At 74.7% G+C, this 85,740-nt stretch carries 72 protein-coding genes, 1 tRNA gene and 1 pseudogene; 37 read left to right on the top strand and 37 right to left on the bottom strand.

Features of this window, described 5'->3' with window-relative positions; all coding sequences use genetic code 11:
- Positions 1-1,712: S8 family peptidase (locus tag ACZ4WZ_RS17020; RefSeq protein ID WP_467890873.1), on the bottom strand; the 1,712-nt coding region annotated here is incomplete at its 3' end.
- 282 nt (positions 1,713-1,994) lie between these two features.
- Positions 1,995-3,362: a cation:dicarboxylate symporter family transporter gene (locus tag ACZ4WZ_RS17015; protein ID WP_467890870.1), complete on the bottom strand. Its 1,368-nt coding sequence runs from the start codon at positions 3,360-3,362 to the stop codon at positions 1,995-1,997.
- Positions 3,363-3,519: 157 nt separating this feature from the next.
- Here ACZ4WZ_RS17015 and ACZ4WZ_RS17010 point away from each other — a divergent pair, with 157 nt between their 5' ends.
- Both ACZ4WZ_RS17010 and ACZ4WZ_RS17005 read left to right on the top strand, forming a co-directional pair.
- Positions 3,520-5,175 carry a sensor histidine kinase gene (locus ACZ4WZ_RS17010; RefSeq protein ID WP_467890895.1) on the top strand — a complete coding sequence of 552 codons (1,656 nt, stop codon included), beginning with the start codon at positions 3,520-3,522 and terminating at the stop codon, positions 5,173-5,175.
- The gene (locus ACZ4WZ_RS17005; protein ID WP_467890867.1) at positions 5,172-5,870 is read left to right on the top strand and encodes a response regulator; all 699 of its coding nucleotides are present in this window, start codon (positions 5,172-5,174) and stop codon (positions 5,868-5,870) included. The genes ACZ4WZ_RS17010 and ACZ4WZ_RS17005 overlap by 4 nt, the downstream gene beginning before the upstream one ends.
- On the opposite strand, the gene melC2 is transcribed toward ACZ4WZ_RS17005, so the two are convergent.
- From melC2 to ACZ4WZ_RS16980, 5 genes are all read right to left on the bottom strand, one after another.
- Entirely contained in the window at positions 5,828-6,673 is an 846-nt protein-coding gene (gene melC2 / locus ACZ4WZ_RS17000; RefSeq protein ID WP_467890865.1) for a tyrosinase MelC2, read from the bottom strand. The two genes, ACZ4WZ_RS17005 and melC2, sit on opposite strands and share 43 nt — an antisense overlap.
- Positions 6,673-7,062 carry an apotyrosinase chaperone MelC1 gene (melC1, locus tag ACZ4WZ_RS16995; protein WP_467890864.1) on the bottom strand — a complete coding sequence of 130 codons (390 nt, stop codon included), beginning with the start codon at positions 7,060-7,062 and terminating at the stop codon, positions 6,673-6,675. The genes melC2 and melC1 overlap by 1 nt, the downstream gene beginning before the upstream one ends.
- Before the next feature lie 427 nt (positions 7,063-7,489).
- Positions 7,490-9,961 (bottom strand): helicase associated domain-containing protein, encoded by a 2,472-nt coding sequence (locus tag ACZ4WZ_RS16990; RefSeq protein WP_467890862.1) that lies wholly within the window; start codon positions 9,959-9,961, stop codon positions 7,490-7,492.
- A gap of 95 nt (positions 9,962-10,056) precedes the next feature.
- Positions 10,057-11,742: a sigma-70 family RNA polymerase sigma factor gene (locus tag ACZ4WZ_RS16985; protein WP_467890860.1), complete on the bottom strand. Its 1,686-nt coding sequence runs from the start codon at positions 11,740-11,742 to the stop codon at positions 10,057-10,059.
- Positions 11,743-11,899: 157 nt separating this feature from the next.
- Positions 11,900-13,153 carry a serpin family protein gene (locus ACZ4WZ_RS16980; RefSeq protein WP_467890858.1) on the bottom strand — a complete coding sequence of 418 codons (1,254 nt, stop codon included), beginning with the start codon at positions 13,151-13,153 and terminating at the stop codon, positions 11,900-11,902.
- Positions 13,154-13,259: 106 nt separating this feature from the next.
- On the opposite strand from ACZ4WZ_RS16980, the gene ACZ4WZ_RS16975 reads away from it, so the two are divergent.
- On the top strand, positions 13,260-14,342 hold the full coding sequence (locus tag ACZ4WZ_RS16975) for an NAD(P)H-dependent amine dehydrogenase family protein (protein WP_467890856.1): 1,083 nt from the start codon (positions 13,260-13,262) through the stop codon (positions 14,340-14,342).
- A complete protein-coding gene (locus tag ACZ4WZ_RS16970) occupies positions 14,339-14,818 on the top strand; it encodes a carboxymuconolactone decarboxylase family protein (protein ID WP_467890853.1) in 480 nt (159 codons plus the stop codon). Before ACZ4WZ_RS16975 ends, ACZ4WZ_RS16970 begins: the two co-directional genes overlap by 4 nt.
- Before the next feature lie 71 nt (positions 14,819-14,889).
- Here the strand turns inward: ACZ4WZ_RS16970 and ACZ4WZ_RS16965 are convergent, their stop codons facing one another.
- Both ACZ4WZ_RS16965 and ACZ4WZ_RS16960 read right to left on the bottom strand, forming a co-directional pair.
- Positions 14,890-16,545 carry a GMC oxidoreductase gene (locus tag ACZ4WZ_RS16965; protein WP_467890851.1) on the bottom strand — a complete coding sequence of 552 codons (1,656 nt, stop codon included), beginning with the start codon at positions 16,543-16,545 and terminating at the stop codon, positions 14,890-14,892.
- A gap of 115 nt (positions 16,546-16,660) precedes the next feature.
- Entirely contained in the window at positions 16,661-17,119 is a 459-nt protein-coding gene (locus ACZ4WZ_RS16960; protein WP_467890848.1) for a DUF4352 domain-containing protein, read from the bottom strand.
- A 132-nt stretch (positions 17,120-17,251) separates the two neighbouring features.
- Between ACZ4WZ_RS16960 and ACZ4WZ_RS16955 the strand changes: the two genes are divergently transcribed.
- Both ACZ4WZ_RS16955 and ACZ4WZ_RS16950 read left to right on the top strand, forming a co-directional pair.
- Positions 17,252-17,325, top strand: a tRNA-Trp gene (locus ACZ4WZ_RS16955).
- Between the two features lie 76 nt (positions 17,326-17,401).
- A pseudogene (locus ACZ4WZ_RS16950) lies at positions 17,402-17,991 on the top strand (ABC transporter ATP-binding protein); the annotation flags it as partial.
- 232 nt (positions 17,992-18,223) lie between these two features.
- Here ACZ4WZ_RS16950 and ACZ4WZ_RS16945 read toward each other — a convergent pair.
- Entirely contained in the window at positions 18,224-18,610 is a 387-nt protein-coding gene (locus tag ACZ4WZ_RS16945) for a hypothetical protein (RefSeq protein WP_467890846.1), read from the bottom strand.
- Positions 18,611-18,657: 47 nt separating this feature from the next.
- Positions 18,658-19,038, bottom strand: coding sequence for a VOC family protein (locus ACZ4WZ_RS16940; RefSeq protein ID WP_467890843.1), 381 nt, complete (start codon positions 19,036-19,038; stop codon positions 18,658-18,660).
- 354 nt (positions 19,039-19,392) lie between these two features.
- On the opposite strand from ACZ4WZ_RS16940, the gene ACZ4WZ_RS16935 reads away from it, so the two are divergent.
- Entirely contained in the window at positions 19,393-20,340 is a 948-nt protein-coding gene (locus ACZ4WZ_RS16935) for an aldo/keto reductase (RefSeq protein ID WP_467890841.1), read from the top strand.
- Entirely contained in the window at positions 20,337-21,311 is a 975-nt protein-coding gene (locus ACZ4WZ_RS16930; protein ID WP_467890838.1) for a D-2-hydroxyacid dehydrogenase family protein, read from the top strand. The genes ACZ4WZ_RS16935 and ACZ4WZ_RS16930 overlap by 4 nt, the downstream gene beginning before the upstream one ends.
- Before the next feature lie 36 nt (positions 21,312-21,347).
- Here ACZ4WZ_RS16930 and ACZ4WZ_RS16925 read toward each other — a convergent pair whose 3' ends face one another.
- Together ACZ4WZ_RS16925 and ACZ4WZ_RS16920 are read right to left on the bottom strand one after the other, a co-directional pair.
- Positions 21,348-22,244 (bottom strand): ABC transporter permease, encoded by an 897-nt coding sequence (locus ACZ4WZ_RS16925; RefSeq protein WP_467890836.1) that lies wholly within the window; start codon positions 22,242-22,244, stop codon positions 21,348-21,350.
- Positions 22,241-24,988: an alpha/beta fold hydrolase gene (locus ACZ4WZ_RS16920; protein WP_467890834.1), complete on the bottom strand. Its 2,748-nt coding sequence runs from the start codon at positions 24,986-24,988 to the stop codon at positions 22,241-22,243. Before ACZ4WZ_RS16920 ends, ACZ4WZ_RS16925 begins: the two co-directional genes overlap by 4 nt.
- Positions 24,989-25,142: 154 nt before the next feature.
- Between ACZ4WZ_RS16920 and ACZ4WZ_RS16915 the strand changes: the two genes are divergently transcribed.
- The 3 genes from ACZ4WZ_RS16915 (at position 25,143) to ACZ4WZ_RS16905 (ending at position 27,766) form a co-directional block, all read left to right on the top strand.
- A complete protein-coding gene (locus ACZ4WZ_RS16915; RefSeq protein WP_467890831.1) occupies positions 25,143-26,681 on the top strand; it encodes an ATP-dependent DNA ligase in 1,539 nt (512 codons plus the stop codon).
- A gap of 78 nt (positions 26,682-26,759) precedes the next feature.
- Positions 26,760-27,422, top strand: coding sequence for a helix-turn-helix domain-containing protein (locus tag ACZ4WZ_RS16910; RefSeq protein ID WP_467890828.1), 663 nt, complete (start codon positions 26,760-26,762; stop codon positions 27,420-27,422).
- 89 nt (positions 27,423-27,511) lie between these two features.
- Positions 27,512-27,766: a DUF6126 family protein gene (locus ACZ4WZ_RS16905; RefSeq protein WP_467890826.1), complete on the top strand. Its 255-nt coding sequence runs from the start codon at positions 27,512-27,514 to the stop codon at positions 27,764-27,766.
- Between the two features lie 63 nt (positions 27,767-27,829).
- Here the strand turns inward: ACZ4WZ_RS16905 and ACZ4WZ_RS16900 are convergent, their stop codons facing one another.
- On the bottom strand, positions 27,830-29,389 hold the full coding sequence (locus ACZ4WZ_RS16900; RefSeq protein WP_467890823.1) for an MFS transporter: 1,560 nt from the start codon (positions 29,387-29,389) through the stop codon (positions 27,830-27,832).
- A gap of 193 nt (positions 29,390-29,582) precedes the next feature.
- On the opposite strand from ACZ4WZ_RS16900, the gene ACZ4WZ_RS16895 reads away from it, so the two are divergent.
- From ACZ4WZ_RS16895 to ACZ4WZ_RS16880, 4 genes are all read left to right on the top strand, one after another.
- The gene (locus tag ACZ4WZ_RS16895; RefSeq protein ID WP_467890821.1) at positions 29,583-33,149 is read left to right on the top strand and encodes a S8 family serine peptidase; all 3,567 of its coding nucleotides are present in this window, start codon (positions 29,583-29,585) and stop codon (positions 33,147-33,149) included.
- Between the two features lie 109 nt (positions 33,150-33,258).
- Positions 33,259-34,056: a serine hydrolase domain-containing protein gene (locus tag ACZ4WZ_RS16890; RefSeq protein WP_467890818.1), complete on the top strand. Its 798-nt coding sequence runs from the start codon at positions 33,259-33,261 to the stop codon at positions 34,054-34,056.
- A 37-nt stretch (positions 34,057-34,093) separates the two neighbouring features.
- A complete protein-coding gene (locus ACZ4WZ_RS16885; RefSeq protein WP_467890816.1) occupies positions 34,094-34,786 on the top strand; it encodes a hypothetical protein in 693 nt (230 codons plus the stop codon).
- Positions 34,783-35,040, top strand: coding sequence for a hypothetical protein (locus tag ACZ4WZ_RS16880; protein ID WP_467890813.1), 258 nt, complete (start codon positions 34,783-34,785; stop codon positions 35,038-35,040). Before ACZ4WZ_RS16885 ends, ACZ4WZ_RS16880 begins: the two co-directional genes overlap by 4 nt.
- Positions 35,041-35,090: 50 nt before the next feature.
- Here the strand turns inward: ACZ4WZ_RS16880 and ACZ4WZ_RS16875 are convergent, their stop codons facing one another.
- Positions 35,091-36,488, bottom strand: a complete 1,398-nt coding sequence (locus tag ACZ4WZ_RS16875; RefSeq protein ID WP_467890811.1) for a GntT/GntP/DsdX family permease — start codon at positions 36,486-36,488, stop codon at positions 35,091-35,093.
- A gap of 33 nt (positions 36,489-36,521) precedes the next feature.
- Positions 36,522-37,013: a gluconokinase gene (locus tag ACZ4WZ_RS16870; RefSeq protein WP_467890892.1), complete on the bottom strand. Its 492-nt coding sequence runs from the start codon at positions 37,011-37,013 to the stop codon at positions 36,522-36,524.
- A 151-nt stretch (positions 37,014-37,164) separates the two neighbouring features.
- On the opposite strand from ACZ4WZ_RS16870, the gene ACZ4WZ_RS16865 reads away from it, so the two are divergent.
- Positions 37,165-37,875 (top strand): FadR/GntR family transcriptional regulator, encoded by a 711-nt coding sequence (locus tag ACZ4WZ_RS16865; protein ID WP_467890808.1) that lies wholly within the window; start codon positions 37,165-37,167, stop codon positions 37,873-37,875.
- 46 nt (positions 37,876-37,921) lie between these two features.
- Here the strand turns inward: ACZ4WZ_RS16865 and ACZ4WZ_RS16860 are convergent, their stop codons facing one another.
- Complete coding sequence (locus ACZ4WZ_RS16860) at positions 37,922-39,802, bottom strand: ABC transporter ATP-binding protein (RefSeq protein WP_467890807.1); 1,881 nt, start codon at positions 39,800-39,802, stop codon at positions 37,922-37,924.
- Between the two features lie 397 nt (positions 39,803-40,199).
- Between ACZ4WZ_RS16860 and ACZ4WZ_RS16855 the strand changes: the two genes are divergently transcribed.
- Positions 40,200-40,622: a DUF350 domain-containing protein gene (locus ACZ4WZ_RS16855; protein ID WP_467890804.1), complete on the top strand. Its 423-nt coding sequence runs from the start codon at positions 40,200-40,202 to the stop codon at positions 40,620-40,622.
- Between the two features lie 87 nt (positions 40,623-40,709).
- Here the strand turns inward: ACZ4WZ_RS16855 and ACZ4WZ_RS16850 are convergent, their stop codons facing one another.
- Positions 40,710-41,921, bottom strand: coding sequence for a pyridoxal phosphate-dependent aminotransferase (locus ACZ4WZ_RS16850; RefSeq protein WP_467890801.1), 1,212 nt, complete (start codon positions 41,919-41,921; stop codon positions 40,710-40,712).
- A 94-nt stretch (positions 41,922-42,015) separates the two neighbouring features.
- Here ACZ4WZ_RS16850 and ACZ4WZ_RS16845 point away from each other — a divergent pair, with 94 nt between their 5' ends.
- On the top strand, positions 42,016-42,672 hold the full coding sequence (locus tag ACZ4WZ_RS16845) for a winged helix-turn-helix transcriptional regulator (RefSeq protein ID WP_467890798.1): 657 nt from the start codon (positions 42,016-42,018) through the stop codon (positions 42,670-42,672).
- A 69-nt stretch (positions 42,673-42,741) separates the two neighbouring features.
- Here ACZ4WZ_RS16845 and ACZ4WZ_RS16840 read toward each other — a convergent pair whose 3' ends face one another.
- From ACZ4WZ_RS16840 to ACZ4WZ_RS16830, 3 genes are all read right to left on the bottom strand, one after another.
- Entirely contained in the window at positions 42,742-43,962 is a 1,221-nt protein-coding gene (locus ACZ4WZ_RS16840) for an acyltransferase family protein (RefSeq protein WP_467890796.1), read from the bottom strand.
- On the bottom strand, positions 43,959-45,002 hold the full coding sequence (locus ACZ4WZ_RS16835; RefSeq protein ID WP_467890793.1) for an alpha/beta hydrolase: 1,044 nt from the start codon (positions 45,000-45,002) through the stop codon (positions 43,959-43,961). The genes ACZ4WZ_RS16840 and ACZ4WZ_RS16835 overlap by 4 nt, the downstream gene beginning before the upstream one ends.
- A 186-nt stretch (positions 45,003-45,188) precedes the next feature.
- A complete protein-coding gene (locus ACZ4WZ_RS16830; RefSeq protein ID WP_467890791.1) occupies positions 45,189-46,364 on the bottom strand; it encodes a UDP-N-acetylglucosamine--N-acetylmuramyl-(pentapeptide) pyrophosphoryl-undecaprenol N-acetylglucosamine transferase in 1,176 nt (391 codons plus the stop codon).
- 218 nt (positions 46,365-46,582) lie between these two features.
- Here ACZ4WZ_RS16830 and ACZ4WZ_RS16825 point away from each other — a divergent pair, with 218 nt between their 5' ends.
- Complete coding sequence (locus ACZ4WZ_RS16825; RefSeq protein ID WP_467890789.1) at positions 46,583-47,119, top strand: hypothetical protein; 537 nt, start codon at positions 46,583-46,585, stop codon at positions 47,117-47,119.
- Positions 47,120-47,123: 4 nt separating this feature from the next.
- On the opposite strand, the gene ACZ4WZ_RS16820 is transcribed toward ACZ4WZ_RS16825, so the two are convergent.
- Positions 47,124-47,807, bottom strand: a complete 684-nt coding sequence (locus ACZ4WZ_RS16820) for a response regulator (RefSeq protein ID WP_467890787.1) — start codon at positions 47,805-47,807, stop codon at positions 47,124-47,126.
- On the bottom strand, positions 47,804-49,219 hold the full coding sequence (locus ACZ4WZ_RS16815) for a sensor histidine kinase (protein ID WP_467890784.1): 1,416 nt from the start codon (positions 49,217-49,219) through the stop codon (positions 47,804-47,806). Before ACZ4WZ_RS16815 ends, ACZ4WZ_RS16820 begins: the two co-directional genes overlap by 4 nt.
- A 108-nt stretch (positions 49,220-49,327) precedes the next feature.
- Between ACZ4WZ_RS16815 and ACZ4WZ_RS16810 the strand changes: the two genes are divergently transcribed.
- Entirely contained in the window at positions 49,328-49,723 is a 396-nt protein-coding gene (locus ACZ4WZ_RS16810; RefSeq protein ID WP_467890781.1) for a hypothetical protein, read from the top strand.
- Here ACZ4WZ_RS16810 and ACZ4WZ_RS16805 read toward each other — a convergent pair.
- The 3 genes from ACZ4WZ_RS16805 to ACZ4WZ_RS16795 all read right to left on the bottom strand — a co-directional run bounded on the left by ACZ4WZ_RS16805 (position 49,677) and on the right by ACZ4WZ_RS16795 (position 55,441).
- Positions 49,677-50,939 (bottom strand): hypothetical protein, encoded by a 1,263-nt coding sequence (locus tag ACZ4WZ_RS16805; RefSeq protein WP_467890779.1) that lies wholly within the window; start codon positions 50,937-50,939, stop codon positions 49,677-49,679. The genes ACZ4WZ_RS16810 and ACZ4WZ_RS16805 overlap by 47 nt on opposite strands.
- A 26-nt stretch (positions 50,940-50,965) precedes the next feature.
- Complete coding sequence (locus ACZ4WZ_RS16800; RefSeq protein WP_467890777.1) at positions 50,966-52,531, bottom strand: FAD-binding oxidoreductase; 1,566 nt, start codon at positions 52,529-52,531, stop codon at positions 50,966-50,968.
- Between the two features lie 120 nt (positions 52,532-52,651).
- Positions 52,652-55,441, bottom strand: a complete 2,790-nt coding sequence (locus ACZ4WZ_RS16795; protein ID WP_467890774.1) for an AfsR/SARP family transcriptional regulator — start codon at positions 55,439-55,441, stop codon at positions 52,652-52,654.
- A 337-nt stretch (positions 55,442-55,778) separates the two neighbouring features.
- Between ACZ4WZ_RS16795 and ACZ4WZ_RS16790 the strand changes: the two genes are divergently transcribed.
- Positions 55,779-56,207 (top strand): DUF8189 domain-containing protein, encoded by a 429-nt coding sequence (locus tag ACZ4WZ_RS16790; RefSeq protein ID WP_467890772.1) that lies wholly within the window; start codon positions 55,779-55,781, stop codon positions 56,205-56,207.
- A gap of 376 nt (positions 56,208-56,583) precedes the next feature.
- Here ACZ4WZ_RS16790 and ACZ4WZ_RS16785 read toward each other — a convergent pair whose 3' ends face one another.
- Both ACZ4WZ_RS16785 and ACZ4WZ_RS16780 read right to left on the bottom strand, forming a co-directional pair.
- A complete protein-coding gene (locus ACZ4WZ_RS16785; protein ID WP_467890770.1) occupies positions 56,584-57,228 on the bottom strand; it encodes a class I SAM-dependent DNA methyltransferase in 645 nt (214 codons plus the stop codon).
- An 89-nt stretch (positions 57,229-57,317) separates the two neighbouring features.
- On the bottom strand, positions 57,318-58,889 hold the full coding sequence (locus ACZ4WZ_RS16780; protein ID WP_467890767.1) for an IucA/IucC family protein: 1,572 nt from the start codon (positions 58,887-58,889) through the stop codon (positions 57,318-57,320).
- 85 nt (positions 58,890-58,974) lie between these two features.
- Between ACZ4WZ_RS16780 and ACZ4WZ_RS16775 the strand changes: the two genes are divergently transcribed.
- Together ACZ4WZ_RS16775 and ACZ4WZ_RS16770 are read left to right on the top strand one after the other, a co-directional pair.
- Positions 58,975-60,513, top strand: coding sequence for an IucA/IucC family protein (locus tag ACZ4WZ_RS16775; RefSeq protein ID WP_467890763.1), 1,539 nt, complete (start codon positions 58,975-58,977; stop codon positions 60,511-60,513).
- Positions 60,514-60,647: 134 nt separating this feature from the next.
- A complete protein-coding gene (locus tag ACZ4WZ_RS16770) occupies positions 60,648-61,439 on the top strand; it encodes a GntR family transcriptional regulator (RefSeq protein WP_467890760.1) in 792 nt (263 codons plus the stop codon).
- Positions 61,440-61,501: 62 nt separating this feature from the next.
- Here the strand turns inward: ACZ4WZ_RS16770 and ACZ4WZ_RS16765 are convergent, their stop codons facing one another.
- Positions 61,502-61,780, bottom strand: a complete 279-nt coding sequence (locus ACZ4WZ_RS16765) for a MarR family transcriptional regulator (protein WP_467890757.1) — start codon at positions 61,778-61,780, stop codon at positions 61,502-61,504.
- 245 nt (positions 61,781-62,025) lie between these two features.
- Between ACZ4WZ_RS16765 and ACZ4WZ_RS16760 the strand changes: the two genes are divergently transcribed.
- The 3 genes from ACZ4WZ_RS16760 to ACZ4WZ_RS16750 all read left to right on the top strand — a co-directional run bounded on the left by ACZ4WZ_RS16760 (position 62,026) and on the right by ACZ4WZ_RS16750 (position 66,051).
- Entirely contained in the window at positions 62,026-62,988 is a 963-nt protein-coding gene (locus ACZ4WZ_RS16760) for a SigB/SigF/SigG family RNA polymerase sigma factor (RefSeq protein ID WP_467890754.1), read from the top strand.
- Positions 62,989-63,196: 208 nt separating this feature from the next.
- On the top strand, positions 63,197-64,258 hold the full coding sequence (locus ACZ4WZ_RS16755; protein WP_467890751.1) for a quaternary amine ABC transporter ATP-binding protein: 1,062 nt from the start codon (positions 63,197-63,199) through the stop codon (positions 64,256-64,258).
- Complete coding sequence (locus ACZ4WZ_RS16750; RefSeq protein ID WP_467890749.1) at positions 64,258-66,051, top strand: ABC transporter permease/substrate binding protein; 1,794 nt, start codon at positions 64,258-64,260, stop codon at positions 66,049-66,051. The genes ACZ4WZ_RS16755 and ACZ4WZ_RS16750 overlap by 1 nt, the downstream gene beginning before the upstream one ends.
- A gap of 65 nt (positions 66,052-66,116) precedes the next feature.
- Here ACZ4WZ_RS16750 and ACZ4WZ_RS16745 read toward each other — a convergent pair whose 3' ends face one another.
- Complete coding sequence (locus ACZ4WZ_RS16745; RefSeq protein WP_467890747.1) at positions 66,117-68,318, bottom strand: MMPL family transporter; 2,202 nt, start codon at positions 68,316-68,318, stop codon at positions 66,117-66,119.
- A gap of 254 nt (positions 68,319-68,572) precedes the next feature.
- On the opposite strand from ACZ4WZ_RS16745, the gene ACZ4WZ_RS16740 reads away from it, so the two are divergent.
- The 4 genes from ACZ4WZ_RS16740 (at position 68,573) to ACZ4WZ_RS16725 (ending at position 71,347) form a co-directional block, all read left to right on the top strand.
- Complete coding sequence (locus ACZ4WZ_RS16740; RefSeq protein ID WP_467890744.1) at positions 68,573-69,742, top strand: sensor histidine kinase; 1,170 nt, start codon at positions 68,573-68,575, stop codon at positions 69,740-69,742.
- A gap of 34 nt (positions 69,743-69,776) precedes the next feature.
- A complete protein-coding gene (locus ACZ4WZ_RS16735) occupies positions 69,777-70,445 on the top strand; it encodes a response regulator (RefSeq protein WP_467890741.1) in 669 nt (222 codons plus the stop codon).
- A gap of 142 nt (positions 70,446-70,587) precedes the next feature.
- Positions 70,588-70,836, top strand: a complete 249-nt coding sequence (locus ACZ4WZ_RS16730) for a hypothetical protein (RefSeq protein WP_467890739.1) — start codon at positions 70,588-70,590, stop codon at positions 70,834-70,836.
- A 97-nt stretch (positions 70,837-70,933) separates the two neighbouring features.
- Positions 70,934-71,347 (top strand): hypothetical protein, encoded by a 414-nt coding sequence (locus tag ACZ4WZ_RS16725; RefSeq protein ID WP_467890737.1) that lies wholly within the window; start codon positions 70,934-70,936, stop codon positions 71,345-71,347.
- On the opposite strand, the gene ACZ4WZ_RS16720 is transcribed toward ACZ4WZ_RS16725, so the two are convergent.
- On the bottom strand, positions 71,295-72,131 hold the full coding sequence (locus ACZ4WZ_RS16720; protein ID WP_467890736.1) for a hypothetical protein: 837 nt from the start codon (positions 72,129-72,131) through the stop codon (positions 71,295-71,297). The genes ACZ4WZ_RS16725 and ACZ4WZ_RS16720 overlap by 53 nt on opposite strands.
- Positions 72,132-72,295: 164 nt before the next feature.
- Here ACZ4WZ_RS16720 and ACZ4WZ_RS16715 point away from each other — a divergent pair, with 164 nt between their 5' ends.
- Positions 72,296-72,544 carry a DUF6158 family protein gene (locus ACZ4WZ_RS16715; protein ID WP_467890734.1) on the top strand — a complete coding sequence of 83 codons (249 nt, stop codon included), beginning with the start codon at positions 72,296-72,298 and terminating at the stop codon, positions 72,542-72,544.
- A gap of 124 nt (positions 72,545-72,668) precedes the next feature.
- Here ACZ4WZ_RS16715 and rpmG read toward each other — a convergent pair whose 3' ends face one another.
- Complete coding sequence (rpmG, locus tag ACZ4WZ_RS16710) at positions 72,669-72,833, bottom strand: 50S ribosomal protein L33 (protein WP_467890731.1); 165 nt, start codon at positions 72,831-72,833, stop codon at positions 72,669-72,671.
- Positions 72,834-72,962: 129 nt separating this feature from the next.
- Between rpmG and ACZ4WZ_RS16705 the strand changes: the two genes are divergently transcribed.
- Both ACZ4WZ_RS16705 and ACZ4WZ_RS16700 read left to right on the top strand, forming a co-directional pair.
- A complete protein-coding gene (locus ACZ4WZ_RS16705; protein ID WP_467890728.1) occupies positions 72,963-73,541 on the top strand; it encodes a TetR/AcrR family transcriptional regulator in 579 nt (192 codons plus the stop codon).
- A gap of 53 nt (positions 73,542-73,594) precedes the next feature.
- A complete protein-coding gene (locus ACZ4WZ_RS16700; protein ID WP_467890726.1) occupies positions 73,595-75,118 on the top strand; it encodes an MFS transporter in 1,524 nt (507 codons plus the stop codon).
- A 97-nt stretch (positions 75,119-75,215) separates the two neighbouring features.
- Here the strand turns inward: ACZ4WZ_RS16700 and ACZ4WZ_RS16695 are convergent, their stop codons facing one another.
- A complete protein-coding gene (locus ACZ4WZ_RS16695; RefSeq protein WP_467890724.1) occupies positions 75,216-76,571 on the bottom strand; it encodes a helix-turn-helix domain-containing protein in 1,356 nt (451 codons plus the stop codon).
- Between the two features lie 162 nt (positions 76,572-76,733).
- Here ACZ4WZ_RS16695 and ACZ4WZ_RS16690 point away from each other — a divergent pair, with 162 nt between their 5' ends.
- Positions 76,734-78,080 carry a M64 family metallopeptidase gene (locus ACZ4WZ_RS16690; protein WP_467890721.1) on the top strand — a complete coding sequence of 449 codons (1,347 nt, stop codon included), beginning with the start codon at positions 76,734-76,736 and terminating at the stop codon, positions 78,078-78,080.
- 87 nt (positions 78,081-78,167) lie between these two features.
- Here the strand turns inward: ACZ4WZ_RS16690 and ACZ4WZ_RS16685 are convergent, their stop codons facing one another.
- The 4 genes from ACZ4WZ_RS16685 to ACZ4WZ_RS16670 all read right to left on the bottom strand — a co-directional run bounded on the left by ACZ4WZ_RS16685 (position 78,168) and on the right by ACZ4WZ_RS16670 (position 82,643).
- Positions 78,168-79,838 (bottom strand): carboxylesterase/lipase family protein, encoded by a 1,671-nt coding sequence (locus ACZ4WZ_RS16685; protein WP_467890718.1) that lies wholly within the window; start codon positions 79,836-79,838, stop codon positions 78,168-78,170.
- 306 nt (positions 79,839-80,144) lie between these two features.
- Entirely contained in the window at positions 80,145-81,170 is a 1,026-nt protein-coding gene (locus ACZ4WZ_RS16680; RefSeq protein ID WP_467890715.1) for a PHP domain-containing protein, read from the bottom strand.
- 60 nt (positions 81,171-81,230) lie between these two features.
- Positions 81,231-81,992 carry a VOC family protein gene (locus ACZ4WZ_RS16675; protein ID WP_467890890.1) on the bottom strand — a complete coding sequence of 254 codons (762 nt, stop codon included), beginning with the start codon at positions 81,990-81,992 and terminating at the stop codon, positions 81,231-81,233.
- 105 nt (positions 81,993-82,097) lie between these two features.
- On the bottom strand, positions 82,098-82,643 hold the full coding sequence (locus tag ACZ4WZ_RS16670; RefSeq protein ID WP_467890712.1) for an HPP family protein: 546 nt from the start codon (positions 82,641-82,643) through the stop codon (positions 82,098-82,100).
- A 272-nt stretch (positions 82,644-82,915) separates the two neighbouring features.
- On the opposite strand from ACZ4WZ_RS16670, the gene ACZ4WZ_RS16665 reads away from it, so the two are divergent.
- The 3 genes from ACZ4WZ_RS16665 to ACZ4WZ_RS16655 all read left to right on the top strand — a co-directional run bounded on the left by ACZ4WZ_RS16665 (position 82,916) and on the right by ACZ4WZ_RS16655 (position 85,579).
- Complete coding sequence (locus tag ACZ4WZ_RS16665; protein WP_467890709.1) at positions 82,916-83,416, top strand: hypothetical protein; 501 nt, start codon at positions 82,916-82,918, stop codon at positions 83,414-83,416.
- A 93-nt stretch (positions 83,417-83,509) separates the two neighbouring features.
- Complete coding sequence (locus ACZ4WZ_RS16660; RefSeq protein WP_467890706.1) at positions 83,510-84,043, top strand: GNAT family N-acetyltransferase; 534 nt, start codon at positions 83,510-83,512, stop codon at positions 84,041-84,043.
- A gap of 174 nt (positions 84,044-84,217) precedes the next feature.
- Positions 84,218-85,579, top strand: a complete 1,362-nt coding sequence (locus ACZ4WZ_RS16655; protein WP_467890703.1) for an FAD-dependent oxidoreductase — start codon at positions 84,218-84,220, stop codon at positions 85,577-85,579.
- Positions 85,580-85,740 lie beyond the last annotated feature (161 nt).

Genomic DNA, 85,740 nt, shown 5'->3' with positions numbered 1-85,740 from the left:
ACGCGCAGCTTCCAGGTGCCGTTCGCGACCTCGGAGGAGGCGTTGACGGTGTAGGTCTGGTTGATGTTGTCCGCGCTGCCGCCGGCCCGGTTGTGGACCGTGTAGACGGTGCCGTCCGGGGCGATGAGGTCGACCTTCAGGTCACCGGTGTAGGTGTGCGCGATGTTCACGCCGACCTTGAGGGTGGCCGGGGCGTTTCCGGTCACGCCGGAGACGGTGATCGGGCTCTCGACCGTGGTGTTGTCGCCGATGGCGAAGTCCGCGGTGTTCTCGAAGTACTTGCCGGCCGGAGGCGTGGAGCCGCCGACCGCCTTCAGCGCGTCGACCTGGCCCTCGCCGAAGAAGGCGTTGTTGGCCGTGGTCCCGGTGCAGCGGCCGTCCGACGGGCAGGCGATGTCGTTGGCCTGGGTGGCCAGCCGGTCGCGGATCTGCGCCGGGGTGAGGGCCGGGTTGGCGCTCACCATCAGCGCGGCGACGCCGGCCACGTGCGGGCTGGCCATCGACGTGCCGCTCTTGGAGCCGTACTTGCCGCCCGGGACGGTCGAGTAGACGTCCTGGCCCGGGGCCGCGACGTCGATGACGCCCTGGCCGAAGTTGGAGAACGAGGCCTTGGTGGTGCCGGTGCCGTTCGCCGCGACCGTGACCACGCCGGGCAGTTCGGTCGGGATGTCGACGCAGGCGTTGGTGATGGTGCGGGTGACCGGGGTCGAGTCGTTGGGGCTCGCCGTGTCGGTCGTCTTGTGGGCGAGGTCGTAGTTCTCGTTGCCCGCGGCGGCGATCTGGAGCGAGCCCTTGCCCTCGGCGTACGCCTGGGCGCGGTTGACGCCCTCGATGATGGCGGCCTGGTCGAGGTTGTCCGGGCAGTTGAACTGCCACGGGTCGGTGTAGTAGCTGTTGTTGGTGACCTTGAAGCCGTGGTCACCGGCCCACACGAACCCGCAGATGGTGTTCTCGGCGAAGAAGAGCGAGGTGTTCGGCTCGGCGATGCGGACCGAGGAGATCTTCACGTTCGGGGCCACGCCGATGACGCCCTTGCCGTTCTTGGCGGCGGCCACCGTGCCGGCGACGTGCGTGCCGTGGTCGCCGACGTCGCGCCAGGCGCCGGCGCGGGTGTCGGTCTTGCCGTAGGCGCAGGAGACCGAGTCGGCGGCGTTGAAGTTGGGCGCCAGGTCCTGGTGCTGGTCGTCGACACCGGTGTCGAGGATGCCGACCTTCACGGCGGCGGAACCGGCGTTGACGGCCCAGGCCTGGTCCGCCTTGATCTGGCTCATGTCGGCGCGGACCGGCTCGCCGGTCGGGGTCGTCGACTGGGCCGGGTTGGCGGGCAGCGCCGGGTTGTAGGCGTCGGCCGGGACGTCCGAGGTGCGGGTCGCCCCGACCTTCTGGACCCCGCTGACCCCGCGCATCGCCGTGGCGAAGCCGCTGGAGGCCGAGTGGGCGACGATCACGCCGATCGCGTCGTAGGACGCGAAGACCGTGCCGCCGTTGGCGGTCACGGCCGAGCGCACCGCCGAGCTGTCACCGGGGGCGGTGATCACGAGGTAGGCGCGGGTGCCGGCGGCCCAGGTCGCACTCTGGGAAGCCGGGGCCGCAGCCTGGGGGGCCGCCGCGGGGGCGGCGGCCGGGGAGCCGGAGGGACCGACGGGAGCGGTGCCGGCGAGCGCGGCGGGGGCTCCGAAGGTGAGGGCGGCGCCCATGGCTGCCGCCAGCACGAGCGCACGTCGAGGTCGGCTGGATATGTGGGGTATCAATGCGTCCTCCGATGACGGCCCGGTGGTGCTGGTGGCACCTGCCGGGCCGTACGAAACGAGTGGTGGACGCAAGATGTCAGACGCGCCGCCCCGTAGGGAAGTACCTTTCCCCGCAGCAGAGTTGAAGATCACATGGCCGAAAGTGACGGTTCGCGGCTGTTCGTTGGGGTTTGACGTGGGGGCCGGCCGGGCTGGGCACCGTGGGGGCGAGTCCTGCCCGGCCGGGTCGCGCGGGTGTACCGGTCAGACCGGCACACCGTCCTTGGCGCCGGCCGCGGGGCCGGGCACGGCCGACGGGGCGGTTTCGGCGGCCGGCGCATGGCCGTCGTCCACCAGCGTGGCCTCGTCGAAGGGCATCCGGCCCGCGAGGACCTCGGCGGCCCGCCCGCGGTCGAACTCCTTGGTCCACGTCCCGATCAGGACGGTCGCGACGGCGTTGCCCGCGAAGTTCGTCAGCGCCCGCGCCTCGCTCATGAAGCGGTCGATCCCGACGATCAGGCCCACGCCGTCGACCAGTTCGGGCCGGTGCGACTGGAGGCCGCCGGCCAGGGTGGCGAGACCGGCGCCGGTGACCCCGGCCGCGCCCTTCGAGGCCACGATCATGAAGAGCAGCAGCGAGATCTGCTCGCCCAGGGCAAGCGGCTTGCCCATGGCCTCCGCGACGAACAGGGAGGACATCGTCAGGTAGATGGCGGTGCCGTCCAGGTTGAAGGAGTAGCCCGTCGGCACCGTGATGCCGGTGACCGGCCGGGAGACGCCCAGGTGCTCCATCTTCGCGATCAGCCGCGGCAGCGCCGACTCCGAGGAGGAGGTCGACAGGATCAGCAGGAACTCCCGGCCCAGGTAGCGCAGCAGCGCGAACACGCTGATTCCCGTACAGACGCGCAGCAGGGTGCCCAGCACCACGAAGACGAAGAGCAGACAGGTCGTGTAGAAGCCGATCATGATGACCGCGAGGGACTTCAGCGCGTCGAGCCCGGTCGCTCCGACCACGGCCGCGATCGCCCCGAAGGCGCCGACGGGTGCCACCCACATGATCATCGCCAGCACCCGGAACACCAGCTTCTGCACGTGCCCGATCCCGCGCAGCACCGGCTCGCCGGCCGGGCCCATCGCCTGGAGGGCGAACCCGCACAGCAGCGCCACCAGCAACGTCTGCAGCACCTCGCCGCCGGTGAAGGCGGAGACCAGGGTGGTCGGGATGATCCCCAGCAGGAACTCCTGGGTGCTCTCCGCCCCGCCCGCCTTGGCCTGCGCCTCGCCGGCTCGCGCCGCGGCCTCGGTCAGGTGCAGTCCGCTGCCCGGCTCCAGCAGGTTCCCCACCAGCAGGCCGATGGCCAGCGCCACCGTGGACATCACCATGAAGTACCCGAGGGCCAGCCCGCCCACCGCGCCGACCTTGGCCGCCTTGCGGACCGAGCCGATCCCCAGCACGATCGTGCAGAAGATCACCGGCGAGATCATCATCTTGATGAGGTTGACGAAGCCCGTGCCCAGCGGCTTGAGCTCCACGGCCACGCCGGGCGCGGCGAAGCCGACGGCGATGCCGAGCAGCACCGCGGCGATCACCGCGATGTAGAGGTAATGGGTTCTGTCGCGTCTGGCGGCCATGTCGCGTCTCCTGGTGGTGAGGTCGTTCCGGGAGACCATCGCCCAGCCTGTGACCCCGGTCACCCTTGCGTTCATTGAGTTCACGGGCCGGTGCACACTGAGCGTCATGTTCCGCTTCCCCCGGCCGCCCCGCAGCCTCGCCGGCCAGCTCTTCGCCATGCAGGTCCTGCTGGTCGCGCTCGTCGTCGCCGGCTGCGCGGTCTTCGCGTACGCGAGCGCCCGCGAGCAGGCCGAGGACGCCGCCCGCCGGCAGGCCGGGGCGGTGGCCCGGGCCGTCGCCGACTCGCCCTCCGTACGCGAGGCCGTACGCCCCGGCACCGGAGGAGCGGACCCCTCCACCGTGCTCCAGCCCTATGCCGAGCGGGTGCGCACCGACTCCGGCGTGGACTTCGTGACGATCATGGCCCCGGACGGCAGGCGCTGGACCCACCCCGACCCGCGCCGCATCGGCGAGCGCTTCCTCGGCAACACCGCCCCGGCCCTGCGCGGCGCGACCTTCAGCGAGACGTACACCGGCACCCTCGGCCCCTCCATCCGCGTCGTCACCCCGCTCAGGGACACGGACGGCACCGTCATCGGCCTGGTCAGCGCGGGGATCACCGTCCGCGCCATCAGCGCCCGCCTCGCGGAGCAGCTCACCGCCCTCGCCTGGGTGGCGGCCGGGGCACTGGCCCTCGGCGCGGTGGGTACGTACGTGGTCAACGCCCGGCTGCGCCGCCACACCCACGGCATGAACGCCGCCGAGCTGAGCCGGATGTACGACTACCACCAGGCGGCCCTGCACGGGGTCCGGGAGGGGCTGCTGATGCTCGACGGCCACCGCAGGATCACCCTCATCAACGACGCGGGCCGCGAACTGCTCGGCCTGTCCGGGGAGGTCACCGGCACCGGCGTCGCCGACCTGGGCCTGCCCGCCCCGCTCACCGGGGCGCTGCTCGCCGACCGGCCCCGGGTCGACGAGGTGCACCTGACGGCCGAGCGGGTGCTCGTCGTCAACAGCTCGCCGGTGGCCGGCGGCGGCCGCCGGGGCACCGTCGTCACCCTGCGGGACCACACCGAACTCCTGGCCCTCACGGGAGAGCTGGACCACGAGCGCGGGTTCACCCAGGCGCTGCGCTCCCAGGCCCACGAGGCGGCCAACCGGCTCCACACCGTCGTCTCCCTGATCGAGCTGGGCCGCAGCGAGGAGGCGGTGGACTTCGCCACCGCGGAACTGGAGCTGGCCCAGGCCCTGACCGACGAGGTCGTCACCGCCGTCGGCGAGCCGGTGCTGGTCGCCCTGCTGCTCGGCAAGGCCGCGCAGGCGCACGAACGCGGCATCGAACTGGTCGTCACCCCCGAGTGCGGGGCGATCGAGGCGGGCCCGGGGGTGCCGCCCGCCCGCGACCTGGTGACGGTGCTCGGGAACCTCGTCGACAACGCCCTCGACGCCCTGACGGGAGTGCCCGGCGGACGGATCACCGTCACCGTGCGGCGGGACCCGGCCGGGCTGCTGCTGCGGGTCGCGGACAACGGGCCCGGCCTGCCCGAGGGGGTGGACGTATTCCGGCGCGGCTGGTCGGGCAAGGGGGAGGGACGGGGCCTGGGCCTGGCCCTGGTGCGCCAGGTCGCCCACCGGCACGGCGGCTCGGTGGAGGCCGGCGGCGTCCCGGGCGGCGGAGCGGCGTTCACGGCACGCCTGCCGGTGCCTCCGGCGGCCTCCTCCGGCACCGGGCGGGCACGGACGGGCGGCGCCCCGCCGGCCGGGCGGCACGACACGGACGCTCCGGCCGGGGGGCTTCCCGGCCGGGCCGCCGGGGGCGGTGTGCGATGAGCGGGCCCGTACGTGTCCTCGTCGTCGAGGACGACCCCGTCGCCGCCGACGCCCACGCGCTCTACGTCGGCCGGGTGCCCGGCTTCACCGCCGTGGCGGCCGTCCACTCCCTGGCCGAGGCCACCCGGGTGCTGGAGCGCACCCGGGTCGACCTGCTGCTGCTCGACCTCACCCTGCCCGACGGCCACGGGCTGCGCTTCGCGCGCGGACTGCGGGCGGCCGGACACCCCGCCGACGTGATCGCGGTGACCTCCGCGCGGGACCTGGCCATGGTCCGCGAAAGCGTCTCGCTCGGCGTCGTGCAGTACGTGCTCAAGCCCTTCGCCTTCCCCACCCTGAGGGAACGGCTGCTGCGTTACGCGGAGTTCCGCGCGGCCGCGGGCGAGGCGGCGGGCCAGGACGACGTCGACCGGGCCCTCGCCGCCCTGCGCGCGCCCGCTTCGGCCCAGCTGCCCAAGGGGCTCAGCGCCCCGACCCTGGACCGGGTCGCGGCGCTGCTGCGGGCGGCGCCCGAGGGGCTGACCGCCGCGGCGGCGGCCGAGGCGGCCGGGATCTCCAGGATCACCGCCCGCCGGTACCTGGAGCACCTGGTGGACACCGGCCGCGCGGACCGTACGCCCCGGTACGGCCAGGTCGGCCGCCCCGAACTGCACTACCGCTGGCTGGCGGCGGCCGGTTCGGTGTCGAACGTGTAGAACTTCCGGTGGTCGAGCATGTCCGCCGGGGTGACGTCGTTCCACGGCCGCATCGTGTCGCGCAGGTCGATCACGTTCGGGGTGCCGGCGGCCGGCAGGTAGGTCGAGTTCGGGTTCTTCGCCTGCCAGTCGGCCCACAGCTTGTCCACGAAGGCGTGGTGCATCCAGAAGACGGGGTCGTTGGGGGAGACGCCGGTGGCCATCTGGCCGCCGACCCACACGTGCACCCGGTTGTGGAGGTTGGCGCCGCGCCACCCCTCGAGGTGGTTGCGGAAGCCGTTCGAGGAGCTGTTCCAGGGGGCCATGTCGTAGACCGGCATGGCCAGTACGGCGTCCACCTCGGCCCGCGTCGGCAGCTGGGCGACTCCCTCGCCGAGCGCACGCCGCAGGTAGGAGCGGCCGTCCACGCGTACCGCTACCTCCCACTTGCCCGTCGCGTAGGCGAAGGGGCCGTCCATGACCTGCCCGTCGCGGGCGCGGCCGGTGCCGCCGAGGAAGTCGGCGGCCCAGAGGGAGGAACGGGCGGTGCGGTCGGCGGTCCAGTCCCAGTACGGGAGCGAAACGCTCTTGTCCACCGCCTGAAGAGCCGCCTCGAACTCGAGCAGAAAGCGGCGGTGCCAGGGGAGGAAGGAGGGGGAGCGGTGGCCCACCCGGTCGCCCGAGTCGGTGTCGCTCATGATGAAGCCGTTGTGGGTGGTGACGAAGCGGTCGTAGCGGCCGGTCCGCTTCAGTTCCAGCAGCGCGTTGGTGAAGGCGCGCTTCTCCTCGGCGGTCAGCGTGGCCTGGTTCTTGCGCACGGTCATCACATGCCGCCCATCTGCATCGGGGCGAGCTGCGAGCCCTGGAGCTCCCGGACGGCGGCGCGGGCCAGCGAGGTGGGGTCGGCGTACGTCTCGTAGTGGTTGACGACGCTGATCCAGGTGCCGTCGGCGTTGCGCATGACGTGGAGTTCGCGGCCGTCTATCCGGACGGTCGGCATGCCGGCGCCGTGGTGGCCTCCGTGGTGACCGCCGCCGGTGGCGGCCGATATCTGGATGCGGCGGCCCTGGTACACCTCGTCGACGGTGCCGGCCGGGGTGGCGGCGGCACGGGAGTCGGTGGCGGCGGCGTGCGCGGTGGCGCCCGCGATGCCGAGGACGGTGAGTGCGCCGGCGGTGGTGCCCAAGGCCTGCCGGCGGGTGATCTTGTTCATGGCGGAAGAACTACCAGGGCGTGTACGACAGTTGACCACTATCCGGACATCGGCGGATAAGTTCTGCGTAGAACCAGTTGGGTGATCTTCCCGTCCGGACCGGCTCCAGTGGCCCGGACGGGAGGATCTGCGGAAGAAATACTACTCGACGGTAATTTTTTCGGTCCGGCGAGGCCCCTATGTGGGGGGTCACATCGGAGACTCGGCCGGAAGCCATGCCGGAAAGCGCCCCGCACGACCGGTTTTCGAGGGTTTCTGGAGCCGCACCGCAGGGCGGTATGCCCCAATGATCCGGATATTTCCATTCGTGGACGAAGGACACCCGCGCCCGGGACGCGTAGACGGAAGTGTCCGCGCTCAGCCGTGTCCTGGCGGACCGGCCCTCCCGCCACCCGGACCCCGGCCCGGCGGCACTGCCCGGCGGCACTCAGGACGACGCCGACCAGCGCATCCCCAGCGCCGTCAGCGCGGCCACCCGCTCCGGGGCCAGCTTCGCCGCCCGGGAACGCTGGTTGGCGATCCACGCGCCCAGCCGCAGCTCCTGCCCCCCGACCGGCTCCACGTGCGTCCGCGGCACCCGCAGGTGCCCCTCGCGGGCGTGGAACCGCCGGGCCGCCTCCAAGTGCCCCGCCCAGGCGGCGGCATGACTGCGCCGCGGCGGCGGGCGCTCCGCCTCCGTTGCCGGCGTCAGCCCCAGCGCGTGCTCCAGCAGCCACCGCTGCGCCCAGGCCAGGCGTTCCCACCCCAGCCGCTGGCTCCGCACCCACAGCCCCAGGTCCTCACCCTGGACCACCACCGAGCCCGGACCGGACGGGACGGCGCCGCCCGCGTCCAGATGGGCGCGGGTCAGCCGGAACGCCCGCTGCCAGCCGATGTCCCAGGCCGGGCACCAGGACGGGTCGATCTCGTCCAGGGCCTCGCGGCGCTCCTGGGGCAGCGCACCCGGCCCCTCCCGCCGGGCGGCGGCCCGGTTGTTCTTCATCCACACCCCGACCGGCATCCCGTGCCAGGTGGCCTCCACCGGCGGCAGCAGGTGCCCGTGCTCGGCGGCCCAGGCGCGGGCCGCCGCGAGCCCCTCCTCGAAGGCCACGTCGAAATGGCTCCACACCATGCCGAGTTCCTCCAGCTCCCGGGTCCGTTCCCGGCCCAGGGCGCCCCTGCGGTACGTACGCCGCGCGTCCGCGATCCACTGGCCGAGCGGGAAACCGGCCAGCGCCGCCGGCCACGCGTCGCCGCCCGCCGGCACCCTGAAGGCGAACGGCACCTTCAGGTCCCCGGCCGACGCCGCGTAGATCCGTGCCGCCTCCACCCCGCGCCGCCACTGCGTGTGCTCCGGATTGAGCACGCGCAGCCGGATGAACGCCGCCAGCAGCGCCGGATCCCGGGGCACGGAGAAGCTCAGCAGCGCCCGGGCCGCCGCCCCGGGACCCGTGCCGGCCCCGCCCGCCGCCGGGGCCTTCGCCGCCGCGCTCGGTGCCTGCGGCTGGGCCAGGGCCTCCACCAGCCTCGAGTCGTGCGCCCTCAGCGCCTCCAGGAGCCGCGCGAGGTCCCCGTACGCCCGTGACGTCAGCATCGACTCCGGTGACTCCCCGGGCCCCAGCAGCACCGGCACCACCAGGGAGGCCACCTTGCCCTCGCCCGGCCGCATCCGCAGCGCCCGGCCCACCGCCTGCACCAGGTCCGGCATGGAACCGCGTACGTCCGCCCAGAAGACGGAGTCGCACTCCTTCGTGTCCACCCCCTCGCCCAGCACGCGCACGCTGCCCAGGAACGCCTTGTCCGCGACCCGGTCGGCGGCGAACGCCTCCAGTACCCGCCGCCGGTGCGCCGCCGTGTGCTGCCCGCACAGCCAGTCCGCCCAGACCGTACGCGGATACGCCGGAAGCGCCGACCGGCTCGCCGCCCGCAGCCGGTCCGCGACCGCCGGAAGCCCCGCCGCGAACGCCTCGGCCTCCTTGGTGAGGTGATGGAACACCAGCGTCCGCCGGAAGCCCTGGTCCGCGGCGGCCTTCACCAGCGCCGCCTGGAGCGCCGCGAGCCGCATCCCGCGCACCCGGTCGGAACGGCCGTCGGCGCCCAGCAGCACCGCCGCCTGGAAGCCGGGATCGCTGACGTCCACGCACACCACTCGGTACGGGGCGCAGATGCCCCGGTCGATGGCCTCCGACAGCGACAGGGTGTAGCAGCGGGCGCCGAACGGCCCCTGCGGATCGTCCTCCATGGACGCGACGAGCCCGCCCCGGCCCTGCGGCTCCGCGCCGCCGGCCGTCTCCGCCGCGTACGCGCCGGCCTCCTCGGGCTCCTCCGCCTCTTCGGGCTCCTCGCCGTCGCGCCACACCCGGGGCGTGGCCGTCATGTACAGCCGCCGGACCGAGGGGATCCGCGCGTTGTCGTGCACCACCGCCCAGGGCTTGCCGATCCGGCCGGACGTACGGTGCGCCTCGTCGACCACGACCAGGTCCCAGGGCGGCAGCCCCTCCAGGTGCGCCCGCTCGATGGTGCCCAGACCCAGCGACGCGTACGTGGCGAACACCGTCACCCGCTCCACCGGCCGGGAGCCCCACCGGGCCAGCTGCGCCGGAGCGGTCGTGGTGGGCACCCCCACGTCCTCTCCGCGCAGCGAGCACACCGCGAGCGCCCGGCCGGTGCGGCCCCCCTCCCGCCAGGCGGCGACGGTCTGCACGAGCAGGTCGAGCGAGGGGACCAGTACGAGGACCCGGCCGGCCCGCAGCTCCTCGGCCGAGCGCACGGCCACCAGGGACTTGCCGGACCCGGTGGCCATGATCACCTGCGTCCGCAGGCCCCGCTCGGGCACCCGGCCGGTGGCGGGCAGCTGCAGCGCGCGCACGACGGCGTCGACGGCCTCGCGCTGATGAGGGCGCAGCTCCTGCTTTGCCATGCACCTCACCCTGCCCGCTTTGATCTGCCCGTTCGGCTCCAGGCCCTATCTTGCCCCGATTCTGAGTCAAAGAGGAGGAAGCGACACCGGCAGGATCAGCGGGCGCCGAAGTTCTGCGTCCACCACGGCCCGCCGGAACCGGAGTGGATGCCCACGCCGATGTCCTTGAAGGAACAGTTGAGGATGTTGGCGCGGTGGCCCGGGCTCTTCATCCAGGAATCCATCACGGCCTGCGCGGTCTGCTGCCCCCTGGCGATGTTCTCGCCGTACGTCGACCACCGGTATCCGGAGGCCGTCGTCCGCGCCCCCGGGTCGGCGCCGTCGGGGTTGGTGTGCGAGAAGAAGTCCCGCCGCGCCATGTCGTCGGAGTGCCGCTGGGCGGCGTCGCGCAGTTGCGCGTCCTCCCTCAGCGGACCGCAGCCGGCCGCCGCGCGCTCGGAGTTGACCAGGGAGACGACCTGCCCCGCGACCCCCGCCGGAGCCGGCCCGGGGGCGGGAGGAGCCGGGGGCTTCGCCGTGCTCTTCGTCGGCGCGGGAGCCGCCGAGCTCTGCGCGGCGCTCGCGGAGGCCGAGGGGGAGGCCGAAGAAGAAGCCGAGGGGGACGGCGAGGCCGACGCGGAAACGGAAGGCGAGGGGGAGCCCGGGGCGGAGGCGGACGGCTGCGGCGCGGCGGAGTCCGGCGCGGAGAGGGCCGCCAGAGGGGAGGGGGACGCCCCGCCGGCACCGGCGTCCCGCGAACCGGGCAACTGGCCCAGGTACACCAGGCCGCCGCCCGCGACGCACGCGGCGACCACCGCCCCGCCGATGGCCCGGCGCCGGTTCTGGCGCCGCTTGCGCTGCGCCGCTCGGCCGGCCGGGCCGTCGGGGCCGTCCGGGCCGGCGGCGGAGTCCCCGCCCTTGCGGCGGGCGGCGCGGCCCGGGCCCGACACCACCGGCGAGAGCTGCGTCGCCGCGTCGGCGAAGGCCGCGCCGGCCGGGGAGTAGCCGGCGGCCACGGCGGACCGTACCCCCTCCAGGAGCGCCGCCGCGACCGGGACCAGCGCCAGCCCCGCCAGCAGCCCCTCCGCCGGCACCAGTCCGTTCCACAGGCCCGAGCAGCGCAGGCACTCCCGGGCGTGCCGGGCTATTCGCTTGCGCCACAGCGCGGAGGGCCGGCCGTCCCAGGTGCCCGTCATCGCCCGCAGCCCCTCGCAGGGCGGCTGCGCCTCCAGCGCCCGCTCCACCACCCGGGCCGACTCCAGCTGCGCCTTCATCCGCTGCACGCGCACCGCCGTGTGCTGCGGGGTCAGCTCCAGGGCGGCGGCCACGTCGGCCCGGGTCAGCTCACCGGCGCACTCCAGCCACCACAGCGACAGCAGCGCCCGGTCCTCGCGCTCCAGCCAGCGCGTGGCGCGGGCCGTCTCGCGGCGCTGCCCGGACAGGTGGAGCCGTACGACCGTCAGGTCGGCGAAGTCGGCGCCGGGATCGGCGACGTCCTGGGCGGCCTCCAGCCCGCTCTGCCCCGGACCGCCGCTGCGGGCCTGCCAGTGCGCCCGTACGCGGTTCATCGCGATGGCCACCAGCCAGGACCGGAAGCTCTCGTCCGCCCGCAGGCCGCCCAGCCCGTCGAGCGCCCGCAGCATGGTGTCCTGCACCACGTCGTCCACGTCGTGGGAGCCGTTCAGAGCGCGCCCGACGATGTTGTAGACGAGCGGCAGGTGGGCGCTGACGAGCTCGTCCTGCGCGCGGGGATCGCCCGCGCGGGCCGCTGCCACCAGCTCTGCCGTGTGCTGTGTACTCATGTGAAGTCCCTGTCCGTACCGGCGGTCGATGTTGCCCGATAACTGGGAGACCGTCGAGTGGGGCCCGGATAACGGTTATCCGGAAGAATCTTTTCTCCGCGCCCCGGCAAGCGGGCGTTTCCGCGGTCCGGGAGGCCCAGCGCACCCCGGCTCCGTCTCACCGCCGGGAGCGGTCCTCGAGTTCCGCCGCCCGCTCCTCCGCCGGCTTCTCCGCCTCCGACGGCTCCGGGTACGGCGCGGGGTCCGTGACCCAGCCGGCCGCGAGGACCAGGCGGGAGACGCGGTGCACGGCCAGGAACCCGAAGGGGCGGTCCACGGCCACCTGCGCGCGACGCACCCGGTACGGGAAGCGCGGCGCACCGCCGGGCGCCATGGCGACCGCCGTCACCGCGGCGGCTTCGAAACCCGTCGCGTGGAAGCGGGCGAGCACCGACTGCCGTGCCGAGCCGACGGCCAGGGGATCCGTGCTGATTCCGGGGAAATGGCCGGAGCGGCCGTCCGAGGCCGTGCTCAGGCCGAACAGCGCGGCCCGCTCGAGGAGATCGTGATGCGCCCGTACCTCGAAGGCGGGCGTCCGGACGGTGAGCCGGGGCTCCGGCGACATCGACGGCACCGTGGTGACGGACAGGCCCGGACCGGCGCTGCCCGGGGGCAGGAGGCTCCCGGCCGTCGACGGTATCGCCCGGGTCACGGCTCCGATCCCGGTGCGCAGCACCTCGCCCGCCGAGGTGTCCGGCTCGCCCAGGACGAGGTGGACGTCCACCCCCGTGGTGCCGACCACTTCCATGAGCGTGACCGGGCCGCAGGGGCCGTGGGCCACGCTGACCCGGTCCAGTAGAGAGGTGCTCCGGTGCAGCAGCACCAGGGGGCGGCCGGCCCAGGGGCCCTCGTGCGGCCGTCCGGGCAACTCCTGGAAGGGCTTGATCCACGTCAGCCGCAGCGCGAGAGCGGAGGCCAGTACGAGTCGTGCCGCGTCCGGGCCCTGCGGCAGCGCGACCGGCATGCGCTCGATGAGGCCGTCCGTGCGCGCGGCGGCCCACGCGTCCAGCGTCTTGCCGTCGACGTCCGGATCCCCCGTCAGAGTGCCCCTGGTGCCCTCGGGCAGGCCGGCCAGCCAGGAGGTGTCCAGCGGGAGCCCGGCTCCGGTCCACAGGCCGGTCGCCGCGCGCAGGCCCCGTACGCGGGCCAGGGCGGCCACGAGTTCGCGAGCGGCGCCCGCCGCGTCCCGGGCGGGCACACCGAGGGCTTCCGAGAGCTCCGTGCGGGCCGGGCCCGCCGCTCCGTCCGCGATCAGGGCGAGCAGCGGCCAGACCCCGGCGGCGGTGAGGACCGTACCGCCGTCCCCGCCGCAGGCCGCGGACGCCCAGCGCGCTGTGAGCCGGTTGACCGCCCGTACCGTCGAGTTCCCCATGGCAGGGAGCGTACGTGGTGTTGACGCCCGGCTCCCGCGGGTGCCCGTCCGAAAAACCTCCTTCACGACGCTGGGCACCTCCACGCCCCCTCGCTACCCTCCGCGCATGATTCCCACGGTGGTCTGGGGCACCGGCAACGTCGGGCGCGCGGCGATCCGCGCCGTCGACGCCCACCCGGCGCTCGAACTCATGGCGGTCATCGTCCACAACCCCGCGAAGGCCGGCCGTGACGCCGGCGAACTCGCCGGCCTCGGACACCGGCTGGGGGTGGCGGCCACCGACGACATCGAGGCGGTGCTCGCCGCCCGCCCGGCCGCCGTCGTCTACGCCGCGTCCGGCGACATCCGCCCCGACGGCGCCCTCGCCGACATCACCCGCGCCATCACGGCCGGCGCGGCCGTGGTCAGCCCGGCCCTCTACCCGCTCTACGACCACCGCGGCGCCCCGCCGGAGTTCCGGGACCCGGTGCTGGCCGCGATCGCCGCGGGAGGCGGCTCGCTCTTCGCCTCGGGCGTCGACCCCGGCTGGGGCAACGACGTACTCCCGCTGCTGATCAGCGGCCTGGGCACCACCGTCGACGCGATCCGCTGCCAGGAGATCTTCGACTACTCCACGTACGACCAGCCGGACTCCGTACGCCACCTCGTCGGTATGGGCCACCCGATGGACCACCAGCCGATGATGCTCATGCCCTCCGTCCCGACCATGGTCTGGGGCGGCCAGATCCGGATGATGGCCCGTGCCCTCGGCGTCGAACTCGACGCGATACGCGAGACATCCGACCGCCGTGCCCTCGACACCACGGTGAGCACCCCGTCCATGGGCGAGTTCGAGGCGGGAACCCAGGGCGCCATCCGCTTCGAGGTCCAGGGCATCGTCGGCGGCGAACCCCGCATCGTCATCGAACACGTCACCCGGATCCACGCCTCCTGCGCCCCCGACTGGCCCGCCCCGCCCGACGGCGGCGCCGGAGCCCACCGGGTGGTCATCGAAGGCCGCCCGCGCATCGAGGTGACCGTCGAGGCCACCGACGAGGGCGACAACCGCTCGGCGGGCGGGAACGCCACCGCCGTCGGACGGCTGGTGGGAGCCATCGACTGGCTCGTGGCCGCGGAACCCGGACTCTACGACGCCCTCGACGTCCCGCTGCGGCCCGCAGTCGGCAGACTCGGAAGGAAACAGCCATGAGGATCGACATCCCCGAGGGACAGCACCCGATCGAGTACGTCTGGGGCGACATGGTCCCCGGCATCGGCATGGCCGCCGCCAACTTCTCCCTCTCCGTCTACGCCCACACCACCCTGGGCCTGCGCGAGTTCGAGGCGGCGCGGCTGCGCATCGCGCAGATCAACGGGTGCGTCTTCTGCCTCGACTGGCGCACCGAGCGGGACGGGCAGAAGGTCGAGGAGGAGTTCGCCGACGCCGTCACCGAATGGCGCACCACCAAGGCCTTCGACGACCGCACCCGCCTCGCCGCCGAATACGCCGAGCGCTACGCCCTGGACCACCACAACCTCGACGAGGGGTTCTGGGAGCGGATGACCGCCCACTACAGCCAGCTGGAGATCGTGGAGCTGAGCATGAGCATCGGCTCCTGGCTCGCCTTCGGCCGGCTCAACCACGTACTGGGCCTCGACAGCGTCTGCGTGCTGCCGGGCGGCTGAACGTGACGCCCCGGCCGCCGCACGGCCCGGGGCCGCCCGGTGGATCCGGACGGCCCCGGGGGGCGGCCTCCTCAGAGGTCCGTCGCGATGATCCTCTCTATGTTCCGCTCGGCGAGGGCCGTGATCGTCACGAACGGGTTGACGCTGGTGTTGCCGGGGATCAGCGCTCCGTCGATGACGTACAGGCCCGGGTGCCCGTGCAGCCGGCCGTAGTTGTCGGTGGCCCTGTTCAGTACCGCGCCGCCCAGCGGGTGGTACGTGAGGTGGTCGCCCCAGACCTTGTTGGTGCCGAAGAGGTCGGTGCGGTAGATCGTCCCCTCCTTGGCGTTGATCCGGTCGAAGACGGTCTTGGCCATGTCGATGGACGGCTGTTTCCAGGCCGTCTGCCAGTCCAGTTCGACCTTCCCCGCCGCCGCGTTCCACGAGAACCGCGCGCGGTGCGGGTTCTTGGTGATGGAGAGGTAGAAGGACGCGTACGTCTCGATCCCCGTCGGCAGCGGGGCCACCTCGGCGAAGGCACCGCCCGCGTCCCAGTTGTCGATGCCGCCGCAGGGGATGGCGGCCTGCACCTTCCCCGTCGGGTCCCACATGTGGTTCGCGCGGCCGCACATGACGTTCCCGTTGTCGCCCCAGCCCTTGCCCACCTCGTCGTTCAGGTACGGCAGGGCGCCCGTGGCCTTCAGCCGGACCAGCAGCTTGCTGGTCCCGACACTGCCGGCCGCGAAGAACACCCGGTCGGCGGTGACCGACTTGGTGGCGACGACGTCCCCGGTGGTGCCGAGCTGCTCCATGACGACCGTGTAGCCGCCACCGTCCGAGGGGGAGACGGAGGTGACCCGGTGCAGGGCCGAGATGGTGACCTTCCCGGTCGCCCTGGCGGCGGCCAGGTAGGTCTGCTGGAGGGACTTCTTGCCGGCGTTGTTGCCGTAGAGGATCTCCCCGTCGACGGCGGACTTGGGGACGGTGCCGGCCACCTCCTGCTTCATGTAGTCCCAGTCGTAGACGTCGGGGACGAAGACGAAGGGGAAGCCGGAGCGCTGGGCGTGCTTGCGGCCCACGCGGGCGAACTGGTAGCAGGCGACCGTCTCGAACCAGTCCGGGTCGATGAGTCCCACCCCGAGCCCGGCGTTGGCCCGCGGGTAGTAGGTGCGGTACATCTCCTCGGCGTCCACCGAGGGAAGGACGGCGGCGAAGTTCTGCCGCTTGGGGGTCACGGCCATACCGCCGTTGACCAGCGAGCCGCCGCCGACGCCACGGCCCTGGTAGACGGTGATCCCGCCCATCTCCTCGGCATCGAGGATGCCCGTGTACCGGGGGACGTCCTTGTCGATGGGGAAGCCGAGGAAATTGCTCAGCGGTGCCTTGGTCCTGGTGCGCAGCCAGTACGAACGGTAGTCGGGCCTGGTGGTGTTGGCGAAGATCTTGCCGTCGCTGCCGGGGGTGTCCCAGGCCATGCCCATCTCGGCCATGTGCACGGGGACACCGGACTGGGCGAGCCGCAGCGCGGCGACGGAGCCGCCGTAGCCGGTGCCGACCACGAGGACCGGGACGTGCGCCCCGGGGGCGAGGGACGTGTGGGCGGGGGTGGCGGCCATGGCCGGCTCGGCATGGGCGGGGGGCGTGTTGACCGCCAGGGCGGCCGCTCCGAGAATAGAACCAGTTCCAGCGATGAATCCGCGGCGGGAAACGCCTCTGGACGCGTGACTGTTCAGGGCTTTGTCACTCATGTGACGTTCCTCACTCTCGATGGAGTGGGAACAAGTTCTACTGGCGAATGCCTGCTAAGTCACTACACGCGTCGCGGTAACTTCCGGCCGGTTGTCCGCCGCGCGGCCACGGGGCTCAGGGCAGGCTCCAGTGCCCCACGTCGTCGCCCAGCCCCGCGTCCAGCGCGAACTGCACCGCGGCGGGGCGGGCGTCCTCGGGAAGCCGGAAGGTGACGAACCCCGAGGCCGAGCCACCGGGAGGCAGGGTGAGGGTGCCGGGAAGGCTCGGCCCGGCGCCGGTCGCGGTGCTCGAGCCGGTGAACCGCTGCCCTTCTGAGTCGAGGAGGTGCGCGGCCGGCGCGGGGGAGTCCTCGTACGGCACCGTCCCGGTGTTCTCCAGGCGCAGCTCCACGGCGACCAGCCGGTCCGCGTCCGCACGGCCCGCGGGGTCGACGACCCGGGTCAGCGTGACGTCGAGCCGCTCCCCGGTCCGGTTCCCGTCGAGGGACACGGTCTCCCCGGACCCGTCGGGCCCGGCACCGACCAGCAGGAGCACGAGGAGGGGGCCCAGCAGCCGCCCCGCACGGTGGCGCACGACTCCACCTCCGCTCCGCGTACCCGCCCCCTTCTCCGCCCACGATCCTCCGCCGGCCCGGCTCCCGCCACCGGCGACACGGAATATGGATTGGATCTTCCGGCCGCTTCATGGCAGGCTTGCCGCCACCGAAGGGGTATAGCTCAGCTGGTCAGAGCGCTGGTCTCCAAAACCAGATGTCGTAGGTTCGAATCCTGCTACCCCTGCTGAGCCCGGCAACCGGGTGTGGTGCGAAGAACGGACTCCAGGAGGCGAAGCCTCCTGGAGTCCGTTCGTTTTTCCGCGACCTTCGGGCTGACGGTCCGCGAGGTCGTCGCGATGGGCCGCAGCCCGCACAAGCGGTTCTGGGAGCAGGACGGCCCGGAGGACCGGCGGCGCGTGGCCGAGGCCCTGGACAGGGTCGGCGCCGCCGCCCGCGCGGAGCGCGGCTTCGAGGAGCTCTCCGGTCGGTGAGCGTCGGCGCGCGCTCGTCGCCCGCGCTCTCGTCCAGGAACCGGGCCTGCTCGTCCTGGACGAGCCGACGAACCACCTCGACATCCGCTACCAGCCGGAGGTGCTCGGCCTGGTCCGCGCCCTGCCCGCGACCGGCCTCCTCGTCCTGCACGCCCTCAACCCCGCCGCCTCCTTCTGCGACCGGCTGTACGTCCTGTCGGCCGGCCGGGTCGTCGCGGCCGGCCCGACCGGCCGAGGTGCTCAACGAGGACCTGCCGGCGGAGGTCTACGGCGTCCGCACCCGCGTCGGGGTCCACCCGACGACGGGCGCCCCCAGCATCGTCTACCTGCCGGAGCCGGCCGCCGGACCAGGCCACCGCGGCCGGACAGAAGGAAGGGCCCCGGAGCCGGGGCCCTTCCGTGCCGTGCCAGTTCCGTGACCGGAAACGATCACCGGTTGGGTGCCGACTGCCTCGTGGCGGTGGGATGTGACGGCATGTTCGATCGGCGCGGCAGGCGCGATGGTACCTGCACCGGCGCAACCAGAACGCCCATCACCCCGGCATCCTGCCGCCCAGCGGCGTGAACGCGCCCGTGTCCGCGCCGAGAGGGGCATCCGGTGGGGTGGCCGGCCACTGGGAGCAGGGGCCTGAGGGCCCCCGCCCCGGCGGTCTACTCAGCCGTCTCCTCGGGAGAACGCCTGGTGATCTTCTTACCCGCTTCCGTCTCCACCAGGGTCACCGCACCGATCCAGCTGCCGTCCGGGTGCTCCCAGTTGGACACGTCACCCAGGACCGCCGGAAGCTGGTCACGAGGCACCAGCTCCCCGGGCTGGAAGCCCTCCCCGCCTGACGCGGACGTCCACGGCGCGACTCGACGAACCTCGATCCACCCACGATCGACGAGAGTGAGCGCGATCTGTGCCAGCTCCGTCACGGGCCGGGACTGATCGGCATCGTCGAGATCTCCCCAGACACCGGCCAGGAGGTCGATCTCATACGCATTGACCATGAACGCTTCCTCGGACTTGGTCAACGCCTGCCACTCGCGCTCGCTCATTCACCGATCATCCCAGGCCAACCCGGTGATCGTTTCCGGTCGCAGCACTAACCGCCGTACGGGCGGGTGAGGATCTCCATCGCGTGCCCGGCGGGGTCCAGGAAGTACACCCCGCGGCCCCCGTCGTTGTGGTTGATCTCGCCCGGGTGCTTGCCGTGCGGGTCGGCGAAGTACTCGACCCCCGACGCCCGGATCTTCTCGAAGGCGGAGTCGAACTCCTCCTCCGAGACCAGGAACGCGTAGTGCTGCGGGGTGATGGCCTCGGCCGGGACGGCCGCGAAGTCCAGGGTCACGCCGTTGGCGGTGGACACCGGGACGAAGGGACCCCACTCGGGGCCGACTTCGAGACCGAGGATGTCCGCGAGGAACGCGGCGGACCGCTTGTTGTCGAGGGAGTGGACGATCGTGTGGTTCAGCTGGACGGACATGGTGAATGCCTCCGAAAGGCATGTCACGGCACCTCCATGCCTCACCCGGTCGGTGACCGGCACGCGATGCCGTCACCTTGATCCTAAGCACCCGTCCGGGTGCGGTCCACCCCCTTCGCGCCGGAGCGGGCCCGGGATCCGGACCCTCCCGCCCGGGTCCGCCGATCGTCCGGACGGCCACCGGGGCCACAGACCAACCGGTATGCCTACACTGCGACTTCGCCGATCACGCACCAACCGCTCGGAACCGAGCGGACCGGCGAACCGCACGAACCGCGCCCCCATCCGAACCGCGCCCCCCCATCCGAACCACACTGACCGCGCGAACCGCACGAGTACGGAGGAACGACCCGTATGCGCTATCTCCCCCTGGGCACCTCAGGACTGAAGGTCTCCGCCGTCGGCCTCGGCTGCAACAACTTCGGCGGCCGCCTCGACGCCCAGGCCACCCGCGCCGTCGTCGACGCCGCCCTCGACTGCGGGATCACCCTCCTCGACACCGCCGACATCTACGGCGGCCGCGGCGGCTCCGAGACCCACCTCGGCCAGGCCCTCAAGGGCCGCCGCGACCAGGTGGTCCTCGCCACCAAGTTCGGCTACGACGGCGTCGACATGGGGTACGGCCCCGCCGCCGGTGCCCGCGGCGGCCGCGCCTACATCCGGCGCGCCGTCGAGGAGTCCCTGCGCCGCCTGGACACCGACCACATCGACCTCTACCAGCTGCACAGCCCCGACCCCGCCACACCCGTCGCGGAAACCCTCGCCGCCCTCACCGAGCTCGTCACCGAGGGCAAGGTCCGCTACATCGGCCACTCCAACCTCAGCGGCTGGCAGCTCGCCGAAGCCGCCCACGTGGCCCGCGAGACGGGCGCCGTGCCCTTCGTCTCCGCGCAGAACGAGTGGTCGCTGCTCCAGCGCTCCGCCGAGCGGGAGCTGGTCCCCGCCGCCCGCCACTACGGCCTCGGCGTCCTCCCGTACTTCCCGCTGGCCAACGGCCTCCTCACCGGCAAGATCCGCCGGGGCACCCCCGTCCCGGCCGGCTCCCGCCTCGAAGGCCGCGACGCCTACCTGACCGAGGAGCGCCTCGACACCGTGGAGGCCCTGGCCGCGATCGCCGGGAAGCACGGCCGCGGCGTCCTGGAGCTGGCCATCGGCTGGCTCTCCGCCCAGCCCGGCTGCTCCTCCGTCATCGCCGGCGCCACCTCGCCCGAGCAGGTACGCGCCAACGCGGCCGTGGCCGACCGCCCGCTGGAGGCGGAACTGCTGGCCGAGATCGACGAGGTCGCGCAGGCCCACGCATGAGCGGCCCGCTGCGCTGCGCGGTCCTCGACGACTTCCAGGGAGCGGCCGCCACCCTGGCCGACTGGTCCCCGGTCACCGGCCGGGGCGTCGAGGTGGTCACGTACGCCGACCACCTCGACGACGAGGACGAACTGGCCGCCCGTCTGGCCGGCTTCGACATCGTCGTCACCCTGCGCGAACGCGTCGCCTTCCCGGCGGGCCTGCTGGAGCGGCTGCCGCGCCTGCGCCTCCTGGTCGCCAGCGGCATGCGCCACTCGGTCATCGACCATGCCGCCGCCCGGCGCGCCGGGGTGACCGTCTGCGGCACCGCCAGCTCCTCCACCCCGCCCGTCGAGCTGACCTGGGCCCTGCTGCTGGGCCTGGCACGCGGGATCGTCCAGGAGAACACCGCCCTGCGCGAGGGCGGCCCCTGGCAGCAGACCGTCGGCGCCGACCTGCACGGGCGGCCCCTCGGCCTGCTGGGCCTCGGCAAGACCGGCAGCCGGGTCGCCCGGATCGGACTCGCCTTCGGCATGGAGGTCACGGCCTGGAGCCAGAACCTCACCAAGGAGCGGGCGGACGCGGAAGGGGTGAGGCTCGCCGCGTCCAAGGAGGAGCTGCTGGCCTGCAGCGACTTCGTCTCCGTCCACCTCGCCCTCGGCGAGCGCACCCGCGGCCTGATCGGCGCGGCGGAGCTGGAGCTGATGCGGCCGACCGCCTACCTCGTCAACACCTCCCGCGCCGCCATCGTGGACCAGGAGGCGCTGCTCGACGCCCTGCGCGCCGGCCGCATCGCGGGGGCCGGCCTCGATGTCTACGACACCGAGCCGCTGCCCGCCGGGCACCCGCTGCGCACCGCCCCGCGGCTGCTCGCCACCCCCCACCTCGGCTACGTCACCCGCGCCAACTACGCCACCTACTACGGCGAGGCCGTCGAGGACATCCTGGCCTTCCTCGACGGCTCGCCCGTACGCGTACTGGGCGGCGGCTGAACCCGCGGCGGTTCTCCCGCTCGGAGCCCCTCCGCCTCAGGAGGTGATGTCCTTGCGGGAGAACCCCCGGAACGCGAGAGCGAACAGCACCACGGCGTACGACACCGACACCGCAGCGCCCTTGACCATCCCGCCCCACTCCAGCTGCGGCTGCAGGGCGTCCGCCCAGGCGAACTGCCAGTGCGCGGGCAGGAAATCGCGCCACGAGCCGAGGGCCGTCACCGCGTCGAGCACGTTCCCCACGATCGTCAGGCCGACCGCCCCGCCCACCGCGCCGAGCGGCGCGTCCGTCCGCGTCGACAGCCAGAACGCCAGCCCGGCCGTCACCAGCTGCGACACGAACACGAAGGCGACGGCCAGCGCGAGGCGCGGCACGGTGTCCCCGGCGGGCAGTGCCCCGCCCGTCGGGAGCCTGAGCGGCCCCCACCCGTACGCGGCCGTCCCCGCCGCCAGCGCCACCACCGGCAGCAGCACGATCGCCGCCAGGCTGAACCCCAGCGCCACCACGAGCTTGCTCCACAGCAGCCGGGCCCGGGGCACCGGCGAGGCCAGCAGGTAGCGCAGCGAGGACCAGCTCGCCTCCGAGGCCACCGTGTCCCCGCAGAACAGCGCCACCGGCACCACCAGCAGGAAACCGGCCGACACGAACAGGCAGGTCGCCGCGAAGTTCGCGCCGGAGGCCGTGGCCGTGTCGATCAGGCTGACCCGGCCGCCGCCGCGCCCGTCGTCGTCGGGGCCGCCGCCCACCGCGAACGCGATGATCATGACGAACGGCAGCGCGGCCAGCACCCCGCCCATCACCAGCGTCCGCCGTCTGCGCCACTGCCGCAGCGCCTCCACGCGCAGCGGCAGGGTCCGGCCCGCCCGGTAGCCGGGCGCGGACTCCCCGCCGGGCACGGTCTGCCGTACGGGCTCCTCCTGGACGGCACTCATGCCGCACCTCCGATCAGGGTGAGGAAGGCGTCCTCGAGCCTCCGGCGCGGCCCCACCGCCGCGACCGGCAGCTCCAGCCGGACGAGTTCGCCGATCAGGGCGGCGGGCGTCGCGCCGTCGAGCCGTACGAGCAGCCCCTCCTCGGAGCGCACCGCGGAGGCCACCCCCTCCAGGGCGGCGACCTTCCCCACGGTCACCTCGTCCACCGGCTCCGCCAGGGCCACCAGCAGGGTGTCCCCGCCGCCGGTGATCTCGGCGACCTCGCCGGCCCGCACGAGCCGCCCGCGGTCCATGACCACGAGGTGCGTGCACGACTGCTCGACCTCCGACAGCAGGTGGCTGGAGACGATGACCGTCCGTCCGCCGGCGGCGTAGCGGATCATCACGTCCCGCATCTCCCGGATCTGCGGCGGGTCCAGACCGTTCGTCGGCTCGTCGAGGATCAGCAGGTCCGGCATCCCCAGCATGGCCTGCGCGATCGCGAGCCGCTGCCGCATGCCCTGGGAGTACGTGCGCACCGCCCGCTCCAGGGCGTCGCCGAGCCCGGCGATCTCCAGGGCCTCCGCCATGTGCGCGTCCTCGGCGGGACGGCCCGTGGCATGCCAGTACAGCTCCAGATTGGCCCGGCCCGTCAGGTGCGGCAGGAACCCGGCGCCCTCCACGAACGCCCCGACCCTCGACAGCACCGGAGCCCCGGGCCGGACCGCGTGCCCGAACACCCGGACCTCACCGGCGTCCGGCGCGATCAGGCCCATCAGCATCCGCAGGGTGGTGGTCTTCCCGGCCCCGTTGGGCCCCAGCAGACCCAGCACCTGGCCCTTCTCCACCCGGAACGAGAGGTCCCGCACGGCGTAGCGGTCCTTGGCCCCCGCGTAGCGCTTCGTCAGCCCGGTGATGTCCAGTGGTACGTCGGCCAGCGCGGGTTCGGGCCGCGGTGCCCCCGCCCGAGTCGCCGCGCGGCCCCCGCCGGTCCGCCGGATCCCGAGGAGCCCCGCGGCCAGCGCCAGCGCGGCCAGCGGCAGCCCCCAGGTCCAGGCGGGCAGGCCGGCGGTCGCCGTGCGCACCCCGTCCGCGACGGGCACCCGCAGGGGCCCCTCCGCGGCGACGGTGTACGCGGCCGGCGCGGCCGGAGAGGCGTAGCCGAGGTCGGTGGCCGCGACCACCAGCCGCAGCCGGTGCCCGGCCTGGACGGCGTGGTCCACGGCCGGGAGCCGCAGCTCCACGCTCCGGCCCCGCCCGGCGTCCTCCACCCGTACGGGCGCGACCAGCTGCGCCGGCAGCACCTGCTGGCGGCCGTCGGGCCCCACGTCGTACACCTTGCCGAACAGCACGGCCGACCCGTCGGCGGCCGTCGACCTCACCTTCAGGGTGACGGTCGGGGTCCCGGTGACCCGTACCGCCCCGGGCAGCGGCTCCGACTCGAAGCGGGCGTTCTGTCCGGGGAAGTCCAGCGACAGCCCCGCTCCGAGGGAGGCGAGCTGTCCGCCCACCCCGGGCAGCGAGGAGAGCGCGGGCGGCGCTCCGCCCGCCGGGTTGGCGAAGGTCTGCTCCCGCCCCGACAGGGCGAAGGCGCGCGGGTCCGGGGCGAGCCCCGGGTAGCGCTCCCCGGTCGCACCGCGCAGGGTGAGCCGGCCGTCGGTGGAGTCGATCCCGCCGGACCGCGACACGCGGAAGGCCGGGCCGGTGTCCACCGCCTCGTCGCCCTTCAGGTAGCGGTCGAACCAGGCGGCCACGCGGGCCTGGATGCGGGCGGCCTCGCGCATGCCGCCGTCGTGCCCGCCGGCCGCCCAGTCCACGGCGACGGGAGCGCCGTTCGCGGAGATGGCCTTCGCCATGGCGTCGGCCTGGTCCAGCGGGAAGAGGGAGTCGTCCTGCCCCTGCACGATCAGCGCCGGCACCCTGATCCGGTCACCGACCGCCGAGGGGCTGCGCCGCTCCAGCAGCTCGCGCGCCTCGGCGTCGGGCTTCCCGGCCACCGCGACGCGCTCGTACATGGCGCACAGCCGCGGCTCGAACCGGCCGCAGCCCGGCCCGCCCGCCCCGACGGGTGCGCCCGCCGCACCGCCGGCGGGAGGCCGCGCCGGCTGGAGGCCGCCCGCCGCGCCGGTGGTGAAGAAGATCCCGGCCCACAGCTTCTTGAACACGCCCTGCGGGAAGAGGGCGTCGGCCAGGTTCCAGTAGGTGATCTGCGGGGCGATCGCGTCCACCCGCCGGTCGTACCCGGCGGCCAGCAGGGCCACGGCCCCGCCGTACGAGGCCCCGGCCACGCCCACGCGCGGGTCGCCGTCCGCGTCGAGCCGTACGCCGGGCCGGCGGGCCAGCGCGTCGACCAGCGCGGAGACGTCCTTGACCTCGTGCTCCGGGTCGTTCAGCCCGATCGTCCCGCCGGAGCGGCCGAAGCCGCGCGCCGACCAGGTCATGACGGCGTAGCCGGCGCGGGCGAGACGCTCGGCCTGGGCCCGGACGTCGTCCTTGCTGCCGCCGAAGCCGTGGCCGAGGAGCACGGCGGGGCGTTCCCGGGAGGGGTCCCCGGCGGTGAAGAAGGAGGTGTCGATCCCGGTCCCGGGCGCGCCCGGCGCGGGCACGTCCGCTCCCGGCACGCTCACGAACCGGTCCTCGCGGTGCACCGCCGGCTCGTCCCCGGACGCGGCGGCCGTCCAGGTGCCGGCGCCCGCCAGGACCGCGAGGGCGGCGGCACCGGCGAGCAGGCGGTCCCGGGGACGCCGGGGCAGTCGTAGCTTCATACGGGCACCCTAAAGCCCGTGATCGCCTTCCCCGAGCTCCCTCAGGGGGAGCCCGGCCCCTTCTCCAGGACTACCCGGGCGGCCGGGCGTACCGCGCCCGCGGTACGCCGCCCCCGACCTGCGCCACGGCCGCGGCGGCGGGAGGATGGACGGCATGCTGCTGGCCGAGGTCGCGCGCGTGTCCCGGGAGGTCGCGGAGACCTCCGCCCGGTCCCGGAAGACCGCCCTGCTCGCGGAGCTCTTCGCGGCCGCCCCCGCCGAGGAGGCGGGCCTGGTGATCGCCTACCTCTCCGGGCGGCTCCCGCAGGGCCGGCCCGGCATCGGCTGGCGCACCCTGGCCCAGGACACCGCCCCCGCGGCCGAGCCGACGCTCACCGTGCGGGCCGTCGACGCCGCCGTGAGCGAGCTGGCCGCCGTGGCGGGGCCGGGGGCGCAGGCCGAGCGCCGCCGCATCGTCGCCGGCCTGCTGGGCGCCGCCACCGAGGGCGAACAGCGCTTCCTGCGCAGCCTGCTGTCCGGGGAGGTGCGCCAGGGCGCGCTGGACGCCGTCGCCCTGGAAGGGGTGGCCGCGGCCGCCGGGGTACCGGCCGCCGAGCTGCGCCGCGCCGTGATGCTGGACGGCTCGCTGCCCCGGATGGCGGCGGCGGTACTGGCCGGCGGCGCCCCGGCGCTGCGGGACGTCAGCCTGCGCATCGGGCAGCCCGTACAGCCCATGCTGGCCGGGACCGCCCGCTCCCTCGCCGACGCCCTGACCGCGCTCGCCCCCTGCGCGGTGGAGGAGAAGCTCGACGGGATCCGCGTCCAGGTCCACCGCGACGGGGACGAGGTACGGATCCACACCCGCTCCCTCGACGACATCACCGGCCGGCTGCCGGAGGTGGCCGAGCTGGCCCGGGGCCTGCCGGGGGAGCGGTTCGTCCTCGACGGGGAAGTCATCGGGCAGGGCGCCGACGGCCGGCCGGTGCCCTTCCAGGAGGTCGCGGGCCGGGTCGGCTCCCGGCTCGACGTGACGGCGGCGCGCGAGGCGCTCCCGGTGACCGCGTACTTCTTCGACGTGCTGGCCCTCGGTGACGACGTCCTGCTGGACCTGCCGGTCCACGACCGGTACGCGGCCCTGGCCGGCCTGGTCCCGGAAACCTGGCGGGTGCGGCGGCTGGTGGTGGAGGACGCCGTGGCGCAGGCGGCCGAGGCCGAGGAGTTCTGGACGGCGACCCTGCGCCGGGGCCACGAGGGGGTCATGGTCAAGGCCCTCGGCTCCCCCTACGCGGCGGGCCGGCGCGGGAAGCAGTGGCTGAAGGTGAAACCGGTGCACACACTGGACCTGGTCGTGCTCGCCGCCGAATGGGGCCACGGCCGCCGCACCGGGCTGCTGTCCAACCTGCACCTGGGAGCGCGGACGGGCGACGGCACGTACGCCATGCTGGGCAAGACCTTCAAGGGGCTGACGGACGAGATGCTGCGCTGGCAGACGGGGCGGCTGCGCGAGCTGGCCGTGGAGGACGACGGTTTCACCGTCCGGGTCCGGCCCGAGCTGGTGGTGGAGATCGCCTACGACGGCCTCCAGCGCTCCTCGCGCTACCCGGCCGGGGTCGCCCTGCGCTTCGCCCGCGTCCTGCGGCACCGCCCGGACAAGGAGGCGCGGGAAGCGGACACGGTGGAGACGGTGCTGGAACAGGGCCGCCGGGCGGGGTGAGAACCTCCCGGGCCAGAGCTTTTTGCCTCAGAGGCAAGGAAGATTGCCAGAAAGGCAAGGCTCTGGCTCAATCGGGGTATGACGCCCCCTCCCGAGGAACCAGAAGGCGCCCGAGGCGCCCTGGCCCCCGAAACCGCCGACGGCACCGCCGGCGAGCTGCCCGCCGTCGCCCCGCAGTTGCGGGAGCTGCGCCGGCGCGCCGGGCTCACCCTGGAGGCCGCCGCCGCACGGGCCAGGCTCTCGCCCGCGCACCTGTCCCGGCTGGAGACCGGCCGGCGCCAGCCCTCGCTGCCCCTGCTGCTCGGGCTCGCCCGCACCTACGGTACGACCGTCTCCGAGCTGCTCGGCGAGACCCCTGCCGTCGCCGATCCCATCGTACGGGCGGGCGGTCCGGGGGCCCGCGAGGCCGACGGGTGGACGTACTGGCAGGCGGGCGGTGCCGGGCGGGGGATGCAGGCGCTGCGCGTGCACGTCCCGCACGGGCGCAGCCAGGGCGAGCTGGTCCGCGTCCACCCGGGGGAGGAGTGGCTGTACGTGCTCAGCGGACGCCTGCGGCTGCACCTGGGGGAGACCGAGCACCTGCTGGAGCCGGGGGACAGCGCCCACTTCGACTCGCTCACCCCGCACCGGATCGGCGCGGCCGGGCCGGGCGGGTGCGAGCTGCTGTTCGTCCACACCCTGCTGCAGAGCAGCCTCGCCGGGCTGTGCCTCGGCGACACCAAGACCGCGCGCCAGCACTAGGGGGAGCCGTACCCGTGTCCGCCGAGTCAGTGTCCGAGTCCGAGCCCGTATCCGAGCCCGTGTCCGGGTCGCATTCCCGAGGAGACCAGATGCCCACCACAGCAGAGCCGAACGCCGACCGGACCGCTGATCAGGACGGTCAGGCACGTCAGGCCGGTCAGGCCGGTCAGACGGCCGGCCGGACCGCTTCCGGGGAGGCGGCCGCGCCGCTGACCCTCCGCCGGCGCTTCGAGTCCAAGTTCCCGCGCGGTCTGATCATCAGGCTCGTCGCGTACCTGTTCGTCGGCCACCTCTTCGCCTTCTTCGTCTACCTGCTCTTCGTCCTGGGCGGCCAGAACCAGTAGTCCCCGCCACAGCCCCGCGCAGGCCACCGCCCCGGCGGCCGGCACCGCCCCTAGCCCGCGCCGTCAGGGCCGGGCCGGGAGGTCCGCCCCGGTTTCCGGCTCGGGGTGTTCGAGCGGCGGGGAGCCGACCGCGCAGTGCGTACGGCACTGCGGGTGGCAGGCCCCGGCAGCGGGGGCGCGTACGGTCGCCCAGGCCGTGACGGCGCCCGCCACCAGTGCCCCGGCGCACCAGAGCATGGCCCGGCCGAAGGCCCCGTCGAAGGCATCGGCCGACAGGTACGCGTCCGGGCCCATCCCCGCCAGCAGCGGCAGCGCCGCCACCGCGAGCAGCCCGGCGGCCCGTGCGGCGGCGTTGTTGATGCCGCTGGCGAGGCCCGCCCGGCCCGTCGGCACGGACGCCAGGACGGTGGAGGTCAGCGGGGCGACCAGCAGGGCCATGCCGGCCCCCGTCACCACCATGGCCGGCAGGACGTCCCGTACGTACGGGGCCTGCGGGCCCGCGCGCAGCATCAGCAGCGTCCCGGCGGCGCACAGCAGCGGCCCGAGGGTGAGCGGGACGCGGGGCCCGATGCGTTCTCCGAGCGCCCCCGCCCGGGACGACAGCAGCAGCATCAGGACGGTGGTGGGCAGCAGCGCGGCCCCGGCGCCCAGTGCGGAGTACCCGGCCACCACCTGGAGCTGGAGCACGACGAGGAAGAAGAAGCCGCCGAAGGCCGCGTAGACGAACAGGGTGACCAGGTTGACGGCGGTGAACAGCCGGGAGGAGAAGATCCCCGGCGGGAGCATCGGATCCGGCCGGTGCCGCTCGACGTACACGAAGAGGGCCGCCAGCAGCACCCCGCCCACGGCCGCGCCGACGACCGGGGCCGTGGCGGACCGGGCTTCGATCAGCGCGTACGTCAGCAGGGCCAGAGCTGCCGCGCCGAGCACCGCGCCGAGCACGTCGAACCGCCCGCCGGCCTGCGGATCCCGGGATTCCGGAATGTGTTTCAGGGCGGCCGGCACGCACAGGGCGGCCACCGGTACGTTGATCAGGAACACCCACCGCCAGCCCGGCCCGTCCACCAGCCAGCCGCCGAGGAACGGCCCGACGGCCGCGCCGACCCCGCCGAACCCCGACCACAGGCCCACCGCGCGGGCCCGGTCGCCGGGCCGGATCGAGCCCTGGATCAGCGCGAGCGAACCGGGTGTCAGCAGTGCGCCGCCGATGCCCTGGAGGGCGCGGGCGGCGATCAGGATCCCGGCGTTCGGCGCGAACCCGCACAGCAGCGAGCCGACCGCGAACCACACCACGCCGAGGACGAAGATCCGGCGCCGTCCGAACCGGTCGCCGAGCGCCCCGCCCACCAGGATCAGCCCCGCCAGGGTCAGTAGGTAGGCGTTCACCGTCCACTGGAGGACGGCCAGGTCGGCGCCGAGGTCCCGCCCGATGCGGGGCAGGGCCACGTTGACCACGGTCGAGTCCAGCAGTGCCATCGCCGACCCGAGCACGGTGGCGGCCAGGACCCACCGTCCCCGCGCGGAGCGCAGGGCGACCTCCGGCTCCGCGGCGGACGCGGGGCCGGGCCGGGGCGTCGGCGGGGGGCCGTTCTCGGGCGGGGGTCCACCGGGTTGCGCGCTCATCCCTCCAGGCTGACCCGGCGGCGCCCGGAAGGCCACCGGGCCGGGCGGCGGCCGCCCGTCGCGTGGCGCACGGGGCCCTCTTGTAATGCGCATGGCACTTCTCAGAACATGACCCGCGCACCTCGCGCACGGCCTTTCCACACGATCCGCACGATCCGCACACGCCGTACCCCGGCGTGAGAGGAGACGACACGTGCCACGACGCAACCCACGACGTTCCTTACGCGCGGCGCTCGCCGCTCTGAGCGCCGCCCTGCTCCTCCCGGCCGGCGCCGGCGCCGCCACCGCCGCCCCGCGGCCCGGCCCCGGACCCTCCGCGGCCGAGCGCAAGCTCGAACCCGCCCTCCGCGCCCAGTTCGACGGCTCCGACAAGGCGGTCTTCTGGGTCTACCTCGACAGCGCCGCCGACCTGACCGCCGCGGGGAAACAGCGGACCCGCGCCGCCAAGGCCGAAACGGTGCTGCGCACCAAGAAGGACCACGCCGCGCGCACCCAGGCCGAGGTCCTCAAGGCCCTCGAAGGATCCGGGGCGGAGTACACCTCGTACTGGATCGTCAACACGGTCCGCGTCGTCGGCGGCCGCAAACTCGCCGGAACCCTCGCCGAGCGCCCCGAGGTCGCCCGGATCGACGCCGACGACGAGGTCGCGCTCGCCGAACCCGCCGCAGGCACCCGCGAGGCGACCACCGCCGACGCCGTCGAATGGAACATCGACCGGATCAAGGCCCCCCAGGTCTGGGACCGGCTCGGCGTACGCGGCGAGGGCATCGTCGTCGCCAACATCGACAGCGGCGTGGACCACACCCACCCCGCCGTCAGCCACCAGTACCGCGGCAGGAACGCGGACGGCTCCTACAGCCACGACCACAACTGGTTCGACCCCGCGGGCGTCTGCGCCGGCGCCGCGCCCTGCGACAACAACGACCACGGCACCCACACCATGGGCACGATGGTCGGCGACGACGGCGGCACCAACAAGATCGGCGTGGCCCCCGGCGCCCGCTGGATCGCCGCGAAGGGCTGCGAGTCCAACTCCTGCTCCGAGGCCTCCCTGCTCGCCGCCGGACAGTGGATCGTCGCCCCCACCGACCTGAACGGCCGGAACCCGCGACCCGACCTCGCCCCGCACGTCGTCAACAACTCCTGGGGCAGCGCGGCGCACGACGACTGGTACCAGCAGGTCGTCGACACCTGGCGCGCCGCCGGCATCTTCCCCGCCTTCTCCAACGGGAACTCCGGCCCCGGCTGCGGCACCAGCGGCTCACCCGGCGACTACGCGCGCTCCTACAGCTCCGGCGCCTTCGGCATCGACAACGCCGTCGCCGCCTTCTCCTCGCGCGGCGCGGGGCCCGGCGGGATCGTCAAACCGAACATCGCCGCCCCCGGCGTGAACGTCCGCTCCTCCGTCCCCGGCGGCGAGTACGCCTCCTTCTCCGGCACCTCCATGGCCTCGCCGCACACCGCCGCCACCGTGGCCCTGCTGTGGTCGGCCGCGCCCTCCCTCGCCGGTGACGTGGCGCAGACCGAAGCCCTGCTCGACGGCACCGCCCAGGACACGGACAGCGGCCAGTGCGGCGGCACCCCCGCCGACAACAACGTCTTCGGCGAGGGCCGGCTCGACGCCCTGGCCGCGGTGAACGCCGCTCCGCGCGGCGCGGTCGGCGCGCTCGCCGGCACCGTCCGCACCGACGGCGGCGAGCCCGTGGCGGGTGCCAGGGTCACCGCGCACGGCCCGATCGACCGGACGGCCACCACGGCCGCCGACGGCACCTACCGCTTCGGCGTCCTGTCCGTCGGCGCGTACGAGCTCACGGCCTCGAAGTTCGGCCACGGACAGCAGGGCACCACGGTGACCGTCACCGAACAGGCCACCACCACCGCGGACCTGACCCTCACCCGGGCGCCCACCGCCCGGCTCAGCGGCACCGTCGGCTCCGCCACCGGGCCCGCCGCCGGAGCGGCCGTCACCCTCCTGGACACCCCCGTGACGGCCACCACCGACGCCCAAGGCCGCTTCGAGGTCACCGTGCCCCACGGAACCTACGACGTGAGCGCCACCCACCCGGCGCGCTGCCTCACCACGGGCACGGCGAGGGCCACCGTCACCGGCGACACCGCCGTCACGGTCACCCTCCCCGAACGCACCGACGGCTACGGCTACGCCTGCGCCGCCGACGCCGGCCGCCCGTCCCCGGCCGGCGACCGGCGGCTCGCCCTGACCGGCGACAACACCACCGAGCGCGTCGACCTGCCCTTCCCGCTGCCGCTGTACGGGAAGACGTACGCCCAGGCCTGGATCGGCACCAACGGCACGGTCGGCCTCGGCGGCAACCACACCGGCGACGTCAACGGCGACATCCCGAGCACCGCCACCCCCAACGCGGCCCTCTACCCCTTCTGGGACGACCTCGTCGTCGGCGCCGCCGACAGCGGGTCGGGCGTCTTCACCGCCGTCACCGGCACGGCCCCCCACCGCCGTTACGTCATCGAGTGGCGGCAGGTCTCCCACTGGTCCGCGCAGGCCGACACCTTCTCCTTCTCGGCGGCGATCGGCGAGGACGGCGCGGTCACCTACTCCTACAAGGGGACGGGCGGCACCGGCGTCAAGGGCGGCTCCTCCGCCACCGTCGGCGTGGAGAACGCGGCCGGCACCGACGCCTTCAGGTACTCCTTCAACACGCCCGCCCTCACCGACGGCCTCTCCCTCGGCTTCCGCACCACCCGCAGCGGCGTGGTCACCGGCCGGGTGCTCGACGCCAACGACGGCAACGGCGTCCCCGGCGCCACGGTCACCGTCGGCAGCGGCGACGCGGCCGTTTCCGCCACCACCGCGGCCGACGGCGGGTACGTCGTCCAGAGCCCGTCGGGCGCCCGTACGGTCACCATGGCCGCGCCCTCGTACGAAACCGCCACCACCACCGCCGACGTGAAGCCGGCCGAGGTCACCGGGGTCGACCGCTCCCTGCGCACCGGCCGGGTCACCGCATCCGCGCCGGCCGTGGAACTGGTCCTCCCCGCCGGCCAGCGGCGCACCCGCACCCTGGAGCTCACCAACCCCGGCCTCACCACGGCCTACACGGTCGCCGAGGACGCACCCTGGCTGACGGCGTCCCCGGCGGAGGGGAACCTGCCGGCCGGCGGCAAGGCCCCGCTCACCCTGACGGCCGACACCGCCGGGCTGGCCCCGGGCACGGTGCTGAGCACCGGCCTGCGGATCACCTCGGCCAGCGGCCGCAGCCCCGTCCTCACCGTCCCCGTCAAGATCGTCGTCCCGCGGTACCGGACCGCCGTGGACGCCGGCTCCGACTACGCGGGCACGGACGCGGCGGGCGACCCCTGGTCCCCGGACCGCGCCTACACCCCGGGCTCGTACGGCTACCAAGGCAACGGCGGCGTCCACTCCACCGGCCGCACCATCGCCGGCACCGATGACCAGCGGCTCTTCCGCAACGCCCGCGAGGGCATGTACGAGTACCGCTTCGACAACGTCCCCAACGGCACCTACACCGTGGAGCTGGGCTTCGCCGAGCTCACCCCTACCAGGCCGGACCAGCGCGTCTTCGACGTCCTGGCCGAGGGCGTCCAGGTCCTGCCCTCGCTCGACATCTCCCTGGAGGCGGGCACCTACACCGCCCTGGCCCGGACCTACACCGTCAAGGTCACGGACGGGGTGCTCAACATCCGCTTCGTTACGCACCACGGCGCCGGCAAGCCCCTGGTCAACACCCTCCGGGTGACCGACCGCCCCGACGCGGCATAGCCGCCCGCGCCGCCCGCCCCCGGCAATCGGGTGGCGGGCGGCGACTCCGCCGGGACTCCCCGGCGGACCTGCCCCGCCCGCCCGGCGGGGCGACGTAGCGTGGGCGACCATGACGCCGCAGATCGAGGCACTCGTGCGCGCCGCCGGCCCGGCCGCGTTCTGGGCGGTGGGATCGGCGGACGCCGTCCACGCCGCCCGCCCCGGCCCGCAAGCCCCAGCGGACCCCGGGGACGCGTCGGACGCGCCGGACGGCTGGGGCACCCCGTTCGACGCCGGGGCCCTGACCGCGGTGCTCGCGCTCTGGCCCGTCATCGGCCGCCTCGTCACCCAGGGCGAGCTCACCCTGCACACCCCCCTCACCGCCTACGGGACGGCCCCCTCGGCGGGACTGCCCGCCGGCACCACCGCCCACCACCTGCTCACCCGCGGCGACGGCCCGGCTCCCCTCGCCGCCCTCACCCGCCTCGCCGAACACCTCGCAGGCACCCCGCTGGCCGACTGCGCGCTCCGCCGCGTATGGCAGCCCCTCGGCATGACCCGCACCCGCTTCGCCGGGGGCACCCTGCGCACCTGCCCGGCCGATCTCGCCCGGTTCCTGCGCCATCTGCTCTCCGCCGCCGACGAGCCCGTCCCCCGCGCCTGGACCGCCGAGTCCCTGAGGATCCGCACCGGCGAACTCACCCCCTCGCGCGGCCTGCTCTGGCACCCCGCGCCCGCCGGGGTCTGGACCCACCACCCCCCGTCCGGCTCCGGCCCGTGCGTGTGGATCTCCCCCCGCCAGGACCGCTGGGCGGTCCTCGTCCCCGGTGCCGGGGACGTTGCCGCCGGCCCGCCGCGCACCGCGTTCCGCGAGGCCGCGTTCGGGCCCGCTCCCGCGCGCGCCGCCCCCGGTGCCGACGTACGGTGATCCCGAAGTCACCGCACGCAGCCCCCGCGAGGAACCCATGTCCGATGCCGCGACCGCCCAGGCGACCGACCCGGACGCCGGCACGCTCGACGCGCTGTGCCGGGACCTGGCCCGGGCCGCCGACGCCGTGGGCGAGGCCGCCCGGTACGCCTCCGGGCTCGCGTTCGGCCCCCGCCTCACGGCGGGGGGACCCGTGGGGCGCGGCGGAAGCCGGCGCCGCGCCTGGCGGACGCTGCTGCGCACCCTCACCGACCCGGCCGGACTCGGCTGGGCCCCGCGCGGACGCGGCCTGGCCCGGGCCGGGTGGCTCGCCGGGATCCTGGGCGGCCGGGAGAACCTCGCCGTCAGCACCGCCGTCTGCGGGCTGAAGGGGCGGATCCGGGCCGCGGGCGCGGGCCGCCCCGAGCTGCTCGCCGACCCGGACTGCGCCGCCGTGCTGCGCGCCGTCGCGGAGCACCGGCAGGCCGACGCCGCCCGCGGCTTCCGCACCCTGCTGCGCGAGCGGGGGGCCGGGCCGGCCTTCGCCCTGCTGTCCCCGTCCTTCGCGGACATCCTGGCCTGGGACGCCCTGACCGACGGGAACCCCTTCAACGACCACGCGGGCTGGCAGGTGGCCACCGGCCGGGCCGCCCCCGCCCGGCCCCTGCTGGGCCTCGGCGCCGCCCTGCGGGCCTTCTGCGCCCGCGGCCCCGGCCCGGCCGCACCCGCGAACCCCCGGAGGAGCCCGTGAGCGACTGTCCCCGGCCGAGCCGGCCCGCCCCGGCGGACGGCCTGCGCACCCACTCCGCCGCCCTGCGCTCCCACGCCCGCCGGCTGAGGGCGGGGGCGGCCGCCCTGGAGTGGCGCGGAGAGGAGGCCGACGCCTACCGCGCCGAGGTCGCCGCCCTCGCCGACCGCTGCGCCCGGGCCGCCGCCGGCCTCGCGCTGGCGGCGGCCCAGCTGGACGGTTCCCACCTGCGGCGCGGGCGGGGCCCGCTGGAGTGAACGGGCCCGCGCCGTCCGCGCGTACGGGACAGCTCGTACGGGACCGGTCGTCAGAGGACCAGTGACAGCAGCAGGACGAAGCCCAGGCCGGTCACCGAGATGATGGTCTCCATCACCGACCAGGTCTTGAGGGTCTGTCCGACGCTCATCCCGAAGTACTCCTTGACCAGCCAGAATCCGGCGTCGTTGACATGGCTGAAGAAGAGCGAGCCCGCCCCGATCGCCAGGACCAGCAGGGCGGTCCCCGTCGCCGGCATGCCCGCCGCCAGCGGCGCCACCAGGCCGGCCGCCGAGATGGTGGCGACCGTCGCCGAGCCGGTGGCCAGCCGGATGGCGACCGCGATCAGCCAGGCCAGCAGCAGGGCCGGGACGGCCCAGTCCTCCGCGAGGTCCAGGACCATCCGGCCCACCCCCGCGTCGATCAGCGTCTGCTTGAAACCGCCGCCCGCGCCCACGATCAGCAGGATCCCGGCGATCGGGGCGAGCGACTTCTCCACCGTGGACGACAGGGCCGCCCGGCTGAACCCGGCGGCCCGGCCGAGGGTGAACATCCCCACCAGTACGGCGGCGAGGAGGGCGATGAGCGGGGAGCCCGCGACGTCGGTGACCTTCCGGACGGGGTCGTCCGCGTCGTCGACAACGATGTCGGCCAGCGCCTTGACCAGCATCAGCGCCACCGGCAGCAGCACCGTGAAGACCGTCGCCCCGAACCGGGGGCGCTGGTCGAGCCCGGCCGAGGGGCGCTGCGGGATCATGTGCTCCGGTGCCGGGACGTCCACCCAGCGCGCCGCGTACCGGGAGAACAGCGGCCCGGCGATGACCACGGTGGGTATCGCGACGAGCACGCCCAGGGCGAGGGTGACGCCCAGGTCCGCGTGCAGGGCGTCGATGGCGACCAGCGGGCCGGGGTGCGGGGGGATCAGCCCGTGCATCACCGACAGGCCGGCCAGCGCGGGGACGCCGATCCGCATCAGGGAGTAGCCGCCGCGCCGGGCGACCAGCAGCACCACCGGGATCAGCAGCACGATCCCGACCTCGAAGAAGAGCGGCAGCCCGATCACCGACGCGATCAGCACCATCGCCCACGGCATGGCCCGGCCCCGGGCGCGGGCGAGGATGGTGTCCACGATCTCGTCCGCTCCGCCGGAGTCGGCGAGGAGCCTGCCGAGGACCGCGCCGAGGGCGATGAGGACGCCGACGCCCGCGACCGTGGAGCCGAGGCCCGTGGTGAAGCTCGCGATCGTCTTGTCCAGCGGGGCGCCCGCGAAGGATCCGAGGGCGAGCGAACCGACCGTCAGGGCGAGGAAGGCGTGCATCTTGAGGCGGGTGATGAGCAGGACGATGACGGCGATGCCCGCGAGGACGGCGACACCCAGCTGGGCGTTGCCGGCCGAGGTGATGGGTGCGGGGGCGGCCGCTGCCAGCGTCTCGACGCCGAGACCGGTCACGGTGGGGTTCCTCTGTCTCTCTCGGGGGAGCGGTCAGCTCTCGTGACGGGGCGGCCGGAGGGCGGCCAGCGCCCGTTCGGTGATCTCCTCGGGGGTGCCGGAGACATCGACGGCGATCCCGCGCTCGTCCGCGTCGAGCGGTTCGAGCGCGGCGAACTGGGAGTCCAGCAGGGAGGGCGGCATGAAGTGCCCCCTGCGGTCCGCCATCCGCTTCTCGATGAGCGGCCGTTCCCCGGTGAGGTGGACGAACACGGCGTCCGGAGCGGCCGAGCGCAGCCGGTCGCGGTAGGAGCGCTTGAGGCAGGAGGCGGCGACCACGCCGCCGTGCGGCGCGGCCCGGTTGCGGATCCACTCGCCGATGGCGTCCAGCCAGGGCCACCGGTCGGCGTCGTCCAGCGGGCTGCCGGCCGACATCTTCGCCACGTTGGCCGCCGGATGGAAGGCGTCGCCCTCCGCGTACGGAAGACCGAGCGCCTCCGCCAGCAACCGGCCGACGGTCGTCTTGCCCGTGCCGGCGACGCCCATCACCACAATGACGCGCTGGGGGCCCACGTCGTACCTCGCTGTCCTCGTCGCTGGGAGCACCACTGAAGCCCATTAAGTAGTACTTATTCAAGGGGTGGGCGGGAAAACGTCGTATCTTTTGCCCGTCGGGGCGTCACCGTACGCTTACGCCATGACCACCGAAGGCATTCCGGGCCGAGGACTCCACTCCGAGGTGCTGGACACCCTCGGCCTCGCGATCACGGCGGGCGAGTACCCGCCCGGGACCGTCCTGCGCACGGACGGCATCGCCGGCCGGTTCGACGCCTCCCGCACCGTGGTCCGGGAGGTGGTCCGCGTCCTGGAGTCGATGCGGCTCGTCGAGTCCCGGCGCCGCGTCGGGGTCACCGTCCGTCCCGCCGAGGAGTGGAACGTCTACGACCCGCGGGTCATCCGCTGGCGCCTCTCCGGCGCCGACCGTCCCCGCCAGCTGCGGTCGCTGACCGTCCTGCGCTCCGCCGTCGAACCCGTCGCCGCCGGACTCGCGGCCTCCCACGCCACCCCGGAGCAGTGCGCGCGGCTCACCGAGGCGGCCCTCGGCATGGTCCGGACCTCCCGCGGCCACCAGCTGGAGGGCTACCTCCACCACGACATCGCCTTCCACCGGACCGTGCTCGACGCCTCCGGCAACGAGATGTTCGCCCGGCTCGGCGACGTCGTCGCCGAGGTCCTCACCGGCCGCACCCGGCACGCCGTGATGTTCCCCGACCCCGACCCGGCCGCCGTCACCCTCCACGTACGGGTCGCCGAAGCGGTACGCGAGGGCGACGCGGCCGCCGCCGAGACCCTGACCCGCCGGATCGCCCTCGGCGCCCTGGACGAACTCGACGTACTCGCCCCCTGAGGCGGCGACCGGCGGCCCGAGGTCCGGACCCGGGCCCGCGGGCGCCTCAGCCGGCCGCGGCCGCGCCGTGCGCGGCGAACTGGGTCCGGTACAGCTCGGCGTACCGGCCGCCCGCCGCGAGCAGTTCGGTGTGCGTGCCGCGTTCCACGATCCGGCCGGCCTCCACCACCAGGATCAGGTCGGCGGCACGGACGGTCGACAGCCGGTGCGCGATCACCACGGCGGTCCGGCCGGAGAGGGCCTCGGCCAGGGCCTCCTGCACGGCCGCCTCCGAGGTGGAGTCCAGGTGGGCGGTGGCCTCGTCGAGGATCACCACCCGCTGCCGGGCCAGCAGCAGCCGGGCGATGGTCAGCCGCTGGCGCTCCCCGCCGGACAGCCGGTAGCCGCGCTCGCCGACGACGGTGTCCAGGCCGTCCGGGAGGGAGGCGACCAGTCCGTCCAGGCGGGAGCGGCGCAGGGCGTCCCACAGTTCGTCCTCGCCCGCCTCCGGCCGGGCCAGCAACAGGTTGGACCGTACCGACTCGTGGAAGAGGTGCCCGTCCTGGGTGACCATGCCGAGGGTGTCGCGGATGGAGTCGGCCGTGAGGTCCCGTACGTCGACGCCGCCCAGGCGGACCGCGCCCGCGTCGGCGTCGTACAGCCGCGGCAGCAGCTGGGCGATGGTCGACTTGCCGGCGCCCGAGGAGCCGACGAGGGCGACCATCTGACCGGGCTCTGCGCGGAAGGACACCTCGTGGAGCACCCGGGTGCCGCCCCGGGCGTCGAGCGCGGCCACCTCCTCGAGGGAGGCGAGCGAGACCTTGTCGGCGGAGGGGTAGCCGAAGGAGACCTTGTCGAACTCCACCGCCACCGGGCCGTCGGGCACCGCGACGGCGTCCGGCTTCTCGGCGATCAGCGGCTCCAGGTCGAGGATCTCGAAGACCCGCTCGAAGCTGACCATGGCGCTCATCACCTCGACCCGCGCCCCGGCCAGCGCGGTCAGCGGGGCGTACAGCCGGGTCAGGAGCAGGGCCAGGGCGACCACGGAGCCGGCCTCCAGGCTGCCGCGCAGGGCGAAGTACCCGCCCAGGCCGTACACCAGGGCGAGGGCCAGCGCGGAGACCAGGGTCAGGGCGGTGATGAAGGCCGACTGGGCCATCGCCGTACGGATCCCGATGTCCCGGACCCGGGCGGCGCGGGCCGCGAACTCGGCGGACTCGTCCGAGGGCCGCCCGAACAGCTTGACGAGGGTCGCGCCGGGGGCGGAGAACCGTTCCGTCATCTGGGTTCCCATCGCCGCGTTCAGCGCCGCCGCCTCCCGCTGCATCCCCGCCATCCGGGCCCCCATCCGGCGGGCCGGCAGCACGAACACCGGGAGCAGCACCAGGGCCAGCAGGGTGATCTGCCAGGAGATGGTGAGCATCACGCCCAGCGTCAGGAGCAGCGTCACGAGGTTGGAGACCACCCCGGAGAGGGTGTTGCTGAAGGCCCGCTGCGCGCCGATCACGTCGTTGTTGAGGCGGCTGACCAGCGCGCCCGTCCGGGTACGGGTGAAGAAGGCGACCGGCATCCGCTGGACGTGGTCGAAGACCGCCCGGCGCAGATCGAGGATCAGCCCCTCGCCGAGGGTCGCGGACAGCTTCCGGGTCAGCAGGCCCAGCCCCGCCTCGGCCACCGCGATCACCGCGATGAGCAGCGCGAGGCGGATGACCTCGCCGTCGTCCCCGTGCCCCACGATGGTGTCGACGATCCGGCTGGCCAGCAGCGGAGTGGCCACCGCCAGCAGTGCGCCCACCACGCTGAGCAGCAGGAAGAGGGTCAGCCCGCGCCGGTGCGGGCGGGCGAAGGCGGCGATCCGCCGCAGGCTCGCCCGGGAGAGCGGGCGGCGGTCCTGCTGGGCGTTGATCGCGCTGTGCAGCGAATGCCAGGCGGTGACTTCCATGTCCATGCCCCCACGCTAGAACCTCAACCAAACTCCAGGTCAAGGAATCCGCGGGCGCTCACTCCGGCGGGCCCAACGGGGCGGGCTCTGACGGGACTTCGCCGTCGGGGACCGCCTCCCCGTGCGGGTTTTCGGCCACCACGATCCGCCGGGCGGCCGGCTCCGCCTCCCGTACGCGCAGTCTCGGCGCGCACGCGGCGGGGACCCGGCGCCGTACCCCGAGGACGCCTCCGACCGCATCACCAGCGCCGTCAGCGCCGCCGCCTCCCCGGCCCGCGCGGCCCCGGCCTTTGCCATTTCCTGACCTCCCCATGGTCCGGGGCGGGGGCCGTGCGATAGATTCGGCCTCCCCACGGCACGCCCTGGCCCATCATTTCCCACCCACGCGGAGACAGGCTTCTCAATGAGCGACATCGTCAACGGACTTGGCCGTACGAGCGCCTACGGCGCCCTCGGTCTGGTGCTGCTGATCCTCGGCATCGTCCTGGTGGACGTGCTGACGCCCGGGAAGCTCCCGAAGCAGATCTGGGAGGAGCGCAACCGCAACGCGGCCCTCCTGCTCAGCTCGGCGCTCCTCGGTATCGGCGGCATCGTCTTCACCTCGATCTGGACGACCTACGAGGACTTCGGCAAGGGCCTGCTGTCCACGGCCGCCTTCGGTGTCCTCGGCCTCGTCCTGATGGCCGTGGCCTTCCTGGTGCTGGACCTGGTGACCCCGGGCAAGCTCGGCGCCATCGTGGTGGACCCGGAGCCGCACCCGGCCGTCTGGGTCACCGCTTCCTGCAACCTCGCCGTCGCCGCGGTCGTGGCGGCCTCCATCGCCTGACGGCAGCGGAACGAGGCATGACGAGAGCACCGCTCCCCCTCGGGAGCGGTGCTCTCGCGCGTGGTGGTGCGCTGCGTCCGACCGCTCCTACTGCCGGTAGCCGCTCAGGAAGCGGCCGATGCGGCTGATCGCGGCGTCCAGGTCGTCGGCGTACGGCAGGGTCAGGATCCGGAAGTGGTCGGGGCGGGGCCAGTTGAAGCCGGTGCCCTGGACGACCTGGATCTTCTCCCGCAGCAGCAGGTCGAGCACGAACCGCTCGTCGTCGTGGATCGGGTGCACCTTCGGGTCGATGCGCGGGAAGGCGTACAGCGCGCCCTTCGGCTTCACGCAGGACACCCCGGGGATCTCGTTCAGCTTCTCCCAGGCGCGGTCGCGCTGTTCCAGGAGGCGGCCGCCCGGGCCGGTCAGCTCCTTGATGGACTGCCGCCCGCCGAGCGCGGCCTGGATGGCGTACTGGGCCGGGGCGTTGGCGCACAGCCGCATGGAGGCGAGCATGGTCAGGCCCTCCAGGTAGCTGCGCGCGTGCTGCCTGGGGCCGCTCACCACCAGCCAGCCGGAGCGGAAACCCGCCACCCGGTGCGTCTTCGACAGCCCGCAGAAGGTGAGGACCACCAGGTCCGGGGCGAGGGCCGCGGTGCTGTGGTGGACCGCGTCGTCGTACAGGATCTGGTCGTAGATCTCGTCGGCGAAGACCATCAGCCCGTGACGGCGGGCGAGTTCGAGGATGCCCTCCAGGACTTCCCTGGGGTAGACGGCGCCCGTGGGGTTGTTGGGGTTGATGATGACCACGGCCTTGGTGCGGTCCGTGATTTTGGACGCCATGTCGTCGAGGTCCGGGTACCAGTCGGCGGCCTCGTCGCAGACGTAGTGCACGGCCTTGCCGCCCGCGAGGGTGGTGACGGCGGTCCAGAGCGGGAAGTCCGGGGCCGGGATGAGCACCTCGTCCCCGTCCTCCAGGAGCGCCTGGACGGCCATGGAGACCAGCTCGGAGACGCCGTTGCCCAGGAAGACGTCGTCCACCGTGACATCGGTGAGGCCGATGGCCTGGTAGCGCTGGACGACGGCCCGGCGGGCGGAGAGCACCCCGCGCGAGTCGGTGTACCCGTGGGCCTTGGGGAGCATCCGGATCATGTCCTGGACGATCTCCTCGGGCGCCTCGAAGCCGAACAGGGCCGGGTTGCCGGTGTTGAGGCGCAGCACGCTGTGGCCCTCCTCCTCGAGCGCGTTGGCGTGCTCGATCACCGGTCCCCGGATCTCGTAGCAGACCTCGCTGAGCTTGCTCGACTGCCGGAACTCCATGCCGTGCCCTCCCTGTTCCCGTACTCCGCACTTCCTGCTTGGTTTTACCAAGCAAGAGCTTGGAAAGTCCAACATGTTGTCTAGACTGCGCTGCATGTCACCACGTCAGCCACGCCGTCGAAGCTACGACCAGTACTGCGCATCGGCCCGCGCCCTGGACGCCGTCGGGGACCGCTGGACCCTGTTGATCGTCCGGGAACTGCTGGCCGGCCCCCGCCGGTACACCGACCTCCACGCCGACCTGCCCGGAGTCTCCACGGACGTACTGGCCGGCCGGCTCAAGGACATGGAGGCGCAGGGCCTCGCGACGCGCCGCAAGCTCCCCCCGCCGGCGGCCGCGACGGTGTACGAACTGACCGCGCGCGGCGCCGGACTGCTGCCCGTGCTCACGGCGCTCGCCGAATGGGGCGCCCCCGAACTCGCCGAACGCCGCCCCACCGACGCGCTGCGCGCGCACTGGTACGCACTGCCCCTGCTGCGCCGCCTCCCGGCGACCGGCATCCCGGCCGTCGTCGACGTGGTCCTGGACGAGGGCGTGTTCCACGTCCGCCTCGGCGGCGGCCCGGCGTACGGGACCGGACCCGTGTACGGCGACGGGCCCGCCGAGGCCCCGGACGCCCGCCTCGTGCTCGACGCCGACACCTGCCGGGAACTGGGCGAGGGGGTGCTCACCGTGGCACGGGCCGTCGAGGAGGGCCGGCTCGAGGTCCACGGCGAAGGTCCCGCCGCCGACGCGCTGCGCGGGCACTGACCCCGGGGAGGGACCGCCGGCCGACGCGCCGCGAAGGGACCCCCGGGCGCTCGTCACGCGGGGTCCCCTTCACGCCAGGCCCAGCGCGAACACCGCGAAGCCCGCCGCCAGCAGCCCCGCCACGGTACGGCGTACCGCCGGGGCCCGGCGGCCCCGGGCCGGGGGCGCCTCGAAGCGGCGCGCGTAGCGGGCGATGCCCACCAGCAGCACCGCGAACAGCGGCAGCCACGCCGCCCGCGCCGCGATCCAGCCGAGGGTGTCGGGCGCCGTCGTCAGCCCCGCCACCTCGCCCGCGAGCGCCCCGGGAACGGCCGCCGCCAGCATGGCGGTCTGGTGCCAGCACAGGATCGTCATGGCGCACAGGTTGACCACCACCACCGGCGCCCACAGCGCCGGCCGGGCCAGCAGCCCCGCCAGCCGGTCCCGCAGCAGGATCGCCGCCCCCGACTGCCCGGCGGCCAGTGCCAGCACCAGCAGCGACGGCGGATGCGAGTTGGTCCGTTCCGCACCGGGCACCCCGACCATCGACGCCGGATAGTCGAACACCAGCAGCAGCGCCGCGAACAGCACGGCCCCGCCCGCCAGCAGCAGCCAGGCCCCGCGCCGCCCGATCCGCCGCTCGCCCCAGTCCACGCCCAGCTGGTACGCGAAGAGCCAGCCCGGCAGGACGTTCAGCACGGACAGCCAGGACGGCACCGAGTCGGCGTACGGCCCGTACCGCAGGAAGTCCACCACCGCGACCGACCCGAGCAGCGGAGCCGCCGCCCACCCGCCGAGCCGGTGCGCGGCGCGCACGCAGTACGGGGTCAGGGCCGTCACCACCGCGTACACCCCGACGAACCACAGCGGTTGGACCACCAGCGTGGCCCCCGTCCGCAAGGTGGCCTCCGGCACGCCCGCCGCGTACAGCGCGGGCGCGGCCAGCGCCCACACCGCCGTCACCCCGAGCACCGGCCGCCCCAGCCGGACCATCCGCCCCTTCAGCCAGGCCCCCGTCGAACCGGTGCGGCGGCGGAAGGAGAGCGCCGAGGCGCAGCCCCCGACCAGGAAGAAGACGCCGAGCATCTGGAGCACCCAGCTCGCCGGGGCGAGAGCGCCGAAGGCCGATAGCGGGCTCGCGTTGTGCAGGCCGCCCTCCGCGTCGAGGGTGAACCCGCCGAGCAGCCAGTGCCCGGCCGGCACCGCCAGCAGGGCCAGGGCGCGCAGACCGTCGAGCGCCCGGTCCCGGTGGGCGGGGGTCCGCCGGTCGATCCGGTGCGCCGCATCCCGCAGCAGGGTCGGCGCGCTCACCGGACCTCGCCCTCCGCGATCGCGGCGAACGACGCCAGGGACCGGGTGCCGGGCACGAAGTAGCCGGTGTGGCCGCGTACGTCGGACGACGGCACCCGGCGCGCGCCGAAAGCGGGTGAGGCCGGGTCGGCGCCGTGCCCGAGACCGGCGAACGCGACGTTCGGCACGTCCGCGATCCAGTCGGAGGGCCCGCGCGCCGCCCAGACGCGGGCCCGGGTGCCCAGGTCCGCGGCGCTGTCCGCGCGCATGCCGGGGGAGCCGAGGGCCACGACGTCGGTGGCGTCCGTGTGGCGGGCCGCCAGCCCGCAGACCACCGAGCCGTAGCTGTGGCAGAACAGCACCGGGTCGGGCGCGCCGACCGCGTCCAGCCCGGCGGTGAAACGGGCCAGGCGGACCGCGCCCGCCTCGGCGAGCCGCCCGGTCGCCGCGTCCGGACCCACGCCCACCGGAGTGGTGTAGCCCGTCCACGCCACGACGGCCGTCGTGGGTCCGGCGGCCGCCCGCAGCGCGCCGCCCATCCCGGCCGGCCCGGTGTACGGGGCGCGCGGCGCGTCATGGGTGGAGGCGTCGTTGTCCGACCCCGGCACGATCACCGAGACGTGCGCCGCCCGCTCCAGGTCCCCGAACACCTCGGCGACCTGCCCCCGCCCGCGCGGGTCGAAGGCCAGGATCTGCCGGCCCGGGCCGGCGAGGGAGGCGTAACGGGCCTCCCCCGTGGCGAGGACGGCCATCCGGTTGGCCTCGTACCGCAGGGGGAGCGGCGCCCCGTCCAGATTGCCGACCACGAGCGGGTGCGCCCGTACCAGCTCCCGGCGCGCGTCCCCGTCCAGGGCGGCGAAGAAACGAGCCACCTCCCGGGGGGAGGCCCCCGCCGGATCGGGCAGCGCGCGCCCGCCCACCGATGAGGCCCGCCAGGCGGCGCTGCCGGGCGGCGGCCCGGTCACGGCCGGCCGGCTGTCACCGGTGGCCCATCCCGCGGTTCCCGCGACGACGGCCACCGCCAGCGCGGCCGCGAGGGCCGTCCTGCCGAAGCGGCGCATGCCCTTCCCCCTCTCCTCGTACCGGCCCCCGAGGAGGGGCCGTTGACGAGGAGGAAGGTAGGAAGGAGGTACCCGGCGGCACGTCGGACCGGAGAGCCAAGCCGGATGTCATACCCGGGTAGGGGGTGGAGGAGAGCCCGGCGGGCGGAGCGTCACCGCCCGCCGGGCACGGGGCCGTGGGGCCGGTCAGCCGGCGGCCGCGGCCAGCAGTACGTCCACGAGGCGCTCGGCGGCGTCCGGCCGTCCGTACGCGCGGGCGCGCTCCGCCATCTGGGCCCGTCGGGCGGGATCGGTCAGGAGCGGGCCGAGCGCGTCCGCGAGGCTCTGGCCGGTCACCTCGCCGAGCAGGGCGACGGCGGCGCCCGCGTCGGCCAAGTGCTGGGCGTTGTGGGCCTGCTCGTTGCCGGCGGAGGTCGCCAGGGGGACGAACACCGCCGGCTTGCCCAGCGCGGTGAGTTCCGCCAGCGTGCCCGCCCCGGACCGGGACAGCACCACGTCGGCGAGCGCCAGTACGTCCGGCAGTTCCGGGCCGACGAACCCGGTCACGTGGTAGCGGCCCGCCAGGACCGGGTCCAGGCCCGAGGCGGCGAAGCGGAGCTCGTCGACGTTGGCCGGGCCGCACTGGTGGATCACGTTCGCGTGGCTCAGCAGCCACGGCAGCACCTCGCGCACCACGCCGTTGATCTGCTGGGCGCCCTGCGCGCCGCCGGTGACGTAGACGGTCGGCAGTCGGCGGTCGAACCCGGTGAGGTTCAGCGCGTGCACGGCCTTGTCGGGGTGCCCGGAGAGCACCTCCGGGCGGACCGGGTTGCCGGTGACGACCGCGCGTCCGCGCACCTCGGCCGGCAGCAGCGGCAGCGAGGACTCCGATGACACGGCGATGCGCGTGGCCGATCCGGCCAGCTTCCGGTTGGCCAGACCCAGGCGCACGGTCTGCTCGTGCAGCACCAGCGGACGCTTGCACATGCGCGCGGCCAGACCGGCCGGCACCGCGACGTATCCGCCGGTGGCCAGCACGACGTCCGGGGCGAACTCGGAGACGATCGTGCGGGCCTGGGCCACGCCGAGCGGCACCTTCGCCATGTCCTTCATGTTCGCCGCGGACAGCATCTTCAGCGGGTTCGCGGAACGGCGGATCTTCCCGGTGGCGACGGTCCGGAACGCGATCCCCTCGGCGGGGGCGACCCGCGCCTCGAGACCGTCGGCGGTCCCGATCCACAGCACGTCCAGGGTGCTGCCGGCGGCCGCGAGGCGGCTCTGCAACGTACGGATCGCCGTCAGGGCGGGATAGGTGTGGCCACCGGTCCCCCCGCCCGTGACGAGGAGCCGGAAGGAACGCGGAAGAGCGGAAGAAAGGTTCACGCGGTCACCCTAACCGCCGTGGTGGGACCCGTGCCGCGCCGGTACCGGATGGTGCGGCACGGGCGTGTTCCCCCGGTGGCCGATCCGCGGCCCCGGCCGTCCCGTGCGGGGGACCGCCGCCGCGGCCCTCGCCGCCGCGCACCGCCGCGTTCAGGGCCGGTCGGTCCGGCTACTTCTGGGCGTGCTCGCCCAGGTAGCCCGGTGGGCATAATTCCGCCATGAACACGACTGGGTTGCGGCTGCTGCTCGCGACCGTACTCGCCGCAGCCACGCTGAGCGGATGCTCCTACCTCTCCCCTTTCACGACCTGTGAGGGCACCGGTCCGGAGGTGGCGGCCCTCGACGAGTCGCCGGCCCTGGACCTGCACCCGCCAGGGGCCAGGCCCCTCGACGGTGGTGCGGCGGACGGGGCCACCTGCACCGACGACAGCGGGGACGCCTGGCTGAGCGCCGACCGGCTGTACGTGTACGACGGGAGCGCCGCGGACGTGCTGGCGTACTACGCACGGGAACTCCCCGCGGCGGGCTGGCATCCGGTCCCGCGGAGCGGACCGGCGCCGGCGGGCCGGACCCCCGTGACCTGCTTCGAATCCCCGGACCGGCCGAGCGTCATCGTCACTTTCGAGTCACCCGCCGACCTCCGCGAGTTCTACCGGGTGGACCCCGGCCCCGAGCCGGCCGGCTCCGTGCCCCGGACCTGGTTCCACGTGTTCACCGAGGCGTCGACCGACGGATCGCGCATGGACTGCTACTGACCGGTCACGAGACCGAGTCGCCCGGGCGGACCAGGCCCGCCTCGTAGGCGAAGATCACCGCCTGCGCCCGGTCGCGGAGGTCCAGCTTGCCCAGGACCCGGCCGATGTGCGTCTTCACCGTCTGCTCCGCCAGGACCAGGTGGGCGGCGATCTCCTGGTTCGACAGCCCCCGCGCGATCAGCTCCAGCACCTCCGTCTCGCGCGGGGTCAGACCGTTCAGCCGCAGCGCCGGGTCCTTGCGCGGGGCCGGCCGCTGCCGGACGAAGTCAGCGATCAGCCTGCGCGTCACCGAAGGCGCCAGCAGGGCCTCGCCGGAGGCGACCACCCGGACCGCCGCGATCAGGTCGGCGGGCGGGGCGTCCTTCAGCAGGAAGCCGGACGCGCCCGCGCGCAGCGCCTCGTACACGTAGTCGTCGATGTCGAAGGTGGTCAGCATCAGCACCTTCGGCCGGTGCGTCACCCCCCGCGGCGGGTCCAGCAGCTCGCGGGCCGCCGACAGCCCGTCCAGCTCCGGCATCCGTACGTCCATCAGCACCACGTCGGGGTGGACCGTGCGCGAGACCTGCACCCCCTGGCGGCCGTCGGGGGCCTCGCCCACCACGTCGATGTCGGGCTGCGCCGACAGCAGTGCGGCGAATCCCGCCCGCACCATGGCCTGGTCGTCGACGATGATCACGCGGATGGTCAACTGGGGTCCTCGGTCCGGGCGTCGAGAGGGAGCCGGGCGGCGACCCGGAAACCGCCCTCGGGCAGCGGGCCCGCGTCCAGCGTCCCGCCGGTCAACCGTACGCGCTCGCGCATCCCCACCAGGCCGTGCCCCGTGCCCGTTCCGGAGACCTCCACCTCCGCCGCCGTGTCCCGGGCCGGACCGTTGACCACCAGGACGAGCACCTCGTCCTCCTCCGGGGAACACGTCACGGACACCCGGGTCCGCGCGCCCGGGGCATGGCGCACCACGTTGGCCAGGGCCTCCTGCACGATGCGGTACGCCGACAGGTCCACCGCCGGGGGCACGGCCGCCGCGGCCAGCCCCGTGGCCAGGGAGAACTCCACGGGCTGCCCGGCCCGTACGGTCGCCTCCACCAGCTGCTGGATCCTTGCGATCCCCGGCTGCGGCGCCAGGCCGCCGCCCTCGCCGCCGGAGCCGTTCGTACCGTCGCCCCGCAGCACCGTCAGCAGCCGCCGCATCTCGCCCAGCGACTCGCGCGCACTGGACGCGATGGCCGCGAACTCCTCCCGCACCGGCTCCGCCATACCGGGCAGCCGGTAGGGGGCGGAATCCGCCTGCACGGTGATCACCGACATGTGGTGGGCCACCACGTCGTGCAACTCCCGTGCGATCCGGGCGCGTTCCTCCAGCAGGGTGCGCCGCGCCCGCTCCGCCTCGCTGATGCTCTCCTGCTCGGCGATCCGCTGCCGCGCGTCACCCAGCCCGCGCAGCGCGCCCGACAGCGCCAGTACGGTCCCGCTCAGCACGAACAGCAGCGCGACGGTGGTCGTCACCCCCGCCGGCGGGAAGAAGCCGAGCACCACCCCCGCCGCGCCCGTCGCCAGCCACACCCCCACCAGGGTCCGCACCGGCTCGCGCAGCCCCAGGCAGACCATCAGCGCCAGGTACCCGACCACCACCATCGGCGTCCACGGCCAGGCGTGCCCGGCCATCCGGTCGGCTCCGATCAGCAGCACCGCCCCGACGACGTCCGCGAGCAGCATCAGGCCCCAGGCCGCCAGCGGGCGCGACAACGCCAGGAGCAGCGGTACCGTCTGGGCCACGCCGAGGGCCCCGGCCCAACCGCCGCCCATGCCGTAGTCGTCGGTCAGCACCGAGATGGTCGACGGCAGCAGCGACGCCACGAAGACGCCCGCCACGGCGAAGGGCAGCATCCGCTGCCACCGCCGGGGGGCCCGCGCGCACAGCGGCTCGCCCGGCCGGGCGGGCGTACGCAGTGCCACGGCGAGCTGGGAGAAGGCGCCGGGCGTACGCGACGCCCGGGTCTTAAGGGTCTTACGGGTCTTGCGGGGTTCGGCCGTCCCGCCGGTCGTTCCGCTGTCGGCGCCGGCCCTGTCCGCGCGGGCCGGCCTGCGCACTCGAAGGCTCATGATCCGACCAGCCTATGCGCCCGCACCCCCGCCGGGGCGGGAGCCCGGCGTCCCCGGATCCGACGGCACCGTCTCGTTCCCCCGGCGGGTCCCGCTCGTTGAGCGGGCATGGAGCTGCTGCCGACCATCGCGGCGCCGGGCGTCGGTGAACGGGCCGACGCCGCGGCCGATGCCGCCTGCCACCTCTACGACGCCGTCGCGCCCGGGACCGGCGCGGGGCCGGGCGGCTGGAGCCGGACCGCCGCCGAGGACGCCGCCGAGACCATCGAGACCACCGCGCACGCCCTCGCGTCGATCCACCCGCGCGCCGAGGTGATCCTCGCGCCGGTGCACGCGGCCCTGGCCGACCTGCGGCGCCAGCTCGCGCTCGCCCCTGCCGACCCGCTGACCGCCGAGGGGGTCCCGGCGACGCCCCGAACGGTCGGCAACCCGCGCCGTACCCGCTGGGTGCGGGCGCTCACTGCGCCCGTGCCCCGGCAACCGCCGTCCGGTACAGCTTCCTGATCTCCGCGCCGAAGTAGGAGCTGTACGAGGTGTCCGCGGTGGGCCCGCCCGTCTTCCAGCCGCCGATCACGCCGATGACGTCGCCCGTCCGGGTCCGCGCGTCGTAGTGCGCGAGGAAGGGGCCGCCGCTGGTCCCTCCCGGATAGCCGGTGCAGTCGATCCTCAGGAACGATCCGGGGCTCTTCGGGTCGCGGCTGGTGAACCTGGTCGTACGGTTCACGCAGACGCGCGGGCGCGCGGCCGCCGCCGGATGGCCGATCAGCGTGACCTTCGAGTGGGTGAAGGCGGCGCCGGTGACGAGCCGGTTCCCGCCCACGACGTCCTCCACCGGGAGACCGTCGGCGCCGGGCCCGACCTGGGCGAAGGCCACGTCCAGGGTGGCCGCCCGGTCGGGCCCGGCGGTGCGGTAGCGGGGGGCGATCCACACCTTCGAGCGCCCGGCCGCGTCGCGCAGCACCGGGAAGAGTCCGTACGGGCGCGGGTTCGCGCGCGTGTACTGCGGTACGAAGGCCACCTGGCGGGTGTCCGTGCCGAGCAGGCAGTGCGCCGCGCTGAGCACCATGTCGCGGCCGGGGGAGGAGACCACGCTGGCGGTGCAGAAGTAGGCGCCGCCGCCCTGCATGACGAACATCCGGCCCACGACCGGGATGCCGTTGAAGTCCTGCCCGACACCGGGGGTGGCCGGCAGGGCCGCCGCGGCGGGCTTCGCGGACACGGCGGCCCGTGCCGGCTCCGGGGCGGACACGGGCGCCGGCGCGGGCGCGTCACCCCTCGGGCCGGTGGTGCCGGGGCCGGCGGCGGAGGGGTCCGCGGCGGCCGGGTCACCGGCTCCGGCGCCGACCGGGGCACCGGCATCGCCCCCGGCCGCGGCTTCGGTCCCGGCGGAGACCGGCCCCTCCGGCTGGGCGGGGCCCGCCGGGTCGGCCACCGGGGACGGGGCCGAGGCCGGGGAAGGGGCCGGTGCCGCCGAACCGGTCGCGGCGCGGGCGGGTGCGACGGCCCGCGGGACCGTACCGGCGGCGGGGTCCGGTTCGGGCACGGGCCGAGCGGTGGCCATCCGGTCCTCCGTCCAGAAGGCCGCGGCCTCCTGCGCCGACCAGCGCTCGGAAGCCGCCTCGGCCCGCTCCGTCCGCGCCACCGGCAGCGCCCCGTCCGGCAGCATCAGGGCGGCGGCCGCGGCGGCCGCGGCCGTCACCACCGTCAACAAACGTCGCATGTCTCGCTCGTTCCTGTCGTGACTGCCTAGACAGCCTGGGGGAAACGGAACAGCCTGCCCGGGTCGTAGGCGCGCCTGACCTCCTCCAGGCGGGGGAGGTTGGACCCGTAGTAGGCCTCGCGCCAGTCGGCGAGTTTCGGATCCGCGTAGTTCTGGTAGGCGCGCCCGCCCGCCCACGGGCGCAGGTCCCGCCACAGCCCGTCGAGCCAGCCCTGGTGCCGGGTCACCTCGGCCGCCGTCGCGGACCGCGGCCAGTACGCGAGGTACTGGGCCAGGAAGGCGCTGTCCCGGTGGACGAAGGCGGTGCCGGCGGCGGGCACCCGGTTCACGGCCCCGCCGCACACCCCGTCGAACTGGACCACCCCGAAGCCGCCCCCCGGGGCCTCCCGCCCGTAGCGCCGGACCGCGTCCAGCACCGCCGCCACCGCGCCCTCCGGCAGCCCGGCACCGCCCCAGAAGTCGGAACGGGCCGCGTACGAGTCCCGGCCCAGGCGCCCCCGCGGATCCCGGCCGGGCAGCCGGCCCGGCAGCCTGCACCCCGCGGCAGCGAGGTCCGCGCAGCCGGCCATGGCCCGCACGGTGTCCCCGTAGCCGCGCACGCGGATCCAGCTGTCCCGCGCCTCCGGGCCCACCAGGCCGGTCAGCCGGGTCAGCTCCCGCTCCAGCTCCGCCCGCCCGTCGAGGCACACCACCCTGACGGCGGGCACGGCGTCCCGGCCCGCCCCCACGGTGAACTCCACCTGGCTCCAGAACGGGTCCGGCAGCGCGCCCAGCCAGCGCTGCCAGCCCCGTACCACCGCCGCGGAGTCCCCGGCCGGCCAGTGCAGTTCGGCGAACGCGGCGTCACCGACCGGATGGGTGCGCAGCCGGAACTCGGTGACCACGCCGAAGTTCCCGCCCCCGCCCCCGCGCAGCGCCCAGTACAGGTCGGGGTCCCGGTCGGCGCCGACCTCGCGCACCACCCCGTCCGGGGTCACCACACGGGCGCCGGAGAGCCGGTCGGAGGTGGTCCCGTACGCCCGCGAACCCAGCCCCAGCCCGCCCCCGAGGGTGAGCCCGGCGATGCCGACCGAGGGGCACAGCCCGGCGGGGACGCCCAGGCCGCGCGCGGCGAGGGCCGCGTGCACCTCGGCGAGCCGGGCCCCGGCACCGACCCGCACCTCGTCCCCCTCGACCGTCACGGCGGCCATCGCCCCGGTGTCCACCACCAGCCCCCCGGCGACCGTGGACCACCCCGCGTAGCAGTGGCCGCCGCCGCGCGGCACCACCGCCGCGGCGGAGCGTCGCGCGAAGTCGAGGCACACGGCCACGTCCCCGGCGTGCGCGGGGTAGGCCACCGCCCCGGGCGCCACGGCGTCGTAGCGGGGCTGGAAGAGCTGCCGGGCCTCGGCGTAGTCGGCGTCCCCCGGCAGGACCAGCCGGCCGTCCATCGCGCGGCCCAGTGCCCCGAAGTGGGGGCCCGCCCCGGCCGCCGCACGCGGGCCCCGCCGCGCCCGGCCGTTCCGTACCCCGTGTGCCGGCGCGCTCGCCCCGGTGGCGGCGAGGACGGCGGCGGCCGCGGTCGCGAGGGCCCGGCGGCGTGGAAGGCTCATCCCCCCTTCCTGCCACCGCCGGGCCCGATCGCAGAGCAGGCGGGCCCGCCCGCCGCCGCTTCCCGCCCGAACGGACCAGGGCCGCGCAGGGCGGAAGGGGCCCGGCCGCCGCGCCCCGGTTCAGCGTTCCGCCAGGGCCTCCAGCGCGGCGCGGGCCGCGCTCTCGCCCTCCTCGTACGCGTGGGCCCGCGCCTCCCGGGCCGCGTCGCCGAGCTGGCGTACCGCCTCGCCCCTGCGGCCCGTCGCGGCGAGCGCCTCGCCGTACAGGGTGCGCAGCACCACCCGCCGGGGCGCCGCCGCGGGCGGGGCGGCCAGGGCCAGGCCGCGGACCGCGTGGTCGGCGGCCGCCTCGGGCGCGCCCACGGTCAGCAGGTGCTCCGTCAGGTGCTGGTGGGCCAGGGCGGCCGTATCGGTGCGGCCCGCCCGTTCCGCCAGGCGGAGCGCCGAGGACAGCAGCTCCCCGGGCCGGGCGCGTTCGCCCGTCCGGGTGAGCGCGACGGCGAGGTTGATCCGGGCGATGGCCTCTCCGGCCGTGTCCCCCGCCAGGGCGGCCAGCCCGGGCGCCCGCTCGAGCTGCGCGAGGGCCTCCTCCGGCCGCCCCTCCTCGGACAGCACCCAGCCCAGCAGCGCCCGGGTCCGCGACTGGGCACCTGGGTCGCCGTCGGCCTCGGCGCAGACCAACGCCCGTTCCAGCAGGGGCACCCAGCCGTCGCGGACCTGCCACACGATCAGCGGCCACTGGAGCAGCACCAGACGCCAGGCGCGGTCGTGCAGCCCGGCGGCGACGGCCGACTCCACCGCGCCGCGCAGCGCGTCCCGTTCGGCGGCGAACCAGGCCAGGGCGTCCGCGCGGCCGGCGAACGGCCGCACCGGGGCGGCCCGCCGGGCTCCCGCGGGCAGGACGCAGCAGGGCTCGCTGCCGGGCTCGGCGGCGGCGCAGGCCGCGAGGAGGGTGCGCAGCCAGTGGTCGAGCAGCCGCAGCAGCGCCTCCGGGTCGTACCCCGGCGACAGGCTGCGGGCGTAGAGCCGCACCAGGTCGTGCAGTACGTACGACTGCGGGCCCGCCTCCACGACCAGCTGGGCGGCCGCCAGCTGGTCCAGGGCGGCGGCGGCCTGGCTGGGCAGGCAGCCGGCGAGCGCGGCGGCCGTGCGGAGGTCGAGGGCGGCGCCGGTATGCGGTCCGAGGTGGTGGAACATCCGCCGGGCGGGCTCCGGCAGGTGCTGCACCGTGAGGCCCAGCGCGGCGGCGACGCCGGTGTTCCCCACGTTCAGCAGGTCCAGCCGGCTGTGCTCGTCGGCGAGTTCACCGGCGAAGGCGGCGAGTCCCCGGTGCGGGCGGGTGGCGAGCCGGGCGGCGGCCACGCGCAGGGCCAGCGGCAGGCCGTCGCACAGCCCGGCCAGGCGCGCCGCGGCCTCGGGCTCGGCCGCGACCAGGTCCGGGCCCAGGACGGCGGCGAGCAGCTCCGTGGACTGCGCGGCGGGCAGCTCGCGCACCGGTACGGGGCGGGCGGCGTCGGAGACCACCAGTTCCCCGAGCCGGCTGCGGCTGGTGACCAGGGTGACGCAGCCGTCGCCGCCGGGCAGCAGGGGCCGCACCTGTGCGGAGTCCCGGGCGTTGTCGAGCACGACCAGCATCCGGCGCCCGCAGGTCAGCTCCCGGTAGCGGGCGCCGAGGGCCTGCGGGGAGTCGGGCATCCGCTCGGCCGGGACGCCGAGCGCGAGCAGGAACTCGCGCAGCACGGAGGTGGTGTCCCGGGCCGGGACGGGGCTGTAGCCGTGGAGGTCGGCGAAGAGCCGGCCGTCGGGGAAGTCCGCGCGCCGCCGGTGCGCCCAGTGCAGGGCGAGCGCGGTCTTCCCGACGCCGGCGCTGCCGGTGAGCATGACGACGGCGTCGGGGTGGGCGGCCGTGGCCCGGTCGAGCGCCGCCAGTTCGGCGGTACGGCCCGTGAAGCCGCCGGGGCGGCGCGGGAGGAGCTGGGGTTCCGCCGGCGTGCGGGCGGGCGGGACCGGCTCGGCGGATCCCCCGTCCGGTGCGGCGGGTTCCCCGCCGGGCTCCCCGGGTTCCCCGCCCGGCCCCCAGGCGGTCGGGGAGGGGGTGGCGGACACCCGGAGGGCGGCCGAGGGTACGGCGGCCGCCGGTACGGCTGCGGGCACGGCCCGCGCGGGTGCGTCGGCCCGCAGCAGAGCGGTGTACGCGTCGGAGAGCACCGCTCCGGGATCGACACCGAGCTGGTCGGCGAGCAGCTCCCGCGTGCGGTGGTACCAGTCCAGGGCGTCCGACTGCCGGCCCGACCGGCCCAGCGCCAGCATCAGCGCCGCGACCAGCGGTTCCCGCAGCGGGTGCAGTACGGCCTCCGCCCGCAGCAGGGCCGCCGCGGCGGAGTGTTCGCCGAGCAGGGCGTGCGCCCCGGCCAGCTCCTCCACGGCCGTCAGCCGCAGCTCGTCCAGCCCGTGCGCGGCGGCCTCCAGCAGCGGCCCGCCCACGGTCCCGCCCAGCGCGGGCCCCTCCCACAGCGCGAGGGCCTCCCGCAGCAGCCGTACCGTCCGGGCCGGTTCGCGCTGTTCCCGGGCCAGCCGGTGCAGCCGCTCGAAGCGGTGGGCGTCCACCAGGGATTCGGGCAGCCGCAGCGCGTACGCCGGCCCCTGGGTGAGGAGTTCCACGCCGTGGGCCGGTGCCCCGTGCTCGGCGAACAGGGCGCGCAGCCGGGAGACGTGACCCTGCAGTACCGTTCGGGAGTGCCGGGGCGGGTCCTCGTCCCACAGCGCCCGCGTCAGCCGGTCCACCCCGACGGCCGCGTTGGGCCGCAGCAGCAGCATCGCCAGCAGGCTCCGCCGCTTGGCGGGGCCCAGCTGCACGGGCCTTCCGCACTCCGCCACCAAGGTGACCGTCCCCAGCACGCGGAACTCCATGCATGCCCCTTCCATCCACTTCCCCCCCACCCGAGCATATGTCTCCGCATTTCGGCCCATGAGGGGGATCCCGGCCAATCGCTCCCGGCCCGCGTATGCGCCCCGCACCGCCCGCACCTGCGGCGACGCGCCGACGGGCACCCGGAACGGCCTCGTGGCGCAAGGATCGGCGAAACCCCGTTAGCCGGGCGTTAGGAGCGCGTTGGCGGCCGCTGGAAGTCTCTTGTCCGCCGGACGGTCCGCACGACGGCGCCCGCCTCCCGGCCCCGTGGGGGAGGGGTCCCGGGCGGACCGGCCGGCAACCTCCGAAGACGAGTGGGAATCAGGGAGTCACTTCATGGCTTTATCCATCGCCCGCGCCTCGGCCCTGGCGGCCTCCACCCTCGCCCTGGCCGGCGTGGCCCTGACCGGTGTGGCCTCGGCCGCCCCGGCTCAGGACCGCGCCCCGTCCGCGGCGGCCGCGTACTGTCACGTGTCCGGCCTCGGCGGCGACTACATCTGCGAGTACGGGGAGGCCTGGCAGACCTTCCCGAACGGTCAGCGTCAGGTCTTCATCGTCGGCTCCGACTTCGCGGTGTGGACCCGCTACAACTACACGAACGGCGCCTGGTCCAACTGGGAGTCGCTGGGCGGGAAGGCCCGCAGCGGCGTCCGGATCGAGGGAAACAACACCTGGACCCCCACGATCTCCGTCGTGGGCATGGACGGCGACCGCTGGTCCCGCCACCGCCTGAGCAGCGGCAGCTGGACCGGCTGGCAGAGCTGACCCCTCCCGAGGCCCCGGGCGGGCGTAGCGGTGCTGCACCTCCGCGATGCCCGCCCGGCCCCCACCGCGGGGGGGGGGGGGGGGGGGGGGGGGGGGGGGGGGGGGGGGGGGGGGGGTGTGGGGGGGAGGGGGGGGGAGGGGGTACCCCCCCCTCCCCTCCCCCCCCCCCCCCCCCCCCCCCCCCCCCCCCCCCCCCCCCCCCCCCCCCCCCCCCCCCCCCCCCCCCCCCGCGGTCGTGCCCGGCGGGCACCCTCGCCGCGATGCCGGGACGCCGCGTCGCCGATGCGGCCGCCTCCGGCCGCGCGGCGCGCGCCGGCCTCAGCCCGCGCAGACCGGCCCCGTACCCGGCACCCGCGCCCCGGCCGCGGCGTCCGCCTCAGGCGTCCGGCTCCCGGCGGGCCAGCAGAAACCCCTGCGGGCCGTGCTCCCGCGCGTCCGGTTCCCGTACCATCCGGGCGACTTCCGCCAGCCCCGCCCCGGCCAGCAGCGAGGCGACCAGCTCCGGCGGGGTCCCGTACACCTCGAGGTCGACCGGATGCCCGTAGGCGTGCTCCAGCCGGCGCCGCTCGTCCCCGGCCTCGAACGCGACGAGCGCGTGACCCCCGGGCGCCAGTACCCGCGCGAACTCCGCGAAGAGGGCGGGGAGTTCGTCCGGCGGGGTGTGCACGGTGGAGTACCAGGCCAGGACCCCGCCCAGCACCCCGTCGGCCATGTCCAGCCCGGCCATCCGGCCCACCTCGAAGCGCAGGCCCGGATAGCTGCGCCGGGCCACCGCCACCATCGCGGGGGAGAGGTCGACGCCGAAGGCCCGTACGCCGAGGCCGTCCAGGTACGCCGTGACGCGGCCCGTACCGCAGCCCAGGTCGGCGACGGCCCCGCCGCGCACGCACTCGGCGAAGGCGTTGAGCAGGGCCCGGTCCAGGGGCCGGGCGTCCAGGGCGTCGCCCAGCAGCCGGGCGTAGTCGACCGCGACGGCGTCGTACGACGCCCGGACGGCACTGAGGCGCGAGGTCTGTGTCATGCCCCTGAACAGTAGCCCGCCCGGCCGCCCCGCTCACCCCCTCCTCCGGCCGGCCTCCGTCAGCCTCCGGCCGCTCCCGGCCCCCTCCCTCAGCCCCCGGCCGGCGGCAGGGGCAGCTCCGCCCACTGGTCGCCCGGCACCCCCGGACTCAGCCGCATCAGCGTGAGCGCCTTCACCGGCAGCGGTCCGCTCCGCAGCGCCGCCGAGTCGGCGGTGGGCGCCAGGCCGTCGAGCCCGGCCGCGAGGCAGTCCGCGAACGCTCCGGCCGAGCCCGCCGTCGAGGCGAGCGCCCCGGCCACCAGGGAGCCGAAGAGCTTGCGCCGCAGCACCGATTCGTCGTCCGTGACGAGCCGCCCCGACAGGGCCGGCACCGGCAGGCCGTGCCGGGCGAGACGGGCCGGGCTGATCCGGATGTCGGCCAGATCGCGGTAGACCAGCCGCAGCGGGCTCCCGTCGGGCGCCAGCACCACCAGCAGGTTCTGCCCGTGGGCCTCCAGCGCCACCCCGAGGTCCAGCACCCGCAGGCACACCGACAGCGCGAGCCGGGCGAACGCCGCCCGCCAGACGGGTGACCGGCCCAGCTCCGTATCCGCCAGCGCCGCCACCGGGACGACCCGCTCGCCGGGCCGCGCGTACGCCTCCGGGGGCTCGCGGAGCACCGCGGCCAGATCCGGGCTGTGGGCGGTGGCCGCGCCCAGCGTCCGGGTGATGTGCAGGCGGCCGTCGAGCCGCTCGGTCAGCGCGTGGGCGAAGGCCGAGAGCACGGCGGCCGTCTCCACCGAGTACGCGGAGATGTCGCGGACGGAGGAGGTCAGCCGCGTGCTCAGCGCCGTCTTCACATGGGGGCCGCCCGCCGCCGGGGCGAGCGTCCGCAGCGCCATCAGCGGATGTGCCGCGGGCCCGGGCAGGACCGTCTCGCCCTTCAGGACGTGCTCGGCCTGCCAGGGGTGCACCGGCACCAGGATCCGGTCCCCGTCGCGCAGGTGCTCCGGCCACTCCCCGGCCACCAGGCACTCCGCCGCCCGTACGGGGACCAGCCCCAGCTCCACCAGCGGCCGGTGCTCCGGCGCGTACGCCAGCTGCTCGGCCACCGTGAAACCCGGCCGGGAACGGCAGTTGGGGTGGTAGGGGTGCCCGTCCACCACCCGCTGCTCCCATTCCCACCCGGCCCGCGGCCCGGCTTCCGCCCCGTCCGGCCGCCCGGCCCGGGACAGGGCCAGGGAGGCGGTGCTGTCGTCCAGTTCGGCGGCGAAGGCGGCGCCGTGCGGCACCCGCAGCGCCCGGACCAGCCGGGCCGCCTGCCGGCAGGGCCGCCCGTCCAGCCGCACCTCGCCGACCCGGGAGTCCGTCGCGTAGGGGTCGGCGGGCGGCCCCTCCAGCCGCCGGCCGCCGGCCAGCAGCAGCGTGAGCGAGTCCGGTCCGTGCTCCCGGCCCACCACCCACGGCAGCGGCTCGAACGCCAGTGCCCGCCACAGCCGGGTCAGCACGGCGGCGCGCGCACCGTCCAGCGAGGCCTCGTACGCGGCCGCCAGCCCGGGCCGTACGCCGGCCAGCGCGACCGCGACGGCCTCCTCGGCCGCGGTGGCGGGGGAGCGCCCGGAGTGGGGCGGGGGAACGTGCCTGCTGCGGTCCAGGGGTCCGGTCCTTTCGAGTCCGTCCATCGATGATCACGTCATCATCGCGGATACTGAAGATCACCGCCGGTGGTCCCTCCCGCGAACCCCCGGCACACCGGAGACGGACCGAATGGAACCAGTGGACCTCAACACCGCCGCCGACGCCTACAGCGCCGCACCGCTGCTGAACTGCCTGCTGCGGGAGGTGGGCGAAGCCGAGGGCGGGCGGGTCCACCGGCTGCGCGGCAGCGGCCGGCTGCTGCGGGTCGGCGGCGGACGCCGCCCGGCCGGCCCCGAGCTGCGCACGGCGGACGGCTGGCATCCGCTCAGCCACGCGGAACTGGTCAAGCTCACCTCCGACGAACTGCTCCGGTACACCGGCGTCCCCAACGACGAACTCCCCGGCGAGATCGGCGACAGCCGCGAGGCGGTGGCCGCGCTGCTGGCCGCCCGGGCTTCCGCCGAGGCGCCCGAGGACCCGTACGTCCTGTCCGAACAGGCCCTGGTGACGGGCCATCCGCACCACCCCGCCCCCAAGGCCAGGGGCGGCGCGCCCGCCGCGAGCTGGCTGCCGTACGCCCCCGAGGCGCACGCCCGCTTCCCGCTCGTGATGCTGGGGCTGCGCGAGGACCAGGTGGCCGAGGAGGGCGGCCCGGCCGCCGCCGACGCGGTCGACGCGCTGGCCGGGATCCTCGACGGCCCCCGCCCGCCCGCCGGTTACCGGGCGCTGCCCGCGCATCCCTGGCAGCTGGAGCTGCTCGCGGGCCGCCGGGAGCTGGAGGAGGCCTTCGCCGACGGCCGCCTGGTGCGGCTCGGCCCGACCCGGCTGCCGGTGTGGCCCACCGCCTCCGTGCGGACCGTCTACGCCCCGGATCCGGCGGCCGACCTGTTCGCCAAGTTCAGCCTCGACGTCCGCATCACCAACGACGTGCGCCGGCTGTGGCGCCACGACCTGCTGAAGGTGCGCCGCACCGACTCCGCCGTCGAGGAGGGGTTCGCCGATCTGCGCCGCCGGACGGGATCGGCCGCGGTGTGGCTGAGCGACCGCGGGTACCGCACGGCCGCCTTCGCCTTCGAGGAACTGGCCGTCCTCGTCCGCGACGGGCTGCGCGCGGGCGTGACGGCGGGGGCGGTACCGCTGCTGGCCGCCGCGCTCGCCGAGGGATTCCCCGGGAGCCCGCTCGACGCCGCGCCCGACCCGGCCGGATGGTGGCGGGCGTACCTGCGCCACGTCGTGCCCCCCGTCCTCGACCTGTTCGCCCGGCACGGGATCGTGCTGGAGGCCCACCTCCAGAACTGCCTGGTCGCGGTGGACGGCAGGGGTGTGCCGGTGCAGGCCCTCTTCCGCGACGCGGAGGGCGTGAAACTCCCGCAGGACATGCCGCGCGAGGCCGCCTGGCAGCGGCTCGTGTACTGCCTGGTCGTCAACCACCTCGCGGAGGTGGGCGGAGCACTGGCCGAGCGGCACCCCGGGGCGGCCGACGGGGTGTGGCCGGCGGTCCGCGAGGAGCTGGTGCGCTACGACTCCGCGTACGGCCTGCCGGAGATCGCCGGGCTCCTGGCGGCCCCCTCGCTTCCGGCCAAGACGAACCTGTTGCTGCGCTGGACCCGGGCGGACGGCGCCGACGCGCGCTACCTCGCGCTGCCCAACCCCCTGCGGAGTGCGTGAGCGGGGACGGGCCGGGGCGTGGGATTCGGCCAAGGTGGCGGGGGCGCCGGAACTCCCGTACCGAAAGGTATAGACCAATGCTAGGTTGTCCGGGCAGACCGCGCAGTCCTTGACCACCCGTCAGAGGAGAAGCCATGCCCTCCCCTTCGCGGGGCGGCCGCCCGGCCGCCATGCCCAAGTACCAGCGGATCGCCGCACAACTGCGGGACGAACTCGACCGCGCCGCCCGGACCCCGGGCGGCAGGCTGCCCTCCGAACGCACCCTGGCCGCCCGGTACGAGGTCAACCGGCAGACCGTCCGGGCCGCGCTCCAGGAGCTGCGCGCCGACGGACTGGTCGTCACCGGACGCCGGGGCACACGGGCCGCCTCCGCGGGGGCGCACCGGGAGGCGCCCGGTCCGGAGTACGCGGCCCCGGCCGCCCGCGCCGGGTCCCGCGTGGCACCGCCCCGGCGGGCGGGCGCCCAGGTCACCCGCACCCGGCTCGCCCTGGTCACCGTGCCGCCCTCGCTGGCGGCGCTGCTCGGGATGAGCGGCGGCGAGCGCACCCTGGTCCATCACCACCACGTGTACGGCCCGGGCGGGCAGGCGGTCCGGCACGCCGTGACGTACTTCTGCCCGCGCGCCGTCGCCCGCACCCCGGAGCTCGCGGACTACCTCGAAGAGCCGGACGAGGCCCGGAGCGGGGACCTGCGGCCGCTGCACCGCTGGCTTGAGCAGGCCGCCGCGCGCGGCCGTACCTCCGAGACCATCACGATGACCCGGACCCGCCACCCCGCGGCCGCGCCGGCCTGCGGGCTGTCCGTACGCCGCACCCTGCACGACGGCTCCGGGCGGCTGCTCGCCGTGACGGACCTGGCGTTCGCCGGCTGGGACCGGCTCACCTTCCACCGCGAGCCCGAGGCCATCGCGTTCCGGGTGACATGACCCACACCGCGAGCCCGAGGCCATCGCGTTCCGGGTGACATGGCCCACACCGCAGACAGGGCCTACTCCACGGCGGCCGGGGCGGGCAGGTTCTGCGGGGCCGGCCGGGCTTCGGCGGATTCGGGGCCTTCGGCGGCGGGTGCGCCGGTGAGCAGGGAGAGGAGACCGGCCACCCGCACCCCCGCCTCGGCGGGATGCCGGAACATGGCGCCCGGCGAGATCTCGTAGCGGTTGCGCCGCCCGTCCCGTACGCGGCGCAGGTAGCCGTCCGACTCCAGGTCGGTCACGATCGCCTGGACCGTGCGCTCGGTGAGTGCGCACACCAGGGCCACGTCCCTCACCCGCGCTCCGGGATCCCGGGCGATGGTCACCAGGACGCGTGCGTGATTTGTGAGAAATGTCCAGTTCTCTCGGCGTGTCATGCTCCCCATCCCGTCATGATGCGGCACATGTTTCCCGTGAAACAAGACGTGAAAGACGCGAAAAGCTTTTCCGGTATTTCTTGACGTGTGAGTGGAATCGGTCCAGAGTCGAGGGCGTCAAAGGTCCCGCGCCGCAAGCCGACCAGCCCAAGGAGCGAACCCCCATGCCGGTACCCGCCCATCAGTCCCCTACCGCCGTCCCCGCCACGGCCGACACCGCCGGACCGCTTCTGCCCGGCCCCCGCAGCGGCCGGGCGGCGGCCCGCGAGGCCGGCCTGCCCCGGATCGACGAGCCCAGGGAGGTGGCCCCGGCGGACGCGCGGGAGCTGTCGAAGGTCTTCTTCGCGCGGCTCCGCGAACTGCCCGAGGGCACACCCGAGCGGCAGTACGTCCGCAACACCCTGATCGAGATGAACGCCTCGCTCGTCCAGTACGCGGTCCGCCGCTTCCGCGGCCGCGCCGACGGCGTCGCCGGGGACGTCGACGACCTCGTACAGGTCGGCACCATCGGCCTGATCAAGGCCATCGACCGGTTCGACCCGGCCCGCGAGAACGAGTTCGCCACCCTCGCCATGCCGTACATCACGGGCGAGATCAAGCGCCACTTCCGCGACACCGCCTGGGCCGTCCACGTCCCGCGCCGGCTCCAGGAGCTGCGCATCGACATCGCCAAGGCGAAGGAGGAGCTGACGGTCCGGCTCGACCGCTCGCCCACCGTCCACGACCTCGCCGCACACCTCGACCTCACCGAGGAGCAGGTCATAGAGGGCCTGGTCGCCGCCAACGGGCACACCAGCGGCTCCCTCGACGCCCCGCACGCCGAGCACGGCGACGGCCCCGCCGAAGGCCACACCCTCGCCGAGGTGCTGGGGGAGGAGGAGCCGGCCCTAGAGCTCGTCGAGGACATCCAGACCCTGGCGCCCCTGCTCGAACGGCTCAGCGACCGCGAACGCACCATGCTCCGGATGCGCTTCGGGCAGGAGCTGACCCAGGCCCAGATCGGCGCCGCCCTCGGCATCTCGCAGATGCAGGTCTCCCGGCTCCTGACCCGGCTCCTCACCCATCTGCGCACCTCCATGCTGGCCGACCCCGACCCCGCCGCCGAGACGGTTCCCGGAAGCCGCTGAGGCCGGCGTCCCGTGGGAGCGACGGGCCGGCGTGAGGTGGATCACTACACCGTTTGCCGCAGCGAAGGCCGGGCACGCGGGCCGCTGGAGCGGAACCGCATGCTCCGGCCGATGGGCCGGGCCGAGGACCGCGCGGGCCGATCCCGCCCCGCTCCCCGGCCCGCGCCCCCGGCGGCGGGCCGGCCCCGGTACGACCCGCGAGGTGTATGTGTCCACGCTCCAGGCCGAGCACGTCTACAAGGTGTTCGCCAGACGCCCCGACCGCCAGGCGGCCGCGGTCCGCGCGCTCGAAGGCGGCGCCGACCGTGACGAGCTGCGCGCCGACGGCACCACGGCAGCGGTGATCGACGCCTCCTTCCGGGTCGAGCCCGGCGAGATCTTCGTCGTGATGGGTCTGTCGGGCTCCGGCAAGTCCACCCTCCTGCGGATGCTCAACGGACTCCTCGAACCGACCTCCGGCCGCATCCTCTTCGACGGCCAGGACCTCACCGCACTGACCCCGCGCGAGCTGCGCCGCGTACGCTCCACCAGGATCTCCATGGTCTTCCAGCACTTCGCGCTGTTCCCGCACCGCGACGTCCTGGCCAACGCCGCCTACGGTCTGGAGGTCCAGGGCGTCCCCCGGGCCGAGCGCGAACGGCGCGGCGCCGAGGCGCTGGCACTGTGCGGGCTCGGCGGCTGGGAGAAGTCCTGGCCCGACGAGCTCTCCGGCGGCATGCAGCAGCGCGTCGGCCTCGCCCGCGCCCTGGCCACCGACGCCGACCTGCTCCTGATGGACGAGTCCTTCAGCGCCCTGGACCCGCTCATCCGCCGCGACATGCAGGACCAGCTCCTCGAACTCCAGCGGACCCTGAAGAAGACCATCGTCTTCATCACCCACGACCTCAACGAGGCCATGCGCCTCGGCGACCGGGTCGCCGTCATGCGCGACGGCCGCATCGTCCAGCAGGGCACCGCCGAGGACATCCTGACCCGCCCGGCCGACCGCTACGTCGCCTCGTTCGTCCAGGACGTGGACCGCTCCCGCGTCCTCACCGCCGACGCCGTCATGGACGAGCCCGCCGGTACCGCGCCCGCCTGCGCCTGCCCCACCGTCAGCGCCGACACCCCGCTCGCCGACCTCTGCTCCGTGAGCGCCCGCGTCCCCCACCCGGTCGCCGTCACCGGTGTGGACGGCGCCGTCGTCGGCTCCGTGCCCAAGGACCGGCTCGTCGCCTTCATCGGTGACGAGCAACGGCCCCCGATGGCCTGCGCGGAGGTGGCCGCCTGATGCCCCGCCTGCACCTCGGAGCCTGGGCCGACAGCGCGGTCGGCTTCCTCCAGCACCACCTGTCCTGGCTCTTCGACACGGTCAGCGCCCTGGTCGGCGGCCTCTACGACGGCATCGACGCCGTCCTGTCCGCCCCCGCACCGCTGCTCTTCGCCGGTCTCCTCGCCCTCGCCGCCTGGTGGCTGCGCGGTCTGCTCGCGGGCCTGCTCGCCTTCGCCGCCTTCGCGCTCGTGGACTCCGTCGCCCTGTGGGACGAGGCCATGTCCACCCTGTCCCTGGTCCTGGTCGCCACCCTCGTCACGCTGGTGTTCGCCCTCCCGCTGGGCGTCTGGGCCGCGCGCTCCGACAAGGTCAGCGCCGCCCTGCGGCCCCTGCTGGACTTCATGCAGACCATGCCCGCCATGGTCTACCTCATTCCCGGCATCATCTTCTTCGGCGTGGGCGTGGTCCCCGGGATCATCGCCACGATCGTCTTCTCGCTGCCGCCCGGCGTACGGATGACCGAGCTCGGCATCCGCCAGGTCGACGCCGAACTGGTGGAGGCCGCCGACGCCTTCGGCACCACCCCGCGCGACACCCTCGTACGCGTCCAGCTGCCCCTCGCCCTGCCCACCATCATGGCGGGCGTCAACCAGGTCATCATGCTCGGCCTGTCCATGGTCGTGATCGCCGGCATGGTCGGCGGCGGCGGCCTCGGCGGTGCCGTCTACCGGGCCATCGGAAGCGTCGACATCGGCCTCGGCTTCGAGGCCGGTCTGTCCATCGTCGTCCTCGCCATGTACCTGGACCGCATGACGGGGGCCCTCGGCCGGCAGGTCTCCCCGGTCGGCCGCCGCGCCCAGGCCCTGGCCCGGTCCGCCGCGAGCGGCACGGCCCGGCTGTGGCGCCACCGCCCCCAGCCCGCGTACGCCGTCACCGCGGCCGTCGTCCTCGCCCTCGTCGCGGGCGGACTGAGCACCTTCGGCGGCTCCACGGCACCGGCGGCCGCGACCGGCGCCGAGAACACCGGCAAGGGCCGCGAGATCAGCATCGGTTACATCCCCTGGGACGAGGGCACCGCCTCCACCTTCCTGTGGAAGGAGCTGCTGGAACGCCGCGGCTTCCGGGTGGACGCCCGGCAGCTGGAACTGGGCGCGCTGTTCACCGGGCTCGCCGGAGGCCAGGTCGACTTCCAGACCGACGCCTGGCTGCCCGTCACCCAGGCCCAGTACTGGGAGAAGTACGGGAACCGGCTGGACGACCTGGGCGCCTGGTACGGGCCCACCTCCATCGAGCTGTCGGTCCCCTCCTACGTCGAGGACGTGCGCTCCCTCGAGGACCTCAAGGGCAAGGGGGCACGGTTCAAGGGCCGGATCATCGGCATCGAGCCGAGCGCGGGCGCCATGTCCGTACTGAAGGACAAGGTCCTCAAGGAGTACGGCCTCGAAGGGGAGTACCAGGTCGTCGACGGCTCCACCCCGGGCATGCTCGCCGAACTCCAGCGGGCCTACGCCAAGAAGGAGCCGGTGGTGAGCGTGCTGTGGTCCCCGCACTGGGCGTACTCCACCTACGGGCTGACCAAGCTGGCCGACCCGAAGGGCGTCTGGGGCCGCGGCGACGGCATCCACACCCTCACCCGCAAGGGCTTCGCCGCCGACGAGCCGGAGATCGCGGCCTGGCTGCGTTCCTTCAAGCTGAACGAGGCCCAGCTCACCAGCCTGGAGGCGAAGATCCAGGAGATGGGCAAGGGCAAGGAACAACAGGCCGTCCGCGCCTGGCTGACCGGCCACCCGGAAGTGGCCGGGCTCGTCTGACACGGCCGGGCCGGGGCGCCCGGGACCCCCGCGGTCCCCGGCGCCCCGGCCTTCGCGTACGCGGCTCAGCCCACCGGCACCCGCTCGGTCTCGGGCCGGGCCGCCCGGTGCCCCTCCCCGCCCCGCACCCGCGGTCGCACCGGCCACCACAGGGAGCGGCCCAGCAGCGCGGCCAGCGCGGGCACCAGGACGACGGACAGGACGAAGGCGGACAGCAGGATCCCGACCGCCGTCGCGAAGCCGGTCTGCTGGGTCCCGGCGTGCGGGCTCACGGCCAGGCTGCCGAAGGACGCGGCGAGCACCAGCCCGGCCGTCGCGATCGCCGGCGCGGTGTGCCGTACGGCGCGGGCCACCGCCGCGCGGGCCGGTCCGGGCCGTTCCATCTCCTCCCGCAGCCGGTCGCTGATCAGGATGTTGTAGTCGGTGCCCAGCGCCACCACGAACAGGAACAGCACCAGCGGCAGCGTGAAGTCCACGCCCGGCCGCCCCAGCCCGTGCTGGAAGACCAGCGCCGACGCCCCCAGGGTGGCCGTGAAGCCCAACCCGACGGCGATCATCAGCACCACCGGCGCGAGCACGCTCCGCAGCAGCACCAGCAGGATCACCGCGATCAGCACCGCCGCCACCGGGAAGATGACCTTCAGGTCCTCGTCGACGGCGACCGCTATGTCCGCGAACACCGAAGCCGTCCCGCCGACATGGGCCTCGGTCCCGGCCGGCAGGTTCACCCGGATCGTGTCCCGCACCGGCCCGGAGACCAGGTCGCGGGCCTGCTGCCCGCCGGATTCGACGGTCAGCAGCAGATCGATCCGGGCCGCCTTCCGGTCCTCGCTCACCACGGTCGGGGCCACCCCGCCCACCCCGGGGACGCGGGCCAGCGCCCCGGCCAGCCCGGCCACGCGCTCCGCGCCGAGCGGAACGCCGTCCTTCGCGGCGACGAGCACGCTCGCCGGGTCCGAGACACCGGCGGGCAGGGCGCGGGAGATCTCCGCGGCCGTCTCCACCGCGGCGGTCCGTTCGCCGTCCGCGCCGGACCCGTAATCCATGCGTATGCCGGCCAGACCCGCCGTCAGCGCGCCGAGCAGCACCAGCGACGCGAGGACCAGCGCCACCGGACGCCGGGCGGTCAGCCGGCCGAGCGCGCCCGCCACACCCTCGCGGGGCTCGCGCCGCAGTGCCTTCGAGGGCCAGAACATCCTCCGGCCCGTCACGGCCAGCAGCGCCGGCATCAGCGTGAGGCTGCCCAGCAGCATCACCAGCACCGACACGGCGATCGCCGGGCCCAGCACCCGGAACTGGCCGAAGGAGGCGATCCCGAGGGTGGCGAACGCCGCCACGATCGTCAGGGCCGCCGAAGTGACGGCCGTGCCCACCCGGCCCGCGACCTCCGCGGCCGCGGCGCGCCCGCTCTGCGCCGGATGGCGCCGCAGCTGCTCACGGAAACGGAACAGGAGGAAGAGGAAGTAGTCGATCCCGATGCCCATGAGCACCACGTTGATCAGGCCGGGAGTGGAGGGCGCCAGCCGGATACCGCTCGCCATCGACGCCATGACCACCGCCCCGGACGCCGCGCCGCCGATGACGGCCACCGAGACCAGGGGCAGCAGCGCCGCGAACACACTGCGGAACACCAGGACGTGGAGCAGCACGATCAGCCCCATCACCACCGCGCCGACCACCGTCGACCGGGTCTTCTCGGCATCGGCGGTGTCCACCGTGGCGGCCAGACCGCCCGTGAACCCCGTCCGCAGTCCCGCCTCCTGGAACGCGGCCCGGGCCTGCTCGCGGAACGCCTTGTAGGTGCTCTGCACCCCCGGGTCCTGCGGATTGCCCTTCAGCTCCACGGACAGCAGCCGGAAGGACCGGTCCGGGGCCGTCATCCCGGCGCCGATGCGCGGGACCTGGGAGTGGTCCTCCGTGAACGGCGGATCGTCCTCCGTCCTCGGCATGGTGACCTTCGTCCGGGCCAGCCGCCGCGACACCTCCTCGATCCGGCGCTCGTCGGGCGCGGCGAGCGCCGCACCGTCCGTACGGGCCACCAGGACCGTCAGCGGGTCGGAGTCCGGCCGGGCCCCGAAGCTCTCCTCGGCGATCCGCAGCGCGGCCGCCGAATCGTAGGAGGCGGGCAGGAAGCCGTCATTGCCGGGCTGGGTGGCGCGGAAGACGAACACCTGGCCCAGGATCGCCGCCGCGATGCCCAGCACCGCCCAGAGGGCGATCACCTTCCAGGGGTTCCTCGTCGAGCATCCCGTCAGGGCGCGGATCACTGTTCTCCTCCGGTCGTGCGTGCGGATTCCGGCCGGGGCGTCCGGCCGGTACCCAGAACATCAGCGTCCGGACGGGAAAACGTCCTGGTGGAGAAGGAGAACGCCGCCGGGACCAGGGTCCGGGACACGGCTGCGACCAGGACCTGGGTCCTGGTCGCACCCCGTCCCCGGGGCCGGTGTCCCGGACCCGGCCCGATGGGAGAATGGATCTACGAGGGCGGCCCGTCGGCGGTCCGTGGTGGAGGAGCCGAAGGATGGGCACGCGTGCCGAGGGGCTGACGTGGACGCGCAACGACGCACTGGTGGCGGTCGGCGCGGCTGCCGTGGACCTGACGGGCTTCGCCTTCGACACGCAGTTCGAGGGCGCCTCGCTGGAGGTCGCCGCGGCGTTCTTCGTGGTGGCCTCGTCACTGGCCCTGCTGGCCCGGCGCCGCCGCCCGGTGGTGGCGCTGGCGGCGGTCCTGCTGCTCGGGGCGGCCGTGAACCTGACGGCCTCGGTGTCCCCGCACTTCGGCCTCACCCCGGCCATCGCCCTGTACTCGGTCGCCGTGGCCTGCCGGCCCTCCGTGGTGGTGTGCGCCGTCCTCGCGACGGCGCCGCTCGTCAGCCTCGGGCAGGGCGGCCTGCCCTTCGACCCGGGCCTCGGGCTCCTCGCCAACACGGGCGCCAGCCTCCTCGTCGTCACCACGGGGCTCATGGCCAAGCGGTGGCAGCGGGAGACCGAGGCCAAGCGGATCCTGCTCGCCGAGCGGGCCGTGGCCGAGGAACGCCGCCGCATCGCGCGCGAACTGCACGACATCGTCGCCCACCACATCACCACCATGCAGCTCATGGCCGGCGGCGCCCGCGCCAACCTCGCCCACGACCCCGGGGCCGCCCGCGAGGCGCTGGTCATCCTGGAGGACTCGGGCCGGATGGCCCTCGGCGAGATGCGGCAACTCCTCGACGTCCTGCGGGCCGGGGAGGAACCGGAGACCGGCCCGCCCGCCCCGCAGCCCGGGGCCGCGGACCTGGAACGGATCGTCACCGAATCCCGGCTCGCCGGGATGGACACGGAGTTCACCGTCAGCGGCCCCGCCCGCCCGCTGCCGCCCACCGTCGGCCTCACCGTGTTCCGGGTCGTGCAGGAGGCCCTGACCAACGCCCGCAAGCACGCGGGGAACGCCCCGGCCCGGGTGCGGCTGACGTACCGGCCGGACGAGGTCGCCGTGGAGGTCTGCGACGAGGGCCCCGGCGACGGCGCCGCCCGGCGCACGCCCGGCCGGCCGCCCCGGCACGGCGGGCACGGCCTGATCGGCATGCGGGAACGCGTGGCCCTGCACGGCGGCACCCTCGAGGCCGCACCCCGCGACGACGGCGGCTTCCGCGTCGCGGCCCGCCTCCCGGTACCCCCCGACGGGACACCGCACCCCGGACACGCCTGACCCCCCTCCACCCGCCACGAGAGGAACACCACCGATGATCCGCGTGCTCATAGCCGACGACCAGCCGCTGGTACGGCGCGGCCTGGCCCTGATCCTGGGGCCCGACCCGGACATCGAGGTGGTCGGCGAGGCGGCCGACGGGGCCGAAGCCGTGGACCTGGCCCAACGGCTGCGCCCCGACGTGGTGGTCATGGACATCCGGATGCCGGTGCTCGACGGCGTCGCCGCCACCGGACGACTGGCCGAGGTCCGGCCCGAGTCCCGGGTGCTGGCACTGAGCACCTTCGACATGGACGAGTACGTGGTCGCCGCCCTGCGCGCCGGCGCCTACGGTTTCCTGCCCAAGGATGTCTCCCCGGAGGAGCTCATCGCAGCCGTCCGCACCGTCCACACCGGGGAGGCCGCCGTCGCGCCGAGGCTGCTGACCCGGCTGCTCTCCACCTACGTACGCACCACCCCGCGCGAGCCCCGGCCCGCCCCGGCGGCCCCCGTCGGACTCACCCCGCGCGAGCTGGAGATCTGGCGGCTGCTCGCGACCGGCCTGGACAACGCCGGCATCTCCGCGGAACTGGACATCAGCGTCTCCACCGTCAAGAACCACATCACGGCCGTCTTCGGCAAGCTGGGCGTACGCGACCGGGCCCAAGCGGTCATCGCCGCCTACGAGACGGGGCTGGTCCAGCCCGAGCGCAGGGGCGCTTGACCACCCGGTGCCCGCGGAAACCCGGAACACCCCTGCAACTCGTACGCCTGACCAGCCGGAACACTGGATGATCCGCCGGTGCGCGGGCAGCTCCCCGCATGGCACAGTGCCAGGAGCACAACCGCCGGACCAGGGAGCCCCCATGCGTGATCCGCACACCGCGCCGCCGGTACTCGCCGCGGCGCCCGAGTGCCGGACCGGTCCCCGCCCCACCCCGCCGGCGTCCCCGCTGCCCGTCTGCCCCCGGTGCGCGGCGGCGCCGGAGCGGATCTCCTGGCGCCAGCGCCCGGGCGAACCGGTCGACCTGCTCTTCGACCCCTGCGGCCACCGCTGGACCTCCCCGGCCCCGCCCGTCCTGGCCGTCTCCCCGCCCGCCCCCCTCAGCCCCTGACGACCGCGCCGCTCCGGAGCCCCGCCGAGGACCCGCCCCCGGCGCCCTCCCGCCCCGGCCGTCCGCGGTGACCTCGTATCCTGCCCTCAGCACACCTGTGAGCAGCAGCATCGATGAGCCGTGTCGCGCCCCGCGCGCCGACCGGCGGGAGCGGGAGAACCTGATGGACGCGCAGCACTTCGAGCGGATCACCGCGTTCATCGAGGCCCGGCTGACCCCGTTGTTCGACGCGGAGACGGGAAGCGAGCGCGGCTTCGCGATGGACGACACCTCCCGGGCCCTGCGGGCGCTGCGCAACAGCGTGCTGGAGGCCTCCGCGGTCAAGGGGCTCATCGAGACGCGCGCGACTGCCGATCCGCTGCTGCGCAAGGTCATCGACCAGTCGGTGGAGCACCACTGGGACGTGCTGCGCGGCATCGCCCGCCAGTGGGAGGACCACGCCGACTTCCGCCGGGAGTTCAAGCGCCACGCGTGGGAGCTCGACGGGACGCCCGCCGCAGCCTCCGCCTGATCCGCAGGACGCCCCTGGGACGGCGGACCGGGCCAGGGAGTCCGGTTCCCGGGGTGGGGGCGCCGCCGATCAGGTAGTCGATCCGGCGCTGGAGTCCGCTCCAGCGCCGGTCGTGCCGGTACGCCCGCTTCACGGTCCGGGCCCGGGCCCCGGGCCGGTGGACGTAGAAGCGGCGCGCCCACGGCGACGCCGGCCGGGCCAGCCGTACCGCGGCGATCAGGGCGATGAGCGGCACGATCGCCCCGAGCATCGCCAGCCGGGGTTTGCCCTTGAGCAGTGCCACGGCGGCCAGCAGCAGGTTGAACAGCACGGTGGCCCCGAGGAGCAGACGGTTCGTCTGCTGGTCCTCGGTCAGGTCGTCGACGCCCAGCGGCAGGAACCCGCACAGCAGCAGTCCCGCCAGAGCCGATGTCATGATCACGGCCTCGACGCTGAGGGTGCCCTCCTTGCTCCAGTAGACGTCGCTCAGGTGCAGGATCAGGGCGAACTCGTCCAGGACCAGGCCCGTGCCCGTTCCGAACAGCACGGCCGCCACCCAGGAGCCCCACCCCGTCCGGCCGCCGGCGATCGCGGTGAACCCGCCGACGGTCATCAGGACCACCCCGGGCACGCAGTGGTGCACGTGCAGACCGCCCGGCGCGACATTGCGGAAGGGACCCTTCCCGGCCCGGATCATCCGGGTGATGACGCGGGTCACCGCGAAGGTCACGACGAACGCCGACAACGCCAGGAGCAGCGGCAGTTTCCCCGGCTCCAGGATGTTGCGGTACCACCAGTCGCCCATGCCGTCACCCTCCCGGCACGGGCCGGCCCGCGCACCGCGAGGACCGCCGTTCGGGCGCCCCGGGGATGCGCGCCGCCGCTCCCGCACGACGAGCTGAGCGCCGGTGCGGCCCGGACGGCTGATCGGACCCGACCCGTTTACCGTAGGACGTGGAGGTGGTTGCCATGGCGGAGCAGCACGCCGCGGGAGCGGCCGCGCGGGATCTGGAGGACGGCCGACTGCTCAAGGAGCTGGAGACCATCCACCGCACGCGCCACGAGACCCTGCTGCACGGCTCTGACGACGCGCTGGCCGCGCACACCCAAAGGCTCAAGGAGCTGGAGGACGAGTACGTGCGCCGCCACCCGGAGCGCGCCCCCAGCGCGGCCCGTACCCGCTCCGGCGCCCGCGCCCGCACCTCGGGCGGGGCCTGAACACGGGTTCCCCCGGGAAACTGGTCCGCCCCGCGAATGCGCGGGGCGGCAGTGGGCTTGTGCCCTGCGGCGGGACGGTGAAACCCGGTCCGCCTCGAATCCGCGCCGGCGAAGGCGCGCAGGGTCAGCGTTCTTCTCGGAAGTCGACGTGCCGGCGGAGCACCGGGTCGAACTTGCGCAGCACCATCCGGTCGGGGTCGTTGCGCCGGTTCTTGCGGGTGACGTAGGTGTATCCGGTCCCCGCGGTGGAGCGGAGCTTGACGATGGGGCGTATGTCGTTGCGAGCCATGACCTGAGTATATGACAACGGTTCCCATATTCAATAAACCGAGGAGTTGGGGCGCTCACGCCCACCCAATGAGCCATTCTTGCGTCGCGTGAGACAGATTTGTATCATTCGAGGCGAAGGAGGCTCATCATGGTGCCCGAAGAAGAACTTCTCGACGCCGCCGCGCGCGTCCTCGCCGGCGACCACAGCGCCTCGATGGTGCAGATCGCCGCGCGCATCGGCACCAGCCGCGCCACGCTGAGCCGCCGCTACGCGACCCGCGAGGCCCTGCTCGGAGCGGTGGCCGCCCGGGCCGTCCGCGTCGTCGACGACCGCCTCGCCTCCGCCGACCTCCCCGAGACCACCGCCGACGGCGCCGCCTTCGACGCGGCGCTGGAGGAACTGGTCGTGGCCCTGCTCCCGGCCGCCCACCTGTACGGGTTCACCTCGCGCGACGCCACCGTCCTCGCCGACCCCGGCGTCAAGGCCGCACTGGAACGCCAGGACCGGCGAGCCCTGCGCTTCCTCGCCCTCGGCCAGCGGCTGGGCCGGCTGCGCGCGGACCTGCCGCCGTACTGGATCTGGTACTCCCTCTGGGGCCTGCTCGACGCCGCCGCGGAAGGCGTCCGCGACGGCCACCTGGCCCCGCGCCGGATCGCCCACCTGGTCCGGACGTCCTTCCTCGGCGGAGCCCGGCCCCCCTGGCCGGCCGCCGGATCCGAAGCCTGACCCGCCGCCCCGCCGGGCGGCTCCCTCCCGTGCGCTACCCCGAACGGAATCCCATGCACACCCCCACGCAGGACCCGCGCCGCTGGATCGTCCTCGCGATCCTCTCCGGCAGTCTCCTGCTCATCTCGATGGACACCACGATCCTCAACGTGGCCTTCCCCTCGCTCGTCGCGGACCTCCAGCCCGGCGCCGTGCAACAGCTGTGGATCATCGACGTCTACGCCCTCGCCCTCTCCGGGCTGCTGGTCACCGCCGGGGCCCTCGGCGACCGCTGGGGCCGCAAGCGGCTGCTCATGGCGGGCTTCGCCATCTTCTCCGCCGCCTCGCTGATCGCCGTGTTCTCCACCGAGGCCTGGCACGTGATCGCCGCCCGCGCCCTCCTCGGCGTCGGCGGCGCGGCGATCATGCCGGCCACCCTGTCGATCCTGCGCAGCGTCTTCACCGACGCCAAGGAGCGCGCCTTCGCCCTCGCCGTCTGGGCCGCCGTGTTCGGCGGCGGCATGGCCTTCGGCCCCGTCGTCGGCGGGCTCCTCGTCCAGGACCACGGCTGGCACTCCGCCTTCCTCCTCAACCTCCCCGTCGCCGCCCTCATCGTCGCGGTGGGTCTGCGCTACCTGCCCGAATCGCGCGCCCCGCGCGGCACCGGCCGGTGGGACTGGTGGGGCGTCGGCCAGTCGATCGTCGGCATGCTCGCCCTCGCGGGCGGCACCAAGCAGCTCGGCAAGAGCGGCATCGCCGACCCGCTGCCCTGGGCCCTGTTCGCCGTCGCCGCCCTCGCGCTCACCGTGTTCGTCCGCCGCCAGCTGCGCCTGGACGAGCCGCTGCTCCAGGTGCGGCTGTTCACCAAGCCCGCCTTCAGCGTCGCGGCCACCGCGATCTTCCTGCCGATGGTCGGCATGGGCGCGATCCTCTTCCTCGTCACCCAGTGGTTCCAGTACGGCCAGGGCTACACCCCGCTGGAGGCCGGGCTGCGCCTGCTGCCCGCCCCGCTGGCGCTGATCTGCGCCTCGCTGGTGGCCCCTGCGCTGATGCACCGCTACCCGATCCGGCACGTACTGGGCGCCGGGCTGGTGGTCCTCGCGGCCGGAATGGCGATGCCCTGGACCGTCCAGCAGTTCACCGAGCTCGGATATCCGGCCTTCGCGGCGGGGCTCACCGTGATGGGGCTGGGCGCCGGCATCGCGACCACCGTGGCCTCCGTGATCCTGGTCTCCGCCGCGCCCGCCGACCAGGTCTCCAGCGCGGCCGCCATCGAGGAGACCTGCTACGAACTGGGCTCCGCGATGGGCGTCGCCATCCTCGGCAGCACGGCCGCCGCCCTCTACCGGGGCAACCTGCCGGTGCTCGACCTGGACGGCCCGGCCGCGAGCGCCGTACGGGACTCGGTCGGCGAGGCGGCGCACACCGCCGAACGGCTCGGCGGCGCCGTCGGCCAGGCCCTCCTGGAGACCGCCTCACAGGCCTACACCCTGGCGATCACCCCGGCCTTCCTGATGGCCGGAGCCCTGGCCGTCGCCGCCGCGGCCACGACCTGGGCGCTGATCCCGCGCGACCTGGAGCCCACCGAGAACCACTGACCCGCCCGCCCCGCGACCGCGTCACGCCCGCACCGCCGCGACCGCGTGACGCCCCCGCACCGCTCCCGCGGCACGCCAGCACCGCTCCCGCACCGCCTCAGCGCGGCGCCGGGAGCGGTGCCATGTGCGCCGGGGCGGCCGGAGCCGGCCCCAGAGTGGTCGTGCCGGGCGCGGAGCGGTACCCGAGTCCGGTGCGGTAGGCGTCCATCGCCGCCTCCGTACGCCCCGACCGGCGCAGCAGGTCGCCCAGCAGCCGGCACAGGTCCGCCAGGTCGCCGCCCGCCCCGCTGCGCTCCAGCAGGGCCAGCGCCCGGACGAAGTGCTCCTCGGCGGCCTCGGTGTCCCCGCGTTCCTGCGCGATCAGCCCCAGCAGCCGGTGCGCGCCGCCCGCGTGCACCGCCCCCGGGTCCGACCCCTCCTCCAGCAGCCCCGACACCAGCTCGGCGGCCTCCTCGTACCGGCCCAGACGCCGCAGCACATCGGCCAGCTCCACCTCCACCTGCGCGGTGTACAGCGCCGCCCGCCGCGCCGTCAGCATCTCGCGGGCGATCCGCAGCTCCCGCTCCGCCGCGCCCAGTTCCCCGTGCTGCGCCTGGACGTAGCCGCGCATCCAGTGGCAGTGCGCCAGATCGGTGCGCAGCCGCAGCTGCCGGTAGACGGCCTGGGCCTTGGCCAGGGAGGCGTCGGCATCGGCCACCCGGCCCTCGGTCAGGAAGGTCCGCGCGACCTGCCGGTGCATCCCCGCCACCAGCGCAGGATCCCCGACCTGCGGAGCCAGCGCCAGCGCGAGCTCCGCGGCATGGGCCGCGCGGGCGTGCGCGCCCATGTCGATGTACGGGCCGATGACCGCCGAGTACAGCAGCACCAGCGCCTCCGGGTCCCCGAGTCCGCCGGAGTTCAGCGCGTCGATCGCCGACTCCAGCAGGTAGCAGGCGTACCGCAGCTCCCCGGCCAGCAGGTGCGCGACGGCGCGTCCCCGGATCGGCCGGGCCCGCCGGGGCAGCGGCTCGTCCGCCAGCAGCAGCTCCGCCGCCTCGAAGTGACGCGCGGCCTCGGCCAGTTCGCCGGACTCCAGCGCGCAGTCGCCGAGCCCCAGCAGAGCCTCGGCCCGCTCGTCGGCCAGGCCCAGCCGCTCGGCCTCGGCCAGCAGCCGCCGGAAGTGCGCCGCGGCCTCCTGTGCCGAGCCGGTGGCCAGGATGCGCTGGGCGTCGGTCAGGGCGAGCCGCAGCTCGGTGGCCAGGTGAGCCGGGCGTCCCGTGGCGAGCTCCTCGTACGAGGTGCCGAGCCGTTCCGCGAGGAAGCGCAGCGCGGTCTCCGAGGGCCGCACCTTGCCCGCCTCCAGGGTGGACACGTACGCCGGGGTGTACGCCGGCTCTGCCAACTGCCGCTGCGTGAGCCCGCGTTCGGCGCGGAGCCGCTGCACCCGGCGTCCGATCTCGGCCGGTTCGTCCATGAACTCCCCCTGTTGTCACCCTGGGTGTCTCAACTCCCCAGTATTCAACGGCAGTCGGCCATTGCGTACCGCCTCGCCCGCCGCCTAGTTTAAGCAGCCGGTTCAGCTGACTTAACCACTTGCTTAACCGTGCCCCCCACTCCCTTCCCCACGGAGGACTTCATGAGGCGAACCGTCCGGCCGGCCCTGCGCACGGCGCTCGCGGCGGCCTGCGCGAGCGCCGCTCTCCTGGCCGCCGCCGTCACGCCCGCGGCAGCCGCCGACCCGCCCCACCCGACCGGCGTGGAGGTCGAGATACCCGGGCCGGAACACGGGGGCGACGCCGGATCCGGCCACGTCCTGGTACCGGCGGCCGGGCGGGCGAAGGCCGCGCCCCGCCTCTCCGAGGCGGCACGCGCCGCCGACGGCCGGGTCACCAAAATGATCGACAACGGCCCCACCGCGGACCGGCTGGACGTGGTCGTGATCGGCGACGGCTACACCGAGGGCGAGCTGGACCGCTTCCACACCGACGCCCGGGCCAAATGGGCCGAGGTCACGGCCGTCGAGCCGTACACCACCTACCGCGACCTCTTCAACGTGTGGACCGTGGACGCGGTATCCGCCCAGTCCGGGGTCTCCGGCGACCCGGCCCGGGACACCGTCCGGGACACCGCGCTCGGCTCCTCCTTCTGGTGCGAGTCCATCGAGCGGCTGCTCTGCGTGGACCAGCCCAAGGTCGACGCGTACGTCGCCAAGGCGCCCGCCGCCGACCTGGTGATCGTCCTCGCCAACAGCGCCAAGTACGGCGGCGCGGGATACAACGAGCCCAGCGCCACCCTCGGCTACGAGGGCATCTCCACCGCGTCCGCCGGCCACCCCAAGTCCGGGCAGGTCGCCATCCACGAGACCGGCCACTCCCTCGGCAAGCTCGCCGACGAGTACTTCTACCCGGGCGTCCCCGGCTACGAGAAGTACACCGGCCGCGAGCCCGCCGACCTCAACACCTCCACCCTGGACGCCTCCCGGATGGCCCGGGAGCGGGCCAAGTGGCACCGCTGGCTCGGCGAGACCTCCCCCGACGGCGGCACCGTCGGCGCGTACGAGGGCGGCGGCTACTACGTCACCGGCCTCTACCGGCCCACGGACAACTCCCTGATGCGCGTCCTGGGCAAGCCCTTCAACCTTCCCGGCATCGAGGCGATGATCGCCGGCTTCCACCGGCACGCCCGCCTGGCGACCCCGCTCACCCCCACCGACCGCACCCTGCGCCTGGGCGACGCCGCCAAGGTGGCCGTCCCGCGCCTGTACGGGGCCGACGGGCGCGAGCCGGAGGTGCGCTGGTACCTGGACGGCCGGGAGCTCAAGCGGTTCGCGGGGCGCGGCGAGGTCCGGGTGGCCGAGCTGTGGCTGCTGGACCTGCGCGGCCACAGGCTGTCGGTGAGCGTGCGGGACCGCACCCCCTCGGTCCGCGATCCCGAGATCGCCCGCGCCTTGACCTCCACGGCCGCCTGGAACGTCCGGCTCTGAACCCCGGCCCCAGGGGCGGTTGCCCGGGGGCGGCCCGGTCGGTTCCGGCGCCCTCGGCGAGCCGTCGGCGCCCGCCCGGTCCGGGCCTCACGGAGTCGCCCCGGCGGCCGGGGAGGCGGGGAAGGATAGGCCGTCCCAGAGGGCGCAGTGGTGCGCTGCCGCCGCGTCGATCCGCCGGATGCCGCCCGCGCCCGGCGCCAGGCCCAGCACGGAGGGGGCGGGCGGCGCGAACCGGGGCCAGACGGGGGAGTCCGGCGCGTTCGGCGAACCGGTGCGGGCGAAGCGCGTCCAGTAGCCCGCCATCCGGTCGGCCAGGGCGCGCTGGGGTTCCGTCAGCTCCACCACCGTGAACAGGTAGGGCAGTTCGAAGCCGTGCGCCGCGCCGAACGGGAAGCCGGCCGGCTCGGGCAGACCGGTGGAATTGGGCGCCGTCCTGTCACTGAACAGGTAGCCGTACACCGGCACGTGCCGGGCCAGCGCACGGCTGTCGCGCAGTGTGGGGCAGGTGAAGGACGCGTCGGAGAGCACCGAGGCCCAGGCCAGAGCGGGCGTCGCGAAGCGGCCCGGCGGGTAGGCCGCTTCCACGGCGGGGGCCGCCGCACCGAAGGAGACCCGCAGCCGCTTCCGGTAGCCCTCCACCCCCTCCACCGGATACACCGCCAGGGTCTGCGCGAGAAAGAGCCGCATCTCGTCGAGGTTGCCGCCCTGCACCACCGGCACCCGGTGGAAGCGCCCCGAGGCCAACGCCCGGGCGGGCTCCGCCGGCAGCAGGGCATTGCCGTACGCGACGCCGGAGAACCGTTCCATCAGCTCCGCCGTCAGCAGCCGCCCCGTCTCCAGCCCGCGCAGGCAGTCGAGCACCCGGCCCGCCGGCCGGCCGCCGCAGCCGAGCGCGCCGGCCGCGGCCGCACCGGCCGAGACCGTGCGCTCCTCGGGCACGAACGGCTCGTACGTGCCCACCGTCGGCAGCACCGAGTACGGCGGCGTGGTCGTCGAGCAGGACCCGCTCTGCACGATCGCCCGCTGGAACAGGCCCGCCGAGCCGGGAGAGACCAGGTGCGCGCAGACGCTGAGCCCGCCCGCGGACACCCCGAACACGGTGACCCGTTCCGGATCACCGCCGAAGCGGGCCGCGTTCGCCCGTACCCAGCGCAGCGCCGCCTGCTGGTCGGCGAGCCCGAAGTCCGGCGCGCCGCCCAGCTCCGGGTGGCCGAAGAAGCCGAAGACGCCGAGCCGGTAGTTGACCGTGACCACCACCGCGTCGCCCCGCACCGCCAGCGGCTCCGGCCGGTACGTGTCCGCCGAGCCGTAGCGGAAGCCGCCGCCGTGGAACCACACCATCACCGGCCGGCCGCGTCCCCGCCCCGCCGGGACGGTGACGTTCAGGAAGAGGCAGTCCTCCGAGCCGGCCGGCCCGCCCGGGCCGAGCGCCGGCAACTGTGCGCAGGCGGCCCCCGGCGCCCCCGCGTCGAGCACCCCCGTCCGGTGCGGCGCGGGCCGCGGCGGCCGCCAGCGCAGCGGACCGGTCGGCGGTGCCGCGTACGGGATTCCCTGGAACGTGTCGTACGCCCCGTGCGCGCGCCCCCGTACGGGTCCCTCGGCGGTGCGGACCACGGGCCGCTGCTCGGCCACCCCGGCCACGGCCACGGCGGCGGGCGGCCCCGAGCCGGCCGCGCAGAGCAGGACCAGCGCGGGCAGCAGCGCGCCCAGCGGCCGAAGGCGGATGCCCGCGCCGCGGGCGGGCCGGGGATCCGGCACGGCTGCCCCCTCCTCGACGGGTCGGTCGGGCCACTGTGACGCGGGCCCGCCGTCCCGGGCCGTCTTGGCCCCCGGCGTGTCCGGCACGGGGCGCGGACACGCCGGGGCGTCCCCCGTTCGCGCGCCTCGAACGGCGCAGTGGGGCGGGTGCCGCCGAATGTGACGGAGCATGCGATTCCCATGACGCACGACGACCGGCGCGCGAGGTTCACCCTGCTCGGCGAGCCCTGGTACGGAGCCACGGCCGTGCTCTGCGCCAGCGCCGCGGCGGTCCAGGCCGGCCTGGCGCTGACGTACCGCCGCCCGCTACCCGGAGCTCGTCCAGGCGAGCAGCCGGTCCGCGGGCCAGGTGTTGACCACGCGCTCGGCGGGCACCCCGCACTCGGCCGCCCGCTCACAGCCCAGGATCTGCCAGTCCAGCTGGCCGGGGGCGTGCGCGTCGGTGTCGATCGCGAAGAGGGCGCCCGCCTCGACGGCCAGGCGCAGCAGCCGCCGGGGCGGGTCGAGCCGCTCGGGACGGCTGTTGATCTCCACGGCCGTGCCGGACTCCGCGCAGGCCGCGAAGACGGCCTCGGCGTCGAAGGTGGACTCGGGGCGGGTCCGGCCGGTCACCAGCCGTCCCGTGCAGTGCCCGAGGACGTCCATCAGGGGGTTGCGCACCGCCTTGAGCAGCCGCCGCGTCATGGCGGGCGACTCCATCCGCAGCTTCGAGTGGACGGAGCCCACCACCAGGTCGAGCCCTTCCAGCAGCTCCGGCTCCTGGTCGAGCGAGCCGTCGAGGAGGATGTCGCACTCGATGCCGGTGAGCAGCCGGAAAGGGGCCCACGCCTCGTTCAGCTCCGCCACCACCCGCAATTGTTCGCGCAACCGCTCCGGCGACAGGCCCCGGGCCACCTTCAGGCTCGGCGAGTGGTCCGTCAGCACCGCCCACTCGTGGCCCAGTTCCGCGGCCGCCCGCCCCATCGCCTCGATGGGACTCCCGCCGTCCGACCAGTCCGAATGCAGATGGCAGTCCCCGCGCAGGGCGGCGCGCAGCGCGGTGGCGGCGGGGGAGGCGGGCGGGCCGTGCGGCATCGCCGCGGCCTCCTCCTCCAGGACGCCCAGGTACTCGGGGATCCCCCCGGCCAGCGCCTCGCGCACCACCTTGGCCGTCTTGGGTCCGATGCCCTTCACCGCTTCCAGCGAGCCCGCCGCCGCCCGCTCGGCGGTCTCCCGCTCGCCCAGGTGAGCCACGGCCGCCGAAGCGGTACGGAAGGCCCGTACCCGGTAGGTCGGGGCCTGCGCGCGCTCCAGCAGGAAGGCGATCCGGTCCAGCGCCGCCACCGGGTCCATCGCGTACCTCCTCCAGGACCCAGTGTCCCCGCGGGCCCGGGGACCGGCGAGCGGACCCCGTCAGCGCGCGCCGTCCCGCGGACCGGGCGGCGCGACCCGCTCCGTGAGCGTGAACAGGGCGCCGTCCGGGTCGCGGAGCGCGATCGATCGGTCGGCGCCGTCCGTCGTGACCACCGAAACGGCCCGCCCGCCGAGGTCGAGGGCCCATTCGACGGCGGAATCCAGGTCCGCCACCCGGAAGTGGACGTGCCAGCGGGGCCGGGTGTGCGGGGTGTAGGCGCCCTGCTCCACGGGGCCGCTGTCCAGCCGGGCCACCGGCTCGCCGCCCTGCCGCAGGACGACCCGCTCGTCCTCGTACGAGACCTCGCAGCACCCCTCGCGGCCCGTGGCCCACTCCAGCACCTCGCCGTAGAACAACGCGGCGTCGAACGCGTTCCTGGTCCGCAGCTCCAGCCACGCCGGGGCGGGTCCCACCCCCACGCGCCAGCCCGCGGAGACGGGCCCCTGCCAGACCCCGAAGGCCGCGCCGTCCACATCGGCGACCAGCGCCGCCCGCCCGCCCCCGGGGAAGGAGACCGGGCCCACCCCGACCGTGCCGCTGCGCTCGCGGACCCGGGCCGTCGCCACGTCGACGTCGTCGACCGCGAAGTACGGGGTCCAGGCCACCGCCACCGCCAGGTCCGTGGCGAGCGCCCCGATGCCGGCGACGGGCACGCCGTCCATCACGGCGACCGAGAAGGCGGAGCCGAGCCTGGCCCGCCGGAAGTTCCAGCCGACGACCGCCCCGTAGAAGCGCTGGGACGCCTCCAGGTCACGGGCCATCAGGCTCACCCAGCAGGGGGCCCCGAAGACGTCCTTCGTAGAAATGTCCACACCACAAGGAGTAGCGCCCGCGCCCCCTCGCCGCGGCGCAGGCGCGCCAGCGGATCACCACCAGTACGCGGGGTACCTCGGCGCGGTGCGGCGGATGCGCGAACCGGCGTATCCGGTCAGGACCAGCAGCACGGTGGACCCGAGGAGCAGGGGGACGAACCGGGCCGGGTCGGGGGTCTGGAGCACCGTCACCACGGCGGTGGCCACCGCCGGGGAGTGCGGGGTGCGGGCCAGCGTCAGCAGGGCCAGGGTGAGCCCGGCGGCCAGGGCCGCCGCCCAGGCGCTGCTGCCCGCCACGGCCAGCACCGCGAAGCCGGCCGCCGCGCCCAGGAGGTGCCCGATGACCACTCCGCGCGGCTGGGCCAGGGGCAGGGTGGGCGCGCTGTGCACCAGCGCCGCGCTCGCGGCCAGCGGGGGTATCAGTACCGGCTCGTGGATCACCGCGCCGATCGCGACGAGGCCCAGCAGCACGGTGGTCGCGGCGCTGACGCTGTGGAAGGCGGCGGCCGCGCTCGGGCGGGCCGGGGCCCGGGGCGTGATGAGGCGCCTGCGCGGGGCGGGAGCCGGAGCGGGAGCGGCGGTGGTGGTGCTGGGGTGCATGCGGGGCAGGTTTCCGGTACGGGCGGGGCAGGGAGGCGGGAGCGGCCGCGCCCGGGCGGTGATCGACCGCCGGCCGGGCCTCGCGTCCGATCCGGGTGGGGCCGACGCAATCCGGACACGACCTTATCGCCCGGACGGACGAAGGCGGCCGTCGGGGTGCGGCCGCCGGGACCCCGGGCAGTCGGAGTGCAAAGAGCGGATAGGCCGGAAACGGCCGACCCTGATCGTGTATGACTGCGGAGGCACGTGCTCCAGGCAGGGAAGGACCAGCAATGACGACGCATCCTCAGCTCACCGGGATCCTGACGGACCTCGACGAGGTGATCGCCGGAGCCCCCGCCGACGCGACCGGCGCCCTGTGGCGGCTGACCGGAACCGGGCGCGGCCTGGACTCCAACCTGATCCGGCTCCGTCCGGGCGCGGCCATCGCGGAGCACGCCGAGCCCGCCCTCGACGTCCTGCTCGTGGTGGTGGAGGGCGGCGGGCGGATCGACACGGAGGACGGCTCGCACGCGCTGCGCCCCCACACCGCCTGCTGGCTCGCGCGCGGCGCCCGGCGCTCCCTGACCGCCGGCCCGCAGGGGCTGACGTACCTCACCGTCCACACCCGGCGCCCCGGCCTCGGCATCGGCACCGCCGGGCGGCCGGGCGACGCCGCCGAGGGCGGTGAGACGGCCTGCCTGCTGCACCGGGTCTGCCCGGACTGCGGCCGGCTCGCCACGGATTCCGGGGCCCGCTACTGCTCCCGCTGCGGCACCGGCCTGCCGGACTGACCCCGGAGGCCGACGCGATCACCGCGCCCGGAGCGGGGCGCCGGGCAGTGGGCCGATTACCCCTGGTCGGACCCCGTTCGGCAGGATGTGCGCATGACTGAGATCCGCACCCCCCGCCTCCTCCTCCGCCGCTGGACCGACGACGACCTCGTCCCCCTCTCGGAGATCAACGCAGACCCGGAAGTGATGCGCTGGATCGGCGACGGCTCCGGCCTCGACCTGGAGCGGACCGCCGAAGCCATCGAGCGCTGGGAGGAGGAGTGGGACGACGAGGGCTTCGGCGTGTTCGCCGTCGAGCTCCTCGCCTCCGGCGAGCTGATCGGGGCCGTGGGACTGTCGGCCGCGGACGACCTGCCCGAGACCCGGCACCAGGTACAGATCACCTGGCGGCTGGGCCGGCCCTTCTGGGGCCAGGGCTACGCCTCCGAAGCGGCCCAGACGGTCCTGGAGTTCGCCCTCCAGGACCGGGGTCTGGACCGCGTCGTCGCCGTCAACCGGCTCGGCAACGACGAGTCCGCGAACGTGATCCGCAAGCTCGGCATGGAGGAGGACGGGCAGGCCACCGACCCGCGGACCGGGGACCGGCTCAGCCTCCACAGCATCGACCTCACCCAGTACGAGGCCTGAGCCGCGGGCGTCGTCGCACGTCAGCGGGGGAGGCCCGGCCGGCCAAAAGCCTGCCTTTGGCAAGTCATAAGATTCGATTATGGGGTCATAACCCGGGGGCGGGTGCCGGGTTAGGGTGGCCTTAGTTTAGGGTTTCCTTGATCAGTCAGATTGTCGGTCGAAGGGAACCCAGTCATGCCTCGCTCTCTGCGGGTAGCAATCGTCGGTGCCGGCCCCGCCGGTATCTACGCGGCCGACGCGCTGCTGAAGTCCGAGGCGGCGGCCGACCCCGGCGTGTCCATCGACCTCTTCGAACGGATGCCCGCGCCCTTCGGCCTCATCCGCTACGGGGTCGCCCCCGACCACCCCCGCATCAAGGGCATCATCACCGCCCTGCACCAGGTGCTCGACAAGCCGCAGGTCCGCCTCTTCGGCAACGTCGACTACCCGAACGACATCTCGCTCGACGAGCTCCACGCCTTCTACGACGCCGTCATCTTCTCGACCGGCGCCACCGCGGACCGGGCTCTCAGCATCCCCGGCGTCGACCTCGACGGCTCCTACGGCGCCGCCGACTTCGTCTCCTGGTACGACGGCCACCCCGACGTGCCGCGCACCTGGCCGCTGGAGACCGAGAAGGTCGCGGTCCTCGGCGTCGGCAACGTCGCCCTCGACGTCGCCCGCATCCTCGCCAAGACCGCCGACGAGCTGCTCCCGACCGAGATCCCGCCGAACGTCTACGACGGCCTCAAGGCCAACAAGGCCCTGGAGGTCCACGTCTTCGGCCGCCGTGGTCCGGCGCAGGCCAAGTTCAGCCCGATGGAGCTGCGCGAGCTCGACCACTCGCCGAACATCGAGGTCATCGTCAACCCCGAGGACATCGACTACGACGAGGGCTCGATCACCACCCGCCGCTCCAACAAGCAGGCGGACATGGTCGCCAAGACCCTCGAGAACTGGGCGATCCGCGACATCGGCGACCGCCCCCACAAGCTGTTCCTGCACTTCTTCGAGTCCCCCGCCGAGATCCTCGGCGAGGACGGCAAGGTCGTCGGCCTGCGCACCGAGCGCACCGAGCTGGACGGCACCGGCAACGTCAAGGGCACCGGGCAGTTCACCACCTGGGACGTCCAGTCCGTCTACCGCGCCGTCGGCTACCTCTCCGACGAACTGCCCAAGCTGCCGTGGGACGTGGAGTCCGGCACGGTGCCCGACGAGGGCGGCCGGGTCATCGAGAACGGCGAGCACCTCGCCTCGACGTACGTCACCGGCTGGATCCGGCGCGGCCCCATCGGCCTGATCGGCCACACCAAGGGCGACGCGAACGAGACCGTCGCCAACCTGCTGGCCGACCACGCCGAGGGGCGTCTGCTCACCCCCGCCACTCCCGAACCGGAGGCGGTCGAGGCCTTCCTCGCCGAGCGGCAGGTCCGGTACACCACCTGGGAGGGCTGGTACCGGCTGGACGCCGCCGAGAAGGCGCTGGGCGAGCCGCAGGGCCGTGAGCGCGTGAAGATCGTGGAGCGCGAGGAGATGCTCGGGGCGAGCGGCGCGTAAGGGAGCCCAGAGGCGAGCGGAAGACGGACGAGGGGGGGCCGCCGGGGGGGGGGGCCCGCCCGCGTCGGCGGAACCACCCCCCCCGTTGTTGGCAGGGGCTTTTTTTTTCTCCCGTTGGGCCTCCCCCCAGCCTTGGTTGTTTGAACCCCCCTCCCCCCCCA

The organism is Streptomyces sp. NPDC029122, from assembly GCF_055569445.1.
Note: the sequence above shows the minus strand (reverse complement) of the source record. Positions and strands in the feature narration are given on the sequence as shown.

What these genes read in the sequence shown, in the direction of transcription:
- ACZ4WZ_RS17015 (WP_467890870.1), bottom strand. Translation starts at nt 3,362, where the DNA reads ATGGCCGCCAGACGCGACAGAACCCATTACCTCTACATCGCGGTGATC.
- ACZ4WZ_RS17010 (WP_467890895.1), top strand. Translation starts at nt 3,520, where the DNA reads ATGCAGGTCCTGCTGGTCGCGCTCGTCGTCGCCGGCTGCGCGGTCTTC.
- ACZ4WZ_RS17005 (WP_467890867.1), top strand. Translation starts at nt 5,172, where the DNA reads ATGAGCGGGCCCGTACGTGTCCTCGTCGTCGAGGACGACCCCGTCGCC.
- melC2 (WP_467890865.1), bottom strand. Translation starts at nt 6,673, where the DNA reads ATGACCGTGCGCAAGAACCAGGCCACGCTGACCGCCGAGGAGAAGCGC.
- melC1 (WP_467890864.1), bottom strand. Translation starts at nt 7,062, where the DNA reads ATGAACAAGATCACCCGCCGGCAGGCCTTGGGCACCACCGCCGGCGCA.
- ACZ4WZ_RS16990 (WP_467890862.1), bottom strand. Translation starts at nt 9,961, where the DNA reads ATGGCAAAGCAGGAGCTGCGCCCTCATCAGCGCGAGGCCGTCGACGCC.
- ACZ4WZ_RS16985 (WP_467890860.1), bottom strand. Translation starts at nt 11,742, where the DNA reads ATGAGTACACAGCACACGGCAGAGCTGGTGGCAGCGGCCCGCGCGGGC.
- ACZ4WZ_RS16980 (WP_467890858.1), bottom strand. Translation starts at nt 13,153, where the DNA reads ATGGGGAACTCGACGGTACGGGCGGTCAACCGGCTCACAGCGCGCTGG.
- ACZ4WZ_RS16975 (WP_467890856.1), top strand. Translation starts at nt 13,260, where the DNA reads ATGATTCCCACGGTGGTCTGGGGCACCGGCAACGTCGGGCGCGCGGCG.
- ACZ4WZ_RS16970 (WP_467890853.1), top strand. Translation starts at nt 14,339, where the DNA reads ATGAGGATCGACATCCCCGAGGGACAGCACCCGATCGAGTACGTCTGG.
- ACZ4WZ_RS16965 (WP_467890851.1), bottom strand. Translation starts at nt 16,545, where the DNA reads ATGAGTGACAAAGCCCTGAACAGTCACGCGTCCAGAGGCGTTTCCCGC.
- ACZ4WZ_RS16945 (WP_467890846.1), bottom strand. Translation starts at nt 18,610, where the DNA reads ATGAGCGAGCGCGAGTGGCAGGCGTTGACCAAGTCCGAGGAAGCGTTC.
- ACZ4WZ_RS16940 (WP_467890843.1), bottom strand. Translation starts at nt 19,038, where the DNA reads ATGTCCGTCCAGCTGAACCACACGATCGTCCACTCCCTCGACAACAAG.
- ACZ4WZ_RS16935 (WP_467890841.1), top strand. Translation starts at nt 19,393, where the DNA reads ATGCGCTATCTCCCCCTGGGCACCTCAGGACTGAAGGTCTCCGCCGTC.
- ACZ4WZ_RS16930 (WP_467890838.1), top strand. Translation starts at nt 20,337, where the DNA reads ATGAGCGGCCCGCTGCGCTGCGCGGTCCTCGACGACTTCCAGGGAGCG.
- ACZ4WZ_RS16925 (WP_467890836.1), bottom strand. Translation starts at nt 22,244, where the DNA reads ATGAGTGCCGTCCAGGAGGAGCCCGTACGGCAGACCGTGCCCGGCGGG.
- ACZ4WZ_RS16920 (WP_467890834.1), bottom strand. Translation starts at nt 24,988, where the DNA reads ATGAAGCTACGACTGCCCCGGCGTCCCCGGGACCGCCTGCTCGCCGGT.
- ACZ4WZ_RS16915 (WP_467890831.1), top strand. Translation starts at nt 25,143, where the DNA reads ATGCTGCTGGCCGAGGTCGCGCGCGTGTCCCGGGAGGTCGCGGAGACC.
- ACZ4WZ_RS16910 (WP_467890828.1), top strand. Translation starts at nt 26,760, where the DNA reads ATGACGCCCCCTCCCGAGGAACCAGAAGGCGCCCGAGGCGCCCTGGCC.
- ACZ4WZ_RS16905 (WP_467890826.1), top strand. Translation starts at nt 27,512, where the DNA reads ATGCCCACCACAGCAGAGCCGAACGCCGACCGGACCGCTGATCAGGAC.
- ACZ4WZ_RS16900 (WP_467890823.1), bottom strand. Translation starts at nt 29,389, where the DNA reads ATGAGCGCGCAACCCGGTGGACCCCCGCCCGAGAACGGCCCCCCGCCG.
- ACZ4WZ_RS16890 (WP_467890818.1), top strand. Translation starts at nt 33,259, where the DNA reads ATGACGCCGCAGATCGAGGCACTCGTGCGCGCCGCCGGCCCGGCCGCG.
- ACZ4WZ_RS16885 (WP_467890816.1), top strand. Translation starts at nt 34,094, where the DNA reads ATGTCCGATGCCGCGACCGCCCAGGCGACCGACCCGGACGCCGGCACG.
- ACZ4WZ_RS16870 (WP_467890892.1), bottom strand. Translation starts at nt 37,013, where the DNA reads ATGGGCGTCGCCGGCACGGGCAAGACGACCGTCGGCCGGTTGCTGGCG.
- ACZ4WZ_RS16865 (WP_467890808.1), top strand. Translation starts at nt 37,165, where the DNA reads ATGACCACCGAAGGCATTCCGGGCCGAGGACTCCACTCCGAGGTGCTG.
- ACZ4WZ_RS16860 (WP_467890807.1), bottom strand. Translation starts at nt 39,802, where the DNA reads ATGGACATGGAAGTCACCGCCTGGCATTCGCTGCACAGCGCGATCAAC.
- ACZ4WZ_RS16855 (WP_467890804.1), top strand. Translation starts at nt 40,200, where the DNA reads ATGAGCGACATCGTCAACGGACTTGGCCGTACGAGCGCCTACGGCGCC.
- ACZ4WZ_RS16850 (WP_467890801.1), bottom strand. Translation starts at nt 41,921, where the DNA reads ATGGAGTTCCGGCAGTCGAGCAAGCTCAGCGAGGTCTGCTACGAGATC.
- ACZ4WZ_RS16845 (WP_467890798.1), top strand. Translation starts at nt 42,016, where the DNA reads ATGTCACCACGTCAGCCACGCCGTCGAAGCTACGACCAGTACTGCGCA.
- ACZ4WZ_RS16835 (WP_467890793.1), bottom strand. Translation starts at nt 45,002, where the DNA reads ATGCGCCGCTTCGGCAGGACGGCCCTCGCGGCCGCGCTGGCGGTGGCC.
- ACZ4WZ_RS16825 (WP_467890789.1), top strand. Translation starts at nt 46,583, where the DNA reads ATGAACACGACTGGGTTGCGGCTGCTGCTCGCGACCGTACTCGCCGCA.
- ACZ4WZ_RS16815 (WP_467890784.1), bottom strand. Translation starts at nt 49,219, where the DNA reads ATGAGCCTTCGAGTGCGCAGGCCGGCCCGCGCGGACAGGGCCGGCGCC.
- ACZ4WZ_RS16810 (WP_467890781.1), top strand. Translation starts at nt 49,328, where the DNA reads ATGGAGCTGCTGCCGACCATCGCGGCGCCGGGCGTCGGTGAACGGGCC.
- ACZ4WZ_RS16805 (WP_467890779.1), bottom strand. Translation starts at nt 50,939, where the DNA reads ATGCGACGTTTGTTGACGGTGGTGACGGCCGCGGCCGCCGCGGCCGCC.
- ACZ4WZ_RS16800 (WP_467890777.1), bottom strand. Translation starts at nt 52,531, where the DNA reads ATGAGCCTTCCACGCCGCCGGGCCCTCGCGACCGCGGCCGCCGCCGTC.
- ACZ4WZ_RS16795 (WP_467890774.1), bottom strand. Translation starts at nt 55,441, where the DNA reads ATGGAGTTCCGCGTGCTGGGGACGGTCACCTTGGTGGCGGAGTGCGGA.
- ACZ4WZ_RS16790 (WP_467890772.1), top strand. Translation starts at nt 55,779, where the DNA reads ATGGCTTTATCCATCGCCCGCGCCTCGGCCCTGGCGGCCTCCACCCTC.
- ACZ4WZ_RS16785 (WP_467890770.1), bottom strand. Translation starts at nt 57,228, where the DNA reads ATGACACAGACCTCGCGCCTCAGTGCCGTCCGGGCGTCGTACGACGCC.
- ACZ4WZ_RS16780 (WP_467890767.1), bottom strand. Translation starts at nt 58,889, where the DNA reads ATGGACGGACTCGAAAGGACCGGACCCCTGGACCGCAGCAGGCACGTT.
- ACZ4WZ_RS16775 (WP_467890763.1), top strand. Translation starts at nt 58,975, where the DNA reads ATGGAACCAGTGGACCTCAACACCGCCGCCGACGCCTACAGCGCCGCA.
- ACZ4WZ_RS16770 (WP_467890760.1), top strand. Translation starts at nt 60,648, where the DNA reads ATGCCCTCCCCTTCGCGGGGCGGCCGCCCGGCCGCCATGCCCAAGTAC.
- ACZ4WZ_RS16760 (WP_467890754.1), top strand. Translation starts at nt 62,026, where the DNA reads ATGCCGGTACCCGCCCATCAGTCCCCTACCGCCGTCCCCGCCACGGCC.
- ACZ4WZ_RS16750 (WP_467890749.1), top strand. Translation starts at nt 64,258, where the DNA reads ATGCCCCGCCTGCACCTCGGAGCCTGGGCCGACAGCGCGGTCGGCTTC.
- ACZ4WZ_RS16740 (WP_467890744.1), top strand. Translation starts at nt 68,573, where the DNA reads ATGGGCACGCGTGCCGAGGGGCTGACGTGGACGCGCAACGACGCACTG.
- ACZ4WZ_RS16735 (WP_467890741.1), top strand. Translation starts at nt 69,777, where the DNA reads ATGATCCGCGTGCTCATAGCCGACGACCAGCCGCTGGTACGGCGCGGC.
- ACZ4WZ_RS16730 (WP_467890739.1), top strand. Translation starts at nt 70,588, where the DNA reads ATGCGTGATCCGCACACCGCGCCGCCGGTACTCGCCGCGGCGCCCGAG.
- ACZ4WZ_RS16720 (WP_467890736.1), bottom strand. Translation starts at nt 72,131, where the DNA reads ATGGGCGACTGGTGGTACCGCAACATCCTGGAGCCGGGGAAACTGCCG.
- ACZ4WZ_RS16715 (WP_467890734.1), top strand. Translation starts at nt 72,296, where the DNA reads ATGGCGGAGCAGCACGCCGCGGGAGCGGCCGCGCGGGATCTGGAGGAC.
- rpmG (WP_467890731.1), bottom strand. Translation starts at nt 72,833, where the DNA reads ATGGCTCGCAACGACATACGCCCCATCGTCAAGCTCCGCTCCACCGCG.
- ACZ4WZ_RS16705 (WP_467890728.1), top strand. Translation starts at nt 72,963, where the DNA reads ATGGTGCCCGAAGAAGAACTTCTCGACGCCGCCGCGCGCGTCCTCGCC.
- ACZ4WZ_RS16700 (WP_467890726.1), top strand. Translation starts at nt 73,595, where the DNA reads ATGCACACCCCCACGCAGGACCCGCGCCGCTGGATCGTCCTCGCGATC.
- ACZ4WZ_RS16695 (WP_467890724.1), bottom strand. Translation starts at nt 76,571, where the DNA reads ATGGACGAACCGGCCGAGATCGGACGCCGGGTGCAGCGGCTCCGCGCC.
- ACZ4WZ_RS16690 (WP_467890721.1), top strand. Translation starts at nt 76,734, where the DNA reads ATGAGGCGAACCGTCCGGCCGGCCCTGCGCACGGCGCTCGCGGCGGCC.
- ACZ4WZ_RS16680 (WP_467890715.1), bottom strand. Translation starts at nt 81,170, where the DNA reads ATGGACCCGGTGGCGGCGCTGGACCGGATCGCCTTCCTGCTGGAGCGC.
- ACZ4WZ_RS16675 (WP_467890890.1), bottom strand. Translation starts at nt 81,992, where the DNA reads ATGGCCCGTGACCTGGAGGCGTCCCAGCGCTTCTACGGGGCGGTCGTC.
- ACZ4WZ_RS16670 (WP_467890712.1), bottom strand. Translation starts at nt 82,643, where the DNA reads ATGCACCCCAGCACCACCACCGCCGCTCCCGCTCCGGCTCCCGCCCCG.
- ACZ4WZ_RS16665 (WP_467890709.1), top strand. Translation starts at nt 82,916, where the DNA reads ATGACGACGCATCCTCAGCTCACCGGGATCCTGACGGACCTCGACGAG.
- ACZ4WZ_RS16660 (WP_467890706.1), top strand. Translation starts at nt 83,510, where the DNA reads ATGACTGAGATCCGCACCCCCCGCCTCCTCCTCCGCCGCTGGACCGAC.
- ACZ4WZ_RS16655 (WP_467890703.1), top strand. Translation starts at nt 84,218, where the DNA reads ATGCCTCGCTCTCTGCGGGTAGCAATCGTCGGTGCCGGCCCCGCCGGT.